A 113,288-nucleotide genomic window follows, 5' to 3' on the forward strand; every position below is an offset into this window, starting at 1 on the left:
TCCTCCCCCGAAGGCGCGCGCCGGGGCATACCCGGTATGTGAATAGTAAGACGTACGGGCGACAGATTTCGTTGCCCAAGATCGCGAACTTTCTCGTCGCGTTCGCGCCCCGCGCACCCGGCCGATGCGGCTCCACTACGGTTGCTTGCATGAGTCAGAGCAACGGACGTGAGGCGGGCCGGGCGCCCGGGCGGGAGCGGCACCGGGGCGCGGTCACCCTGCGCCGCCAGGCGATCCCCACCAGCACGGCCGACCAGCGTCTGCTCGACTCCCGTGGGCGCGACGACTGGAAGACCAGGGACGCCTGGCGGGCGCTGCGGATCCTCTCCGAGTTCGTGGAGGGCTTCGACACCCTCGCCGACCTCCCCCCGGCGGTCAGCGTCTTCGGCTCCGCCCGCAGCGGACCGGACAGCGTCGAGTGCCGGATGGCCGAGGAGCTGGGCGCCGCCCTGGCCCGGGCCGGCTACGCCGTGATCACCGGCGGGGGTCCGGGCGTCATGGAGGCCGCCAACCGGGGCGCCAGCGAGGCCGGCGGGCTCTCCGTCGGGCTCGGCATCGAACTCCCCTTCGAGCAGGGCATCAACGACTGGGTCGACCTCGCCATCGACTTCCGCTACTTCTTCGCGCGCAAGACCATGTTCGTCAAGTACGCCCAGGCGTTCGTCGTGCTGCCCGGCGGGTTCGGCACCATGGACGAGCTGTTCGAGGCGCTGACGCTGGTGCAGACCGGCAAGGTCACCCGGTTCCCCGTCGTGCTCATGGGCACCGAGTACTGGCGCGGGCTCATGGACTGGCTCCGCGACACGATGGCCGCGGGCGGCAAGATCGGGCCGGTGGACCTGGACCTGATCTGCCTCACCGACGACGTCAACGCCGCCGTACGCCACATCGTCGAGGCCGAGGCCGCGCTCTCCGCGGAGCAGGAGGCCGTGCGCGACGAGGCGGTGGCCCGGACGGCGGCCGACCAGCGCAGCGCCGCGGCCCAGCACGCGGTGGCGGACCAGCGGAAGGCCGGACGGACCGACCCGGACGAGGCGGGGGAGGGCTGAGCGTGGCCGCCATCTGCGTCTTCTGCGCGTCCTCCCGTACGCTCGACCGCCGCTTCCTGGACCTGGCGACCGCCACGGGCGCGGAGATCGCCCGGCGCGGTCACACGGTGGTGAGCGGCGGCGGCTGCGTCGGCATGATGGGCGCGCTCGCCGACGGCGCGCGGGCCGCCGGTGGGCCCACGCTCGGCGTCATCCCGCAGGCGCTGGTCGACCTGGAGGTCGCCGACCTGAAGTCGGACGAGCTGCTCGTCACCGACTCGATGGCCAGCCGCAAGACCCTCATGATCGAGAAGTCGGACGCGTTCCTGACCCTGCCCGGCGGGCTGGGCACGTTGGACGAACTCTTCGAGGTCTGGACCACCGCGACCCTCGCCCTGCACGCCAAGCCGATGGTCCTCGTGGACGCCGACGGGTTCTACCGGCCGCTGATGGACTGGCTGACCGTCCTCGCCGACCAGCACTTCCTCAAGCCGGCCGGCCTCGACCTGCTCACCGTGGTCGACTCCGTGCCCGCCGCCCTCGACGCGATCGAGTCCCGCCTGACCTGACGCCCACCCACCCGCCCGGGCCGGTCCCGTCGGTCGGTCCCCGTCGGTTGATCATGAAGTTGTTGCCCTCAGGCCCGGCGTGTCGCGGCAACAACGTCATGATCGACGGGGTGACGGGGGCCGGGGGCGGGGTGGTGCGCGGGGGGTGTCGGAGGGGCGTGGTGGGATGGGCTGATGCAGGCGTACCGGTTGGTGCGTCGGCCCGCGGGGCCGACCGAGGAGGTCAGCCGGCCCGCGGGGCCGGGCGAGGGGGTCAGCCGGCCCGCGGGGCCGACCGAGGAGGTCAGCCGGCCCGCTGGGCCGAGCGACGGGTCCGGCCGGCCTTCGGGGTCGGGTGACGGGTCCGGCCGGCCTTCGGGGCCGGGCGACGGGTCCGGCCGGCCTTCGGGGTCGGGTGACGGGTCGTCGGGTGGGCTGACCGACGGGGCCGGGCCGGCCGCTGCGGTTGCGCGGGGCGACGCGGCGCGGAGTGGCGCCGGAGCCGGTGAGCGCCCGGGAGGCACGTCGCCCGGGCCGGTCGCCGGCGCGACCTGGCGGGCCGATCCCGTGCAGGCCGAGGTGATCGCGCACACCGACGGGCCGATGCTGGTGGTCGGCGGGCCGGGCACCGGCAAGACCAGCACGCTGGTCGAGGCGGTGGCCGCGCGGGTGGCCGAGGGGGTCGACCCGGAGCGCATCCTGGTGCTCACGTTCGGCCGTCGGGGCGCCCAGGCGCTCCGCCACCGGATCGAGGCCCGGGTGGCGCGCGACGGTCACCGGGTGCTCCGCGAGCCGCTGGTGCGCACGTTCCCGGCGTACGCCTTCGGGCTGCTGCGTCGCGCGGCCGCCGAGCGGGGCGAGCCGTCGCCCCGGCTGCTCACCGGCCCCGAGCAGGATCTGATCATCCGCGAGCTGCTGGACGTGGTGGGCGAGGAGCCGGGGGACGACCCGGTCGGCTGGCCGGAGGACCTGCGGCCCGCGCTGCGTACCCGGGCCTTCGCCGCCCAGCTGCGGGACCTGCTGATGCGCGCCGCGGAACGCGGGGTGGGCCCCGTCGAGCTGGCCCGGCTGGGCGAGAAGCTCGGCCGTGCCGACTGGCCGGCCGCCGCGCGCTTCCTGCGGGAGTACGTGGCCGTGCTGGCGCTGCGGGACGTGAGCAACCGCGGCTCGATCGCGTACGACCCGGCCGAGCTGGTCCGGGCCGCCACCGGGATGCTCCGCGACGACGAGGAGCTGCTCGCGGCGGAGCGGCGCCGGCTGGCGTACGTGTACGTCGACGAGCTGGCCGACACCGACCCGGCGCAGCTCGACCTGCTCGCGGTGGTGGCGGGCGGGGGCAAGCCGCTGGTGGCGTTCGCCGATCCGGACTCGTCCACGTACGCCTTCCGCGGCGCCGACCCGGCCGGCGTGACGACCTTCCCGCACCGCTTCCGGACGGCCTCGGGCGCGCCGGCGGCGCAGGTGCTGCTCACCACCGCCTACCGGGCGGGCCCCCGTCTGCTGGCCGCGACGGGAAGGGTGGCGCGCCGACTGCGCGGCCCGGCGGCGCACCGGCGGCTGCGGCCGCTGCCCGACGCGCCGCCCGGGTCGGTGGAGGTGCACACCTTCCGCTCGGCGACCAGCGAGGCGGCCTGGTTGGCGCACACGCTGCGCGCGGCCCACCTGCTGGACGGCGTCCCCTGGTCGGAGATGGCCGTGCTGCTCCGGTCGACCGCGCTCCAGCTGCCCACCCTCCAGCGGGCGCTGCACGCGGCCGGAGTGCCGACCGTGGTGCACGGTGAGGACCTGCCCCTGCACCTGCAACCGGCCGTGGCGCCGCTGCTCCTGCTGCTGCGGTGCGCGCTGGAGCCGGCGCGGCTCGACGAGGAGGCGGCCGTCGCGCTGCTGCACTCCCCGCTGGGCGGCGCCGACCCGCTGGCCGAGCGGCGGCTGCGGCAGGGCCTGCGGGCCCTCGCGCTGGCCGCCGGTGACCGGCGACCCTCCGGCGAGCTGCTCGTGGAGGCGCTGCGCGACCCGGCCGAGCTGGCCGGCATCGACCGGCGCTGGGCCGAGCCGGCGCAGACCGTGGCCCGCCTGCTCGCCACCGCCCGGGAGGCCGCCGCGCGGCCCGGCGCCACCGCCGAGGACGTCCTCTGGGCGGTGTGGCAGGCCAGCGGCCTGGCCGAGCGGTGGGCGGGAGCGATCACGCGGGGCCGCCCGGTGGCCGGCGAGGGCGATCTCGCGCGGCGGCGCCGGGTGGAGGCGGCCGACCGCGACCTGGACGCCGTCATGGTGCTCTTCGACGCGGCGGCCCGGTTCACCGACCGGCTGCCCGGCGCGCGTACCGAGGTGTTCCTCGACCACGTGCTCGGGCAGGAACTCCCGGCCGACACCCTCGCCCCGACCGCCGAGCGGGGTGACGCCGTGCGGCTGCTCACCGCCCACGCCGCCAAGGGCCTGGAGTGGGACCTCGTCGCGGTGGCGGGCGTGCAGGAGGGCGTCTGGCCCGATCTGCGGCTGCGCGGCAGCCTGCTCGGCTCGGAGCGGCTGGTCGACGTGCTCGCCGGCCGTGCCGTCGGGGCGAACGGGCGGGCCACCGTGGTCGGGCAGACGTCGGCGCTGCTCGACGAGGAGCGGCGGCTGTTCCACGTCGCCGTGAGCCGGGCCCGGCGGCGGCTGCTGGTCAGCGCGGTCGCGTCGGCCTCGGTGGGCGGCGACGACCATGAGGAGCAGCCGAGCCGCTTCCTCTACGAACTCGGGCCCGCGGGCCCGGCCACGCCGCCCGGTGACGGCACCACCCCGCCCGGCCCGGACGACTCCACGCCGGCGGGCCCGCGCCCCGGCGCCGACGACCCGACCCCGTCCGGTCCGGGTGCCGACGCCCCCACCCCGCCCGGTCCGCGTCCGGGCGCCGACGGCACCGATCCGCCGGCCGCCGACGACGACGCGGACGCGCCACCGCCCCGCGGTGCGTTGCCGGTCACCCGGCCACCGCGCGCGCTCACGCTGCCGGCGCTCGTCGCCGAGCTGCGGACCGCCGTGGTCGACCCGGCCGCGCCGTACGCCCGGCGTCGGGCCGCGGCCGCGGAGCTGGCGCGGCTCGCCGCCGCCGGGGTGCCCGGCGCGCACCCGGACGACTGGTGGGGGCTGCGGCCGCTCTCCGACGACCGTCCACTGGTGGACGAGGGGGAGCCGGTCCGGGTGACCCCCTCGGCGATGGAGAGCGCCCTGCGGTGCAGCCTGCGCTGGCTGCTGGAGCGGCACGGCGGCAGCGCGCCGGCCAGCACCGCGCAGGGGGTCGGCAACCTGGTCCACGCCGCCGCGATGCTCGCGGAGGACGCCAGCGCCGACCGGGGCGCGCTGCTGGACTACGTGGCCGCCCGGTTCGACGCGATCGAGCTGGCGGCGCGGTGGATGGCCGGCCCGGAGCGGGCACGCGCCGAGGCGATGGTCGACAAGCTGCTGCGCTGGCTGGCCAGCAACCCGCGCCGGCTGCTCGCGATCGAGCACGAGTTCGCCGTACGTCTCGACGACCCGCACCGGCCCGTGGAGCTGACCGGCCGTGTGGACCGGTTGGAGGTCGACGCGGAGGGGCGGCTGGTGGTGGTCGACCTGAAGACGGGCAAGTCCACGGCGGTGACCGGCAGCGACCTGGCCGAGCATCCGCAGCTCGGCGCGTACCAGGCGGCGGTCGAGGCGGGCGCGTTCGCCGAGTTCGGCGAGGAGCCGGGCGGCGCCGCGCTGGTGCAGCTCGGCACCACGGCGAAGGACGCGAAGGAGCAGAGCCAGCCGCCGGCCGGGCAGGGGCCGGAGCCCGGGTGGGCGTCCGCCCTGGTGCGCCGCACCGCCGACACGATGGCCGCCGCCACCTTCGCGGCCGTCGCGAACTCGAAGTGCCGGGTGTGCCCGGTGCGGACCAGCTGCCCGGTGTCGGGGCAGGGCCGCCAGGTCGTCGAGCCGCCGGCCGTGCGCCCGGAGCGCGGGGAGTGAGCGCCGCACACGGCCGGACGGCCGCGGCGCGCGTCGGAGCCCGACCCGGACCCGGCGGTGCGGGAGCGGGCCGCGCCGAGCCGTGCCGGGCCGGCGCGAGCTTGCGCGTCCCGAGGTCGCGGACTAGGACGGGACCGTGACCCAACCCGCCCTGTTCGGGGCCGCGGCCCCGGCACCCCGGGTGGCCGACGCCGGACCCCGGTACACGCCGTTCGAGCTGGCCCGGCTGCTCCGGCTGCCGGCGCCCACCCGCGAGCAGGCGGCGATCATCGCCGCCCCGGTGGAGCCGTTGCTGGTGGTCGCGGGCGCCGGTTCCGGCAAGACGGAGACGATGGCCGCCCGGGTGGTCTGGCTGGTGGCGAACTCGTACGTCCGCCCCGAGCAGGTGCTGGGGCTCACCTTCACCCGCAAGGCCGCCGGTGAGCTGGCGCACCGCGTGCGTACGCGGCTCGACCAGCTGATCCGCCGGTTGGGCCGGCGGGAGCGGGATCCGCTGGACGACCCGCTCGCCGGTGACCCGACGATCGCCACCTACCACTCGTACGCGGGCCGGATCGTCGCCGAGCACGGGCTGCGCGCCGGCTACGAGCCGTCCACCCGGCTGCTCACCGAGGCGTCCCGCTGGCAGCTCGTCGACCTGCTGGTGCGCAACTACGACGGCGACATGTCCGAGGTGGACCGGATGCCGAGCACCATCACGGACGCCGTTCTCGCGCTGGCCAGCGAGCTGGACGAGCACCTGGTCGACCCGGACGAGCTGGCCGCCTGGACCGGCCGGTTCTTCGCGGAGGTGCAGGCACACCCCGGTCGCGTCTACGCGGACGTCAAGAGGTCGCTCCAGCTCCAGCAGACCCGCCTGAAGCTGCTGCCGCTGGTGCGGGCGTACGCCCGGCGCAAGGAGGACTTCGAGGCGATGGACTTCGCCGACCAGCTGGCCCGGGCCGCCCGCGTGGCCCGGGACCACCCGGGGGTCGGCGAGATCGAGCGGGACCGGTACCGGGTGGTGCTGCTCGACGAGTACCAGGACACCAGCCACGCCCAGGTGGTGCTGCTCACCGCCCTCTTCGGCGATGGACACCCGGTGACCGCCGTCGGTGACCCGTGCCAGTCGATCTACGGCTGGCGCGGCGCGTCGGCGGGGACGCTCGACCGGTTCCCCACCGTGTTCGCCCGCCGCGACGGCACGCCCGCTCCCGCGCTCAGCCTCACCACGAGCTGGCGCAACCGTCCGGAGATCCTCGCCGTGGCGAACGCCCTCGCCACTCCGCTGCGCGCCGCCGGCGCGCGGGTGCCGGAGCTGCACGCCGCGCTCAGCGTGCGCGACCCGATCCCGCACCGCAGCCCGCGCGGGGCCGCCGGCGGCACCGTGCACTGCGCGCTGCTGGAGACGTACGCCGACGAGGCGGCGTGGATCGCCGACAGCGTGCTGGCGGCGTGGCGCGGTGCCGCCCGCATGCCCGACGCGCTGCCCGAGCACATCCCCGTCGCCCAGCGGCCGACCACCGCCGTGCTGGTCCGGGTACGCAGCCAGATCCCGGCCATCGAGGCGGCGCTGCGCGAGCGCGGTCTGCCCGTCGAGGTGGTGGGCCTGGGCGGCCTGCTCGACACCCCGGAGGTGCGGGACGTCGTCTGCACGCTGCGGGTGCTGGCCGACCCGACCGACGGTGCGGCGCTGCTGCGGCTGCTCACCGGGGCGCGCTGGCGGATCGGGCCGCGGGACCTCGTGGCCCTGCACCGCCGCGCCCGGGCCATCGCCGCGGGGCGGCGGCAGCTGGCCGGGGACGGCACACCGGAGATCACCCCGGACCGGCTGGACGAGGCGACGCTGGTCGAGGCGCTGGCCGACCTGGGCCCGGCGCAGCAGTACTCGGCCGAGGGGTACGCGCGGCTGCGCGCGTACGGCCAGGAGCTGGCGCTGCTCCGCTACCGGCTGGACCAGTCCCTGCCGGACCTGATCGCGGACGTCGAGCGGACCATCGGCCTGGACGTGGAGGTAGCGGTCCGGGCCGGCCGCGACGGCGCCGGTGACGCGGGCCTGGCCCGGGGGCACCTGGACGCGCTCGGCGACGTGGCCGCCCGGTTCAGCGGGGAGACGCCGGGGGCCACGCTCTCGGCGTTCCTCGCGTACCTCGCCGCCGCCGAGGACGAGGAGCGCGGTCTCGCCCCGGGCGAGGTCGAGGTGGTCGAGGGCGCCGTGCAGGTGCTCACCGCGCACGCCGCGAAGGGTCTGGAGTGGGACGTGGTGGCGGTCGCCGGCCTCAGCCGGGGCGTCTGGCCGGGCCCGGTGCGCAACTCCGACCACTGGCTGGGTGGATTGGGTGTGCTGCCGTTCCCGCTGCGTGGCGACGCCGACGGGCTGCCCCGGTTCGACCTGACCGAGGTGACCGACCAGCGCGGGGTCGCCCGGGCGTTGACGGACTTCGTCGACGACTGGCGGGCGCACGACGAGCGGGAGGAACGGCGGCTGGCGTACGTCGCGGTGACCCGTCCGCGCCGGTTGCTGCTCTGCTCCGGCTACTGGTGGGGGGAGGGGACCAAGCGTGCGCGCGGTCCGTCGGTCTTCCTCCAGGAGGTGTACGACGCCTGCCTGGACGGAGGGCCGGGGCACCTGGTCGACGTGTGGGTTCCCGAGCCCGCGCCGGACGCGGTCAACCCGACCACCGACGTGGTGCTGCGCGCGGAGTGGCCGGCCGATCCGCTCGGCGCGCGCCGGCCGGCGCTGGCGGAGGCCGCCGCGATGGTCCGCCGGTTCCTGGCCGACGGCGGCGGGGACGCCGCGGAGGATCCGGGTACGGACCCGGTGGCCGACGATCCGGAGGTGGCGCGCTGGCGCTGGGAGGCCGACCTGCTGCTGGCCGAGCGGGCCGAGCTGACCCGCGCCTCCGGCGCGGTCGAGGTGGCGCTGCCCGGCCAGCTGACCGTCACCCAGCTGGTGGCGTTGCGCCGTGACCCGGCCGCACTGGCCCGTACGCTGCGCCGGCCGCTGCCCAGCGAGCCCAACCCGTACGCCCGGCGCGGCACGGCGTTCCACGCCTGGCTGGAGCAGCGTTTCGGCGCCGACCGCCTGCTCGACGTGGACGAGCTGCCCGGCGCCGCCGACGCGGACGCCGCGCCGGACGAGGCCCTCGCCGAGCTCCAGGAGCGGTTCCTGGCCAGCGAGTGGGCCGAGCGGGTACCGGTGGAGGTGGAGGTCCCGTTCGCCACGGTCATCGCCGGGGTGGTGGTCCGGGGCCGGATGGACGCCGTGTTCGCCCGCCCCGGCGGGCGGTTCGACGTGGTGGACTGGAAGACCGGCGCGCAGCCCAGCGGCCCGGCGGCGGAGGCGGCGGCCGTGCAGTTGGCCGTCTACCGGCTGGCCTGGGCGGAGCTGGCCGGCGTGCCGGTCGACCGGGTCGGGGCGGCGTTCCACTACGTGCGGGACGGTGTGACCGTGCGGCCGGCGGACCTGCTCGACGAGGCCGGGCTCACCGCGCTGATCCTCGCCGTGCCCGAGGGTGCGGATCGGCCTGCGGCCCCGGCCCGGCCGTGATACGTTGGGCGCGTTGCAGTTTTGGTTTCCAGAGACTCTGTGTGCGCCTGGCGGGATTGTGGCCCCAGGCGCTCTTTGTTGTGTCCGGAGTTCTCCGGACGGGGCGACCAGCAGCGACAGGCGGTCCACGCGCGACGTGGGCGGCCACCCCGGGCCCGCAGCAGGTGCGGGTCCGACGTTCCGTCAGGGAGACGAAATGGCAATTGGCACGGTCAAGTGGTTCAACGCTGACAAGGGCTTCGGGTTCATCACCCCGGACGACGGCGGCGCCGACGTCTTCGCCCACTTCTCGGCGATCCAGACCTCCGGCTACCGGTCGCTGGACGAGAACCAGCGGGTCGAGTTCGAGGTGACGCAGGGCCAGAAGGGCCCGCAGGCGGCGAACATCCGTCCGCTCTGACCCTCGGCTGATCCGCATGACCCGCCGCCGCGCCCCTCGGGCGCGGTGACGACCGGTCCGTCGACGGCCCGGTCCCCGCGACGGGGACCGGGCCCGGGCGGACCGTTGGCGTCCCCGGCGTTGAGTCGTCAATCAGCACCCGATCCGTCGGGTGGGCGACTGCGCGGCGCACCGGACTGGTCGATGCTGCCCCGGGGGGACGACGCCGGGCAGGGGGGTCCGGCGCGGAGGGAGTGACCATGGCGGGCGACGCCGGGCCCGGCACCGCGGGGCGCGAGCTGTTCCTCGTGCTCGCGGTGGCGGTCGTCGGCCTGCTGCTCGCCGTGGTCGCGGCCTTCACGCCGTGGCACGCCGCCGTGGTGGGATCCGCTCCCGCCGGCCTGGTGGAGATGCACGTCCCGGACGATCCGGGTTCCGCTCCGGGCGGCTCGCACTGAGCCGACCGGTGGCCGTGCCGTCGAGACGGCGCAACGCCCGTGAGGGGTGGGCGTGGCCGGGGCGGCGCGTGGGCGTGGTCGGGCCGACGGGGCATCGGCCCGACCACGCCCCTCGACACTCGACCCGGCGCGCGGATCCGGCGGCCCGGTGGCCGCGCCTGCGGAGGTCGCGGGTGGCGGAGGTGCCGACGCGCTAGGGTCGTTCCCGTGGCGGCGCGGAGATCGAGAATTCCAGCGACGAAGTATCCGGTCGAGCGGTTCACCCTCGACAACGGCCTGCGGGTGGTCCTCACCCCGGACCGCAGCGCCCCGGTCATCGGGGTCGCGGTCGTCTACGACGTCGGCATCCGTTCCGAGCCGGAGGGGCGGACGGGCTTCGCCCACCTCTTCGAGCACCTGATGTTCCAGGGCTCGGAGAACCTGGAGAAGCTGGCCCACTTCCGGCACGTGCAGGGGGCCGGGGGCACCTTCAACGGCTCGACCCACCTGGACTACACCGACTACTTCGAGACGCTCCCGAGCAACGCCCTGGAGCGCGCGCTCTTCCTCGAGGCCGACCGGATGCGCGGCCCTCGCCTCACCGAGGAGAACCTGCGCAACCAGGTGGACGTGGTCAAGGAGGAGATCCGGGTCAACGTCCTCAACCGGCCGTACGGCGGGTTCCCGTGGCTGACCCTGCCACCGGTCATGTTCGACACGTTCCCGAACGCGCACGACGGCTACGGCTCCTTCGACGACCTGGAGTCCGCGACCGTCGCCGACGCGGCCGATTTCTTCCAGCGCTACTACGCCAGCGGCAACGCGGTGCTCGCGGTCAGCGGCGACATCGACGTGACCGAGGCGACCGCCCTGATCGAGCGGCACTTCGGTGACGTGCCGGCCCGGCCCGCGCCGCGGCGCCCCGACTTCGCCGAGCCCGACCTCACCGCCGAGCGGCGCACCTCGTACGCCGACAAGCTCGCGCCGTTGCCGGCCGTGGCCAGCGCCTGGCGCGTCCCGGACCCGATCACCGACTTCGCCGGCTACCTGCCGTACGTGGTCCTGGCCGAGGTCCTCACCGACGGCGACGCCTCGCGACTGGTCGAGCGGCTGGTGCAGCGGGACCGGACCGTCACGAGCCTGGGCGGCTACCTCGGTTTCATGGGCGACCCGTTCGACGTCCGCGACCCGACGGCGCTGCTCCTCCAGGCCCACCTGCCGCCCGGTGGTGACGTGGACAAGGTGCTGCGCACCGTCGACGAGGAACTGGACCGGTTGGCCACCGACGGGCTCACCGACGGCGAGCTGGCCCGCACCCAGGCCAGGATGGCGACCCACTTGCTGCGGGACACCGACGCGGTGCTCGGCCGGGCCCTGCGGATGGCGGTGCTCGAACAGCAGCGCGGCGAGCCGGGCCTGCTCAACGACCTGCCGCGGCTGGTCGGCGAGGTCACCGAGGAACAGGTACGCGAAGCGGCGGCCATGTTGCGGCCCGAGCGCCGGGCGTCCATCGAGGTCATCGCGGGAGGGGCCCGGTGAGCGGGTCGGCGAGCGCCGCGAACGAAGGAGGAACGGTGACGGCAACCGTGGAGCCCGGGCCGCGGAGCCTGCCGCCGCTCGGCCCGACCCGCAAGCTCAAGCTGCCGAAGCAGGCGGAGCGGACGCTGGGCAACGGCCTCACGGTCATCGCGGTACGGCGGCCGGCCGTGCCGCTGGTCGAGCTGCGGCTCTGGGTGCCCTTCGGGCGTGCCCACCTGGCCCGCGGGGCCATGCTGGCGCAGACCATCCTGTCCGGCACCGAGACCCACACCGCCACGCAGATCGCCGCCGAGCTGCAGAAGGTCGGCGGGGGCCTCGCCGCCGGCATCGACCCGGACCGGCTCATGCTCACGGGGGCGAGCCTCGTGAGTGGCCTGGGCCGGATGTTGGAGCTGCTCGCCGACGTGCTGACCGGCGCCGTCTATCCCGCCGACTGGGTGGCGACCGAACGGGACCGGCTCATCGACCGGATCCAGGTCGCCCAGAGCCAGCCCGCCCACCTGGCGCGCACCGCGCTGCTCAAGCGGATCTACGGCCGGCACCCGTACGCGGTGCAGACCCCGGAGCCCGACCACGTGCGCGCCGTGCGACCGCCGGTGCTGCGCCGGCTGCACGCCGAGCGGGTGCACCCGGCCGGGGCGGTGCTCGTGCTGGTCGGCGACGTGCACCCCGAGCGGGTGCTGGACGCCGCCGAGCAGGCGCTGTCCGGCTGGAAGGGCGACGGGCAGCCCGTCGACCTGCCGCCCGCCCCGCCGCTGGAGCCGGGCCCGCTGCTGCTCGTGGACCGGCCGGGGTCGGTCCAGTCGTCGCTGCGGATCGCGCTGCCGGCGGTGCCCCGGACCCATCCCGACCACGCGGCGCTGCAACTGGCCAACCTGATCTTCGGCGGCTACTTCTCCTCCCGCTGGGTGGAGAACATCCGCGAGGACAAGGGCTACACGTACGGGCCGCACTCGCTCATCGAGCACTCGGTGGCCGGGTCGGTGCTGGTCGCCGCCGCCGAGGTGGCCACCGAGGTGACCGCGCCGGCGCTGCTGGAGACGACGTACGAGCTGGGCCGCCTGGCGTCGCTCGCGCCGAAGGAGGAGGAGCTGGAGCAGGCCCGCCAGTACGCGCTCGGCACGCTCCAGCTCGGCATGTCCACCCAGGCCGGCCTGGCCGCGCTGGTCAGTGCGTACGCGGGCAACGGGCTGCGCCTCGACTTCCTGGCCGAGCACGCGGCCCGGCTGGCGAAGGCCACCGTCACGGACGTGGCCGAGGCGGCCGAGCGCTACCTGGCGCCCGCGAAGGCGGTCGCCGTGGTGCTCGGTGACGCCGAGCGGATCGCCCCCTCGCTCGCGGCGCTGACCCCGGTCGAAACGGTATGAGCGGAGAGCAGGCGCCACCGCTGGCCCGCTCCACGCTGGACCGGGCCGCCCACCGCCGCACCGACCCGGCGTGGCTGGCCGAGGCGTGGCTGCGGGCCCGGGTGCTCGTGTTGGACTCGACGGCGGGGGGCCGCACGCTGGTGCGTAGCGACACGAACCCGCCGGTGCTGGTCCTGCTCGGCGCGGGCGACCTGCCACCGGGCTCCGAGGCCGGCGCCATGTTCCTCGGGGTCGAACCCGACGGGGTGCCCGTCTTCGCGGTGGACGTCCCGCTCCCGGCGCTGCCCGGCACCCGGGCGGTCGGCCTCCGGGACGTGGGCCACCTGCTCGCCGACCGGGACGCCGGGCTGTTCACGACGGCTCTGGCGCTGCTCAACTGGCATCTGCGGCACATCTACTCCTCGACCACGGGCGCGCCGACCGAGATGGACGAGGCGGGCTGGTCCCGGATCGACCGCAACGGCGAGCGGGTCTGGCCGCGTACCGACCCGGCCATGATCGTGCTCGTGCACGACGGCGTGGCGGGCCTGGAGGGGCGGTGCCTGCTGGGCAACAACGCCGCCTGGCCGAGCACGCCGGGGGAGCGGCGGTTCTCCTGCCTGGCCGGATACATCGAGCCGGGCGAGTCGGCCGAGGCCGCCGTGCTGCGCGAGGTCCGCGAGGAGGTCGACGTCGGGGTCGAGACGATCACGTACGTGGGGAGCCAGGCCTGGCCGTTCCCCGGCTCGCTGATGCTCGGCTTCCTCGCCACCGCCGACCCGGAGCACCCGGTGCGGGTCGACCCCACCGAGATCGCGTACGCCCGGTGGTTCACCCGGGCGGAGATCGGTGCGGCGCTCGCCGGGCGGACCGTGGACGTCGGGGGCGGCGCCCGGCTGGTGCTGCCGCCGCCGTCGTCGATCGCCCTGTTCCTCATCCACCGCTGGCTCGACGGCTGGGCCGACGCGAGGCGCTGAGCCGGGTTCGTCGCGTCCCGGCCCGTGGCCGCCGCGGCGGGGTCGGGCTCGGACCCGCAACGCGGCGGTGCCGAGCTTGTTCGCCGCGGCGCGGCCGCGCCCGGTCCGCCGCCGACGTGCTGTCCCGGCCCGTGACCGTCGTTGCCGCGGCGGCCACGGGCCGGGAACACGGACCGTCGTGGTCGGTGGGCGAGGAACACGGCGGGGGAGCCGGTCCGGCCACGACGGACGTCTCTCAGGTGGCGGCTGACCCTCGGGAGGTTCGGTGGTCGTGGAGCGGCAGCACCTTGACCCGTTGTCGGCCTGCGCGTACCGCGCCGACGGAGGCGAGGGCGCGGGCCAGCAGGAGCGCCGCATCGCGGTCCTCGGCGTGGACGACCTGCCGGCGCGGCTCGGGCGCGGTCGTCTCGTCCCGCAGCCGGTGGCCGCCGGCCCAGGCGGCGGCGATCTCCGCGTCGGCCATGGCGCGGATGTCGGTGCGAACGATCAGGAACCGCATGGGCGTCTCCGGGTGAACGGCGACCGGTGAGTCGGTGTGCAAGTTCCACGCCACTCACTCGTCATGTTACGCCCCGTGAATGTCCCAGCAAGTGAAACTCGACTATCGGTTCGGAAGGTCGCCCGATCAGTCGATGGCTGGTCAGGGCCGCCGGGGTGCCCACAGACGACGGGGCCGCCGGCGGCGTGCCGGCGGCCCCCTGCGGTGTCCGGGGTCAGTTCACGTCGAACTGGCCCCGCTTCGTGCCGGCGATGAAGCCGAGCCAGCCGGCCCGGTCGAACAGCAGCACCGGGCCGCCGCGGTCCTTGCTGTCGCGCAGCGCGACGGCGGCCGGGCCGCTGCCCAGCGGGGCGACCTCGACGCAGTTCGAGGTCTGACTGCGGGTGCTCTTGCGCCACGGGGCGTCCGCCAGGTGCTGGGCGAGGACTGTGTTGCGGATCTCGTTCATGGTTCCGTGCTCCATTCGAACCACACCGATGGGACGAGTGGCGCCGCACGCCCCGACGGAGGGTCCCCCGTGGATCACCGTTCCGTCAGCCGCCCCGGACGTGGACGTCGTTGAACCGGCGCCGTTGCCGGCCCGTACGCCACTGTGGACGGAGCGCCCGCCCCGGTCAGCCGTCCCGTCGCCTCGATCAGCCAGGAGAGGGTGTCCGAGGCGGAGAGTGCCGCCGTACATAGCCACTCGAACACCACTTTATAGCGATTTAGGGTTTTTGCCTCGGTCGACATGACGTCGGTGAAGCCACCTTCGATGGCGACGGTCTCCGGATCGAGCGGATCGGCGAACCGGTAGAGGGAGAAGGCGGTCGGCGGGAGGTACCAGTCGCCGACGCGGGTGTCGCGCGGCAGCACGTGCAGGGTGACGTTCGGCAGCAGCGCCAGCTCGCAGAGCTGCACCAACTGCTCGTGGAGCACCTCGGGCGGGCCGGCCCGCCGGCCGAGCGCCGCCTCTTCGAGCACGGCCGTGTAGCGGGGCGCGTCGGGCTCCCGCGTGAGCAGCGACTGCCGGGCCAGTCGGGCCTTCACCTCGGTCTCCGGCTCCTCGGCCGGATCCGCGTCGCCGGCGCGCTCGCCGACCTGTCGGGCCGACACGATCCGCATCCGGGCGTAGCCGGGCGTCTGCAGCAGCCCCGGCACGAGCACGGGGTTGTACTCGGAGATCTCGGCGCACCCCGCCTCGAGCTCGGCCCAGCTGCGCTGCTGCTGCGTCATCACGGGGAAGTTCTTCAGCCAGCCCCGCATGTCGCCGGCTTCGGAGGTGATGCCGAGAAGCTCCTTGCGCAGCACCTCGTCGGCCCCGTAGAGATCGAGCAGGGTGCGCACGTCGTCCGGATCCGGTCGGCTGCGGCCGTTCTCCAGGCGGGACAGCTTCGAGGCGGAGGCCCAACCGATCCGCTCGATGACCTGGTCCCCGGTGAGGCCCGCGGCCTCGCGCAGCCGGCGCAACTCGGTGCCCAGCCTGCGGCGCCGCAGGATCGGGCTGGGTGAGGCAGGAGGCAAGGGTGTCCTCTTTCCCGTCGACCGACGCTGACGCGACGGTAACTGTATGAAGTTCGCCCCCCACAGCCAGTATGGACGCCGTGGTCGGCGTCGGCAGTCCGGTGGGGGGCGTGTCTTGCAGAAAAGAGATCGGCACGGCCGGCCGGCCGAGGCCGGGCCACCGCGACCACGCCCGAGACCGTGCCCGCCCGGCGGGCCGCCGCGAGCCGGAGGATCCATGCGCACCGTCCTGCGCCGCCCCGAGTTCCGCCTGCTCTTCTGCGGGCTGCTGGCCAGCATGACGGCGGAGTCGATCCTCCTGCTCGCGCTCGCCATCTGGGTCAAGGACCTGACCGGCTCCGACGGTCTCGCCGGCGCCACGATCTTCGCCGTCATCGCGCCGATGACGCTCGCGCCGCTGGTCGGCTGGTTCGTCGACCGGCACCCCCGCCGGCCGTTCTTCGTGCTGGCGAACCTCGTGACCGCCGTGCTGCTCGCCCCGCTCTTCCTGGTGCGCGACCGGGCCGACGTGTGGATCGTCTACGCGGTGGCGGCCCTCTACGGGCTCTCGCACCTGGCCCTGGGCGCCGCGCTCAGCGGGCTGATCCGGGAACTGGTGCCCGTCGAGCTGCTCGCCGACGCGAACGGCGTGCTGCAGACCGTACGCCAGGGGCTGCGGCTGATCGGTCCGCTCGCCGGCGCCGGGCTCTACGCCGCCGTCGGCGGCGCGGCGCTGGCCGCCGTGGGCGTGCTCGGGTTCCTGGCCGCGGCCGCCGTCGTGGGCACGCTGCGGACCGGGGCGACGCGACCGACCGGGCCGGGCCCGCGGTGGCCGGCCGACATCGGCAGCGGCCTCCGGCACCTGGCCGGCGAGCCGGCGATGCGCCGGGCCGTGCTCGGCTACGGTCTCGGGTCGCTGGTGATGGGCTTCACCGAGTCACTGATCTTCGCGTACGTCGACCAGGGGCTCCGCCGCGACGCCGCGTTCGTCGGGGTGCTCGTGACCGTGCAGGGCGTCGGCGGCCTGGTCGGCGGGCTCTGCTCGCCCACCGCGGTCCGGCGTCTCGGCGAGGTGGGCACGCTCGCCGCCGGGGTCGCGTTCTTCGGGCCGGCGGCGCTGGCGCTCGCCTACCCCGACCTGCGGCTCGGCGTGCCGGCGGTGCTGCTGGCCGGCGTCTCGATCCCGCTGACCATGGTCGGCCTGCACACGCTCGTCCAGCGGCGCACCCCGCCGCGGATGCTCGGCCGGGTCGCGGCCGCCACCGAGGCGGTGGTCAGCGGGCCGCAGGCGCTCTCGATCGCCGTCGGCGCGCTGCTGGTCGGCGCGTTCGACTACCGCCTGCTCTTCCTGCTGACTGGCGTGGCCACGCTGCTCGCGGGCGCGTACCTCTGGCGCGCGCGCCACCTCACACCGCCCGGCCGCCCCCGGATCCCCGCGCCGCGCCGGCCCGTCGACGTCGTCGGGGCGGCACGCCGGCAGCGCGGACGATGACGACCGCCGGCCGCAGACGCCGAGAGGGTGGCCGTCCGGCGGGACGGCCACCCTCTCGTGGCGTGCTCAGGCGGCGGCGATGGCGGCCAGGTGCTGCTTGACCTGCGTGATCGACGGATTGGTGAGCGCGCTCCCGTCGTCGAAGCGCAGGGTCGGCACCGTCTGGTTGCCGCCGTTGACGCTCATGACGAACTCCGCGGCCTGCGGGTCCTGCTCGATGTCGACCACCTCGTACCCGATGCCCTCCCGGTCCAGCTGCGACTTGAGCCGGTGGCAGTAGCCGCACCACGAGGTGGAATACATCGTCAGCATCGTCAGGTCCTCCCACTGCTCCGCCCGGCGGCTTGCCGATCAAGCCGAGGCTAACCGCTGCAACGTCCGGCGTTGCTGCCAGAATTCCTGGCTGTGGCGGTTCACTCAGGGGCGGAGCGGGTGCTGGCCGGGCTGGATCCCGAGCAGCGCTCCGCGGTGACCGCGCCGGCCGGGCCGGTCTGCATCCTCGCCGGCGCCGGTACCGGCAAGACCCGGGCGATCACCTCGCGGATCGCGCACCGCGCGCTCACCGGCGAGATCTCGGCCCGGCACGTGCTCGCCGTCACCTTCACCGCCCGCGCCGCCGCCGAGATGCGGGCGCGGCTCACCACGCTCGGGGTGCCCGGCGTGCAGGCGCGCACCTTCCACGCCGCGGCCCTGCGCCAGGTGCGCTACTTCGCGCCCCGCCTCCTCGACGGTCGGGCCATGCCCGAGCTGCTGGACAGCAAGGTCCGGTTGGTGACGCTCGCCGCCGCCCGGGTCGGCCTGCGCGCCGACCGCGCCGCCGCCCGCGACCTCGCCGGTGAGATCGAGTGGGCCAAGTCGTCCCTCGTCGAACCGGGGGAGTACGTGGTGGCGGCGGCCAAGGCGCTGCGGGAGACGCCGCACGAGCCCGCGAAGGTCGCCGAGGTCTTCGCGGCGTACGAGCGCCTCAAGCGCGGCAACGGGGTGATCGACTTCGAGGACATGCTGCGCGCCGCCGTCTGGGGGATCGAGGAGCACGCCGACGTCGCCGAGCAGGTGCGGGCGCAGTACCGGCACTTCGTGGTCGACGAGTACCAGGACGTCAACCCGTTGCAGCAACGCCTTCTGGACGCGTGGCTCGGCGGCCGGGACGACCTCACGGTGGTCGGCGACGCCAGCCAGACCATCTACTCCTTCACGGGGGCCACCTCGTCGTACCTCATCGACTTCCCCCGCCGCTACCGGGACGCCGTGGTGGTCCGGCTCGTCCGCGACTACCGGTCCACGCCGCAGGTCGTCGGGCTCGCCAACGCGGTGATCTCGCAGGCCCGGGGCACCGAGGCCCGGCTGCGGCTGGAACTGCGGGGGCAGCGTCCGCCCGGCCCGGAGCCGGAGCTGCGGATCTTCACCGACGAGCCGGCCGAGGCCAGCGCCGTCGCCGCCCGGGCCCGCGCCCTCATCGACGCCGGCACGCCGGCTCGCGAGATCGCCGTGCTGTTCCGCACCAACGCCCAGTCGGAGGCGTACGAGAAGGCGCTCACCGAGGCCGAGGTGCCGTACGTGGTGCAGGGCGCGGAGCGGTTCTTCGAGCGGGCCGAGGTGCGGCAGGCGATGGTCGCCCTGCGCGCCGCCACCCGCTCCATCCCCGGGGAGACGCCACTGCCCGCCGCCGTGGTCGAGGCGCTCGCCGCCGTCGGCTGGGCGCCGGACGCGCCGCCGGCCGGGGGCGCCGCCCGGGAACGCTGGGAGGCGCTCGCCGCCCTCGTGCAGCTCGCCGAGGAGTACGCCGCCGCGCCCGCCGTGCTGCCGATCGGGGAGGCGGCGTCCGTCGAACGCCCGGTGACCCTGGCCGACTTCACCGAGGAGCTGCACCGGCGGGCGAGCCAGCAGCACGCGCCGACGGTGGAGGGGGTGACCCTCGCCTCACTGCACTCGGCCAAGGGCCTGGAGTGGGACGCCGTGTTCCTCGTCGGGCTCTCCGAGGGCACCCTGCCCACCACGTACGCCCGGACGGCCGAGCAGGTGGAGGAGGAGCGCCGGCTGCTCTACGTGGGGATCACCCGGGCGCGGGAGTGGCTCTGGCTGTCGTACGCGGTGGCCCGCTCGCCGGGCGGGCGGGCCCGGCGGCCGTCCCGCTTCCTGCCCCAGCTCGACCGCGGTGGCGGTGGCGAGCGGGCCCGCGGCACGGTCCCCGGAACCCGGCCGGAGCGGCGCCGCACGCAGGTCGTCTCCTGCCGGATCTGCGGCGCGACGCTGCTCGCGGGCCCGGAGCGCAAGCTCGGCCGGTGCGCGACCTGCCCGTCCGACATCGACGAGGAGCTGCACGAGCGGCTGCGGGAGTGGCGGCGGCGGGTGGCCGAGGCGCAGCGCGTCCCCGCCTACGTGGTCTTCACCGACGCCACGCTGACGGCCCTGGCCGAGCGGCGGCCGCGCCGGCCCGAGGAACTGATCGCGATCGCCGGGATCGGCCCCCGCAAGCTGGGCCTCTACGGCGAGTCGGTGCTGGCGCTGGTGGAAGGAGCGACGGTCGAGGCCGTCTGCTCGCAGAAAACTTTCGAAATCGAGCCGTAAATTCGTTTGCCCTCGCGGCCCGGCGAGGAATAGCCTCATGGCACACCTCGCGAGCGGCGCCATTCGGGCTGCTCACGAGGGGTAGGCCCAGCCGATTCGAGGAGCACCGAGGGAGGTGGCACCAATGGAGATCTTCACCTACGAGCGTCCGGCGGCGCTGCCTGCTGCCGTCGCTCCGCTGTCGACTGTCCGGGTGGCCCTCGCGGCTACGCGACCGTCGGTTCCGCAGGTGCACCAGGTCGAGGCTCAGGCCGAGCTGATCCTCGCCGCCGCGCCGAACGGGCTCCGGGGGACCAGTGGCTTCACGGGCATGGACGTCGATGGCGCCAAGAAGCGCATGGACGTCCGCGGCGTTCCACCTCGAGGTAGACCGGTCTGATCACCAGACCGACCGGCTCACCTCGAGGCCGCGGAACCCGCATACCGGGATCCGCGGCCTCAGTTTTTGTCCCGCCCGAAGTAGTCGGAAGTAGCGATCCACGAGATCGAAGTGAGAGAGAGGTGACCGGGCGATGAGTCTGGCGTTGGCCTCGCTCGACGTGAACGTCGAGGTCGAGGCGAACCTGCCCTGCCGGAAGTTCGACCCCGACCTGTGGTTCTCCGACTCGCCCACCGAGCTGGAGCTGGCCAAGTCGCTCTGCGGGGACTGCCCGCTGCGCGTCGAGTGCCTGGCCGGTGCGGTCGAGCGGTCCGAGCCCTGGGGCGTCTGGGGCGGCGAGATCTTCGAGCGTGGCGCGGTCGTCCCGCGCAAGCGGCCCCGTGGCCGCCCGCGCAAGGAGGACGTCGCCCGCGACGCGGCGCTCCGGGTCGAGGCCGAGGCGCGCCTGGCGGCCAGTGGGCTGTCCCAGGGGCGCAACGCGGTTCGGCTGGTGGCCTGACATGAACCCGATCCGATCCAGCTACGCCGGTGTCGCACCGGTGACGAATGAGACCACGATGCTGCACGTCCCGAACGGAGCCGTAGAAATGCAACTACTTCACGAAGCGTTGTCCCGGGCCCGAATGCGCCGGCCTCAGGCCGGCACCACCACGCGCACTGAGGCAGCCCGATCCGCCCGTACCGTCGCCATGGACAGCCGCCGGAAGGCGGCCCGCGACCTGGGCGTTCTCTGACACCCACCGAACGCGAGGGGCGGGTGGCCGGTCACCGGCCGCCCGCCCCTCGCCCTGTCCGAGCCGGCGCGGCGCCGCGCTCAGGCGACCGGCGCGAAGCCGGGCAGCCAGCGCTCCAGGATGCTCCGGTACGGCGCCTTGGCCTCCAGCTGGCAGAGCACGCCGATCGACCCGAGGGTGACCCGGTGGATGAGCAGGTACGACGGCGGCAGGTTGAGCTGCCGGCCGAGCTGGTAGGCGGGTGACCGGGGGCTGGCCAGCCGCGCGGCCTCGGCGCGCAGCCAGGCGCGGGTGAAGCGGAACTCCTCGGCGGCCACCGGCTCCAGCATCGGCCGCAGGTAGTCGAGCACCGCCTGGGCGTCGATCGGTTCGGTCTGGCTGAGGAAGCCCTCGGAACGGAGACCCTCGACGACCGCGTCCGCCTCGCCCCGCAGGGCCAGCCCGGCCAGCCGGCCGATCGGCTCCGGGGTGCCCTCCGGCATCCGGGCCACGGCGCCGAAGTCGATCACGCCGAGGCGGCCGTCGGGGAGCAGCCGGAAGTTGCCCGGGTGCGGATCCGCGTGCAGCAGCCCGGCCCGCATCGGCGCGGAGAGGTGCAGCTCGGCCATCAGCCGGCCCGCCTCGTCGCGCTGCTCCTCGGTGCCCTCCCGGATGATGTCGGCCAGCGGCGTCCCCTCGACCCACTCGGTGACGAGCACCCGCGGTGCGGCGGCGACCACGGCGGGGATGTAGATGTCCGGGTCGTCGGCGTACGCGGCGGCGAAGGCCCGCTGCGACTCGGCCTCCAACTCGTAGTCGAGCTCCTCGGTGATGCGCTCCCGCAGCTCGGCGAGGAGCGGCTTGACGTCCAGGCCGGGCTGGATCGCCCGGAGCATCCCGCCGAGCCGCGAGAGCTGCTTCAGGTCGGAGAGCAGCGCGTCCCCGGCCCCCGGGTACTGGATCTTGACGGCCACGTCCCGGTGCTGGGGTGCGCCCGCCGGCCCGTACCCCGGGTCGCGCCACACGGCGCGGTGGACCTGCCCGATGCTGGCCGCCGCGGAGGGGGTGTCGTCGAATGAGACGAAGCGGTCCCGCCAGTCCGGGCCGAGCTGCTCGGTCAGCACCTTGTGCACGCTCGCCACGGGCAGCGGCGGCGCCGCCTCCTGGAGCTTCGTGAGGGCCTGCCGGTACGGGGCGGCGATCTCCTCCGGCAGTGCCGCCTCGAAGACCGACATCGCCTGCCCGAACTTCATGGCCCCGCCCTTGAGCTGGCCCAGAACGCTGAAGAGTTGCTCCGCGGTGCGCTGCTGGATCTCCGCGGAGATCACGTCGGACGCGAGCCCCGTGACGCGCTTTCCCATGCCGAGGACGGTCCGGCCGGCGAAGCCGAGCGGCAGTGCGGCGAGCTTGGCGGTCCGGGACACGGCCCGGCGCGGGATGTCGGTCACCCGGCCATTGTTACCGACTCGGCGGGTCCGCGGCTGCTGAGCGCGTCGGCACCCGTCGTTCGGTCCCGGACGCGCGGTCCGACTCCGGTCATCACGGGACACGGTGGGCGCGTCCGGACGGCCCTGACGGCGTGCCGTGGCTGGTCGCCGGGTCAGCGGGCACCGGTGCGGAACCGTGCCCGCCTCCGGTCAGCCGCGCTGGCGGGAGCACCCGCAGCGCGGGTGCGGCGGCCAGCCGCGGCGGCGGAACCGGGCGGGCCCGCCGATCTCCACGGCCCCGCCCACCGTCTCCGGGACGGCGCCGTCGAGGTGGGCGAGCACCTCCGCGGCGGCGAACCCGGCGGCGGCCAGCAGGGTGGCGGTGGCGCCGGCCGGTGCGGGCTCCTCGCCGGCGAGCTGGGCGGCCAGCCGGGGCCAGTCCGGGTCGCGGTCGGCGCGGTGCAGGTCCACGCAGTTCAGGCACGGCCCGACCGGGGGCCGGACCATCGGCCCGATCACCGGCACGCCCTCGCGCATCGTGACGAGCAGGTGCGGCTGGCGGCGGCGGGCGTACGCGGCCGCGAGGAGGGCCGCCGGGCGGTCCGTGCCGAGCTGCACCACCAGGTCGGCCCGCTCCGGCCGGCCGGTGAGCCCTCCGGTGCCGGGTGCCGACCGGGCGATCGCCTCGCGGACGGCGGAGGCGAGCGGGCGCCCGAGTTCCGTGGCCGGGATGCCCGTGCCGACGAGGTCGGCGGGGCGTACGGGCCCGGAGAGATCCGCGCCGATCTGCCCCACGCCGGCCTGGGCGAGCGCCACGGCGACCGCCGCGCCGGGCCGGCCGGCTCCCGTCACGAGCACCCGGGCCGCCCGCCGGCGGCGGAGCACCTGGGCCGGCGTGGCCGGCAGGCGGGGCGCGGCGAGACCGAGCGCGCCGGCCTCCGCGCCGAGCCGGGCCCGGGCCGGCCCCGCGAGGTCGCGGGGGAGCAGGTGGTGTCCGGGTACGACCAGCCCGGCGGCGCGCAGGGCGTCGAGCAGCGTACGGGCCTGCTCGGACCCGACGTCGGTGGCGAGCGGGTGGGCCAGCACACCGCGTTCGCTGCGCGTGCCGTCGAGCAGGTCCAGCAGCCGTGCGGCGCGCGGGTCGGCGAGGTCGACGAGGACGGCCCGCTCCGGCCCGACGCCCAACTGGAGGGTGTGCCGGTCACGCCAGAGGCGGGTCAGGCCGGGCACCAGCGTCGGGCGGGGGAGGGCGGCACGGCTCATGGCAACGAATGGTGACCGCGTCCGTGCGCTCCGTCGATCGTTGTCCACAGGTGTGGTGGGCCCTGTCCAGGGCTGTCCACAGGTATTTCCGGGTTATCCACAGCCCTCGTACGGCCGTGTCGGGCAGCCGACATCCGACGGCCTCCTGCCGGTCACGCCGACGGGGGAGGCGCGGGTCCACCGCCCTCCCCCGTCGACGCGAATCCGGTCAGACCTTGGCCTTGCCCAGGATGCGGTTCACTGTTGTGCCGCACACCGGGCACTTGCCCTTGGCCATGTTCATTCCGGTCTTCGAGACCTCGATGTGCCCCTCGAAGTCCCGCTTCTCCTTGCACTTGACGCAGTAACCGTTGTAGGTCTGGGCCTGGTCGGCCACGGTGCCCTCCTCGTCTCGTCCGCCGGCCGATGCCCGTTCCGGCGGTTGTCCCGGCGGCGGGCCACGCGGGGCGCCGGCGCTGGGTCTTACTCCTGCGGCCATCCACGTGGCCGCTGGTCCGCGGACCCTACCCAGGTGTGGGCGGTTCCATGTCAGCTGTGCGTCGACACTGTGAGGAAGCCGACCACGAGAGTGTGCATGGCGGATAACGCCGGATAAGTCACTTTGGCTGGGACACGCCGGGCGAACCCCGCAGATTGATCCACCCGGGATGGGCAGGTCGGGGTGGCCGCCTCGCCCGGGGCGCCCGGCGCCGGTGAGGTCGGGCCGACCCCGGGGCACCCCGGGGACGGGCCGGTTTTATGATCACCTACCGTGGAGCGGCGCGCCGCCGTCCCAGGTGGTGGCGGTGACGGGCCGCCACGAAGGGTGACGGTGGCCTCTTTCGGCGTCCCGGCAAGAAAATTTTCAGGACTCCTGGCGACCAATCGCCATCTTCCGGGCGCGTGTCGTGGGGTTGACCCTTGCGTACCCCTGGTCACTAGGCAGTAGCTTTCCCTCGTGGCAGCAAACCGAGGCTGCGCGGGTCTGTGATGGCCGGGACGCGCAAGCCGGTTGTCGAGGTGCGGCGCAGCCAGCGCCGGCGACGCACGGTGTCCGCGTACCGCGACGGTGAGCGTGTCGTCGTCCTGATTCCCGACCAGTTCTCCCGGGCCGAGGAGAGCGAGTGGGTCGACCGCATGCTGGCCCGGCTCGCCGCCCGTGAGGGCCGGTTGGCCCGCACCGACGCGGAGCTGCTCGCCCGGGCCACCCGCCTGCGCAACGCGTACCTCCCCGAGTACGGCCACGAGGCCCTTCCGGCGAGCGTCCGCTGGGTGACCAACCAGAACGGCCGCTGGGGCTCCTGCACCCCGGCCGACCGCACCATCCGGATCTCCCACCGGGTGCAGGAGATGCCCGACTGGGTGATCGACTACGTGCTGCTGCACGAGCTGGCGCACCTCATCGTCCCGAGCCACAACGCGGCGTTCTGGGCGTTGGTCGCGCGCTACCCGAAGTCGGAACGCGCCCGGGGCTACCTCGAGGGCGTGGCGGCCGCCGCCGCCGTCCCCGCCCTCACCGACTGACGGCCGTCGCGCCGGCCCGTCGCGCCCGGCGGTCCGCCGCCGGCGTAGGCACCCCGGCACCCCGGACGCCCCCGACGCCCCCGACGGGCGGGGCGGGTTAGGGTCGGGGGATGGTGCGGCGGGTGGTGGTGGCGTTGCTCGGGCCGGTGACCTGGACGCCTCCGGGCGTCGACCCGGCCCGCTTCCGGACCGCGCTGGCCGAGGACACCGTCGACCTGATGGCCACGCTCACCGAGGTCGACACCGCCGTGGCGGTGACCCCGGCCGACCGCTGGGTGGCCGACGCGGTGACCTGGCCGGGGATGCCGGTGTACGAGGTGGCCGAGCCGACGCCGAACGCGGTGTTCGCGGCGCTGTCCGGGTACGACCAGGCCGCCGTGCTGGCCGCCGACGCCCCGGACGTCCCGGGGCTGACCATCGGCAAGCTGCTCCGCCCGCTGACCAGCCGCCCGGTCGCGGTGGCACCGGCCGAGGGGGGCGGACCGGGCCTGTTCGGCGTCGCCGTGCGGCTGCCCGTACCGGAATGGTTGCCGCCGTTGGACCTCGACCGGACGGTGCCCGCCACGGTGCGCGCCGCCGCCCCGCGCCCCGGTGACCTGGCCGTCACGCCGGCCTGGCGCCGGCTGCGGGGCCCCGCCGACGTGGCGACCCTCGACCCGGCCGTGGAGGGCTGGGAGGCGACCCGTGCGCTCCTGTCCGGCGCCGGCCACGCCGGCTGACCGGCGACCGACCCCGCCCCGAGGATGCCGGCGCCCTACAACGCGCGCGCCCTCCGTGGCGCCCGTCTCAGACGCCCGGTCTGACCGGTCAGTCACCCGCCTGAGCGGTCACGCAACACGGCCGGCGCCGCCCGAGGCGTCCGCCGGCCGCTGCGCGCCGTCCGTCAGGAGCGGCTCTCGCCGTCGCCGTCGTCCGGGCGCTGCTCGGGCTGACCCGGCGTCTGCTCCTCGGGACCGCCAGGGGCCGTGAAGTCGAAGTTCTCCAGCTCGCTGATGTCGAACTCGGCCATCGCGAACGCCACCGGGTCGGCGAAGTCCTCCTCGGAGGGGAGCAGGTCCGGGTGCCCCCAGAGCGCGTCACGCCCGGCGATGCCGCGGTGCTCGGTGAGCGCGGCCCAGAGCGCCGCCGCCTCGCGCAGCCGGCGCGGGCGCAGCTCCAGACCGACCAGCGCGGCGAACGTCTGCTCGGCCGGCCCACCGGCCGCCCGGCGGCGCCGGAACGCCTCGGCCAGCCGCACCACGTTCGGCAGGCGGCCGCCCGCGGCGCTGTCCACCACGTGGCACACCCACCCCTCGACCAGCGCCAGGGCGGTCTCCAGCCGGGCCAGGGAGGCCTTCTGCGCCGGGCTGTCCTCGGGAGTGAAGATGCCCTCCAGCGCGATCGCCTGCATCGACTCGGGGTCGGTCGGGTCGACCCGGCCCATCGCCTCCTCGATGGCCTCCCGGTTGACCCGGATGCCCGAGGCGTACATCTCGACGGCGCTCAGCACGTGCCCGCGCAGCCACGGGACGTGCTGGAAGAGCCGCTGGTGGGCGGCCTCGCGCAGGGCCACGTAGAGGCGGACCTCGTCCTCCGGCAGCTCCAGGCCCTCGCCGTACGCCTTGATGTTGGCCGGGATGAGCGCGGCCGTGCCGGCCGGGCCGAGCGGCAGCCCGATGTCACCGGCGGAGAGCACCTCGGCCGCGAGCGAGCCGAGCGCCTGCCCCAGCTGCCCGCCGAAGAGGGCGCCGCCGAGGGTGGCGACCATCGACTGCATCGGGCCGAGCTGGGCGCGCGCCTCCGGCGGCACCAGGTCGCCCATGGCGCCGACCATCCGGCTCGCCACCGGGTCGCAGAGCTTCCGCCAGACGTCCAGGGTCTTGTAGATCCACTCGTTGCGGTTCCAGGCCACCGAGGTCTGAATGCCGGACGGCAGGGCCGAGGCCGGCTCCAGCCAGAGGTCGGCCAGGCGCAGCGCCTCCTCCACGGCGTTGCGCTCGTACGGCGTCACCGCCGGGTCGCCCGCGGCCGCGAGCTGGCTGGCGGCCACCTGCCGGGCGAGGTCCCAGTTGACCGGCCCGCCTCCCGACGCGGAGAACAGCTGCTGCAACTGCGCCATGAACTGCTGCATCTGCGCGGGGTCGTTGGGGTCTGGTGGTTGCCCACCCGGTAGCGCGAAACCGAACGGAATATCAGGCACGACGTCTACGGTACGCGCGCCACGCCCCTGGTCGCGCCGCTGGCGTTGCGCTGAGGGCGAAGTCGTCCGCGCACCGACGGGACGAGCCGGACGGGTCGGTACGCTCTGCCGCATGAGACGTCGCGGCGTGACCGTCCTGCTCGGTGCCCTGCTCACCGCTCTGCTCAGCATCGGGGTGCTGGGCGCGCCGATCCCGTACGTGGTGCTCGGTCCCGGGCCGACGGTCAACACGCTGGGCACGGAGAACGGCAAGGAGGTCATCCAGGTCTCCGGCCGGGCGACCTCCACCTCGGCCGGGCAGTTGCGGCTCACCACGGTCGGCGTCCAGCCCTCGGTCAAGCTCCGCTCCGCCATCGCCGGCTGGTTCTCCGACGACGAGGCCGTGGTGCCCCGGGAGCTGATCTACCCGCCGGGGGAGTCGCAGGAGCAGGTCCAGCAGCGCAACGCCGAGGACTTCGCCGCCTCGCAGACCAGCGCCGAGACCGCCGCGCTGCGGGAACTCGGCTTCCCGGTGCAGGTCGTGGTGAAGTCGGTGAACGCGGACGGGCCCGCCGCCGGGGTCCTCAAGGCCGGTGACGTGCTGACCTCGGTCGACGGGCAGCCGGTGCCGGTCGCCGTCCGGCTCACCGAGCTGATCCGCGCCAAGCCGGCGGGCAGCACGCTGACCATCGGCTACACCCGCGACGGCGCGCCGGCCACCGCGCGGGTCACCAGCCGGGAACAGGACGGCCAGCCGCGGATCGGCGTCCAGATCGAGCAGAAGCAGCCGCACCCGTTCAGCCTCAGCATCGACCTGGAGGACATCGGCGGGCCGAGCGCCGGGCTGATGTTCGCCCTCGGCATCGTGGACAAGCTGACGCCGGCCGACCTGACCGGCGGCATGGTGATCGCCGGCACCGGGACCATCGACGACGAGGGGAAGGTCGGCCCCATCGGCGGGATCGCGCAGAAGCTCGTCGGCGCGAAGCGGGCCGGGGCCAAGGTCTTCCTGGTGCCGGCGGACAACTGCGCCGAGGCGGTCCGCAACCCGCAGCCCGATCTGCCACTGATCAGGGTCGGCTCGCTGGACGAGGCGCTCGGCGCCCTCGAGACGCTGCGCGCCGGGGGCCAGCCGACCCGCTGCTGACCCCACGCGGGCCGCCGCTCGCGCCTCTGAGGTGGCCGGACCGCCCGTCCGCGGGCGGCACGACGCGTCCCCACGGGCGGCGCGACGCGACCCGCGGGCCGGCACGGCGCGACCACGGTCGGTCGTATTCAGGAACACCCCGTACTCTGGGTGCCTGGTCGGAGCCGATCAATCGAGCGTGCGGAGCCAACAGTGGTCATGCGAAGCAGCAGCCCCCTGCCGAGGATGAGTCGGCGCGGACGCGTCACGATCGCCGTCCTGGTCGGGGTGTTCGCGCTGTTCACCCTCCTCGGCTGGGGCGTACAGGCCTGGACGGACTGGCTCTGGTTCGACGAGGTCGACTACACCCAGGTCTTCACCGGGGTGCTCGTCACCCGGCTGCTGCTGTTCCTCGTGATCGGCCTCGCCATGGCGGTGATCGTCGGCGGCAACCTCTGGCTGGCCTACCGGTTGCGACCCCGGCTGCGCCCGCACTCGGTCGAGCAGGCCACGCTGGAGCGCTACCGGATGGTGCTCACCCCGCGGCTGGGCACCTGGATCGGCGTCATTTCCGTGATCGTCGGCCTCTTCGCCGGCCTCTCTGCGCAGAGCCGGTGGAACCAGTGGCTGCTCTTCCGCAACGGCGGCGACTTCGGCGTGAAGGACCCGGAGTTCGGGATCGACGTCGGCTTCTACGTCTTCCAGCTCCCGTTCTGGCGCTACCTCCTCGGCGTCGGCTTCACCGCGGTGGTGCTCGCCGTGGTCGGCGCGCTCGCCATGCACTACCTCTTCGGGGGCGTGCGCCTGCAGGGCGTCGGCGACCGGATGACCAACGCCGCCCGGGCCCACCTCAGCACGCTGGTCGCGCTCTTCGTGGCGCTCAAGGCCGTCGCGTACGTGCTGGACCGGCGCGCCATGCTGCTGGAGTACAACGAGGGCGCCAAGCTCTACGGCGCCGGCTACGCCGACGTCAACGCGCTGCTGCCGGCGAAGGAGATCCTCGCGTACATCTCCATCGTCGTGGCCGTCGCGATCATCATCTTCTCCAACGCCTGGATGCGGAACCTGGTCTGGCCGGGCATCTCGCTCGCCCTGCTCGGCGTCTCGGCGGTGGCGATCGGCGGCATCTACCCGTGGGCGGTGCAGACGTTCGAGGTGAAGCCGAGCGCCAAGGAGAAGGAGGCGCCGTTCATCGAGCGGAGCATCGAGGCGACCCGGGCCGCGTTCGGCCTCGCGGCCACCAAGACCACGGCGTACGGGGCCACGAACCTCACCCCGCCGGCCAGCCTGGCCACCGACACGTCGGTCGTGCCGAACGTCCGGCTGCTCGACCCGCAGCTCGTCAGCGAGACGTACACCCAGCTCCAGCAGGTCCGGGGCTTCTACGACTTCGGCCCGAAGCTGGACATCGACCGGTACGGGGTGAACGGCAAGATCTCCGACTACGTCGTCGGCGTCCGGGAGATCAACTACGACGAGCTCACCGACCAGCAGAACACCTGGATCAACCGGCACACCGTGTACACGCACGGGTACGGCCTCGTGGCCGCCCCGGCGAACCAGGTGGTCTGCGGCGGCCAGCCGTTCTTCGTCTCCGGCTTCCTCGGCGAGCGGACGCAGGAGTCGTGCTCCTCGCAGACCGAGCAGATCCCGGCCACCCAGCCGCGGATCTACTACGGCGAGCGGATGGGCGACGACGACTACGCGATCGTCGGCCAGACCGACCCGAACAAGAAGGCCGAGTTCGACCGGCCGGTCGGCGAGGGCGGCGGCGAGTTCTACACCTACACCGGCTCCGGCGGCGTGGAGATCGGGTCGTTCACCCGCCGCCTGCTGTACGCCATCAAGGAGCAGGAGTCGAACTTCCTGCTCTCCGGCGCGGTCAACGAGAACTCGAAGCTGCTCTACGTGCGTAACCCGCGTGACCGGGTGGAGAAGGTCGCCCCGTTCCTGACCCTCGACGGCGACCCGTACCCGGCCGTGGTCGGCGGCCGCGTCCAGTGGATCGTCGACGGCTACACGACCGCGGCGACCTACCCCTACGCGGAGCGGGTCAACCTGCGTGAGGAGACCACGGACGAGCTGACCGGCCGGGGCACGTTCCAGCTCGCCCGGGAGAACGTCAACTACATCCGCAACTCCGTGAAGGCGACCGTCGACGCGTACGACGGCACGGTCCGGCTGTACGAGTTCGACGAGAACGACCCGGTGCTCAAGGCCTGGAACAAGGCGTTCGGTGGCGACCTGGTGCTGCCGAAGGAGGAGATCCCGGCCGAGCTGGCCGAGCACTTCCGCTACCCGGCCGACCTGTTCAAGGTGCAGCGGAACCTGCTCATCAAGTTCCACGTGACGAACCCGGGCGACTTCTACTCGGCGCAGGACTTCTGGCAGGTGCCGAACGTTCCGGACGCGCCGGACAGCGGGCAGACGCAGCCGCCGTACTACCTCTTCACCCAGTTCCCGGGTCAGGAGGGGCCGCGGTTCCAGCTCACCTCGGCGGTGACCCCGAACGGCCGGCAGAACCTCGCCGCGTTGATCTCCGGGTCGTACGTCGACGGCGAGCCGCGGCTGGAGGTGCTGGAGCTGCCCGACCAGACCCGCATCTCCGGGCCGGTGCAGGTGCACCAGCAGATGACCAACAACGGCGACATCCGGCAGCAGCTGAACCTGCTGGCCGCGTCCGGGCAGGCGCAGGTGCAGTACGGCAACCTGCTCTCCCTGCCGTTCGGCAACGGGATGCTGTACGTCGAGCCGGTCTACGTGAAGAGCAACAACCAGGACGCGTTCCCGCAGTTGCAGCGGGTGCTCGTCTCCTACGGCGACGGCGGCTCGTTCGTGGCGCTGGCGAACAACCTGTCCGACGGCATCAAGCAGCTCGTCGAGCAGGGCAAGCGCGCCGCCGACAACGCGCCTCCGCCGCCCACGGGTGGCGACCAGCCCCCGCCGCCCACCGGCGGTGACAAGCCGCCGATGACCGGCGAGCTGGCCGCCGCGGCGGACCGGGTGCAGTCGGCCATCGCCGAGGTGCGGGCCGCGCAGGCGTCCGGCGACTTCGAGCGGTACGGGCGGGCGCTCAAGGCCCTCGACGACGCGATGAAGGCGTTCGAGCAGGCCCAGGGTCAGGCGACCCCGACGTCCGGCACGCCGGGCGGCACCCCGGCGCCGAGCGGCAGCGCGTCACCGAGCGCCCCTCCGCCGTCGCCGGGCGGCAGCCCGCCCGCCGGGGGCGGCTGACCGACACCACGTCAGCCCCCGGTACGCCGGACCGACGTCCGGCGTACCGGGGGCTCTGTCGTCTCTCCGACCGCAACCGGCCACGCGGTTCGTCCGTCCTGTCTGAAAAGGAGGCGACCGGGGAGTGTGGTGCGGACATGAGGGACGCGAGCAGTTTCGACGAGTTCTACCGGAGCACGTCCCGACGCATGCTCCGGTACGGCTACGCGGTCGCCGGCGACTACGTCGAGGCGCAGGACCTGGTGCAGGAGGCGTACGCCCGGGCCTGGCGGCAGTGGGGGCGGATGTCGGCCCACCCGGCGCCGGAGGCGTGGCTGCGGCTGGTCGTCGCCCGACTGGCCACCGACCGGTGGCGGCGGCTGCGCGGCTGGCAGGCGGCGCTCGTCCGGAGCGGGCCGCCGGAGGCGGTGCCGCCACCCGGCGAGGACGCCGTCCTGCTGACCGGCGCGCTGCGTCGACTGCCGGCCGCCCAGCGGCAGGCGCTCGCCCTGCACTACCTCTTCGACATGTCGGTGGACGAGATCGCCCGGGAGACGGGGGTGCCGACCGGCACGGTGAAGTCCTGGCTGTCCCGCGGCCGTGCCCGGCTGGCCGCACTGCTGCCCGGCGTCTCCGCCGCGGAACTGGAGGCCAACGATGTCGCGTGACGTGTCCGACTTCTACCGTTCCCTCGCCGCCGACGCCGACGGCCGCCCACTCGCCGGGCCGGACGCGCTGCGCCGGTGGGCCGACCGGAGGGCCCGGGTCCGGGCGGCGGGCGGCAGCCTCGTGGCGGTGCTGCTGATCGCCGGTGCCGCCACCGGCACCCGGCTGGTCCTGGCCGACGACCGGGGGCCCGTCACCCCGCCGGCCGCCACGCCGACCGTGACGGCGAGCCCACCGTCACCGTCCCCGGCCACCCCGGCGCCCACCACCACCGCACCGGCCACGCCGGACCGCACGCCGTCCGCGCCCGCGACCGGTACGCGCGCTCCCCGGACGCCGACCTCGATCCCGGATCGGGCCTTCTTCGCCCAGCCGGCCGGGCTCGTCGCGGCCCCGCCGTACTTCACCGAGGGGGAGCCGGTCCTGCCGGAGTTCTGCGGCGCCGACCTCGACGAGCCGGTGGTGCAGCGGCGCACCCGCGCGCTCTTCTACCACCTGGGCGCGGACCGGCCGGAGATGGCCGTGCCGTACGGCAGCTACCGGCACACGATCACCATCCACCGGGCGGGGCGGGCCGGCGACTGGATGGCCGACCTTCGCCGGGCGGTGCGGGAGTGCCCCGAGCAGGAGGCCGCCTCCGGCGGGGTGTCGCGGCAGCGGCTCCTGCCCGGCGGCGCGTACGGCGACGAGTCGCTGCTCATCGAGCTGCGCACGCCCGCCCTGACGGCGGGTGGGACGGCCGAGGGGGAGACCGTGCGGCTGATCCGGGTCGTCCGGATCGGCGACGTGGTGACCGTCCTCTGGGAGATCGGCTGGGAGGGCACCTCCAGCAACCGGGCGAACGTCGACGACTACAGCCGCCGGGCGGTCCGGGCCGTCGCGGACTGGCTGGACTGACCGGGTCGGTGCCCCGCCGCCCGGAGGGGCACCGCCAGGCCCCACGGACCCGTCCGGTGTGCCCTCGCGTACGTCGCTTTGCGGCGTACGGGGATGGTGCGCTACGGTTGTCAGGCCGACGCGGGGTGGAGCAGCTCGGTAGCTCGCTGGGCTCATAACCCAGAGGTCGCAGGTTCAAATCCTGTCCCCGCTACGAGAGAGGTCCGAGCCCGTCCCCGACATCCGGGGGCGGGCTCGGTCGCGTTCGTGGCTCCGTTCCTCGGCGCCGGCGGGATGCCGCGGCCCGGCCACCGGATCGCCACTCGCGCGCACGAGCGTGGACCGGGCTGCGGATGCCCCTGCTCCCGGTGTCGGGGCCGGATCGGGGTACCGCCGGAACCCGGCCGCGGACGATGGGGTAGAGTTGTGGGCACCGACGCGGGGTGGAGCAGCTCGGTAGCTCGCTGGGCTCATAACCCAGAGGTCGCAGGTTCAAATCCTGTCCCCGCTACGAAAGACGGCCCGGGCCCCGGACAGGGGGCCCGGGCTTCGTCGTTCCGGGGCACGCCGCCGGCGCCACCGTCGGATCCGACTCGCCGCCCACGACGTTCGAGATGTCCCGCGCCGACGAGGCGGCCTTCGACGCGGCGTGCCGCTGACACGGCTGACACCGCCGCCGCTGGCTCCCCTGCCCCGCTGATGCTCCCGAGGCCCCTGGCACGGCGGCGGTGCGGGAGACGTGCCACCGGCCGCCGACGGACGTGCACCCACGGTTACCGGTCGAGCGCGCTGCCGTGGTTGCGTTCCTCGGCGAGGATGTCAGCATGTCTTCTTTCGGCAAGTGGTGGGCCCGCCTCGGCGCGGTCCTGAGCGCGGTCGTGCTGTCGGTGTTCGTCCCGGTCGCGGCGTGGGCGTCGACCGGGACCGGTGAGCTGGTGGTGGAGGCCGCGCGGCGGCGGTCCCGGGGCGGCGGCTTCGGTTTCCTCGGCCTGCTCTGCTGCCTCGTGGTCGTCGTGGTGATCGTGGTTCTGCTCCTGCGCCTGACCCGCAACCGCCGCGGCGGTCCGCGGCGCTGACCCACGGGCCGCGCTGATCCGCGCGCTGACCCAAACGGTCCGTTCTGATCCGCGCGCTGACCCACGGGCCGCGCCGGTCGGCCGGCCGCGCTGGTCCGTGGGCTGCCCTGACCCGCCGGTCGCGCTGACCCTGGCCGGCCCGCGGACGGCCCGCGTGTGCCTCAGGCGGCCAGGGCGGCGTCGGCCTGCGCGAGGAAGCGGGTCGCCGCCGTCGGCGGGTCGACGCGACCGGACCGTACGCTCTCGGCGGCGGCCACGAGCAGGCCCCGGACCCGGGCGTGGCCCTTCGGGGGCGGCGGCGGTGCGGTCCCGATCGCCGTGCCGAGGGCGTCGCCGAGCGCGGCGGCCCGCTGCTGCGCCGGATCGGTGACGCTGCCCTGCACGGCCCGTCGTACGGCCTGGCTCGGCGTGAGCCCCCGGTCGTGGCCGAGGACGGCGCCGGCGGCCACGTCGGTGGTCAGGAAGTTGATCACGTCGACGGCGGCGTCGGGGTTGCGGCTGCCCCGGAAGACCGCCCAGTACATCGACGCGCGGGCCCACTGGGCCATCGGGGAACCGGGGAAGGGCACGACACCCAGCTCGGCCCGGGTGAGGCGTTGCAGCTCCGGAAGCTGGTGCGACCAGGCGAGTGAGGCGGCGGTCAGCCCCGACACCACGAGCTGGTGCGCCCGCTCGCCGTTGTCGGCCTCCTCGACAAGCGGGGCCCCGGGCACGGCGCGTCCGGCGCGCGCCCGCCGCCACAGCTCGAACCAGTCGAGCAGCTCGCCGGTGCCGAAGGCGAGCTGCCGGCCCCGGTAGAACTCGCTGCCCCGGCCGCGCAGCCAGAGCCAGAGCGCCCGGTGGTCGCCGGACGCGTCGGAGGTGCCCGCCACCCGGCCCCGGCTGGCCCGGGTGACCTGCTGGGCCCAGCCCAGGTACTCGTCCCAGGACATCCCGGCCCGCGGTTCGGGGACCCGCAGCGTCCGCAGCAGGTTCCGGTTGAAGACGACGGCCGCCGCGGTCTGCCCGGCCGCCACCGCCACCGTCCGGCCGTCCACCTGGCCGTAGCGGGCCAGACCGTCGGGCAGGTTGCGGAGGTCGAGCCGGTTGTCCGCGACGTGGTCGGTGAGGTCGAGGAGGATCTCGCGCTGGGCGTACTCGGTGAGGACGCTGTCGTCGAGCTGGATCAGGTCGGGCACGTTGCCGCCGGTCGCCTGCGTCGCCAGCCGGCCGTAGTAGCCGTCGAAGCCCTGCCAGGTGACCCGGAAACCGACACGGGGATGCCGTTCGCCGTAGAGGCGCAGCGCCCGCTCGGTCCGTTCCGCCCGCTCGGGGCCGCCCCACCAGAAGACCGACAGCTCGACCGGTCCCTCCCGGGCGGGGGCCGTGGTCGAGGGGTCCGTGCAGCCCGCGAGCCCGCCGGCGGCGAGGACCGGCGTCCCCAGCAGGGCGGCGAGCACCCGGCGTCGGCCGGGGTCGGCGCCGGCGACCGGTGGGCGGGAAACGGGCACGCGGGACTCCGGTGACGTGGCGAAGGGGACGGTCGGCCCATTCACGCAGGGACCGCCCGAAGGTGTCAACGGCCGTCCGGGCACACCCGGGCCGTACGCGTCGATGCGCCCCGCCGCCCTGGCCGGCGCGCCCCGCCCGCGTGATGTACTAGGCCGCGTGGAACTTCTGCACTCGGGCAAGGTCCGGGACGTCTACGCGGACGGCGACGACCTCATCCTCGTCGCCTCGGACCGGATCTCGATCTACGACGTGGTCCTGCCGACACCGATCCCCGACAAGGGCAAGCTGCTCACGGCGCTCTCCCTCTGGTGGTTCGCGCAGCTCGCCGACCTGGTGCCGAACCACGTCGTCTCGGCCACCGACGTGCCCGCCGAGTTCGCGGGCCGGGCGATCCGCTGCCGGCGGCTGGAGATGGTGCCGGTCGAGTGCGTCGCCCGCGGCTACCTGACCGGCGGCGGGCTGAAGGAGTACGAGCGCACGGGCGCCGTCTCCGGCGTGCCGCTGCCCCGGGGGCTGGTCGAGGCCTCGATCCTGCCCGAGCCGATCTTCACCCCGTCGACCAAGGCGCCGGTCGGCGAGCACGACGAGCCGATCACGTACGCGGACGTGGTGGCCAAGGTCGGCGAGGCGACGGCCGAGCGGCTGCGGCAGATCACCATCGACGTGTACCGGCGGGGCGCCGAGATCGCCGCCGACCGGGGCATCCTGATCGCCGACACCAAGATCGAGCTGGGCTGGGCGCCGGACGGCACCCTGGTCCTGGCCGACGAGCTGCTCACCTCCGACTCGTCCCGGTTCTGGCCGGCCGCGTCGTACCAGCCGGGGCGGCCCCAGTTCTCGTACGACAAGCAGTACGTGCGGGACTGGGCGACCGAGAGCGGCTGGAACCGGCAGGCCCCCGCCCCGGAGGTTCCGGCCGAGGTGGTGGAGGCGACCCGCGCCCGCTACGTGGACGTCTACGAGACGCTCACCGGCAACCGGTGGGAGTGACGGGGGGCGGGCGAGGGCCACGCCCCGCGCTCGCCCGTACGGTCACTGCCCGACCTTGACGCCCGGCTCGCCGGCGACGAACTGGATGACCTGCCGGGGCTCCTGCCCCGGCCGGTCCGGCGCGCCGCGCTTGCCCATCGGCAGGACCACCCGCCGGTACGCGGACTCCAGCATCATGGCCGTCGCCGTGTACCAGCCGACGACGGCCGAGATGATGAAGAAGTAGGCGCCGAGTGTCCGCCAGCCCGAGATGTCGGCGAGCTGGCCGATCGTCTGACAGGTCGCGCCGGCGGCGAGCGTGGCCAGTGTGAGGGCGACGCTGAGGTTGACCGCGAGCGCGGCCGCCGCCCCGGCCCAGGTGATCGCCGCGAGCGCGAGGAACCAGTAGCCGAGCGCCACGAAGGGGGTCGGCGGGGTCAGCACGCCGACCGCCACGAGCAGGTAGAGCAGGCCGTACGCGAGCCAGAAGGCGCCCCAGATGCCGTGCATGGCGGTCGCCACGCCGTCGCGGGCCCGGTAGGCCCACATGCCGGCCAGGAACTGCGCGAGGCCGCCGGTGAACGCGGCGAAGGGGAACAGGAAGGTCGGCGCGGCGCTGTCACCCCACCACCCGGCCAGGTTCGAGGACACCACGAACGTGGCGGCGGCGAAGCCGTACAGGCCGAGGATCGACGGCGCGGCGACCGGCTGCAAGGAGATCTGCGCGTGGTTGCGCCAGAACTCGAACTCGCCGTCGTGGGACGGCGCGTGGGGCATGCGTGACATCTGAGCCTCCTCCGCGGCGGCCCCGGCCGGTCCGCCGAGGAGCCGGAGGCGTCTACCCGCTCCGGGGCGTCCCACACCGTCCCGCCCGGCGGCTGCCGGGGGCGATGCGCTCAGTCCACCCAGTTCAGGGTGCGCTCGACCGCCTTGCGCCAGTTGCGCAGCTCGCGGTCGCGGTGTGCCGGGTCCATCCGGGGGCTCCACTCGGCGTCCGAGCGCCACTGGGCGCGCAGGGTGGCCAGGTCCGGCCAGAAACCCACCGCGAGCCCGGCCGCGTACGCGGCGCCGAGGCAGGTGGTCTCGGTGATCCGGGAGCGGACCACCGGCACGTCGAGCACGTCGGCGAGGAACTGCATGAGCAGCCCGTTGGCGGTCATGCCGCCGTCCACCCGCAACCGTCGCAGCGCCACGTCGGAGTCGGCGTTCATCGCGTCGACCACCTCGCGGGTCTGCCAGGCCGTGGCCTCCAGCACCGCCCGCGCCAGGTGCCCCTTCGTGATGTAGCCGGTGAGGCCGGCCACGACCCCTCGGGCGTCGCTGCGCCAGTGCGGCGCGAAGAGGCCGGAGAAGGCCGGCACCACGTAGCAGCCGCCGTTGTCCTCGACCGTGCGCGCCAGGTCCTCCACCTCGGCAGCGGTGGAGATGAGGCCCAGGTTGTCCCGCAGCCACTGCACCAGCGAGCCGGTGACGGCGATGGCGCCCTCCAGGGCGTACGCGGCCGGCTGGCCGTCGATCCGGTAGGCGACAGTGGTGAGCAGGCCGTGCGAGGACGCGACGGCGCTCGCTCCGGTGTTGAGGAGCAGGAAGCTGCCGGTGCCGTAGGTGCACTTCGCCTCGCCCGGCTGGAAGCAGGTCTGCCCGAAGAGGGCGGCCTGCTGGTCGCCGAGCGCGCTGGCCACCGGCACCCCGGCGAGGACGCCCGTGGCCGTCCCGTAGACCTCGGCGGAGCTGCGGATCTCGGGCAGCATCGCGGCCGGCACGCCGAGCGCGTCGAGCAGTTCGGCGTCCCAGTCCAACGTGGAGATGTCCATGAGCATGGTGCGGCTGGCGTTGGTCACGTCGGTGACGTGGCGGCCGGTCAGCTTCCAGACGAGCCAGCTGTCCATCGTGCCGAAGAGCACCTCGCCGGCCTCGGCACGCGCCCGCAGCCCGTCGACGTTGTCGAGCAGCCAGCGCAGCTTCGGCCCGGCGAAGTAGGTGGCCAGCGGCAGGCCGGTGCGTTCCCGCAGCCGCTCCTCGCCGTACGCCTCGTCGAGTTCGCGCAGGAGCGCGCCCGTCCGGGTGTCCTGCCAGACGATCGCGTTCGCCACCGGGCGTCCGGTGGCCCGGTCCCACACCACTGTCGTCTCGCGCTGGTTGGTGATGCCGACGGCGGCCAGCCCGGCCGCGTCGGTGCCCGCGGCGTGCAACGCCTCCCGGACCACCTGCTGGACGTTCGTCCAGATCTCCTCGGCGTCGTGCTCGACCCAGCCGGGGCGGGGGAAGATCTGCCGGTGCTCGCGCTGCGCCACGGCGACGATCTCACCGGCCCGGTCGAAGACGATGCACCGCGAGGAGGTGGTGCCCTGGTCGATGGCGGCGACGAACTCTGCGGTCACGGCAGCACCGTACCGGCACCGGCCCGTTCCCGCCGACCAGCGGCAGCGCCGTCGGGCGCCGCGGACCGCCGCGGCCGCGCGCGGACACCCCGCCCGTACGATGTGCAGACGTGCGTGACATCGCCGTCTTCAGCGGAACCGCCCACCCCGACCTCGCCGCCGAGATCTGTGCCCATCTGGGCGTGCCGCTGCACCCGGTGCGGGTGTCCCGGTTCGCCAACGACTGTCTCGAGGTGCAGTTGCAGGCCAACTGCCGCGAGCGGGACGTGTTCCTGATCCAGCCGCTGGTGCCGCCCGTGCAGGAACACCTCGTCGAGCTGCTGCTGATGATCGACGCCGCGCGGGGCGCCTCGGCCGGCCGGATCACCGTGGTGCTGCCGCACTACGCGTACGCCCGGTCGGACAAGAAGGACGCGCCGCGCATCTCGATCGGCGCGCGGCTGGTGGCCGACCTGCTCACCTCGGCCGGGGCGGACCGCGTGCTGGCGATGACGCTGCACTCGCCGCAGGTGCACGGCTTCTTCAGCGTCCCCGTGGACCACCTGCACGCCCTGCGGGAGCTGGCCGACCACTTCCGCCGCTACGACCTGGGCAACACCGTGGTCGTCTCGCCCGACCTGGGCAACGCCAAGCAGGCGGCGGCGTTCGCGCGGATGCTCGGCACGCCGGTCGCCGCCGGCGCGAAGCAGCGCTTCAGCGACGACAAGGTCACGATCAGCGCGGTGATCGGTGACGTGGCCGACCGGGACGTCATCGTGCTGGACGACGAGATCGCCAAGGGCAGCACGATGATCGAGCTGATGGACCACCTGCGGGATCTGAAGGTGCGCTCGATCCGGCTGGCGTGCACGCACGGCCTGTTCTCGGCCGGCGCGCTGAGCCGGCTCAGCGAGCAACCGGGGGTGCTGGAGGTCGTCTGCACGAACACCGTGCCGATCCCGCAGGAGAAGCGGGTGCCGAAGCTCAAGGTGCTCTCGGTGGCGCCGGCGCTCGCCGAGGCGGTGCGGCGGATCCACAACGGTGAGTCGGTGAGCGCCCTCTTCGGCTGACCCCGCCCGGTCGCGTCGGGCGCCGTACCGGTGCGGCGCCCCGCCTCAGTCGGCCTGCCCGGCGGGGGCGGGGATCGCGGCGGTGATCCGGACGACGGTGCCCGTCGCGCCGCTCGTCACCTCCATCGTGTCGCTGAGCTGCCGGGCGAGCCAGAGGCCCCAGCCGCCGGCGGTGTCGGGGGCCGGGCGGGCCCGGTCGTCCAGCCGCTGCGTGCTGATGCCGAGCCCCTCGTCGGCGACCTCGCAGACCAACCGCCCGTCGCGCCGCCACAGCCGCAGCGCGCCGCGCCCGCCGCCGTGGCGCACCGCGTTGGTGATCAGTTCGTTCACCGCGAGCACGAAGTCGTCGAGGCGCTGGCCGTGCAGGCCCGCGGTGCGGGCGCAGGACGTGACCGTGTGGCGCACCTCGGTCACGCGGGCCCGGTCGAAGGCTTCGGCGAGGAGGAGGGCAGGTTCGATGGGCACCACCGTACGCGGTACGCGAGGGTCGGCGTTCGTCATGGCCCATCCCGACGGCAGGTCTCGGAGTCATTCGCGGCATTTCCACCGTACGTCAGGGTTTCCCGGCCCGCATCAGGCGGCCCCACCGTGGCCGGAGAGCGCTGTGGCATCGTGACGCGCATGCCGTCGTCGCCCGGTGGGTTCGAGATGCCGCTGTGGCGCGCCGTGGCGGTGTTCCGGGCGGCCTCCCTGGCGTACGTCTGCCTGGTGGCGCTGCGCGAGGCGGACCGGTACGCCCACCCCCTCGCCGGCGCCGGCCTGGTCCTGCTGATGGCCGTCTGGACCGCGGTGACCGCGTTCGGGTACGCCCGTCCGGCGTGGCGGCGCTGGCCGCTGCTCCTGGCCGACCTCGGCGTGGTGCTGGCGATCCTGCTCGCGACCCCGTGGGTGATCGGCCGCGCGGCCCTGCACGGCGGCGTGCCGACCCTCGCGGTGGCCTGGCTCGCCGGCCCGGTGCTCGCCTGGGCCGTCTCGGGCGGCCGGCGGCGGGGGACGGTGGCCGCCGTGGTGATCGGCGGCGCGGACCTCGCCACCCGGGAACGGATCAGCACGTCGTCCCTGACCGGCGCGATCCTGCTGCTGCTCGCCGGGGCCGTGGTCGGGCACGTCGCCCGCCTCGCGGTCACCGCGGAGGAGCGGTTGCAGCGGGCCGTGGAGCTGGAGGCGGCCACCCGGGAGCGGGAGCGGCTGGCCCGGGGCATCCACGACTCTGTGCTCCAGGTGCTCGCCCTGGTACAGCGGCGCGGCGCGGACCTGCCGGGGGAGGCCGGCGAGCTGGCGCGCCTGGCGGGCGAGCAGGAGGCCGCGCTGCGGGCGCTCATCGGCGGAGCCGCCCTGCCGCCCGCCACGGGCGGGCACGACGAGGTCGACGTGCGTACGCTGCTCAGCCGGTACGCCAGGGCGGGGGTCTCACTCTCCGCGCCGGCGACACCGGTGCCGCTGCCCGCCACGGTGGCCCGTGAGCTGGCGGCCGCGACGGCGGCGGCCCTGGACAACGTGGAACGGCACGCCGGTGGGCGGGCGTGGGTGCTGGTCGAGGACGAGGGGGCGACGGTGACGGTGTCGGTACGCGACGAGGGGCCGGGCATTCCGGAGGGCCGGCTCGAGGAGGCGCAGGCGCAGGGCCGGCTCGGGGTGGCGCAGTCGATCCGGGGCCGGGTGGCCGACCTCGGCGGCACGGTCCGCATCGCGTCGAGCCCCGACGCCGGGACGGAGGTCGAGCTGACCGTGCCGAGGAGCGACCGGTGACCGGGGAGGCGGGCGTGGAGCGGCCGGTGACCGGCGAGGCGGGCGTGGAGCGGCCGGCGACCGGCGAGGCCGGCGTGGAGCGGCCGGTGACCGGGGAGGTCGGCGGCCCCGGGCGGCCGGTGCGGGTGATGATCGTCGACGACCACCCGATGTGGCGCGAGGGCGTTGCCCGCGACCTCACCGAGGCCGGGCACCTCGTCGTGGCGACCAGCGGCGAGGGGCGGCAGGCGGTGCGGGTCGCCCCCGCCGCCCGGCCCGACGTGGTGGTGCTCGACCTCCAGCTACCGGACATCTCCGGCGTCGCCGTGATCCAGGGGCTGCGGGAGGCGCTGCCGGACGTGCGGGTGCTCATGCTCTCCGCGAGCGGTGAGCAGCAGAGCGTGCTCGACGCGGTCAAGGCGGGTGCCACCGGCTACCTCGTGAAGTCGGCGGCGCCGGCCGAGTTCCTGGACGCCGTGCGCCGGACGGCGGCGGGGGAGCCGGTCTTCACCCCCGGCCTCGCGGGCCTCGTGCTCGGCGAGTACCGGCGCCTGGCGGCGACCCCCGCGGGGCCCGCGGGGTCGTCACCGGGGGAGACGCCGCGGCTCACCGAGCGGGAGACCGAGGTGCTCCGGCTCGTGGCCAAGGGGCTGTCGTACAAGCAGGTCGCCCAGCGGCTCGGCCTCTCGCACCGGACGGTGCAGAACCACGTGCAGAACACGCTGGGCAAGCTCCAGCTGCACAACCGGGTCGAGCTGACCCGGTACGCGATCGAACGCGGCCTGGACTGACCGGCCGCCGGTCAGACCGAGTGCGGCGGCTGCGTCTCGTGGATGGCCAGCTCCTCGGCGCTGGCCCCGCCACCGGCCGAGCCGGCGTCGTACGCCACGTTGTCGGTCTCCTGGTCGGTGTGCGACCCCTCGTCCGGTTCCACGATCCTGCCCACCTGGGCGTCGGCGACCGTGCCGAGCTGGCCGTGGTCGTAGAGCGACACCGGCGACTTCGGGTCCGAGCTGGGGCCGTCGTCGACGACGTCCGCGTCGAGCTGCGCCTGCGCCGCGGCCTCCTCGCTGTCGGCCTCCGCCGCGATGCCCGGGTCGACGGGGCCCGCCAGCGGGTCGTCGGCGGGCCGCTCGTACTGCTCGCGCTGGAGCTTGTAGTCCAGCGACTCGCCGTCGAGCTGCTCCTCCGCGGTGGTGCCGTACCGGTCCACGGCGACTGGCGTCCGGTCGGCCGGTAGCTGGGCCGGGTCCGGGCCGTCCGCCTCGCGACCGGTGTAGACGTCGTCGTTGGCGGTCGAGTCGTCGTCGGCGGTCCCCGGCAGGCCGTTGGCCTCCGGGTCGGACACGGGGGTCGGGTACTCGTCGTCGCGCATGACGGATCACTACCCGCCCCACCCGTCGATCATGCAGTTGCGGCGCCCCCCGAAAGCCGTGAAGACACCGTAAACGCCCATCCCGTTGCGCGGCTGGCGGACGTCAGGGCGGGGGAGCGAGGACGCACCAGACGACCTTGCCGTCCGGGAGCGGGGTGGCGCCCCAGCGCTCGGCGAGGGTGTCGACCAGCAGCAGCCCCCGGCCGCCGATCGAGGTCGGCGTGGCCGGGCCGGCGAAGCTGGGCGGCCGGGTCGAACGGTCGCGGACGGCCAGGCGCAGCGTCCCGTCCTCCGGCGCGAGCCGGACCGTCATCGGCGTACGGGCGTGCGCCACCACGTTGTTGACGATCTCGGTCAGGGCGATGCTGCCCACCTCGACGAGCCCCGGCACCCCCCACCGCCGGCAGCCGTCGGCCAGCAGGTCCCGGGCCTCGCGGGCCGCGTCGGGAACCGGCGCGAGATCGGCGGTGAGCACGGCGGCCATCGGCGACCGCGCCACGGCGTCCATCGCCGCGTCGAGGGTCGGCAGCACCGGGACCCCGGCCAGGGCGGGATCCGGCGGGTCCGACCCGGCGGGGTCGCAGACCAGCAGGCCCGCCGACGGCCAGTGGGCCACCTCGCGCCGCACCTCGGCGAAGACGGCACGGGCGGCCGGGTCGACGACGCGAACCTCCGTGAGGTCGGCCACCACGGGACCGGGACGGGCAACGAGGCGGTCGAGCAGCGCGTCGCGGACGGCGGGCACGCCCGACCGGTCGAGCACGCCCGTGATCCGGACCACCGGCGAGGACTCGTCGGCCAGCACGTGGACGGGCGCGGTCGTCTCGCCGCCGGTCACGGCCCGCGTCGACGGGCGCTCGGTCCGCCTCATGGGCGGCCCGTCCGAGCCCGGCGGGTCCGGGCGGCCAGGGTGCCGACCGCCGTGCCGGCGGCGGCGAGGCCGAAGGCGGCGGTCATCCGGACGAGCTGCCGGCGCCGGCCGTGCCAGCCGCCCTCCCGCCGGCCGTCCGCGTCGGCCCGGAACACGTTGCCCGTGCTGTCCGCGCGGGCGCCCGGCCCGAACTGGGTGCGGTGGGCGTACCAGCCGAGGGCCCGTTCGGTTAGCGCCGGCGCCAGCCGCCACTGGAGGCCGAGCAGCCGGGCCGCCCCACCGGCGTACGCCTCCCGGCGCGGCCGGCGCAGCATCCGCACGATGGTGGCCGCCACCGTCTCCGGCGGGTAGACCGGCGGGGGCGGCAGCACCTCCCGGCCGGTGTGGTTGGCCGCGTGCCGGAAGAACGGGGTGTCGATGGTGGCCGGCAGGATCGTGCAGATCGAGATGTTGCTCCGGCCGGTGACCCGCAGCTCCTGGCGGACGGTGTCGGCCAGGCCGCGCAGCCCGTGCTTCGTGGCGTTGTACGGCGACTGGTAGGGCATCGCCACCTCGGCCAGCACCGAGGCGTTGTTGACCACGACGCCCCCGCCGGCGGCGGCGAGGTGGGGCAGCGCGGCCCGGATGCCGTGCACCGCGCCGAGCAGGTTGACCTCGAGCACGCGGCGGAACTCGGCCACCGGTATCTCGTCGAAGAGCCCCACGGCGCCCACCGCGGCGTTGTTGACCCACGCGTCGACGTGGCCGAACTCGGCCGCCGCGCGGTCGGCGAGCCGCTGGACGGCGGCCGCGTCGGTGACGTCGGTCGGTACGACGAGCGCCTGGCCGCCCAGCTCCTGGCACCGTTGCGCCACGCGCGACAGGGTCGACTCGCTCCGGGCCGCCAGCACCACCGCCGTGCCGCGCCGGGCGAGGGCGTACGCCGTGGCCGCGCCGATCCCGCTGGAGGCTCCCGTGATGACGACCGTGGCGTCGTCGAGGCTGCGGGTGAGTGGCATTCCTCGCCGGTACCCCCGCCCGGGGGCGGTCATGCCGCCGAACGGGCCCGGATCGCCACGCACCGTGATCATCGGACGGTGATCCGGTACGCCTGGTGATTGTCGTGGCGGAAGTGTCCGGGTGACCTGCCGGGCTCTTCCTGATCTGCCAGGTTTCGGCGTCCGGGGCCCTGGTTAATGGGACCCTCTGACCGGGAGGACCACCGCTGGAACGATCGCATGGAGGTGACCCATGCGCGTCGGCCTCGTCTGCGCGCACGCCGGCCCGTCCAGGACGACCGACGGCCCGACGGTCGGCACCCACCAACACATCGCACGGGTCGCCGCCGAGCTGGCGAGACGAGGACACGACGTCCGGGTCTACGAGCGGCGGGACGATCCCGGGCTGCCGGCGACCGTCGACGCCGACGGCTACCGGGTGGAACGCGTCCCGGTCGGCCCGGCCGCGCCGCTGCCGACGGCCGAGCTCATCCCGTACGTGGCCGAGTTCGGCGGCTGGTTGACCGACCGCTGGACCGGGCAGTGGCGTCCGGAGGTGGTGCACGGGCACTACTGGGTCGGTGGGCTCGCCGCGGCGCACGCCGTCCGGGAGACGGACATCCCCGTGGTGCAGACGTTCCACTCGCTCGGCATCGAGCAGCTGCGCCACCTCGGCCGCGCGTACGACGGGCCGGGGGAGCGGATCCCGCTGGAGCGGGCGCTGACCCGTGCCGTGGACATCGCCGTGGCCCAGTGCAACGACGAGGTCGACGAACTGACCCGGATGGGACTGCAACGCACCTCGGTGGCGATGGTGCCCACCGGGGTGGACGTGGAGCAGTTCCATCCGGACGGCGAGGCGGCGCCGCGCGACCAGCGGCCCCGGATCCTCTCCGTCGGCGGCCTCGCCCCCGGCCACGGCCAGGACGACCTGATCCAGGCCATGCGGCTGGTCGGCGACGCCGAGCTGGTGATCGCCGGCGGCCCGCCCGCCGAGGAGCTGGACAACCACGCCGAGGCGCGCCGCCTGCGGGAGCTGGCCGACCGCAACGGGGTGGCCGAGCAGGTGAAGCTGGTGGGCGCCGTACCGCACGACCAGATGGCCACCTGGTACCGGTCCGCCGACGTGGTCGCCTGCACCCCGCACTACTCGTCGGCCGGCCGGGTGTCGCTGGAGGCGATGGCCTGCGGCGTGCCGGTGGTCGGCTACGCCATGGGCGGCATCGCCGACGCCGTGGTGGACGAGGTCACCGGCCGGCTGGTGCCGCCGGGTGACGTACGCGCTCTCGGGGTGACGCTGCGTCGCCTGCTCGCCGACAACGCGGGGCGGTTCGCCTACGGGCACGCGGCCGTGGACCGGGTGCGGTGCAGCTACACGTGGGAGCGGACCGCCGGCGCGTTGGAGCGCCTCTACGAGCGGGTGGTACGCCGCCGCAAGCCCGTGGAGGCGTGAACCGGCCCGCCCGCTCGACCGTCAGTTGAGGCCCGCGGCGCCGACCAGGGGCCGCCGCTGCCGGCCGCGGGGCGCCCGGTGGTGCTGCTGCGGCTCGGCGTACCGGGTCAGGCCGATCACCGCGGCGAGCGTGATGAGGAAACCGGCGGCAGCCAGCCACTCCCGGCCCGGCCAGATCTTGTCGTTGAGCAGCAGCAGCCCGACGATCGCCGCGGGCACCGCGCCCGCCGCGTCCATGGCCGCCACCGCCGCGGTCGTGGAGCCGCGTTGCATGGCGAGGCCGAGCAGCAACTGGCCGACGACCGAGTGCGCGACCAGGAGGTAGAGCAGCGGGTTGCGCGCGAACGCCTCGACCGACGGGGAGGAGGCGAGCGGGCGGGCCGCCACGGCGGCGGCGGAGAAGGCGAGGCCGGCCAGCGAACCGAGCGCCACCGACCCGGGCGCCCCGTGCAGCCGGACCGCGAAGAAGCCCAGCACGGCGATGACGACGAGCACCACGAGCAGGGCGATCAGGCCGGCCGGGCCGAGCTGCCGCGACGGCGCCGGCCGGGCGGACAGCACCAGGGCGCTGATGCCGGCGAAGAGCAGGGCCAGCAGCACCACCTCGGCCACCGGTAACCGCCACTTCAGGACCAGCACGCCGAGGATGGCCGTCACGCCCAGCCCGGCCGCCACGCTCGACTGCACGAGGAAGAGCGGAAGGTCCCGGCGGGCCAGGAAGGCGAGCAGGAAGCCGGCGAGCTGGCAGGCCACGCCGACCAGGTAGGTGCGGTGCCCGGCCAGCCGCAGCAGCAGCGCCGGATCGAAGCTGTGGTGCACCGTCGTGCGTGCCACGGCCACCGACTGGAGCAGGTTGGCGACGCCGTACGCGACGATCATCGCAGCGAGGAAGCACCAGCCGGAGGAGACCACCTGGCGAGGATAGAGGCTGGCAGTGCTCAGCGCGCGGCTGGCCGACCCAGCCGGGCGAGGACGTCGGCGTGCAGCGGGCCGTTGCTCGCGACCGCGCTGAGGTCGCCGCCGGGCCCTCCGGCAAGGGCGGATGCGCCGGCCAGGTCGGTGATGGTGCCGCCCGCCTCGGTCACGATCGGCACCAGCGCCGCGACGTCCCAGAGCGACAGCTCCGGCTCCACCATCACGTCCAGTGCCCCCTCGGCCAGCAGCATGTAACCGTAGAAGTCGCCGTACGCGCGGCTGCGCCAGCAGTCCCGCATCAGGCCGAGCATCGCGTCCAACCGCCCGGCGGCCTCCCAGCCGGTGAGGGACGAGTAGCAGAAGCTCGCGTCGGCCAGCGTCCGCACACCGGAGACCCGGATCCGCTCGCCGCGCTCCCGGTCGGGGCCGGCCCACGCGCCCGCGCCGGCCGCGGCCCACCACCGGCGCCCCAGCGCCGGCGCCGAGACCAGCCCGAGCACCGGCCGGTCGCCTTCGAGCAGCGCGATGAGGGTGCCCCAGACCGGCACCCCGCGGACGAAGTTCTTGGTGCCGTCGATCGGGTCGATGACCCAGCGCCGCCCGGACGGCCCGGCCGGCGGCTGGGCGCCGTACTCCTCGCCGAGCAGACCGTCGGCCGGGCGGTGCGTGGCCAGCAGGTCGCGGATCTCCCGCTCGACGGCCGTGTCCGCGTCGGAGACCGGGGTCAGGTCCGGCTTCGACTCCACGCGCAGGTCCAGCGCCCGGAACCGGGCCGTCGAGACGGCGTCCGCGGCGTCGGCGAGCGTGTGGGCGAGGGCGAGGTCGTCGGCGTACCCGGTCATGCAGGCAACCTAGCCGACCGGGCGCGGCTCACCCGTGGCCGGGCCGTTCGCCGCCGGGCTCGGGCTCGCCACGCGGGTCGCTCTCGCCCGCGCGAGAGGCCAGCAGGCGGCGGTACGAGGCGAGCCGGCGCGGGTCGGCCTTGCCGGCGGCCACCCAGGCGTCCAGCCCGCACGCCGGCTCGTCCGGCGTGTGGGGACAGTTCGCGGGGCAGTCGAGGGTGCCCTCCACCAGGTCGGGGAAGCCGTGCAGCAGGCTGTCGGCGGAGACGTGCGCCAGCCCGAAACTGCGCACGCCCGGGGTGTCGATGATCCAGCCCGGGTCGCCGTCGCGACCCGCGGCCGGCGGCAGGCGCAGCGCCACGGCGCTGGTCGAGGTGTGCCGGCCGCGGCCGATCGCGCTGACCGTGCCGACCGCCCGGTCCGCCTCCGGGACGAGCCGGTTGACCAGCGTCGACTTGCCGACCCCGGAGTGCCCCACGAGCACCGAGACCCGCCCGGCGAGCAGCGACCGCAGCGCGTCCAGCTCCGACTCCGGGCGGATCAGCACGTACGGCAGCTCCAGCTCGGCGTAGTAGTCGAGCACCGCCTCCGGGCCGGCCAGGTCCGCCTTCGTGAGGCACAGCAGCGGTTCGATGTCCGCGTCGTACGCGGCCACGAGGCAACGGTCGATGAAACCGGTGCGCGGGGGCGGGTCGGCCAGCGCGCTGACGATCACCAACTGGTCGGCGTTGGCGACGACCACCCGCTCCAGCCGCCCCTCGGCGGTGGTGGCGTCGTCCTCGGCGGTGCGGCGCAGCACCGACGACCGCTCGGCGATCCGGACGATGCGGGCCAGGGCGCCCGGTGCGCCGGAGGTGTCGCCCACCAGCCCCACGCGGTCGCCCACCACCACCGACTTGCGGCCCAGCTCCCGGGCGCGCATCGCGGTGACCGTGGGGGCGTCCGGCCCGGCACCGGGGAGCACGCAGGTGTAGCGCCCCCGGTCGACGGCGATGACGAACCCCTCCACCGCGTCCGCGTGCCGAGGGCGGGTGCGGGTACGCGGGCGGGACGACCTGCCGGGCCGGACCCGTACGTCGTCCTCGTCGTACTCGCGCCGCCTGGTCGCCAGGGCCGCCCCCGTCCCGTCAGCTCTTGCCGGTCACCATCGCCGACCATAGTGCCGGAAACTCCGGCATGGTCTTGGAGGTGCAGGCGACGTCGTCGAGTTCGATGCCCGGCACGGCGAGCCCCGCCACCGCGGCGGCGTGCGCCATCCGGTGGTCGGCGTACGTGCGGAAGGTGCCGCCCCGCAGCGGGCGGGGCCGGATCTCCAGCCCGTCGCGGGACTCGGTCAGGTCGGCGCCGAGGGCGGTGAACTCCCGCGCCAGCGCCGCGATGCGGTCGGTCTCGTGCCCGCGGATGTGTGCCACCCCGGTGAACCGGGACGGGGAGTCGGCCAGCATGGCGAGCGCGGTCAGCGCCGGCGTCAGCTCGCTGACGTCGGAGAGATCCGCCTCCAGACCGCGGACCGTGCCGGTGCCCCGTACGGTGAGCCCCGCCGTGGAGAGCTGCACCTCGCCACCCATCCGTTGCAGCAGCTCCCGGAGGCGCTCCACCGGCTGGGCGCTGCTGTGCGGCCAGCCGGCCAGCGTGACCTCGCCCCCGGTGACCAGCGCGGCGGCGAAGAACGGCACCGCGCCGGAGAGGTCCGGTTCGATCTCCCAGCCGCGGCCGGTGAGCGGGCCCGGTTCGACGGCCCAGACGTCGGCCTCGGCGTCGTCGACCGCGGCGCCGGCGGCCCGCAGCATCTGCACGGTCATCCGCAGGTGCGGCGCGGAGGGGACGGGCGGGCCGACGTGCCGGACCACCACCCCGCGCTCGAAGCGCGGCGCGGCCAGCAGCAGGCCGGAGACGAGCTGGCTGGAGGCGGAGGCGTCGATCACCACCTCGCCGCCCGCCACCCGGCCGGCGCCCACCACGGTCAGCGGCAGGCTGTCGGGGCCGGCGACGTCGATCCGGACGCCCAGCGAGCGCAGCGCCCCGATGAGCGGGCCGAGTGGCCGCGTGCGGGCCTGCGGGTCGCCGTCGAAGGTGATCCGTCCCTCGGCGAGGCCGGCCACCGGCGGCACGAAGCGCATCACCGTGCCGGCCAGGCCGACGTCGACGTGCGCCGGGCCGACGAGCCGGTGCGGCCGGACGAGCCACCGCTCGTCGTCGCTGATCGACACGTGCGCACCCATGCCGCGCAGCCCGGCGGCCATCAGTTCGGTGTCGCGGGCGCGCAGCGGCCCGGCCAGCGTCGACGGACCGCTGGCCAGCGCGCTGAGCACCAGCGCGCGGGCGGTCATCGACTTGGAGCCGGGGAGGCGCAGCGTCGCCGCCACCGGGTCGGAGGCGGTCGGTGCGGTCCACGGCTGCAGCGGCCGGGTCGCGGTCGTAGTGCCCACGGTTACATTCTGCCGCGTCCGCCCGACGGCGACGCCGGCCGCCCGGCAGTCGGGACAGCCGGCGGGTTAGCGTGTGCGACATGTGCGGGAGGTACGCGACGACCCGGAGCTCGGGTGAGCTGAGCGCCCTCTTCGAGTCGTACGACGACACGGGCGGCCGGCTCGGCCCCGACCACAACGTGGCGCCGACCGACCCCGTGCCGCTGGTGCGGCTCAGCCCGGAGCGGCACCGCACCCTCTCCGTGGCCCGCTGGGGCTTCCTGCCCCACTGGGCCCGCAGCGCCGCCGGCGCCGCGCGGATGATCAACGCCCGCGCCGAGACGGTCGCCACCAGCCGGGCGTACGCGGGGGCCTTCGCCCGCCGCCGCTGCCTGGTCCCGGCCGACGGCTGGTACGAGTGGGTCCGCTCGCCCGACGGCCGGCAGGCGTACTACATGACCCCGCGGGACGGCTCGGTGCTGGCCTTCGCCGGCATCTGGTCGGTCTGGGGCGCCGGCGACGACGCGAGGCTCACGTTCAGCGTGCTCACCACCGCGGCGCTCGGCGAGTTGGCGGAGGTGCACGACCGGATGCCGCTGCTCCTGCCGCCCGACCGTTGGGCGCCCTGGCTGGAGCCGGCGGACGACCCGGCCGCGCTGCTCGCCCCGCCGCCGGCCGACTGGCTCGCCGGGCTGGAGGTCCGCCCGGTCGGCCCGGCGGTGGGCGACGTCCGCAACGACGGCCCGCACCTGACCGCGCGGGTGCCGCTCCCGCGAGAGGCGGAGGATCTGACACTGTTCTGATCGTCGGGGCGCGTCGCCGTCACGCACCGTTCCGGCGCCGCCATCGCCGCGTGCCGATTTGCCGGGGTTGCGGGTGAAACGTCTCCCGGTCGTTCGGTCATCTTCCCGGTAGCCCCTTGTGACGCCCTCCGAAAGTGCGGTAGAACACAGCGCCGTGGCGAGTGTCGATCCGCAGGGGGCGGACGACACCCGCTGATCTTGCTGGTCCCACGGGGGAGGTGGGTGGATGACCCGGGCGCGTATGCCCCGCCCGCATGAGGTGGCCGCCGCACGACGAGATCCGCGGCTGCTCCGCGCGTTGCGCGAGCGGCGGCAGGACGAGGCGTGGCGGACCAGAGGCACCTGCCAGAGCGTCGATCCAGAGACGTTCTTTCCGGCTCCGAACGAGCCCGCCGACGCGGCCGTCGCGCTCTGCCGCACCTGCGAGGTGCAGGGCTCGTGCCTCGCCTGGGCGCTGGAGGTCGGCGACTGCCACGGCGTGTGGGGCGGCACCACGCCCCGGGAACGCCGCGCCATGCTGGTCGCGTGGCGCAGCGAGGTCCAGCCGGATCCGGACGCGGCCGAGGAGGCCGGACCACCGGTCCGCGACCGTCTTCTCGCGCTCGTCCCGCTGGCCTGAGTCCGGGCGCCCGCCGGTCGGGCGCATTCCCCGGGCGGGGCCCGGGCGGTCCGCGGCCGGGTCGACAATGACCCGGTGACAGCGCACGACGAGATCCCGACCCCGCGCGGCCCGGCTCGGATCGACACCGATCTGCCGTCCGGCGCCGCCGCGGCCCTGCTGGTGCTCGGGCACGGGGCGGGTGGCAGCGTCGACGCGCCGGACCTGCTCGCCGTCCGGGAGGCGGCGGTGGCCGCCGGCGTGGCCGTGGTGCGGGTGACACAGCCCTACCGGGTGGCCGGGCGGCGCGCGCCGGCGCCGGCCGGGCACCTGGACGAGGCGTGGATGGCGGTGCTCGCGGTGCTACGCGAACGCCACGCGGACGTGCCCGTGCTGCTCGTCGGCGGGCGGTCCAGCGGGGCGCGGGTCGCCTGCCGTACGGCCCGTGCGGTCGGCGCGGCGGGGATCGTGGCGCTGGCGTTTCCGCTGCACCCGCCCGGCCGCCCGGAGCGCACCCGGGCCGAGGAACTGCGGACCGGCCTGCCGACACTGGTGGTCAACGGCGACCGGGATCCCTTCGGAGTGCCCGACGCGACCGCCGGCGTGACCGTCGTGACCCGGCCGGGGGAGGGCCACGACCTGCGGAGGGACCCGGTCGGCACCGCCGGTGTGGTGCGGGACTGGTTGCGCCTGCACGGCTGGACGGCGGACTGACGCGCCTTCGCCGCCGGTGTGGCCGCCGTCCCGTGGCCGCCCACGCCGGTGGTGGCCGCGGCCTCCCGCCGGTCACCGGCGGCGATCGGCTGTCCGGCCCCGGGGTCGGACGGAGGCGGCGAAGCCGCCGATCCGGGCGGCGATGCGCGCCGGATGAGACCGGGTTGTGGCGGAAAGGGCCCGTTTCCGGCGGCGGCGCAGGGTCGTTGCATCGGATGGTGCCGCTGCCCGGTTCGGGTGGCGGAACCATCCTCCCAGGCCCTTCCTGGTCCCAGCGCCGCCACGCCGGTGCCGGGACCAGGAACGGGGAGCCTCCGCCCGCACGGCGGAATGCGCCGCCTCCGACGAGCGTTGTCAACCCCGGGACGACTTTCTTCGCGAAGGGGGACCGGGTGCCAGTCGAGACACCGAGCCGGGAGCGGGACGACCGGGACGCGCGGCAGCTGCGCCAGCTGCTCGCCGCGCCCGAGTGGCCCGTCACGCCCGACGGCACGGCGGTGAGCGCCAGCACACCGACCGGAAGTGAATCTGCGGGCAGGCCCGTACGCGTATCCTCGGCGGGAAAGCATCCGACGCGAGGGGACGTGCGGTTGACCACCGAGAAGACGGACGAGCGCAGGGCCCGCTTCGAGCGGGACGCGATGCCCTTCGTCGATCAGCTCTACGCTGCCGGGCTGCGCATGACGCGTAACCCGGCGGATGCCGAGGACCTGGTCCAGGAGACGTACCTGAAGGCGTACGCCGCCTTCCACCAGTTCGAGCAGGGCACCAACCTGAAGGCCTGGCTCTACCGGATCCTGACCAACACCTACATCAACTCCTACCGCAAGCGGCAGCGCCAGCCCGTGCAGGCGCCCACCGACGAGATCACCGACTGGCAGCTCGCGGAGGCGGAGTCGCACACCTCCAGCGGTCTGCGCTCCGCCGAGACGGAGGCGCTCGACCGGCTGCCGGACAGCGACGTCAAGGAGGCCCTCCAGCAGCTGCCGGAGGAGTTCCGCCTCGCGGTCTACCTCACCGACGTCGAGGGCTTCTCCTACAAGGAGGTCGCCGACATCATGGGTACGCCGATCGGCACGGTGATGTCGCGCCTGCACCGCGGGCGGCGTAATCTGCGCAAGCTGCTGGAGCAGTACGCCCGGGAGCGCGGCTTCAGCGCCGCCACCAAGGGCTCGACCGCTTCCGCCGGCCGGGAGGTGTGACGTGGGCTGTGGAGAGCCGCACGAGACGGACTGCCGCGAGGTGCTCTCGGAGGTCTACCTCTACCTCGACCTGGAGTGCGCCGAGGAGCGGCGGACGCTGATCCGGCACCATCTCGACGAGTGTGGGCCGTGCCTGCGTGAGTACGGCATCGAGCAGGAGGTCAAGGCGCTGGTGGCGCGTTGCTGCGGCAACGAGACCGCGCCCGAGCAGCTACGCGAGCGGCTGCGCGTGAAGCTCACCGAGCTGGTGGTCTTCGAGACGACCGAGTCACGCGAACTGGCCGATTGAGCCGTACCGGAACGGACACGACGGTGGCCCGGGTCGAGCGTCGACCCGGGCCACCGCCGTCCCGGCACCGGCCGGGGAGCTGACTGCCGTCGGCGGGAGCACCCGCCGCGAGGTCAGGAGTTGGGGCGCTTGCCGTGGTTGGCGGCGCTCTTCTTACGGGCCTTCTTCTTGCGGGCCTTCTTCGCCATGGTGACCTCCTCGTGATGGCCGGATCCGGTTGACGACCTCGGCGCCGGCGCACCCACCGGCGGCCCCGGCACCGGGTCCGACCCGCTGATGCTAGTGCGACCCCTGCCGTCCGCGGCGGGCCGGGGCGGAAGCGGCGCGTACCGCGGTCCGCGGCCCCGCGTTGGACCCGGCCGCTCGGCGCCCGCGCCGTCCGACCGCATGATTGGATACGTCGGCAGGCAACCGCGAGAGGGAGGGCCGGGAGATGGCCGAGGAGATCCGCGCCGAGATGGTGGCGAACGTCTGGAAGGTCGTCGCGTCCGCCGGGGACACGGTGTCCGAGGGGGACACCCTCGTGATCCTCGAGTCGATGAAGATGGAGATCCCGGTCGTCGCCGAGTCCGACGGCGTCGTGCAGCAGCTCGCGGTCAACGAGGGTGACGTGGTGCAGGACGGCGACCTCATCGCGGTGATCGGTTGACCGGGCTCCGGGTCCGCCCCGCGACGCCGGCCGACTTCGCGGCGATCGCGCGACTGACGGTCGCCGCGTACGAGGCGGACGGGCAGCTCAAGGGCGAGCACGGCTACGGCACGGTGCTCGCCGACGTGGCCACCAGGGCGGAGAGCGGCGAGGTGCTGGTCGCCGAGGACGGGACCGGGGCGGTGCTCGGCTCGGTGACCTTCGTGCTGCCCGGCACCCGGTACGCCGAACTGTCCGGCCCCGGCGAGGCCGAGTTCCGGATGCTGGCCGTCGACCCGGCGGCGCAGGGGCGGGGCGCCGGCGCGGCACTGGTGCGGGCCTGCCTGGACCGCGCCACCGAGCGGGGCTGCTCGGCCGTGGTCATCTGCGTACGCCGCGGGATGGCCGAGACCGCGCAGCGGCTCTACGAGCGGATGGGCTTCGTCCGTACCCCGGAGAAGGACTGGTCACCCGTCGCCGGGGTCGAGTTGCTGGCCCTCCGCCTGGAACTGCCCCCGGCCTGATCCGGGACACGCCCGGCGGCCTCGCTGGGGCGTGCGACCCTCATCGCGGTTCGGCGCCCTCCCGCGCGTCCGGTTCGCCGATCTTCGCGAGCAGCTCGTCGGCCACGTCGAGGGCGATCTTCCGGCGTTCGGCGTCGGTGATGTGCGGCGTACGCACGGCGAACCAGCTGCTGTGCACCGCGAAGAGCGAGAGCGCCGCACGCAGTTGCGCCGCCGGCGAGTCGTCGCCGCGGCAGAGGGCCGTGGCGAGCCGCATCATCCGGCCGCGCATCTGCTGCCCGGCGGCCAGGTTCTTGAGCACCGTCTGGTTCTGCTCGAAGAAGCGCATGACCGAGGGGTGGTCGTCGGTGAACATCACGTCGGCGTACCGCGCGATCAGCTCGCGCCGCGTCTCCCGGGTGGCCGGCTGCGACTCGGCCCAGTCCACGAGGGCGTCGATCCGTTCCACGCGGTCGACCACGAAGCTCGTGACGATCTCGTCCTTGCTCTTGAAGTGGTAGTAGAGCGCCGCCTTCGTGACGTTCAGCCGCTCGGCGATCTCCCGTAGCGAGGTCTTCTCGTAGCCCTGCTCGGTGAAGAGTTCCAACGCGACGGCCTTGATGCGTTCCCGCGTGCCGCCTGTGCTCGCCTTCACCCATACCACCCAATCGACTTGACCCGGTCCGCCAACTAGCTTACCGTCCGGCAAGTAAGGAAACTAGCCGGCCGGCAAGTAAGTCGGTCCTGTGCTTCGGGGGGAGCTTACCGATGAGTCAATCAAGCCAGGTCGCGGTGCGACCCAACGTACGGGTCGTGCTCTTCGGCCTGATGATCGCGATGATGCTCGCGATGCTCGACAACATGATCGTCAGCACCGCGCTGCCGCGGATCGTCGGCGAGTTCGGCGGCCTGGACCACTTCACCTGGGTGGTCACCGCCTACGTGCTGGGCACCACCGTCTCCACGCCCATCTGGGGCAAGCTCGGCGACCTCTACGGGCGCAAGTCCGTCTTCCTCACCTCGGTCGGCATCTTCCTGGTCGGTTCCGCGCTGTGCGGCATGTCCGGCTCCGGCTTCCTCGGCGGCCAGGGTGACGGCATGATCCAGCTGATCGCCTTCCGGGCCGTCCAGGGCCTGGGCGCGGGCGGCCTGATGGTCGGCGTGATGGCGATCGTCGGCGACCTCGTGCCGCCGCGCGAGCGGGGGCGCTACCAGGGCATGATGGCCGGCGTCATGGCCGTCGCCATGGTCGCCGGGCCGCTGGTCGGTGGCTTCATCACCGACCACCTCTCCTGGCGCTGGGCGTTCTACGTGAACCTGCCCCTCGGCGGCGTCGCGCTGGTGCTGCTGATGGCCACCCTGCACCTGCCGAGGCACCGCACCGAGCACCGGATCGACTGGCTCGGCGCCGCGCTGCTCTCGGTCGGCATCACCGCGATCGTGCTGATCACCACCTGGGGCGGCAACGAGTACGCCTGGGGCTCGCCGCAGATCCTCGGCCTGGCCGCCCTCGCCGTGGTGTCGGGGATCGCCTTCGGGTTCGTCGAGCGGCGGGCGGCCGAGCCGATCCTGCCGCTGGGCCTGTTCGCCAACCGCAACTTCGCGCTGATCTCCGTGATCGGCTTCCTGCTCGGCTTCGCGATGTTCGGCGCCATGAACTTCCTGCCGCTGTACCAGCAGACGGTGCAGGGAGCCTCGGCCACGAACAGCGGCCTGCTGCTGCTCCCGCTCATGTTCGGCATGCTCGTGGTCTCGCTGGTCGTCGGCCGGGCGATCACCCGGACCGGTCGCTACCGCGTGTACCCGATCGTGGGTGGCGTGGTCATGGCGGCCGGCATGGGCCTGCTGACCATGCTGGACGTGGGCACCAGCAAGCTGGAGTCCTCGCTGTTCATGGTCGTGCTCGGCGTCGGCATGGGCTTCCTCATGCAGACCTCGATGCTCATCGCGCAGAACAGCGTTGCGCAGAAGGACCTGGGCGCGGCGAGCGGCGCGGCGACGTTCTTCCGGTCGATCGGCGGCTCGTTCGGCATCTCCCTGTTCGGCGCAGTCTTCGCCAACCGGCTCGCCGACTCGGCGGCGGGATCGGCGTTCGGGGGCGGCGGCGAGAGCGGCGGCCGGTTGGACCTGGAGCAACTCGCGAAGCTCCCCGCCCAGGCGCGTGAGCTGGTGCTCGCCGGCCTCGCCGACGCCATTTCGCACGTCTTCTGGTGGGCGGTGCTCGTCGCCGTGGCCGTGCCGGTGCTCGCCTGGTTCGTCAAGGAGATCCCGCTGCGCACCACCAACGAGCCGGTCCAGCCGACCTCGGAGGACGAGGCCGAGGCCGCGCTGGGCAGGGCCCCCGTGGCCTGAGTTCCCCGACCCCCCTCATGCGGTGATCATGAAGTTGTTGCCTCTTCACTCGGCGTGTCGCGGCAACAACTTCATGATCAACCCGCTCTGGCGGGTGGGGATCAGGGGCGCGGGCGGCGGGTGGGGGCCAGGCGGCGCCAGAGGCGGGCCAGCGGGTTGCGCGGGCGGGGCACCGGAGCGCCCCCGCCGAGCAGCCGGGTGGCGAGCGCACGGGTCTGCGCGTCCAACGCCGGGGTGGCCAGGGCCAGGTGGGCCAGGGACGTGGCGATGGGCACGGTGCGGGCCCGGGCCGCGTCCGCCGCGTCGGCGAGCCGCTCGGCCACCACGCGTGCCACCTCGGGCCGGACCGCCGGATCGACCCAGGCCGCGGTGACCAGGGCGAAGAGCGCCGCCTCGGTGATCCAGTCCTCCACGCCCCAGACCAGGTCCAGCAGCACGCCGCGCCGGGTGGAGTCCGCCCACGGCTCGTCGGTGCGGTGGTGCAGCAGCCCGAGGCAGGCCCAGACCTGCACGCAGCGCACCCAGAGCGTCGGGTCCTGCCCGGCCAGCACCCGGCCGACGGCGGTGGCCGGCGGCGCGGGCGGGTGCACGAGCAGCCCCACGAGGTCCGGCAGCTCCAGGGTGGCCAGGCCGACCGCGGCGTCGTAGGCGGCCGGCGGGTGCGGCCACGCCGGGTGCGCGATCTGCCGGAGCCGGTCCGCGGCCGCCGCCGACGGTGGCGGGACCGCCGGCGCGGGCGTGGCCCCGTCGTAGCGCCAGAGCACGCGCCCGCCGGGCCGCCGGGGCTCGCGCGCGGCCGGTCCGGCCACGTCGACCCGCATCCCGGGCATCGTGGCGGCGACCGTCCGCAGGGCGCTCGGCGGCGGCGGGTCCGGCAGGCGTACGACCGCGCCGGCGCCCCCGTGGTCGTCGACGGCGGCCCGGCGCAGTGCGTCCACCACCGGCCCGGCGGCGGGGGTGACCTGCCCGAGCCACGGCCGGCTCCGGCAGCACTCGGCCAGGTCGCCGTGCTCGTGCGTGTCGTCGGGGTGGTCCCGCACGAAGTCGGCGAGCGCCACCAGGTGCGCCACGGCCCCGTCGCGCAGGAAGCGCAACCGGTGCGCGGTGTGCACGGCGCAGTCGAAGGTCGGGTCGCGGTCCAACGCCCGCTCGGCCCAGCCGAGCGCCTCGTCGAGCCGGCCCACGTCGGCGAGGGTGCCCGCGATGTCGGCGTAGACGGCGAGGTCGTCGGGGTCGTGCTCGACCGCCCGGCCGAGCGCCGCGAGTGCCTCCCGGGTCCGGCCCGCGCTGCGGTACGCGTACCCGAGCCACACCTCGCCGAGCTTCGACGGCTCCGCGCGTACGCCCCGGGCGGCCCAGCGGACCGCCAGCGCGACCTCGCCGACGCGCCGGGCCAGCGCGGAGGCCGCGCCCAGCAGCAGCGCGTGCTCCGGATGGACGGTGACCGCGTTGCCGGCCAGCGTGAGGTACGCGGCGAGGGCCGGCCGGCCGGCGCGCGGCACCGGGTCGGGGACCGCGGCGCAGACCTGCATGAGGATCCGCGCGGCGTGGTCCGGCGTGATCCGCTCGGCCAGCTCGGGCGCCGTCACCCAGGGCACCCCGGCCCAGTCGACCTGCGGCGCGTACGCGGTCGCCGCGGCGAGCAGGTCGAGCCCGTCGTCGGGGTGGCCGGCGGCCGCCAGGAGGTGGGCCCGCGCGACGGCGGCCCCCACGAACGTGTGCTGGTCGAGCGGGAAGAGGTCGACGCCCCCGCCGCCGGCCGCGGCGAGCCGCGCGAGCGTCTCGTGCACCTCGGGCAGGGTGGGTGCCTGCGCCAGCGCCGCGGCCACGTGCGCCGCCGCGTGCTCCAGGTCGCCTTCTTCGAGCGCCAGCCGGGCCAGGGCCAGCTCCTCCGCGACGGGAAGCGCGGAGTTCTCCTCGGGCACGTCGTCCTCTCGTCGTCGGTGCGGGCCGGGCCAGCCTAGGTGATGTTGGGGCGTCATGGTGATCATCTGCGCACTACTGCTCGTTCAATTGCTCCAGCCGGCCCAAAGGTGCAAGACTGAGCAGGAAACGCGCGGCAATCGCGCAGTGGGAGGAGTTTCCGTGACGCGTGCAGGGGCCGGGATGGCCGCCGACATCGACGAGCAGCCGGCCGGCTACGAGCGGCTGCTCTCCACCGAACACGCCGGGGCCATCGCCCGCGTGGCGGCCACCATCGCCGAACGCCGACCGCGGCACGTGGTGTTCACGGCCCGGGGCACCTCGGACCACGCGGCGCTCTACGGGGCGTACCTCACCGAGATCCGCCTCGGCCTGCCCGCCGGGCTCGCCTCGCCCAGCGTGGTGACCGTCTACCAGGCGCGTCCGGACCTGTCCGACGCGCTGGTCGTCGGTGTCAGCCAGAGCGGCGGCTCACCGGACCTCACCGAGGTGCTGCGGGTGGCCCGGGCCTCCGGCGCGCTCACCCTCGCCGTCACCAACGCGCCGGACTCGCCGCTCGCCGACGTCGCCGAGCTGAGCGTGGACATCGCGGCCGGGCACGAGCGGGCGGTGGCGGCCACCAAGACGTACACGGCCGAGCTGCTCGCCCTCCTCCTGCTGGTCGAGGGGATCCGGGCCGGTGACGGGGTGCTGCCGGCCGAGGAGCGGGAGGCACTCGCGGCGCTGCCCGAGCTGGCCGCGCGTACGCTCGCCGACCCCACCCCGGCGCAGCTCGCGCCCCGCTACCGGTTCGCCGCCCAGCTGGTCACCACCGGCCGCGGGTACGCCTACCCGACCGCCCGGGAGGCCGCGCTCAAGCTGATGGAGACCTCGTACCTGCCGGCGCTCGCGTTCTCCGGCGCCGACCTGCTGCACGGCCCGCTCGCCATGACCGACCCGGACGTGCCGGTGCTCGCCGTGGTCGGCTCCGGGCCCGGCGGGCGCTCGATGGGCGAGGTGCTGCCCCGGCTGGGTGAGCGCCGCGCCGACGTGGTGGTGGTCGGTTCGGCCGACGTCGAGGGGGCGACCCGCATCGCCGTTCCGGAGGTGGACGAGCGGTACGCGCCGCTGCTGGACATCCTGCCGCTGCAACGGCTCGCGCTGGCCCTCGCGCTGGCCCGCGGTGAGGACCCGGACGCGCCGCGCGGGCTCAAGAAGGTCACCGCGACGATGTGAGGCGCCGCGTGGCACGCTGGTCTCCGTGTCCACGCTGCGCGACCTCGCCGAGGAGCACACCCAGCTCCGCCCGGCGGACATCGACCACCTGCACCGGATCGCCGGAGACTGGCAGCTGCTCTCCGACATGTCCTTCGCCGACCTGCTGCTGTGGGTGCCGGTCGACACCGAGGGGACGTTCCTCTGCGTGGCCCAGGTCCGCCCGACGACCGCGCCCACCGCGTACCAGGACGACCAGGTGGGCCGGATCGTCGGCGGGCCGGAGGTGGCGCACCTGGAGGTGGCGTACCGGCAGGGCCGGATCTGGCGTGAGGGCGACCCCGTCTGGTACGGCGACGTGCCGGCCCGGCACGAGGCGATCCCGGTCCGGCTGCGGACCGCCGACGGGGAGGCCGGCGAGGTGGTGGCCGTCGTGGGCCGGGACACCAACCTGTCCACCGCCCGTACGCCCAGCCAGCTGGAGCTGAACTACCTCACCACGGCCGACGACCTGGCCCAGATGATCGCCGACGGCACCTTCCCGCCACCCCGGCACCCCGGCGAGACCACCTCGGCCCCCCGGGTCGGCGACGGACTGGTCCGGTTGGACGCGAACGGGAAGGTCACGTACGCGAGCCCGAACGCCCAGTCGGCGTACCGGCGGCTGGGCTACGCCTCCCACCTCGTCGGCGAGGACCTGGCGGCGCTGCACCGCCGGCTCGCCAACGACCCGCTGGAGGGCACCGACGCGGCCAACGCCGTGCTCGCGGCGCTGCGGGGCGACGCGCCGCCGCGCCGGGAGATCGACGCCCGGGGCGCCACCGTGCTCACCCGGGCGCTGCCGTTGATGCCCGCCGGTGTGCCGATCGGCGCCCTCGTGCTGGTCCGCGACATCACCGAGGTGCGGCGGCGGGACCGCGCCCTCATCACCAAGGACGCCACCATCCGGGAGATCCACCACCGGGTGAAGAACAACCTCCAGACCGTCGCGGCGCTGCTGCGCCTGCAGGCCCGCCGGGTCGCGATGCCGGAGGCCCGGGTCGCCCTGGAGGACTCGGTCCGCCGGGTGGCCTCCATCGCGCTCGTGCACGAGACCCTCTCGATGTCGAGCGACGAGGCCGTCGAGTTCGACACGATCGTCGACCGGGTGGCCAGCGCGGCCGCCGAGGTCGCCGCGACGGAGGTGCCCGTCGGCATGCGCCGCAAGGGCAGCTTCGGGGTGCTGCCCGCCGAGATCGCCACGTCCCTCGTGATGGTCCTCAACGAGCTGCTGCTCAACGCCGTCGAGCACGGGTTCCCGCCGGCCGACCCGGGCGAGGAGGCCGAGGCCCCGCCGGCGTCCGGGCCGGAGCCGGAGGTGGTGGTGTCGGCGCACCGGTTCCGCAAGCAGCTGCACGTGACGGTGACCGACAACGGGCGCGGACTGCCCGCCGGCTTCGACGCCGCCGGCGGTGGGAACCTCGGCCTGCAGATCGTGCGGGCGCTGGTCACCGGGGAGCTGCGCGGCAGCATCGAGCTGCGGGACGCCCCCGACGGTGGCACCGAGGCCGTGCTCGTCGTCCCGCTGGCCCGCAACGCCGAGGGCCGCTCGCCCTCCTGACCCCGGCGGGATCCGGTTCCGGTCGCGGGACCCTGCCCCGACGCCGACGCCGACGCCGACGCCGACGCCGACGCCGACGCCGACGCCGACCATCCGGCCACCCCGCCACCAGCCTCGGGCGGGCGCACCGGTCAGCGGGTCAGCAGCGCCACCGTGAGGCCCGGGCGCTGCCAGACCTGGCGCACCGTGAACCCGTCCCGCAGGGCGGCGCCCTTCGCGCCGGTCACCGCCGCCACCGGATCGGTGCGCCGGCCGGACACGACGAGCCAGACCCGGGGCACGCCGGCCAGGCACTCGGCGGGTCGGTCGCACTCGGCGGCCCAGAGGTCGCCGCGGCGGGCCGGCCCCTCGACCAGCAGCGCGTCGCGCGGAGTCCGGTCGCGCAACCGGTACTCCACGCCGAGGTCGAGGAAGAGCCAACTGTGCCGGGGGGAGTAGACGACGGCGTCCCCCGGGCGCTGCCCCGCCGCGATCACGTCGGCCGCGCCCCGGTAGTCGATCCGCGCGCTGCGCGGCCACTCGTGCGTACGCCGCAGCGCGGCCTGGTCGGGCAGGCCCAGCAGCCCGGCCAGGACCAGCACGGCCAGCGCGCCGGGCAGCGGCACCGCCGCCAGGGCCGCGCCGGCCAGCAGGCAGGCGAACGGCACCACGAAGACCAGGTAGCGGGGGACCCACAGGGGTACGACGAGCCCGGCCGCGAACAGCAGGAGCACCGGCAGCACGACCGCGCACCCGGGCAGCAGGGCCCGCCGGCCGAGCCGCGCGGCGCCGAGCGCGGCGAGCCCGACGAGCAGACCGCCCACGGCCGTGCTCTGCGCGACGCCGCCGGGCAGCGTGACCAGGTCGACCGGGCGCACGAGGTCCACCCACTCCAGTTGCCGTCCCCGCTGTCCCCGGGCGACCAGGACGAGCGGCGCGACCAGCACGAGCGCCGGCGCCACGGCGGCCAGCCACCACCAGCGCCGCCGTCCGGGGCCGCCGGCCGGGTCGGCGCCGGTGCCCGCGAGGACGGCCACCGCGTGGGCGGCGAGCAGGGTGAGGGCTATGAGGTGGGTCAGCCCCAGGGCGGCGAGGGCCACCGCGTAGCCGGCCCAGCGCGCCCAGCCCGGCCGCCGCAGCGCCTCGACGAGGAGCAGGGTGGCGAGCACGGCGAACAGCGTCGCCAGGGCGTACGGGCGGGCCTCCTGCGCGTACCGGGAGGTGCCGGGCAGGAGCGCGAAGAGCAGGCCGGCGAGCAGCCCGGTCCGTGCCCCGACGAGCCGCCGGCCGAGGACGGCCGTGAGGGCCGCCGCCCCGGTCATGGCCAGCGCCGAGGGCAGCCGGAGCGCGGCGACCGAGTCGCCGGCGAGCGCCACCCAGCCGTGCATGAGCAGGTAGTAGGGGCCGGTCGCCGCGTCGATGGTCCCCGCCAGCCGGAACAGGTCGCCGACCGACCGGGTGGCGGCGCTCCAGGTCGCGAGCTCGTCCCGCCAGAGCTGGGCCCCGGTGAGCCCCGTCCCGGTCACCACGAGGGTGAGCAGCGCCGGCGCCAGCCAGACCGCCGCCGTCCGCAGGCTGTGCGGCAACCGGGCCGCGTCCCGGGTCGCCCGACGGTCGGACAGATCGGCCACGGGTCGAGCCTCGCACAACGGCGCCGAGAGCCTGCCCGTGATGTGGGATCCGGCACGCGCTCGTTGGAAGGCCCGCGCCGGGTGTGGCAGCATGACGGGCATGACTGCCGCCGTCGTGCGTCGCTTCGTGGCCCGCCGCCACGTCGACTACGGCCGCGTCCGCAGCGCCATCTGTCCGGCCCACTGACGACGCCCGACCCATCCGTCTCGGGCGCGCTCCGCGCCGGCTCTTCCGACATCGTCGTCTCCAGCCCGTCCTGACGGGCCGCCGTCGCGTACGCGCCCCCATCCAGGCCCCCACGGAGGACGCCGCGATGGCCGTCAGCACCGCTTCCACCCGTCCCGAGGACCCGACGACCCGTTCCGCGCGGACACCGCGCCGCCCCCGCGGCGAGGGCCAGTGGGCGCTCGGCCACCGCGAGCCGCTCAACGCCAACGAGCGGACCAAGAAGGACGACGATCCGCTGAACGTGCGCGCGCGGATCGAGAACATCTACGCCCGCCGCGGCTTCGCCGCCATCGACCCGGCCGACCTGCGCGGCCGGTTCCGCTGGTGGGGCCTCTACACCCAGCGCAAGCCGGGCATCGACGGCGGCCGTACGGCCGTGCTCGAACCGCACGAGCTGGAGGACGAGTACTTCATGCTCCGGGTGCGGATCGACGGCGGCCAGCTCTCCCTGGCCCAGCTGCGGACGATCGCCGACGTCTCCCGCGAGTTCGCCCGGGACACCGCCGACATCACCGACCGGCAGAACGTCCAGTTCCACTGGGTCCGGATCGAGGACGTGCCGGAGATCTGGCGGCGGCTGGAGTCGGTGGGCCTGCAGACCACGGAGGCGTGCGGTGACTGCCCCCGGATCGTGCTGGGCAGCCCGGTGGCCGGGGTGGCCGAGGCCGAGGTGGTCGACGCGACCCCGGCGATCGACGAGATCGTCCGCCGGTACGTGGGCAGCCCCGAGTTCTCCAACCTGCCGAGGAAGTTCAAGACCTCGATCTCCTGGTTGGTGGACACCCCGTACGAGGCGAACGACATCGCGTTCCTCGGGGTGGAGCACCCCGAGCACGGCCCCGGCTTCGACCTGTGGGTCGGCGGCGGCCTCTCCACCAACCCGATGCTGGCGCAGCGGCTGGGTGTCTGGGTGCCGCTCGCCGAGGTCCCCGACGTCTGGGCCGGCGTGGTCGGCATCTTCCGCGACTACGGCTACCGGCGGCTGCGCAACCGGGCCCGGCTCAAGTTCCTCGTGGCCGACTGGGGTCTGGAGCGGTTCCGGGAGGTGCTGGAGAAGGAGTACCTGGGCCGGGCGCTGCTCGACGGTCCCCCTCCCGAACTGCCCGGACGGCCGATCGACCACCTCGGCGTGCACCGCCAGCGCGACGGCCGCTGCTACGTCGGGGCCGCGCCGGTCGTCGGCCGGGTCTCCGGCGGGCAGCTCGCGCGGCTCGCCGACGTGGCGCAGGCGCACGGCAGCGACCGGGTACGCCTCACCCCGTACCAGAAGCTGCTGGTGCTCGACGTGGCGCCGGAGCGGACGGAGTCGCTCGTCGGCGCGCTGCGGGAGATCGGCCTGGAGGCCCGGCCGTCGGCCTGGCGGCGCGGCACGATGGCCTGCACCGGCATCGAGTACTGCAAGCTTGCCATCGTCGAGACCAAGGCCCGCGGCGAGGAGCTGGTCACCCGGCTCGAACAGCGGCTGCGGGACTTCGACGCGGACATCTCCATCCACCTCAACGGCTGCCCGAACGCCTGCGCCCGCACGCAGGTCGCCGACATCGGTCTCAAGGGCCAGCTCGTGATGGGCCCGGACGGGCGCCAGGTGGAGGGCTTCCAGGTGCACCTCGGCGGCGGCCTGGGCATGGCCGCCGGGCAGACGTCCGGCTTCGGCCGCAAGCTGCGGGGCCTGAAGACCACCGCCGAGGACCTTCCCGAGTACGTGGAACGGCTGGCCCGCCGCTACCTGGCGGGCCGGCGCGAGGGCGAGCCCTTCGCCCAGTGGGTGATCAGAGTCGACGAGGAGGAACTGCGGTGAGCGGCGAGAACCGAGCGGCACCCCTGTACTGCCCGTACTGCGGCGAGGAGGACCTGCGGCCGAACGAGTCGGGCCACGGCGCCTGGGAGTGCCACGCCTGCGCCCGCGTCTTCACGGTCCGGTTCACCGGGCTGCTCAGCCGGGCGGTGGCCCGGTGAGCGCCGCGCCCGCCCGCGACCGGAGGGGGGCGGCGAGCCTCGTGTCGGCGGCGGACCTCGGTCTGGTCGGGATCGGCGGCCCAGCGCCGGCCGACCCGGACCGGCGGGACCCGGAGGAGCTGCGCGCCCTGGCCGAGCAGGCCGGCCGTGAGCTGGAGGGCGCCCCGGCCCTGGAGATCGCCCGCTGGGCCGGGGAGACCTTCGGGGACCGGTTCTGCGTGACCAGTTCGATGGCCGACGCCGTCGTCGCCCACCTGGTGTCCCGCGTCGTGCCGGGGGTGGACGTCGTCTTCCTCGACACCGGCCTGCACTTCCCGGAGACGCTGCGGGTACGCGACGAGGTGGCCCGGACCCTGCCGGTGAACGTGCGGTCCGTCCGGCCGCGGCTCACCGTGGGCCAGCAGGACGGCCTCTACGGTCCCCGGCTGTTCAACCGTTCCCCGGACGACTGCTGCCAGCTGCGGAAGGTGGAGCCGCTGGAGCGGGCGCTCACCGGGTACGACGCGTGGGCCACCGGCCTGCGCCGCGACGAGTCGCCGACCCGGGCGAACACGCCGGTGGTCGGGTTCGACGCCCGCCGCGGCAAGGTGAAGGTCAACCCGATCGCGACCTGGACGCAGGCCGACGTGGACCGCTACATCGCCCGCTGGAACGTGCCGGTCAACGAGCTCTTCAAGCAGGGGTACGGCTCGATCGGCTGCTGGCCGTGCACCCGGCGGACCCGGGCGGGCGAGGACCCGCGCGCCGGCCGCTGGGCGATGTTCGAGAAGACCGAGTGCGGACTGCACGTCTGACCCGGCCGGTCCGCAGGTTCCCGGCCGGGGCGGCGGCGGGCGCCTGGGCCGACCCCGTGGTCCTGGTCGCGCACGGCAGCCGTGATCCGCGGGCTGCCGAGGCGACCCGGGCGCTGGTCCGGGCGGTGTCGGCCGCCCGGGTCGGCACCCCCGTGTCGGCGAGCTGGCTCGACCACACCGAGCCGGCGCCCGCCGAGGCCCTGCGGGCGCTCGCCGCGGCCGGGCACCGGCGGGCGGTGCTGGTGCCGTTGCTGTTCACCGCCGCGTACCACCGCCGCGTGGACGTGCCGGCAGCGGTGGCGGCGGCCCGCGAGAGCGCGCCGAGCCTCACCGTACGGGTGGCCGACGTGCTCGGCCCGACCGGCGACGAGGTGGACCCGGGGCTCCTCGCCGGCCTGCGGCGCCGGCTGGCCGAGGCGGACCCGGGCCGGTTCGACGCGCTGGTGCTGGCGGCGGCGGGCACCCGGGACGCCCGGGCGCGGGGCTCGGTGGGCCGGGTGGCCGCCGCGCTCGGCGCCGGTCTGGGTGTGCCGGTCCGCGTGTCGTACGCCTCCGCGGCGCCGCCGTCGGTGGATGCGGCGGTCGCCGGGCTGCGCGCCGACGGGGCGCGGAGGGTCGCGGTGGCCGCGTACTTCCTGGCCCCCGGCCTCTTCCACGACGCGGTGGCGGCGCAGGCGCGCGAGGCGGGGGCGGTGGCCGTGTCGGCCCCGCTCACCGACGCGCCGGAGCTGGCCGACCTGGTGCTGCGCCGGGTGGACGCCGCGCTGGGCGCGCCCCGGGTCGTCACGCCGGCGGCGGTCGGCGGCGCGGGGGCCGGTCGTGCGGCGGGTGGCGCGGGCCACGTGGCGGCATGACGCCGGTCGCGCCGCGCGCGGTGGTCGGGGCGACCGGGCCCGGACAGCAGAACGCCCCGCAGGGTGGTGACCCGGCGGGGCGTACGGCTGTGTCGGTGGTCAGGCGGAGTGAGCGCGCAGCACGCGGAGGCCACCGCGACGCTTGAGGGCGCGGCGCTCCTCCTCGCTCATTCCACCCCAGACGCCCGCGTCCTGACCCGACTCGAGCGCCCACTGCAGGCACTGGTCGGTTACGGAGCAGCGCCGGCAGACGGCCTTGGCCTGCTCGACCTGCAGGAGAGCCGGACCGGACGTCCCGATCGGGAAGAACAGCTCCGGGTCCTCGTCGCGGCAGACAGCATGGTGACGCCAGTCCATGGCGGCAACACTCCTCATTCTGGATGGGTGGCAGATCGTGCTTTGGTGCTTTTCCTATATGCGTCCGCAGCGCCGGTCGTGACGGTTCGCGTCCGACTATTCGGCAGTGCGTGAGCAGGCTGTTGGCCCCGGTGACCTGCTGGAAGAACCCGGCGGGCCGAGCTTGTCCAGGCAATGTCCCGGCAACTCAAGTTCGCTTGTGAATACTTTCACGAACTCACACAATGTCAAGGGTGACGCTCAGAAAAACTCCGCGCGGTGAGCAAGCCCACAACCCATTTGTCCGGGTTCCCGAGGTGTCTGGTTACCCGCAGTACCACAGTCGAGGATCAATATAGTACGGTCCACGTGACATTGCTGACATTTCCGGCACCTGCCCTTGGCGTGGCGGCTCCGCGTCCCGTACGGCGCCGCGGTCAACCTCTGGCAGTACCCGCGACCTAGCAGATTACTCTCAGTGCCGCAGGCACGGATGCAAATCTCACCTTCTCTCGCTCGCCCAGGTAGTCGCCGTCCAGCTGGAACGCCTGCGGGCGGCTCGCGAGGAGCGTGAACTCGGCGACGTCGTGCAGCCGCAGCACCTGCCGGCCGTGCGGATCGGGCCGCCGCGAGAAGAACTGGGTGACCGTCCGTGTCGTGCTGGGCACCCGGAGCTGCCGCAGCGCCAGCACGTCCAGGCCGAGGTCGAAGGAGGCGTCCGGGTTCGGGTTGATCTCCCGGTCGCCCAGGTACGTCCACGGCGCCGTGTTCTGGATGATCACCGTGGCCAGTTCACCCTCCACCGCCTCGCCGGGCCGATCCAGGCGGATGGCCGGGTGCCGCCGGTCGGACGCCAGGAAGTACTGCTGGACCGTGGCGCGCAGGTACAGACTCGGGCTCGACACGCGCCCCCGGCGGCGGGCCTGCTCGACCCGGTGGATCACGGCGGCGTCCAGGCCGAAGCCCGCGCAGAACGTGAAGTAGCGGTCGTCGGCGCGGCCCAGCCCGATCGTCCGGTAGCGCCCCAGGCGGAGCGCCTCCAGGATCATGCTGGTCCCCTCCGGCCACTCGCGTGGCAGGCCCAGCGCCCGGGCGAAGACGTTGGTCGAGCCGCCCGGCACGGTGGCCAGCGCCGGCAACCGCTCGGCCGGCGGCAGCGCGTCCGGCCCGGCCGGGAGCTGCGCCGTCAGGAGACCGTTGACCACCTCGTTCACGGTGCCGTCACCACCGAGGGTGACGACCACGTCGACCCCCTCCTCGGCCGCCGTACGGGCCAGCGCGGTCGCGTGCCCGCGCCGGCGGGTGTAGCGCACGGTGAGGTCGACTTCGCTGCGCAGCGCCCGGACCAGCACGTCCCGGGCACGCTCGCTGGTGGTGGTGGCCTTCGGATTGACCACCAGGACGGCCCGCATGGGCGGCACTGTACTCCCCGGTAGCCCGGGTATCGTGGCGTCCCGTGACCACCGACTCCGACCCGATCCCCGTCACGCTCCGCTGGGCGGTGCGGCTGCTGCGCGGCGAGGCCGTCGCCGTGGGGCTGGTCGCCCTCTGGCTCGTCTGGGCCGACCTGACCGCCGAGACCACCGTCGGGCTGACCTCGGCGTTGCTGGTGACGGCGTTCGCGGTGGTCGGGGCGGTCGCGCTCTGGGCGCTCGGCGGCGCGCTGGCCCGCTGCCGGGCCGGCGCGCGAGCCCCGGCGATCGTGCTCCAGTTGATGCTGCTGCCGATCGGCTGGTACATGATCCAGGGCGGGCTCGGCTGGCTGGGCGTACCGCTCATGGCGCTCGGGATCGGGGTGAGCGCGCTGCTCGTGAGCCCCGCCACCAACCGGGCGCTCGGCTTCTCCTGACCGCCGGGCCGAGGCGCCGGTGGCGCGCCGGCACGATGCCGGCGCCGGGCCGCCGGCATTCGGCGCCCGGCCGCCGGGGTCAGTAGCCGGTGGAGCGGCGGGTCAGCAGCGAGATGGTGGCCCGCCCGTCGCCGGCCGTCGCGGACGCCGAGGTGGTCAACGCGGTGAGCACCTTCCAGGCGAAGGACGACTCCGCGGGAAGCGTGGCTCCGGGGACGGTCGGCACGGTCACCTCGACGGTCAGCGCGTCCTCGGTCACCGAGAACCGGCACTCCAGCTCGGCGTCGGGGGTGGCGATGGCCAACAACATCGCGCAGGCCTCGTCGACGGCGATGCGGAGATCCTCGATCTCGTCGAGGGCGAACTGCAACCGGGCCGCGAGGCCGGCGGTGGCGGTGCGGAGAACCCCCAGATAGCCGCCGTCCGCGGGCACGGTGAGGTGCACGACGTCGTCGTCGGTGGCCCGCTGGCCGGTCAGTTGAGTCACCACTCATCCCCCCGGTCGGGGACTCTACCCGCTCAGCCGCCCGGACGGGCGCGGGCGGGTGCCCGCGCGGCGAGCCGGTGGAGGGCCTCGCCGCTCAGCCGGTAGGGAAGCCACTCGGTCATCCGCTCGGCCCCGATGGCGGCGTAGAAGCCGGCCGCCGGATTCCAGTCGATCATCGACCACTCCAGCCGCCGGTAACCGCGTTCGACGCAGATGGCGGCGAGCGTGGCCAGCAGCATCCGGCCGGCGCCCGTGCCCCGCGCGGCCGGGCGGACGTACAGGTCCTCCAGGTGGATGCCGTGCACACCGGCCCAGGTGGAGAAGTTGAGGAACCAGAGGGCGAAGCCCACCGGCTCGTCACGCCCGTCGACGGCCACGTGGCCGTACAGCGCGGGCGCCGGACCGAACAGCGCGGCCGTGAGCTGCTCGGCGGTGAGGTGGCACTGCTCGGGTGCGCGCTCGTACGCGGCCAGTTCGTGCACCATCGCGACGACGGCCGGCACATCCTCGGGACGTGCCGGCCGGATCGTCGGTGTGGCCCCGGGGGTCACGCCTTCTTGGTCTCCCAGAAGATCTTGGCGATCTCGTCGATCTTCTGCAGCAGCTGGTCGGCGGTGGCCGGGTCGAGGCTGCCCTTCACACCGCCGGAGCCGGCGAGCTTCGTGGCCTCGTTGAAGAGCTGGTGCAGCTGCGGGTACTTCTCGAAGTGGGTGGCCTTGAAGTAGTCCGTCCAGAGCACCCACAGGTGGTGCTTGACCAGCTCGGCCCGCTGCTCCTTGATGATGATCGCGCGGGTGCGGAACTCCGGGTCGGTGTTCGCCTGGTACTTCTCGCAGATCATTTTCACCGACTCGGCCTCGATGCGCGCCTGGGCCGGGTCGTAGACACCGCAGGGCAGGTCGCAGTGGGCGCTCGCCGTGACACGGGGCGCAAGGATGCGTGGAAGTCGCATCGGGATCCTCCATGGGAAGTTTGCGATGATCCAAGACGACATTACTCCTGGACCGGCTCCCCGACGGGCTGGAGGTGAAACCATGGGCCCCCGTCACCCGGCGGAGCCGCACCGGCTGCGGTGGCCGCTGACCGCCGTGCTCGTGACCGGTCCGTCCATGGCGCCGACGCTGCGGCACGGGGACGCCGTGCTCGTCCGTCGTGGCGGCCGTCCCGTCCGTCCCGGCGACGTGGTCGTCGCGGTCTTCCGGGCCCGTCCGGACCTGCTCGTGGTCAAACGCGCGGTGCGGCCGCAGGACGGCGGCTGGTGGTTGCGCGGCGACAACGACCTCGTGACCGACGACTCCCGGGCGTACGGCGTGGCCGACGTGCGGGGTCGCGTGGTGGCGCGCTACTGGCCGCGCCCCGGCCGGGTACGGTCGCGCCCGTTATGACCCTGCTCACATCCGGGGGGCACCTCCGACACTATGCTCGGAAAGTGCCCGGGTGACCCCCTGCACCGCGTGCCACCGCACGGCGCCCACCTCGCGCCCGAGCCGGCCGCCCCGTCTGCTCGACAGATTCCTGGAGTCACCAATGCCTTCGTCCACCGTGGACCCTGCCGATCCGGTCTTCCGGCTGCACCGGGGCGGCAAGATGGCCGTCGCCTCGACGGTGCCGCTCACCAGCCGGGAGGACCTGTCCCTCGCGTACACCCCGGGCGTCGCCCGGGTCTGTGAGGCGATCGCGGCCGACCCGGCCCTGGCCGCCGACTACACCTGGGCCTCGCACACGGTCGCCGTGGTGACCGACGGCTCGGCGGTGCTCGGCCTCGGCAACATCGGTCCCCGCGCGGCCCTGCCGGTGATGGAGGGCAAGGCCGTGCTGTTCAAGCAGTTCGCCGGCGTCGACGCCGTCCCGGTCTGCCTGGACACGCAGGACGTGGACGAGATCGTGGCGACCGTACGCGCCCTCGCGCCCTCGTTCGGCGGGATCAACCTGGAGGACATCAGCGCGCCCCGCTGCTTCGAGGTGGAGCGCCGGCTCGACGACGCGCTGGACATCCCCGTCTTCCACGACGACCAGCACGGCACCGCCATCGTGGTGCTCGCGGCGCTGCGCAACGCCGCGACGCTGCTCAACCGCAAGCTCGGCGACCTGCGCGTCGCCGTCAGCGGCGCCGGCGCGGCCGGGGTCGCGGTCACCAAGATGCTGATCGCCGGCGGCGTGGACCCCGACCGGGTGGTGGTCTGCGACTCCCGGGGCGTCATCGGCCGCCACCGGAGCGACCTGACCGGCACGAAGGCCGAGCTGGCCGCGACGACCAACGCCGACGGCCGCGCGGGTGACGTCACGGAGGCGCTGCGCGGCGCGGACGTGCTGATCGGCGTCTCCGGCGGGCAGATCCCGGAGTCGGCGGTGGCCGGCATGGCGCCGGGCGGCATCGTCTTCGCGCTGGCCAACCCGACGCCGGAGGTGCACCCCGAGGTCGCCGGCCGGCACGTCGCGATCGTCGCCACGGGCCGCAGCGACTACCCGAACCAGATCAACAACGTGCTCGCCTTCCCCGGCGTGTTCCGCGGCGCGCTGGACGCCCGGGCCACCCGGATCACCGACACGATGAAGGTGGCCGCCGCCGACGCCATCGCCGGGGTGGTGGCCGAGACGCTCACCGCCGAGGCGATCGTCCCGTCGCCGCTGGACCCGCGGGTGGCCCCCGCCGTGGCCGAGGCGGTCGCCGAGGCGGCCCGCCGCGACGGCGTCGCCCGCGCCTGAGGTGTGAAGGGGCCGCTCCCGCGCCTCGTGCGGGCCGGCCCCTTCTTAACGGGCGCTCAGCTTGTTACGGTGCCGACCATGCGTGCCGCCTTCGCCACCCGCTTCGACGACGCCAACCCGCTCGCCGCGCTCGCCGTGGGGGAGCGGCCGGAACCCGCGCACCCCGCCGACGACTGGGTGACCGTGCAGGTGCGGGCCAGCTCGCTCAACCACCACGACCTGTGGTCGCTGCGCGGTGTCGGCCTCACAGAGGCGCAGCTGCCGATGATCCTCGGCTGCGACGCCGCGGGCCTCGACCCGGAGGGGAACGAGGTGGTGGTCTACCCCGTCGTCCCCACCCCCGGTGACCCGCGCGGGATGTCCATCCTCTCCGAGCACTTCCCGGGGACCCTCGCCGAGCGCGTGGCCGTGCCACGGGCGAACCTGGTGCCGCTGCCCGAGGGGCTGACGCTGACCGACGCGGCCTGCCTGCCCACCGCGTGGCTGACCGCCTGGCGGATGCTCACCACCAAGGGGCGGGTGGACGAGGCCGAGGCCGTCCTCGTGCAGGGCGCCGGCGGCGGGGTCGCGACGGCGGCCGTGGCGCTCGCCGTGGCCATGGGCAAGCGGGTGTACGCGACCAGCCGCGACGCCGGCAAGCGGGAGCGGATCGCCGCGCTGGGCGCGACGGCCGTCGAGTCCGGCGCGCGGCTCCCGGAGCGGGTGGACGTGGTCATCGAGACCGTGGGCGCGGCCACCTTCGACCACTCGATGAAGTCGGCCGCGCCCGGCGCCCGGATCGTCGTCTCCGGGGCCACCTCCGGGCACGAGCCGAAGGTCAACCTGCGCCGCGTCTTCGCCATGCAACTGGAGATCGTCGGCACCTCGATGGGCACCCCCGGCGAGTTGTACGACCTGCTCGCGTTCTGCGCCGACCGGCAGGTCCGCCCGGTGGTCGACAGCGTGGTCCCGTTCAGCAAGGTCGAGGAGGCGTTCGCGCGCCTGCACGGCGGCGAGGTCTTCGGCAAGATCGTCGTCGACCACACGGCCTGACCCGGCGGCGCCCGCCGGCCGCTCAAAGGTGGTCGTCGAGCGTTCCCAGGCCGCCGCGGGTGGCTTCGGTGGCGATGCGTCGCTTCGCCGCCGCGTCCCCGTAGAGCGACCAGCGGAGGAACTCGACGGTGGTGTCGGACACCACCCGCAGCGCGTCGCCGTCGGTGAGCAACGCCCGCCCGTGGTCGCCGCGGGTGAGGCTCAGCATCGCCTTCGGCCACGGCACCGCGTCGTACGCGGCCCGGCCCGCGGCGTAGTCGACCACCTCGTCCAGTTCGCCGTGCACGAACAGTTGCGGCGCCGCCGTACCGGCGAACGCCGTGCCCACGCCCAACGCCGTGCCGGCGAGGACGACGCCGGCGTCCAGCCGCTCGTCGCGCCCCGCCGTGAACAGGCCGATCGTGGTGACCCCGCCGGCCGAGTGCCCGGCCGCCGCCACCCGGTCGGTGGCCAGCCGGCCGCGCAGCGGGTCACCGGGCCGGTCGTTCAACGCCAGGACCCGCGTGAGCGCGTACGACACGTCGGCCGGCTGGTTGAGCACGTCGAGCACGTTGCCGTCGGCGCCCCGGGAGGTGTGCGGGAAGGTCGGCGCGGCCACCACGAAGCCGGCCGCCGCCCAGCGGGTGAGCAGGATCGCGTAGTCATCCGGCTCGGCGTCCAGGCCGTGGCTGAACATCACCACGGGGAAGGCGCCGTCGGCCGCCGTCGCCTCGCGCTCCGGTCCGCCTCCGGCCGGCCCGGCCGCCGGGTACCAGATCGTCACCGGCAGCGGCCGGTTGCCGTCCCGGTTCAGCTCCAGTTCGCGTACGCCGACGGCGAAGCGCGTCCGGGGGGCCGTGCCGGTGGTCGCCCGCGGCGCCGGCGTGGCGCTGACCGACGGCGTGCCCGGCACCGTCGCCCGCTCGGCGGTCTGCGCCTTCCCCGAGCAGCCCGCGAGACCGACCACGAGCAGGGCGGCGGTGAGCAGGGCGGCAGGGCGGCGACGGGACATGAATCCGATTGTGCCCGGCCGGAGAGACCGGTAACCCGCCGTCAGCGTTCCGGTGCGGTGCGGATGGCCCGCAGCCGGGCGAGGTCGGCGGCGTGATGCCGGGGGTCATTGGTCGAGGCGGGACTCGTAGCGGGTGAGGGCCGGTGCCCGGGCGTCGGCGGGCAGACGGCGAAGGGCGTCCGCGTCGCCGTAGAGGCTCCAGCGGAGGAAGTCGGTGGTGGTGGCGAGGACCTGCGCGAAACCGGGCCGTCCGGGCACGAGGTACTCGCCGTGGCCCTGGCCGAGCACGCTGAGGAACGCGGCCGGGCCCGTGGTACGCCGGAACGCCGCGCGGCCCACCGCGAGCGGCACCACCGGGTCGGCGGTGCCGTGCACGAACAGCAGCGGGGCGGGCGGCCCCGCGAAACTGCCGGCGATCCCCCCACCGGCGATGATCACGCCGGCCCGCAGCCGTGCCGCGTGCCCGGAGGTGAACATCCCCGCGGTGGTGAACCCGCCCGCCGAGTGGCCGGCCGCCGCGAACCGGGCGACGTCGAGATGCCCGGCCAGCGGGTCGCCCCGGCGCCCGTCCAGCCGCACCAGGTGCCGGATCACCCGCCAGCCGTCGGCCGGCTGGTGCCGTACGTCGGCCCGGGTGAACCGCGCCGCGCCCCGTCGGGTGTGCGGGAAGGCCGGAGCGGCCACCACGAAACCGGCGGCGGCCCAGCGGGTGGTGAGCCCGGCGTGCAGTTCGGGGAGGCTGTCCAGCCCGTGGCTGTAGACGACCACCGGGAACCGCCCGCGGGCGACCTCGCCGCCCTCCGCCGGATACCAGACGGTCACCGGAAGGGGGCGCGCCGAGCCCGGGTCGAGGGTGAACGTGCGCACGCCGACGGCGTACGTCCCCTCGGGCGCCCGGCGCGTCGCCGCCGGCGCCCCCGTCCCGGCGGCGGCCGGGGCGCAGCCCGCGAGCAGCGCCGTCGTCAGCACGGCCAGCAGCCGCCTCGCCCCCACGGTTACACGGTAGGGGTCCGGCGGCGGCCCTCGTGCCCACCGTCCGGCTTCCGCCGGCCAACCCCGCGGCCCGGAGCGGGTCCGCCGGCCGGACGGCGACACCGGGAGCGGGCGGCCGCGGGCCGACCCCGTTGGACGGGCTTCGCTAGGGTCACGGCATGCCTGAGAACTACAGCGATCCGAGCGGCAACACCGAGGCGTTCCGCGCCTTCGCCCACAGCGCCGAGCCGGACGCCCCGGCCGGCACCGCCGGGCGGCTGCCGGTGGTCCTCGGCGCGGCCGTGGTCGCCGTCGTGCTGCTCGCCCTGGCCGTCTGGCTCGCCGTCGCCTGACCGTCATCCCGGCCTGGCCGTTGCCCTCGCCGTCGCCTGACCGCCGCCCCGGCCCCGCCGCTGCCCGGGCCGTGCGGGGTACGGCCGCCGATCCGACGCAGCCGCCGTGGCGCACGCCCCGCGACGGGTCAGGCGCCCTCGGCGACCACCTGGCGGGCCGCGCGGGCGATCTCGCGCTCCTCGTCGGTGGCCACGACGCAGACCGCCACCTCGGCCCCGTCGGGTGAGATGAGGCGGTCGCCGTCGCCGGCGTTGCGCGCCGGGTCGACCGTGATGCCGAGGCGGTCGAGGCCGGCCAGGGCGGCCTCGCGCACGGGCGCGGCGTGCTCGCCGACGCCCGCCGTGAACGTGATCGCGTCGACCCGGCCCAGCAGGGCGTAGTACGCCCCGACGTAGCCGGTGATGCGCCGGCAGTAGACGTCGAAGGCGAGGGTGGCCGCGGGATCACCGTCGGCCCGCCGGGCGAGCACCTCGCGCATGTCGTTGGCGCCGGTGAGCCCCAGCAGCCCGCTGCGGTGGTTGAGCAGGTCGTCGATCTCGTCCACCGAGAGCCCGCCCTCGCGGCGCAGGTGGAAGATGACCGTCGGGTCGAGGTCCCCGCTGCGGGTGCCCATGACCAGGCCCTCCAGCGGCGACATGCCCATCGAGGTGGCCACGCTGCGGCCGCCGGAGACCGCGCACGCGCTGGCCCCGTTGCCGAGGTGCAGGGTGATGATGTTCAGCGCGTCGTACGGGCGGCCGAGCAGGTCCGCCGTGCGGCGTGACACGTACGCGTGGGACGTGCCGTGGAAACCGTACCGCCGGATGCCGTACCGGTCGGCCGTGTCGCGGGCGATCGCGTACGTCGAGGCGGACGGCGGCAGCGTGTGGTGGAACGCCGTGTCGAAGACCGCGACCTGCGGCACGTCCGGCAGGGCCTCCCGGGCCACGGCGATGCCCGCGAGGTTCGGCGGGTTGTGCAGCGGCGCCAGCGGGACCAGGTCGCGGATCGCGGCCAGCACTGCGTCGTCGATGAGGACGGGGCGCTCGAACTTCTTGCCGCCGTGCACCACCCGGTGCCCCACGGCGGCCAACCCGGTCAGGTCCAGCCCGGCGAGGATGCCCCGGACGGCGCTCTCGTGGTCGGCCGGCCCGCCGCCCGGCTCGCCGATCCGCTCGACCGTGCCCTTGTCCCGCACCTCCTCGCCGTCGTAGAGCCGGTACTTCACCGACGACGACCCGCAGTTGAGCACCAGCACCCGGCTCATGAGACCTCCTCGGCCGTCGCGGCCGCCTGGATCGCGGTGATCGCCACCGTGTTGACGATGTCGGGCACCGTGGCGCCGCGCGACAGGTCGTTGACCGGCCGGCGCAGCCCCTGCATGACGGGACCGACCGCGACGGCCCCGGCGGAACGCTGCACCGCCTTGTACGTGTTGTTGCCGGTGTTCAGGTCCGGGAAGATGAAGACCGTCGCCCGGCCGGCGACGGGGCTGCCCGGCAGCTTCGTGGCGGCCACCGCCGGGTCGATCGCCGCGTCGTACTGGATCGGGCCCTCCACGAGCAGTTCCGGCCGGCGCCGGCGTACCAGTTCGGTGGCCGCCGCGACCTTCTCGACGTCCTCACCGGCGCCCGAACTGCCGGTCGAGTAGGAGAGCATCGCCACCCGGGGTTCGATGCCGAACCGGGCCGCGGTGCCCGCCGACGAGATGGCGATGTCGGCGAGCTGGGTGGCGTCCGGGTCGCGGTTGACCGCGCAGTCGCCGTAGACGAGCACCCGGTCGGCGAGCAGCATGAAGAAGACGCTCGACGCCACGGAGACACCCGGCACCGTCCGGATGATCTCGAAGGCGGGGCGGATCGTGGCGGCCGTCGTGTGGGTGGCGCCGGAGACCATGCCGTCGGCGTACCCGGCCCGCACCATGAGCGTGCCGAAGTAGTTGGGCTGCGCCACGACGTCGTGGGCCAGTTCCTCGGTGACGCCCCGGTGGGCGCGCAGTCGGGCGTACTCGGCGGCGAACGCGTCGCGCCGCTCGTCGGTGACCGGGTCCACGACGTGCGCGTCGCCGACGTCGACGCCCAGCTCTCGGGCCCGCCGGGCCACCTCGTCGGGCCGGCCCAGCAGGGTGAGGTCGGCGGCGCCCCGGCGCAGCAGGATCTCCGCCGCGCGCAGGATCCGCTCCTCGGTCCCCTCGGGCAGCACCACGTGGCGGCGCTGCCCGCGGGCGCGGTCGATCAGCTCGTTCTCGAACATCAGCGGGGTGACCCGCGCGGACCGGCTCACCCGCAGCCGCCGGGCCAGGTCCACGGTGTCCACGTGTGACTCGAACGCGCCGAGCGCGGCCTCTACCTTGCGCGGGTTGCCGGCGCTCAGGCGGCCCTCGATCCGGCTGGACGCGGCGACCGTGTCAAAGCTGTCCGTGGGTACCGAGAGCACGGCGAGGCCGGTGTTGAGCTGCTCGACGAGCCGCATGGCCCGCGGGTCGGGGCGCTCCCCGAGGGTGAGGACGAGCCCGGCGAGGGAGACCTGCCCGGCGACGTGGGAGGCGCTCGCCGCGACCAGCAGGTCGGCCCGGTCACCGGGGGTGATCATCAGGGCCCCCGTCGTCAGGTGCTCGAGCAGGGTCGGCACGTGCGCGGCGCCGACCACGTAGTCGAGCACGTCCCGGCTGAGCGCGGCGTCGTCGCCGGCCAGCACGGTCGCGTCCAGCGCCGCGGCCACCTCGGCCACCGTCGGCGCCGACACGGTCGGCACCTCGGGGATGGCGTACGCCGGCACGGGCAGCTCCGGCATCGTCATGGGGGCGGGCACCCGGTTGGCGACGACGGCGAGCACGGTGGCGCCCAGGTCCGCGAGATCGTGGTACGCGCCGCGGGCGGCCGCCGCGACGGCCGCCGGCTCCTGCTCGAAGCCGTCCACGACGGGCACCACGACGCTGCCGAACTCGGTGGCCAGGCGGGCGTTGAACGCGAGTTCGCGGGGCCGCGCCGGGTCGCCGGTGTCGTCGAAGTCGCTGCCCACCACGACGACCGTCGGGCAGTGACGCTCGACCGCCCGGTACCGCTCGACGATGCGGGAGATCAGCTCCTCGCGCCGGCCGTCGGCGACGAGCGTGGTGGCCTCGGCGTACGTGGCGCCGGCCAGCTCGGCCACCGGCAGGTCGACCCGGTAGCGCTCGCTCAGCAGGGCGAGGATCGGGTCCGGGCCGTTGCCGGGGACGAGCGGCCGGAACACGCCGATCCGCCCCACCTGGCGGGAGAGCAGTTCGGCCAGGCCGAGCGCGACTGTCGATTTCCCTCCGCCCGATCCCACGCTGGTGAGGTACACGCTCCGCGCCACGAACCTCACGCTACAAGATCGCGCTGCCCCGCGTCGGGGTCCTCGTGCCCGGGGCCGGTGCCGACCGGGGCCAGGTCCCGCTCGTACACCTGCCCGGTCAGGTCGGCGCCGAAGCTGCGGTGCGGCTCCTCGGCGACGAGCCGGAACCCCCGGGAGAGGTAGATCCGGCGCGCGGCGACCAGTGGGTGGTTGGTCCACAGCCGCATCCGGGCGTACCCGGCGCGCCGGGCGAAGGTCAGGCACTCGTCGACCAGCCGACCGCCGAGGTGGCGGCCCCGCGCGGCCGGGTCGACCAGCAGGATCCGGAGCTGGGCCGTCTGCTCGTCGGCGGCGACGCAGAACACGCAACCGACCCGCCGGCCGTCGAGTTCGGCGATCCACGCGGCCTCCCGGTCGGGATCGTGACCGGCCGCGTAGTCGGCGACGATGCGGGCCACGAGCGCCTCGAAGCTCGTGTCCCAGCCGAACTCGGCGGCGTACATCTCGCCGTGCGCCATCACCACCCAGCCCAGGTCGCCGGGGCGGTCGAGCGGACGGATGAGCGGCTCACCCATGGGGCACCTCCACTACTGAAACAGTCGTTTCAGTGGCAGAGTAGCGCTGTGACTCCTGACGAGCGACCCCCCAGCGCCCGCCGAGAGGAACTCCTCGAGCGGGCCTACCGGTACGCGCTGGAACACGGGCTCTCCGAGCTGTCCCTGCGCCCCCTCGCCGCGGCCGTCGGATCCAGCCCCCGGGTCCTGCTCTTCCTCTTCGGCTCCAAGGACGGACTGATCCGCGCCCTGCTCGCCCGGGCCCGCGCCGACGAGACGGCCGCGCTCGACCGGGCCCGGAACGCGGGCGAGGCGGGCGACGTCGGCGCTGCCCTGCGCACCACCTGGGAATGGCTCGCGGCCCCGGCGCACCGGCCGATGCTGGTCCTCTGGCTCCAGGCGTACGCCCGCTCGCTCAGCGAGCCGGACGGCCCGTGGGCGGGTTTCGCCCGGCAGACCGTGGCGGACTGGCTCGACCTGCTGGCCGCCCGCACCGGCGGCGACCGCGCCGCGACCGACGCCGTCCTCGGCCTGGCGGTCCTCCGCGGCGCGCTGCTCGACCTGCTGGCGACCGGCGACGTGGCCCGGACCACGGCCGCCGTGGAGGCGTACCTGCGCCGCGTCGACGGCCCGTCCTGACGCTCGCTAGCGGCGCCGACGGCCGGCCGGGTCGGACGGCCCGCCGCCCTGGGCGAACCACCTCGGCCGGCATCCATATCCCGGGGTGGGAGGCCCGAAGAGATGCGAGGTCGTCTCGCTAGACTCGCTTCCCGTGACCGACCGCCCGACCGCCGCGCAGGCCGTGCCGACCCAGCGTCCGAGCGAGGCCCCGGCCGAGAGTACGACGGTCGTGCAGTCGCCAACCGAAGCTCCGGCCGCCGTCCGGCGCGCCGCCGGGACTCCGACCGTCGCGCCGGCCGTGACCGACAGCCCGACCATCGTCATCCCGGCCGTGACCGACAGCCCGACCGTCCTCATCCCACCGGTCGTGGAAAGCCCCACCATGGTGATGGCCGCCGTTCCGCGGCTGCCACCGGTCTTCGTCGACCCGACCGGCCGGCGGCGGATGCGCCTGCGGCGGGTCGCGTACGCCTTCGGGCTGGTCGGGCTCGCCTACACGGGGCTCGTCGGCGCGAGCTTCGCGGGGGCGTCGGTGAGCCCCGGATCGGTGCTGCCGTTCGTCGAGTCGACGAAGCAGCCCTGGCAGCCCCCGCCGATGCCCGCGGTGGCGCCGACCGCCGGTCCGACCGGCCCCGCCGACCAGCGGCCCACGCCGACCCAGAGCCACGCGCGGACCTCCCCGGCGCCTGCCGTGACCCCGAGCGCCACCCGCGCCCGCACCACGCCGAGCCCCACCCGCGCTCGCGCCACCCCGCCGACCCCCACCCCCGCGGACGGACGGCCCGGCCGTCCCGCCGAGCCGCCGGACACCGGCCGCCCGGCGCCGCCCACGGTGTCCGACGCGGCGGCGGCCCTCCAGCTCGACCATGGCTGAGCGGCTCTCCACCCGGCCCACCGAGCCCGCCCGGCCGCCCCGGGTCGCCCGGCACGGCCGCGCCCGGCGGGTCGTGCCACCACCGAGCTGGACCGTGCTGGGGATGCTGCTCGTCGTCCTGGCCGGCGTCCTCTTCGTGGGCGCGTACGCGAACGCCGCCTTCGTGCCCGACCGCCAGCACACCGACCACGGCCAGACCCGGGTTCCCGCCGACGTGGTGGACGGCGGTCCCATCCTCACGGCCGCCGACGGCGACGTCCGCTCCTACCGGCTCCCGGCCCGGACCCTCGCGCTCACCTTCGACGACGGTCCCGATCCCACCTGGACACCGGAGATCCTGCGGGTGCTCGCGAAGTACGACGTCCCGGCCACGTTCTTCGTCATGGGGTCGCAGGTCGCCCGGCACCCCGGGCTCGTCCGGGACATGGTCGTCGCCGGGCACGAGATCGGGGTGCACACGTTCACGCACCCCGACCTGGCCACCCTGCCCGGCTGGCGCCGCCGGCTGGAGTACGCGCAGACCCAGCTGGCGCTCGCCAGCGCGGCCGGCGTCGAGGCAACCCTCGTCCGCTTCCCCTACTCGTCGTTCGCGAACGCCATCGACGATCACGACTGGCCGCTGGTGACCGAGGCGGGCGACCTCGGCTACCTCACGGTGCTCAACGACACCGACAGCCTGGACTGGGAACGACCCGGCGTGGACCGGGTGGTCGCCAACGCCGTGCCCCCCGGATACTCCGGCGCGATCACCCTCTGGCACGACGCGGGCGGTGACCGGGCGCAGACGGTGGCGGCGTTGGACCGCTACATCCCGCTGATGAAGGAGCGGGGCTACCGCTTCACCACCGTGACGGAGGGGCTGAACCTCGCACTCGCGGCGGCCGGGATCGACCAACGGGCGGTCGCGAACCCGCCGGCGTCGGGTGCGGACCGCTGGCGCGGCACGATCCTCGTCTGGGCCGTGCGGGGCGCCGACGCCACGCTGGGCCTGTTCGGGATCCTCTTCGTCGTCGTGGGCGTGCTCACCATCGGGCGTACGGTCATGCTGTTCGTCCTCGCGCTGCGGCACGCCCGCCGCCGCCGCTCCCGGACGTGGGCATGGGGACCGCCGGTGACCGATCCGGTGTCGGTGGTCGTGCCCGCCTACAACGAGAAGGAGGGGATCGCCGCGGCGGTCCGGTCGCTGGCCGGCGGCGACCATCCGGGCGGCATCGAGGTCATCGTCGTCGACGACGGGTCGACCGACGGGACGGCCGACATCGTGGACGCCCTCGGTCTGCCGAACGTCCGGGTGGTCCGGAAGCCGAACGGCGGCAAGTCCAGCGCCCTGAACACCGGCGTGGCGCTGGCCCGGCACGACCTGATCGTGATGGTCGACGGCGACACGGTCCTCGAGCGCGACTCCGTACGGCGGCTCGTCCAGCCGTTCGCCGACCCGCAGGTGGGCGCCGTGGCCGGCAACGTCAAGGTCGGCAACCGTACGAGCCTCATCGCCAAGTGGCAGCACATCGAGTACGTCATCGGCTTCAACCTCGACCGCCGCCTGTACGAGACGCTGCGCTGCATGTCCACGGTGCCCGGCGCCATCGGCGCGTTCCGCCGGCAGGCGCTGCGCTACGCCGGCGGGGTCAGCGACGACACCCTGGCCGAGGACACCGACATCACCATGGCGGTCGGGCGGGCCGGCTGGAAGGTGGTGTACGAGGAGACGGCCCGCGCGTGGACCGAGGCGCCCGCCACGATGGGCCAGCTGTGGAAGCAGCGCTACCGGTGGAGCTACGGCACCATGCAGGCGATGTGGAAGCACCGCCGGTCGTTGCTCGACCAGGGCGCCTCGGGCCGGTACACCCGCCGCTGCCTGCTGTTCCTCAGCCTGTTCGGTGTGCTGCTGCCGCTGATGGCGCCGGTGATCGACCTGCTGGCGATCTACGGCCTGTTCTTCCTCGACCGGACGGCGACGGCCATCGCGTGGCTGGTCATGCTGGGCGTGCAGTTCCTCACGGCGGCCGTGGCGTTCCGGCTGGACCGCGAGAAGCTGGGCGTGCTGTGGGTCCTCCCGTTGCAGCAGTTCGTCTACCGGCAGCTCATGTACCTCGTGCTGCTCCAGTCGGTCGTCACTGCGCTGACCGGCGGCCGGCTGGGCTGGCAGAAGCTGCGGCGCACCGGACTGGAACCGGCGGTGTCGAGCGGGAACGGCTGACGACGCCCCGCACCCCCGACGGCCGGCCCGGTCAGCGCGCGTTGCGGACCAGGCCGAGAGCGTACTGGGGCCACCATTCGCCGCCCTCCGGCTCGCCGGGGCGGCACGCGCCGTCCGACTCGCCCGGGTACTTGACCCACAGCAGCGCGTCCACCCGGTCCAGGCCCGGGTCGGCGGTCGGCTCCTCGCCGAGCGCCCGCCCGGGCGGATTGCACCAGCTCGGTGCGCCGTCCGCGGTCGCGTCCGGGTACGGGCCGTTGCCGTTGCGGCTGGTGTCGATCACGAACCGGGCGGCCCCGCCGAGGGCGTCGGAGATCCGGTGCCCGTAGCGGACGACCTCGTCGGTCCGGACGAAGTTCGCCACGTTGAGCGCGAACCCGTCGGCCTCGCCGACCCCGGCCTCACGCAGCGTCGCCGCGAGGGCGTTCACGTCGCCGATCCAGGCGGGGTGGCCGGCGTCGAGGTAGACCTGGGCGCTGCCGGTGCTCTTCAGGACCGCCACGGCGTCCCGGAGCAGCGCGAGCCGCCCGGGCACGTCGTGCGGGCAGCCCGAGACGGCGTCCGGTACCGCCCCGGGCTCGAGGACGACGATGACGGGCCGGCCGTTCACGCCGGACGCCAGATCGCGGATCCATCGCGCGTACGCCACGACGTCGCTGGCGCCCCCGTCGCCCTGCCGCCCGCAGTCCCGCTCCGGCACGTTGTGCGCCACCAGCACCGGCGTCTGGCCGGCCAGCTGCGCCTCTTCGAGGTAATCGTCCACCTCGTCGCGTACCGGGTCCTCCTCGCCGGTGAGCCACTTCGCGGTCGGGCGGGTGGCGATCTCGCGCAGCGCCGCGGCGTCGCCGGTCCGCCCCTGCGCCGCCAGGCGTGCCGCCTCCTCGTCGGCCGGGTTGTCCGGGTCGACGTAGAAGACCGGCGGCGGGGGCGGGGCGGCGGCCGTGGCGCCCGCCGCCGTGGTCGACGGGCGCGGCGGCGCCGGCTCGTCGCCGCAGCCGGCGAGGAGCAGGGCGAACGCGGCGCCGGCCACCACGGCCGATCGCCGGACGTGCGGGGGGAGAGGCGGTAGCACGGCGAACGTCCGTTCGTCGGGTGGGCGGACGGGGGTCAGTCCTCGTCTTCGTCGTCGAGGCGGGCGAGCCAGGTGGCGAAGCGCTCGACGGGGGTCTCGAACTCCGGGTTCAGGTCGACGAAGTCACGCAGGCGCTCGGCGAGCCACTCGACGCTCACCTGTTCGTCACCCCGGCGCTCGACCAGTTCCTCGATGCCGCGGTCGGTGAAGTACATCGGTCCGTCCTTGGTCCGGGCCCGGCGGGCGCCGGGCGGGGTGTCCACCGACGCGGCCGGGGCAGGGCCGTCCACGACGGCCCTGCCCCGGCTGACGACGGTGCTCAGGTCACGGGCGGGGGAGTGCCGCCTCGATCAGCGCGTTCTGCTCGACCTCGTGCATCTTGGCCGAGCCGACCGCCGGAGCGGCCGCCGCCGGGCGGGAGATCCGGCGCAGCCGCACGTCGGCCAGGTGCTCCAGCAGGTTCAGGGCGACGAACGACCAGGCGCCCTGGTTGGCCGGCTCCTCCTGCACCCAGGCGAAGTCCTCGGCGTTCGGGTACTGCGCCAGCGCGGCCCGGACCTCCTCGACCGGCATCGGGTAGAGCTGCTCGATCCGGATGATCGCGGTGTCCGTGATGCCCCGCTGCTGACGGGCCTGGTACAGGTCGTAGTAGACCTTGCCCGAGCAGAGCAGCACCCGCTTCACCGACTCCGGCGCCGGGGCGGCCAGGTCGGGCAGCACCGGCTGGAAGGTGCCCGTCGTGAAGTCCTCGACGGACGACACGCAGAGCCGGTGCCGCAGCAGCGACTTCGGCGTGAACACCACGAGCGGCTTCCGCTTCGGCGACAGCGCCTGGCGCCGCAGCAGGTGGAAGTAGTTCGCCGGGGTGGTCGGGATGGCGACCCGCATGTTGTCCTCCGCGCAGAGCTGGAGGAAGCGCTCCGGCCGGCCGGAGGTGTGGTCCGGGCCCTGACCCTCGTGGCCGTGCGGCAGCAGCAGGGTCACCGCGGAGCGCTGACCCCACTTGACCTCACCCGACGAGACGAACTCGTCGATGACCGACTGGGCGCCGTTGACGAAGTCGCCGAACTGGGCCTCCCAGCAGACCAGCGCGTTGACGTTCTCCACCGAGTAGCCGTACTCGAAGCCCATCGCCGCGTACTCGCTGAGCAGCGAGTCGTGCACGAAGAACCGGGAGCGCTCGCCGTCGCCGGTGAACGACTGGAGCGGGATGTAGTCCGCGCCGGTCCGCGCGTCGACGATCGAGGCGTGCCGCTGCACGAACGTGCCGCGGCGCGAGTCCTGCCCGGCGAGCCGGACGGTGACGCCGTCGTGCAGCAGGGAGCCGAACGCGATGATCTCGCCGAAGCCCCAGTCGATGTTGCCCTCGACCGCCATCTTGGCCCGCCGCTCGAGCAGCTGCTGGATGCGCTTGTGCGGGGTGAAGCCCTCCGGGAGGTTGACGTGCGCCTCACCGATGGCCCGGACGACCGAGGCGTCGGTGGCGGTGTCCACCTGCGGCTCCGGCTCATCCTCGCGGCGCGGCCGGCTGAGCTGCCGGGGCGCGGTGGCGGCGTCGCGCGTGGCCTTGAAGACCCGTTCGAGCTGGGCCTGGTAGTCGCGCAGCAGCTCCTCCGCGTCCTCGACGGTGATGTCGCCCCGGCCGATGAGCTCCTCGGTGTACAGCTTCCGGACCGACCGCTTCGAGTCGATGATCTTGTACATCTGCGGGTTGGTCATCGACGGGTCGTCGCCCTCGTTGTGCCCGCGCCGGCGGTAGCAGACCATGTCGATCACGACGTCCTTGTTGAACGCCTGGCGGTACTCGAAGGCCAGCCGGGCGACCCGGACGACGGCCTCGGGGTCGTCACCGTTGACGTGGAAGATCGGCGCCTGGATCATCCGCGCGACGTCGGTGCTGTAGAGGCTCGACCGCGAGTACTCCGGCGCGGTGGTGAAGCCGACCTGGTTGTTGACCACCACGTGCACGGTCCCGCCGGTGCGGTAGCCGCGCAGCTGGGACAGGTTGAGCGTCTCGGCCACCACGCCCTGGCCGGCGAACGCGGCGTCGCCGTGCACCGCGAGCGGCAGCACCGTGTAGCCCTCCAGCTTGAGGTCTATGCGGTCCTGCTTGGCCCGGACGATGCCCTCCAGCACCGGGTCCACGGCCTCCAGGTGGGACGGGTTGGCCACCACCGAGACCTTCACCGAGTGGGCGCCGTCCGGGGTCGTGAACTTGCCGTTCTGCCCCAGGTGGTACTTCACGTCGCCCGAGCCCTGCGTGGAACGCGGGTCCAGGTGCCCCTCGAACTCCGAGAAGATCTTCTCGTACGGCTTGCCGACGATGTTCGCCAGCACGTTGAGCCGGCCGCGGTGCGCCATGCCGATGACGACCTCGTCGAGGCCCCCCTCGGCGGCCGCCTCCAGCACCTCGCCGAGCAGCGGGATGAGCGACTCGCCGCCCTCCAGCGAGAAGCGCTTCTGGCCGACGTACTTCGTCTGGAGGAAGGTCTCGAACGCCTCGGCGGCGTTGAGCCGGTTGAGCACGTGCTTCTGCTCGTCCGGCGTGGGCTTCTCGTACTTGCGCTCTATCCGCTCCTGGATCCAGCGCCGCTCCTCCGGGTCCTGGATGTGCATGTACTCGATGCCGACGCGGCGGCAGTACGAGTCGCGCAGCACGCCGAGGATCTCGCGCAGCTTCATGCGCTGCCGGCCGGCGAAGCCGTTGACGGGGAACTCGCGGTCGAGGTCCCACAGGGTCAGCCCGTGCTGGAGGACGTCCAGGTCCGGGTGCTTGCGAATCTTGAACTCGAGCGGGTCGGTGTCGGCCATCAGGTGGCCGCGCACCCGGTACGCGTGAATCAGCTCGTGCACGCGGGCCGTCTTGTTGATCTGGCCCTCGGAGTTGACCGCCACGTCGCGCACCCAGCGCACCGGCTCGTACGGGATGCGCAGCGAGGTGAAGATCTCGTCGTAGAAGCCGTGCTCACCGAGGATCAGCTCGTGCATGGCCTTGAGGAACTCGCCGGACTGCGCGCCCTGGATGACCCGGTGGTCGTACGTGCTGGTCAGCGTGATGACCTTGCTGACCGCCAGTTCGGCGAGGGTGGCCTCGGACATGCCCTGGTACGGCGCCGGGTACTCCATGGCGCCGACGCCGATGATCGCGCTCTGCCCCTGCATGAGCCGCGGCATCGAGTGGACGGTGCCGATGCCGCCCGGGTTGGTCAGGGAGATCGTGGTGCCCGCGTAGTCCTCCATGGTCAGCTCGTTGCGGCGGGCACGCCGGACGACGTCCTCGTACGCCTGCCAGAACTGCCGGAAGTCCATCTGCTCGCAGCCCTTGATGGAGGGGACCACCAGGTTGCGGCTGCCGTCGGGGCGGACCAGGTCGATGGCGATGCCCAGGTTGACGTGCTCCGGGCGGACCATGGCCGGCTTGCCGTCGACCTCGGCGTAGGAGTTGTTCATCTCCGGGTGCTGGACCAGCGCCCGGACCATCGCGTACCCGATGAGGTGGGTGAAGCTGACCTTGCCGCCGCGCCCGCGGGCGAGGTGGTTGTTGATGACGATGCGGTTGTCGACGAGCAGCTTGGCCGGGACGGCGCGCACGCTGGTCGCGGTCGGCACGCTCAGCGAGGCGTCCATGTTCTGGACGATCTTCGCGGCGACGCCGCGCAGCGGCGTGGTCTGCGGGCCGGTGGCCTTCGGCGCGGCGGCGGCCGGCTTCGCGGGGGCGGGCTTCGCCGCCGGCTTGGCGGGAGCGGCCGGAGCCGCCGCGGCCGGCTTGCTCTCGGCCGGCTTCGCGGGAGCGGCCGCCGGCTTGGCGGGAGCGGCCGCCGGCTTGGCGGGGGCGGACTGCGTGACGGTGGCGACCGCCTCCTGCTGCTCGGCGGGCTCCGGGGCGGCGGCCGGGGCCGGCTTGCCGTCCGGTCGTGGGGTGGCCGCGCCCGGCGCCGGACGGTAGTCGGCGAAGAAGTCGTGCCAGGCCGAGTCGACGCTGTTGGGGTCGGCGAGATACCGCTGGTACATCTCCTCGACGATCCACTCGTTCGGGCCGAAACCCGCCAGTGGGTTCTCCTGCGAAGTCTGCTGGGTCGACACGGCCGCTAATCGCCTCTTTCACGCCGGTTCTGGTGTGGCACGCGGGCCCGCCCGGCCCTGTGTCAGAAGCCGGTGCGGGACGCCCCAAGGCTACGCCGTACGGATCCCCCAGGCATTTCCGCCTCCGTCGGGTGTTCCGTTTCACAGAAGATGCCAGAAGTTCAGTAAGCGCTGCGTGTCCCATTGACTCCTGCTATGACCGACGGCCCCGCGGGCGCTGGTGGGACACCACCGCCGCGGGGCCGTCGTGACCTGGCCGGACGCGCAGGTCAGGCGATGTCGCGCCGTCGGGTGATCAGGACGCCGGCGACGCCGCTGACGATGGCGTAGCCGACCAGCACGAGGGCGCCCACCCACCAGGCGGGCACGAACTCCGACTGCCCCTCGCTGATCATCACCTGGGACGCGACGGCGGGCCAGATCACCTGCCACTTGAGCACCGCCTGCGAGTCGAGCAGGTTCGACAGGAGCAGGAACAGCAGGCCGACCACCTGGGTGCCCACGAGGTAGAGCACGGCCGCGGTGATGACGGCCCCGAGCTGGTTGGTGATGAGCGTGCCGATGCCCACCCCGAGGATCGTCCAGATCGCGTACGCCAGCAGGTTGAACAGCAGCGCCCGCTGCACCGGCCACTCACCGAGCTGCGTGCCGTGGTCGTTGAGGGACAGGAACGTCGCGCCGGCCACGAGGTCGATCACCGTGGTGGCCAGCCAGAACAGGAAGCCCAGCAGGCTCGCGGCGGCCAGCTTGCCGAGGATCACCGACGTCCGCCGCGGCGTGGCGAGGAACGTCGTGGTCGCGGTCTGGTGGAAGAACTCGTTGGTGACCATCAGGATGCCGATGAGCATCACGAACATCAGCCCGAGGTACTGACCCGAGGTGTAGATGTTCGCCGCCTGCGCGGCCGGGGTCGCCTGCTCCCCGCTCACGCCGAGGGTCTCGGCGTCGCCGCCGAGCACCGTGCTGGCCATCCACGCGTTGAACGCGAAGGCCAGGGCGATCGACACGAACGCGCCGACGGCGAGCCACCACCAGGTGCTGGTGGTGCGGATCTTGAGAAGCTCGGCTCGGACCAGGTTCATCGGATCCCCGCCTTTCCGGCCGTCAGCTCCAGGAAGACCCCTTCGAGGTCGGGCCGTTCCGTGGTCAGTTCGTGCAGTTCGACGCCCGCGCCGAGGGCGGCCCGGCCGACCGTCGGGGCGTCCACGCCGGTGACGATCAGGGCGCCCTGCCCGTCGGCGTCCACGGTGGCGTTCTGGGCCTTGAGCGCGGTGACGAGGGCCTCGGCGTGCGGGGTGCGGACGCGGACCCGGGCGCCGCCGTGCGTCATCGACCCGATGACCTGCTCGACCGGCCCCTGCCGGACGAGCTGGCCCGCCGCGATGATGACCACGTCGTCGGCGAGCAGCTGCATCTCCGACAGCAGGTGGCTGGAGACCAGCACCGTGCGTCCCTCGTGGGCCAGGCCCTTGAGGAACCCGCGCATCCACCGGATCCCCTCCGGGTCCAGCCCGTTGGCCGGCTCGTCGAGGATGAGGACCCGCGGGTCGCCGAGCATGGCCGCGGCGATGCCGAGCCGCTGCTTCATGCCGAGCGAGTAGCCCTTGAACTTCCGCTTGGCCGCGGGGGTCAGCCCGACGAGGGCCAGCGCCTCGTCGGCGCGCCGCTTCGGCAGGCCGGCCGCCGCGCAGATCACCCGCAGGTGGTTGATCCCGGTGCGGCCCTTGTGCGCGCTGGACGCCTCCAGCACCGCGCCCACGTGCCGCAGCGGCTCGGTCAGGTCGGCGTACCGGTGTCCGCTGATGGTCGCCGTGCCACTGGTCGGCGTGACCAGGTTCAGCAGCATGCGCAGGGTGGTGGTCTTCCCGGCGCCGTTCGGGCCGAGGAAGCCGGTCACCCGACCCGGCTCGATCGTGAAGGACAGGTTGTTGACCGCCCGGACGTTGCGGTACTGCTTCGTCAGGCCGGACACCACGATCTGACCGTCACTGGTGGGGCTTCGCTGCCCGTCAGACATCGTTCTCCTCCCGTGCGGGTGGCGTCGAGGTACGCCGTTGCACAGCGTGACGGGCGAGCGCAACAAGGTCAATCAGGCGTGGTCCGTACCCGCGCCTCCACCTCAGGCAGGAGTCGCGTCCACCTCGCGGACTAGGAGACGCCGCCGGCGGTCACCCCGCGGCGGGCGGCAACGCGACCCAGGTGGCGCGGGCGCAGGCGAGCAGCGTGCCGTCCGGACCGTAGAGGCTGGTGTGCACACTGGCCTTGCGCCCCTCGACGTCGACGGTCGCGCCGGTCACCACGCAGTCGTCACCCGGCCGGGGGAGCGCGTCCACCCGCGCGGCGATCCGTCCCAGGACGTACGGCCGGCCGGGGGCGATCACCGACCAGCCGCCCGGGCAGTCCAGCGCGGCCCAGACCGTCGCCTCGGTCACCTGCTCCGGGACGTGGAACGGGGCGGCCGTCCGGCCGTCGGGCAGCCGGCCCGGGAAGATCCGCAGCCCGTCGGCCCGGTCCGGGCCGCAGACGTAGCAGCCGGGGAAGGGGTGCGCGACCAGCCCGGGGTACGCGGCCGACGCGGCTGTCGCGGTGGGCAGGTCGACCGGCGGCACCACGGCGTCCACGGCGTCGGTGGGGCGCACCTCGGCGACCACGAGCCCGGCCGGGTTCCGGACCTCGCCGTCGGCGAGGACGAGGGGCGTGTCCAGCGGGGGCGGGCGGCGCAGCGTCACCTCGACCGGTCCGGGTCCTCCCGCGGCGGCGAACAGCCCGGCGCTCCAGCCGCCGTTGCCCGAGCCGGGTGGCCCGTTGTAGCGGGATCCGATGCGCATCGCCTGACCTCCCCGGGTACGCGGCCCGGCGCCACCGCCGGGTCCCGCCCGGCAGCCTCGCACGCCCGGCACGCCGACCGCACACGGGTGGCCGACCGGCGTTCACCGGATCGACACTCCTCGCCACCCGGGCCGGCAACCCCGGGGACCTACACAGGTCCCATGGCCGTTCTGCACGCCGCTGGGGCACCCCTGACGACCAGCGGTTACACCCTGCTGATCGCCGACGACCCGACCCAGGTCGCGGCCGCGCAACGCCTCCGCCACGAGGTGTTCGCCACCGAACTCGGCGCCACGCTGCGCCCGGACGCCGAGGGCCGGGACGTGGACCCGTTCGACCCGCACTGCGACCACCTGATCGTCCGGCAGGAGAGCACGGGAGCGGTGGTCGGCACCTACCGGCTGCTCCCGCCCGGCCGGACCGACCGGCGGTACGCCGACACGGAGTTCGACCTCGCCGCGCTCGCGCCGCTGCGCGACGACCTCGTCGAGGCGGGCCGCTCCTGCGTCCACCCCGACCACCGCACCGGCGCCGTCATCACCCTCATGTGGGCCGGCATCACCCGCTACCTGCACCTGCGCGGTTCCCGCTGGCTGGGCGGCTGCGCCTCGGTTCCGGTGGGCGACGGCGGCCGGGCGGTGGCCCAGGTGTGGGCGCGGGCCCAGGCCCGTCACCTGGCGCCGCCGCCGCTGCGGGTGCGCCCCCGGCGGCCCTGGTTCGCCGAGGCGCCGGCCGGGGTGACCCCGCCGGCGGACGGCAAGGGCGAGCTGGTTCCGCCGCTGCTGCGCGGCTACCTGCGGCTCGGCGCGTGGATCTGCGGCGAGCCGGCGTACGACCCGGACTTCGGGGTGGCCGACTTCTACGTGCTGCTGTCCCTGGACCGCATGAACCCCCGCTACCTGCGGCACTTCCTCGGGGAACAGCGGTGACCGCCGGGGCGGACGACCTCTGGCGTCCCGCGTCGGGCTGCGGGCCGGGGTGCCTGCCCGCGCCGGGGGAGGTGCCCGCCGTCGGGGTGGCCCGGCGGGCGGGCCGCCTGCTCGCGGGTGCGGGGATGCTGCTGCTCGGCACCGGGTTGGCCGTGCTGCTGCCGGTCCTGCCCGAGCGTGACGGGCAGGCGGCGGTGCGCGCCTGGGCGCGGGGGACGCTGCGCGCCTTCGGGGTGCGGCTGGCGGTCCGCGGCCGGCCGCCGCGCCGGCGGGCCCTGCTGGTCGCCAACCACGTGTCCTGGCTGGACGTCCTCGTGGTGCTGGCCGTCGCGCCGGCCCGGCTGGTGGCCAAGCGGGAGGTCCGGTCCTGGCCGCTGGTCGGGCTGCTGGCCGGCGCCGCGGGCACCGTCTTCGTGGACCGGTCCCGGCCGCGGCAGCTTCCGGCGGTGGTCGGCCGGGTCGCCGACGCGCTGCGGGCCGGCCGCCCGGTGGCGGTCTTCCCGGAGGGTACGACCTGGTGCGCCGGGGACGGCGCGGCCGGCTGCCGGCCGCGCCGCGGTTTCCGCCCCGCCGTGTTCCAGGCGGCGGTCGACACCGGCGCCCCGGTCGTGCCGCTGCGGATCGGCTACCGGTGCACGGCCAGCGGGGCCGCGACCACGGCGGCCGCGTTCCTCGGCGAGGAGACGCTGGTGCGCTCGGTACGCCGGGTGGTCTCGGTGCGGGGCCTGACCGTCCACGTGACCGTGGCCGCCGCGCTGCACCCCGGTGTGGACGCGGACCGGCGGTTGCTCGCCCGGGCCGCGGAGTCGGCCGTGCACCTGGTCCCCGTACCGTCGCGCCCGCTGGCGGCGGTGCCGTCGCCACGCGGCGGCGTCACGGAGGCGGCGGGGAGCCCTGGCGGGGTCCGGGGGCTCGACCTGGTGGCCTGAGCACTCGCGACAGTCTTGCCGTATCGCGATGTATCGCGTTAGGGTCCTCCCGTGGGGCGCGCCGCTGGCGCGTCGCCGGAGGGGAGGACACGATGACCGGTTGGACGGTCGACAGCCCGCAGCGGCTGACCCTGGACGGGCCGGTCACCCGGCTGGACGTACGCCTGTTCAGCGGCCGGCTGAACGTCGTGGCGACCGACGGGCCGGCCCGCGTCGACGTGTCCCGGGTCGGCCGCCGCCCGGTCCTGGTCGAGCACCACGACGGGCGGCTCAGCGTACGGCAGGAGCGGAACTGGCGGTGGTTCTGGCCGTTCGGCCTCTGGCCCCGCGTGGACGTCTCGGTGGCCGTCCCCGCCGACTCGGCGGCCGACCTGCGCCTGGTCGACGGTTCCCTGGTGGTCTCGGGCCTGCGCCGGCACACCCGCGTCGACGTGACCTCCGGGCAGATCACCCTCATGGGAATGCGGGGGGTCACGTCCGCCAAGATCGTCTCGGGGCCCGTGGAGGCCCTGGGGGCGGCCGGGGAACTCACGATCGAGACGGTCTCCGGCGAGGTGATCCTCGCCGACAGCGCGGCCGGCCAGATCCGGGCGCAGACCGTCTCCGGGGCGATCACCTGCGACCTCGACAACCCGCGGCGCAGCGAGATCCGGCTGCACACGATCTCCGGCAGCATCACCGTCCGGGTCCGCGAGGACAGCGACCTGGCCGTGCGGCTGCACACCACGTCCGGCCGGATCACCAGCGGCTTCCCCCAGGTGCGGACGACGTCGACGATCGGCGCGGTGTCCGACAGCGAGGGGGTGCTCGGAGCCGGCGACGGTAAGCTCTGGGCGTCCGCCACGTCGGGCAGCATCGCGCTGCTCGCCCGCCCGGTGGACGACGACGAGGAGGAGCTGCCGTGACGTCCGTGTTCAGTCACGGGCGGCTCCGGCTCTACCTGCTCAAGCTCCTCGACGACGGCCCGAAGCACGGCTACGAGCTGATCCGGCTCCTCGAGGACCGCTTCCTCGGCCTCTACGCGCCGAGCGCCGGCACCATCTACCCCCGCCTGCAACGGCTCGAGGCCGAGGGCCTGGTGAGCCACACGGCCGCGGGCGGGCGGAAGACGTACGAGATCACCGAGGCCGGCCGCGGCGAACTGCGGCAGCGGGCCGACGAGCTGGCCGCCCTGGAATCGGACATCGCGGCCTCGGTGGAGGATCTCTCCGCCCTGGCCGGGGAGATCCGCAGCGAGGTACGCGGCTCCGTCCGCGACCTCAAGCGGGAGCTGCGCGAGGCGGCCCGGCAGACGCGGCAGCGGCGGAGCCGGTGGGAGCCGTCGTACGCCCCCGCGCCGCCGTTCCCGCCCGGTCCGCCGCCCCGGCCCGAGACCGGCGACGCGGTGCTCACCGAGTTCGACGAGCGGCTGGCCGCCTTCGCCGCCGAGGTGGGGCGGCTGGTACGCGCCCGCCGGTTCACCGACTCCCAGGTGCGGACCGCCATCCGGCTGCTCGACGGCGCCCTCGACGGGCTCCGCCGGCTGCTCCGCTGAGCCGCCCCGCTGCTCACAGGGTTTTTGCAGGAAGCGTCCAGCGCGGGCGCAGCCGGGTCACGGATGATGGGGCACATGCCCGCTACCCAGACCGAGGCGCGACTGCTCGTCGTCGAGGACGACCCGAACATCCTCGAGCTGCTCTCCGCGAGCCTGCGCTTCGCGGGGTTCGACGTGGCGACCGCGACCAGCGGCAGCGCCGCGCTGACCGCCGCCAAGGACCACCGTCCCGATCTGGTGGTGCTCGACGTGATGCTGCCCGACCTCGACGGCTTCGAGGTCATCCGGATGCTCCGCGAGGGCGGCACCCGTACGCCCGTGGTGTTCCTGACCGCCCGGGACGCCACCGACGACAAGATCCGCGGTCTGACCCTGGGCGGCGACGACTACGTCACGAAGCCGTTCAGCCTGGAGGAGCTGACCGCCCGGATCCGGGCCGTGCTGCGCCGCACCGCCAACGGCGAGCAGCCGCCGTCCCGGCTGACCTTCGCCGACCTCGAACTCGACGAGGAGACCCACGAGGTCTACCGGGCCGGCCAGCGGGTGCAGCTCTCGCCGACCGAGTTCAAGCTGCTGCGCTACCTGATGCTGAACGCCAACCGGGTGCTGTCCAAGGCGCAGATCCTCGACCACGTCTGGAACTACGACTTCCGCGGTGACGACAACATCGTCGAGTCGTACATCTCGTACCTGCGGCGCAAGGTCGACAACACCCAGCCCCGGCTCATCCACACGCTCCGCGGCGTCGGGTACGTGCTGCGCAAGCCGGCGGCGTGAACGCCGTCGACCAGGCGAAGGGGCGGCTGCGGAGCGTACCGCTGCGGGTGAAGCTGGTCACCGCGGTCCTCACGCTGGTCGCCCTCGCCCTTCTCGTGATCAGCTCGCTGACCACCTTCTTCCTCCGCAGCTACCTGATCGGCCAGGTGGACTCCCAGCTGCGGGGAGCGAGCCAGACGCTCGGCGATTTCATCCCGCAGCTGAAGACCCGCCAGGTCACCGCCATGCTGCCCAGCCGCTACGTGGTGGTGCTGGCCGAGCCCGGCGGGGTCACCCAGCCCAGCTACGACCCCACGTCCCTGCAGTGGAAGCAGTTGCCGACCTTCCCCACCGACGTGTCGGGCTTCGCCGCACAGGAGGGCGAGCCGCACACGGTCACCTCCCAGGACCGCCGGATCCGCTGGCGCGTGTACTACGCGGCGGTGCGGGGCAACCCGGACCAGGTGCTGGCCGTCGGCCAGCCGCTCACCGACGTCGACCGGGCGGTGACGCGGCTGGTCTGGATCGACCTGCTGGTCGGTGGCGCCGTGCTCATCCTGCTCGCCTCGATCGGCGCGGCCATCGTCCGCACCAGCCTGAAACCCCTCGTCGAGATCGAACGCACGGCCGCCGCCATCGCCGGCGGCGACCTGACCCGGCGCGTGCCCGACCCGGAGGAGGGGCAGGAGTGCCCGACCTCCGAGCTGGGTCGGCTGTCCCGCGCGCTGAACGCCATGCTGACCCAGATCGAGGCCGCCTTCACGGCCCGCGCCGCCTCCGAGACCGCCGCCCGCTCGGCCGAGGCCGCCGCCCGGGACGCGGCCGCCGCCGCCCAGGCGTCCGAGGCGCGGGCACGGCGGTCGGAGGAGCGGATGCGGCAGTTCGTCGCGGACGCGTCGCACGAGCTGCGTACGCCGCTCACCACGATCCGCGGCTTCGCCGAGCTGTACCGGCAGGGGGCGGCCCGCGAGCCGGAGCAGACGGCCGGCCTGCTGCGCCGCATCGAGGACGAGGCCGCCCGCATGGGCCTGCTCGTGGAGGACCTGCTGCTGCTCGCCCGACTCGACCGGGAACGGCCGATCTCCCTGGCCCCGGTGGAGCTGCCGGTGCTCGCCGGTGACGCGGTGCAGGCCGCCCGGGCGGTCGCACCCGACCGCCGCATCGAGCTGGAGATCGAGCCGGGCTCGGGCCCGCTCGTGGTCCTCGGGGACGACGCCCGGCTGCGGCAGATCATCGGCAACCTCATGACGAACGCTCTGACCCACACCCCGCCGGACGCCTCCGTGACGCTGCGGCTGCGTACCGAGCCGGGCAACCTGGCCATCGTGGAGGTGGCCGACACCGGCCCCGGCCTCACCCCGGAGCAGGCGGAGCGGGTCTTCGAGCGGTTCTACCGGGCCGACGCCGCCCGGACCCGGCGGGCCGGCGGCAACACCGGCACCGGGCTCGGCCTGGCCATCGTGGCGGCGCTCGTGAGCGCGCACCACGGCACCGTCGAGGTGGCCGAGACGCCGGGCGGCGGGGCCACGTTCCGGGTGCGGCTGCCGCTGGTGCCGGAGGCCGAGACCGACGGCGAGTGACTTTCAGCCAACTCGCAGGCCAGTTCCAGGCTGATCGCAGAGGCGCGGGAGAAGGTGGTGACATGACCGAGTACGAGTCCGACCCGCAGCACCGGCCGGCCCCCGCCGACGCCGAGCCGTCGCACCCCACCGCCGAGCTGCCGCGCGGGGAGCGCGCGCAGTCCGACTCGGCGACCACCCAGCCGGTCGCCCCGCACACCGACCAGACTCCGGCCGGCTCCGCCACCACGGAGCCCGCGCGCACCGACGCGCCCGCCCCCGGCCCGGACGCCGACGCCACCACGCCGATGGCGGCGGTCCCCGGCGCCGACGCCACCAGGACGATGCCGACGGTGTCCGAGGCCGACGCCACCACGCCGATGGCGGCGACGCCCAGCGCCGAGCCGACCGTCCCGGTGGCCACCACGACCGCGGGCTACCAGCCGCCCGCGGGCGCTCCGGCCTACGCCGGCCCGCAGGTCCCCAGCCAGCCGGCACCCCAGGCTCCGGGCCAGCCGGCCCCCGGGGGGTACGCGCACGGCGCCTACGCGGGCGGCCACTGGTACCAGAACCAGCACACCGGCTGGACCGGCGGGGGTCAGCCGGGTGCCGGGACGCATCCGTACGGGCAGCAGCCGCAGCACGCCGGCCAGCCCGTGCCGCCGTGGGCCCCGGCCCAGAGCAACCCGGCCGGACCGCGTCCGGGCCGGATCGCCAAGTTCGCGGGCGCCGGTGTCGCCGTCCTCGCGCTCATGCTGGGCTCCGGTGTCGCCGGCGGGGCGCTCGCCCTCGCCGTGGACGACGGCGGCGGCGTCACCCGCACCTACAGCGCCGCGCCGGTGATCAACAGTGCGGACCTGCCCCGGATCGCCGCCTCCGTGCAGGACAGCGTCGTCTCCATCGCCACCCAGAACGGCGAGGGCTCCGGCGTGATCCTCAGCGACGACGGCTACGTGCTCACCAACAACCACGTGGTCGCCTCGGCCACCGGCGACACCGTCCGCGTGGTCTTCGCCGACGGCAAGAGCGCGACCGCCAGGATCGTCGGCACCGACCCGAAGACGGACCTCGCTGTGGTGCAGGCGCGCGGGGTGAGCGGCCTCAAGCCCGCCACGTTCGGCGACAGCGACGCCATGCAGGTCGGTGACCAGGTGCTGGCCCTCGGCAGCCCGCTGGGTCTGCAGGGTTCGGTGACCGCGGGCATCATCAGCGCCCGGGACCGCACCATCCAGGCCGGCGAGAGCCAGCCGCAGGACATGCGCCAGGGCGCGATCTCCATCTCCGGGCTGCTCCAGACCGACGCCCCGATCAACCCCGGCAACTCGGGCGGTGCGCTGGTCAACACCCGGGGCGAGGTGATCGGCATCAACACCGCCATCGCCACCTCCGGGCAGAGCACCGGCAACATCGGCGTCGGCTTCGCCATCCCCAGCAACAAGGCCAAGGACGTCGCGGCCAAGCTCCAGCGCGGCGAGAAGGTCAGCCACCCGTCGCTCGGGGTCAGCGTGACCGTGGCGGAGGGCGGCGGCGCGCTGGTCGCGTCGGTCACCGAGGGCGGCGCCGCCGAGAAGGCCGGCCTCCAGCGCGGCGACGTCATCACCCGCTTCGGCGACAAGGTGATCACCGACTCGGACGACCTGGTCGGCGCGGTCCAGGCCGGCAAGGTCGGCGACCGGGTGGAGGTGCACTACAAGCGCAACGGCGCCGAGGCGACCACGACCGTCACGCTCGCCGAGACGTCGTGAGCGCCACCTGAACCTGCCTCCTCCCTCCGGCGGCGGGTGACGGGGCCAAGGGGGTTGGCTCCGTCACCCGCCGCCACCTCTTCGCGGACGGCGGTTCACCCGACCCGGGTGAACCGCCGTCACCCGTGCCGGGGACAGGCTGGCGGAACCGGCGAGGGGAGGACGCGATGGGCACGGCAGCCGCCGCCCGCGAGGACCAGCGGATCCAGCAGGACGTCCTGGCCGAGCTGGCCTGGGACCCCGAGGCACAGCCGAACGAGATCGGCGTGAGCGTCGACGAGGGCGTCGTGACCCTGACCGGGTGGGTCGACAGCTCGGCGCGGCGGTGGGCCGCCACACGGTGCGCGCAGCGCGTACGCGGGGTGCGCGCCGTCGCCGACGACATCGAGATACGGCTGCCGGGCAGCCCCGGGGCGACCGACGCCGAGATCGCCCTCGCGGTCAGCCGGGCGCTGGAGTGGGACAGCTACGTCCCCGCCGAGCGGCTGGACGTCACCGTGGCCAACGGCTGGGTGATGCTCCGCGGCGAGGTGGAGTTCGGGTGGCAGCGGCGCACCGCCGAGCGGGAGGTGCGCCGGCTGCGGGGCGTCCGCGGCATCACCAACCTCGTCGACGTACGCCCGCCGGCTCCCACGGACACCGACCGGATGCTCCACGACGTGCGGCGGGCGCTCGGCCGCGCGGTCGGCGCCGGAGGGATCTCGGTCGCGGTGGACGGGGACACGCTGGTGCTCAGCGGCGTGGTCCGCTCGTGGTGGGAACGGGACCAGGCGCAACGGGTGGCGTGGTCGGCGCCGGGCGTGCGGGCGGTGGACGACCAGCTGCTCGTCTTGGAGTGAAGCATCCCGCTTGTCCGGTTTTAGTGGGGCCCGCAAGGGGAAACCGCTGCCACGCGTACCGGAACCGGCGGCCGGCGCGCCGGGGACCAACGGGAGGACTCGTGGCCGTGACCCATCTGACGGCCGACCGGGCGGCCGAACGGCCGCTGCGGGTCGCGATGGTGGTCCCGCCCTGGCTCTCCGTGCCGCCCCCCGGCTACGGCGGGCTGGAGCAGGTCGTCACGGGGCTGGTGGACGCCCTCGTCCGGCGGGGACACACGGTGACGCTGTTCGGCGCCGGCGAGTGGCACGGCACGGCCGCGCAGGACTTCGTCTCCACCGGCCCGGACCTGCAGTTCGCGCGGCTCGGCGAGTCGCTGCCCGAACTGGCCCACCTGGCCCGCGTACGGCACCTCGTCGACGCCGCGGACTTCGACGTCATCCACGACCACACCACGATCGGCCCGCTGGTCGCCGGCCGGCGCAGCGTGCCCACGGTGGCGACCGTGCACGGCAACCCGGTCGGTGAGTACGGCACCGTGCTGAGCGACACCGACCACGGCGTCGGCCTCGTCGCCATCTCCCACGCGCAGCGCCGCCTCAACCCGGCCCTGCCCTGGGTGGGCACCGTGCACAACGCCCTCGACCTGGCGGACATCCCGCAGAAGTCCGCCCCGTCGGCGGGCCCGGTGCTCTGGCTGGCCCGGTTCAGCCCCGACAAGGGGCCCGACGTGGCCATCCGCGCCTGCCGGGCGGCCGGGCTGCCGCTGCTGCTGGCCGGCAAGTGCAACGAACCCGCCGAGCGCCGCTACTACGACGAGGTCGTCGCGCCGCTGCTCGGCGACGACGTCGAGGTGGTGCTCAACGCCGACCGGGACGCCACCCTGCGGATGCTGGTCGGCGCGCGTTGCCTCATCATGCCCATCCAGTGGGAGGAGCCGTTCGGCATGGTGATGGTCGAGGCGATGGCGACCGGCACGCCCGTGGTGGCGCTCGGCCGCGGCGCCGTGCCGGAACTGGTCAGATCCGGGGTCACCGGCCTGGTCTGCGACGGGCCCGAGGACCTGCCCGCCGCGCTGCGGGCCGTCGAACGGCTCGACCCCCGGGACTGCGTGGCGCACGTGGCCGCCAACTTCTCCACGAGCCGGATGGCGCAGGGCTACGAGGCGGTCTACCGGCAGGCCGCCGCGTCCACCCGGGAGCTGACCCGGCTCACCATCCGCTGACCGCTCACAGCCGTGCCGTGCCGAGCGCGGCGATCGCCGAGTCCAGCCGCTCGGCGTACACCGGGCTGATGGCGCCCTCCCGCAGCCGGACCGCGACCTTCTCGCGCAGCCGGGCCACCGGGGGCGCCAGGTTCTCCCGGCCGCCCGTCGCCGACGCGCTCAGGTTGCGCAGTTCGTTGCGGAGGTCCACACCCACGTCGGAGCGGATCTCGCCGGCCGTCAGCCCCGCGTCGATGAGCCCGTCGAGCCGGAACGCCGCCGCCACGAGTCCGGTCGGGGCGGCGTCCGGCGGCTCCACACGGGAGGGTGCGGCCGTCCGCGCCGGCCCGTCGGGAGCCGGCGTGCCGACCACCGCCGGGGCGGCCGTCGTGCGGGCGGGCGACGACTGCGGGGGTGCGGTGCGGTCCAGCGGAAGCGCGGGCACGGCGACGGCCACGGCGACCGCCAGGCCGGCGGGGACCAGCGTCGCCCGCGGAACCCGCCGCCGGGGCGGTGCGCCGGCCGGCGCCGCGGGTCGCGGCGCGGTCGTCACCGGTCGCGGGTCCCGGTGCGGCAGGTGCTCCCGCAGGACGGCGGCGACCTCGCGCGCGGTGGGCCGGGCCGCCGGGTCGCGGGCCAGGCAGCGCAGCGCCGTCCGGGCGACCTCCGCCGGCAGGCCCGGCACCCCCGCCAGCGAGGGCGGGCGGCCCGCCGCGAGCGCCGCGCCCACCTGCTCCCACGTGTCCGCCGGGTACGGCACCCGGCCGGTGAGGGCCGCGTACAGCAGGACCCCCAGCGAGTAGACGTCGGTGGCCGGCTGGGCCGGTGCGCCGTCCAGCCGCTCCGGCGCGACGTACGCGGGCGTGCCGAACGTGGCGCCGTCCTCGTCCTCGTCGGGGGTGCCCACCCGGGCCGCGATGCCGAAGTCGAGCACCTTGGCGCCGGCCGGGGTCATCATCACGTTCGCCGGGGTGATGTCCCGGTGCACGATGCCCAGCCGGTGTGCGGCCGCGAGCGCGTCGGCGACCTGCGCGGCGACGTCCACGGCCTCGGCCCAGGGCAGCGGCCCCTCCGTGAGCCGCAGCTCCAGCTCCTCCCCGGTGAGCAGCTCCATCACGACGAACGACGTGATGGCGCCGTCGGCAGCCACCGTCTCGCCGTAGTCGTGCACCGAGGTGACGTGCGGGTGCACCAGCTGGGCGGCGGCGCGGGCCTCCTCGCGCACCAGGTGCCGGAACCGCGCGTCGGCGGCCAGCGACGGGGCGAGGACCTTGAGCGCCACCAACCGGTCCAGCACCTCGTCGTGGGCCCGCCAGATCACCGACATGCCGCCGACGCCGAGCTGGTCGAGGAGCCGGTACCTGCGGGCGAGCAGCCGGCCGGGATGCAGTGCAGCCGTCACGGTTCGCACCTGCCTCGAAGGTGGGGGCCGTATCAGGTTGCGCGAATGTGTCCGGCGTGTCAACGCTGGTCGCGGGCCGGTCGTGCCGCTGACCGACATCGATCAGGGTGACGCTCCGCAGGCCGCCGGGTCCGGCCGCGCGACCCGGCGGCGGTGCCCGCACGATCCGGCGGCGGAGCCGGCGCGACCCGGCGGCGGAGCCGGCGCGGCGCCGCCGTGCCAGGATGAACGGCATGGCGGGGGGACCGGTGGCGTTCGTGCTCGGCGGCGGCGGCGTGCTCGGCGCGGTCGAGGTGGGCATGCTCCGCGCGCTGTTCCGCGCCGGCATCCGGCCGGACATGGTGCTCGGCACGTCGATCGGGGCGGTCAACGGCGCGCTCGTCGCCGCCGACCCGTCCGAGGCGGTCACCGACCGCCTGGTCCGGCTCTGGGCCTCCCCGGAGGCCAGCGAGGTGTACGGCGACTCGGTCGCCCGGCAGCTGCGCCGGTTCGCCGCCCGTACGCACCTGCACTCGCCCCGCCCGCTGCGCCGGCTGCTGGAGTCGGAGCTGGGGGAGAAGACCACGTTCGAGGACCTGCGGGTGCCGTTCCGGTGCTGCGCCGCGCACATCGAACGGGCCGCCGAGCACTGGTTCGACAGCGGCCCGCTGGTGCCGGCCGTGCTGGCGTCCGCGTCGGTGCCCGGCCTGCTGCCACCCACCGAGATCGACGGCGCGCACTACATCGACGGCGGGATCGTCAACTCGATCCCCATCGGCGAGGCCGTGACCGCCGGCGCCACGCGCATCTTCGTCCTCCAAGTGGGCCGGATCGAACGGGAGCTGTCGCCACCCCGCCGGCCCTGGGAGATCGCCCAGGTCGCCTTCGAGATCGCCCGGCGGCACCGGTTCTTCCGGGAGATGGCGGCGCTGCCCGAGGGAGTCGAGGTGCACGTCCTGCCCACCGGTGGACTCAACCCACGCGACGACACGCCGTGGGCGTACCGGGACATGGCCGCGGTGGGGCGGCGGATCAGCCGCGCGTACACCGCGTCCCGGCGGTACCTGGCGAACCTGGAGCACTGATGCCGCTGCCGCCCCGGTGGCTCCGGCGGGTGCTGCTGGCACCGGCCGTGGTCCTGCTCGCCGTCGTGGTGGTCACCACGCTGCCGGTCTGGGCGCTGGTCGCGGCGGCCCTCTCGCCGCTGGTTCCCGGGCGACTGAGGCCGCTGCGGCTGCTCTGGATCGGCTGCGTCTACCTCGTCTGGGACGCCGCGGCGCTGCTCGCGCTCTTCGGGCTCTGGGTCGGGGCGGGCTTCGGCCTGCGCGTACGTTCGCCGGGCTTCCAGCGCGCCCACTACGTGCTCGCGGGCTGGTTCCTGCGGGTGCTGTTCTGGCAGGCCCGGTGGACGCTGCGGCTCCGCATCGACGTGGCCGGCGCCGACCCGGACACCGCGCAGCCCGGCCGCCCGGAGCTGGTGGTCTGTCGGCACGCCGGTCCCGGCGACTCGTTCATCCTGATCCACGCGCTCGTGAACTGGTTCCGGCGCGAGCCGCGGATCGTGCTGAAGGAGAGCCTCCAGTGGGATCCCGCGATCGACGTGCTGCTCAACCGGCTGCCGAACCGGTTCATCGCCCCCGCGTCCGACGAGGACCGGGGCGCGGCGCTGCTGCGCCAGATCGGGCACCTGGCCAGCGGTCTCGACGACGACGACGCCTTCGTGATCTTCCCAGAGGGCGGCAACTTCACGCCCAAGCGCCGGCTCCGGGCCATCGCCCGGCTCCGCGCGCTCGGGCTGGAGCGGATGGCGCTGCGCGCGGAACGGTTGCGGCACGTGCTCGCACCGCAGCCCGGTGGACTGCTGGCCGCGCTCGACGCCGCCCCGGAGGCCGGGGTCGTCTTCGTGGCACACACCGGCCTCGACCGCATGCTCACCGTGTCCGACGTCTGGCGTGAGCTGCCGATGGACAAGCGGATCGTCATGCGGTTCTGGTCGGTGCCACCGGAGGAGATTCCGGCCGACCGGCAGGAGCGCATCGACTGGCTCTTCGACTGGTGGGCGCGGATCGACGAGTGGATCGCCGCGAACCGCGACGGCGTGGCCGCCGACCCGGCCGCGTAGGGTGCGCTCGTGGACGAGATCAGCGTGGTGACGACCGTGGTGGACGCCCGCGCCGTCGCGGACGGCCTGGCGGCGGCCGCCGTCGGCGACCGGCTCGCCGCCTGCGCCCAGGTGGGCGGGCAGGTGGACAGCACGTACTGGTGGCGCTCCGCGGTGGAGACGAGCACCGAGTGGTCCGTGCAGTTCAAGACCGCCCCCGACCGGGTGGCCGCCCTGGTCGACCAGATCCGCGCCCGCCACCCGTACGAGGTGCCGGAGATCCTGGTGACCCGCGTGGAGTGCGGCGACCCGGCGTACGCGGCGTGGGTGCACGAGCAGACCCGTCCCTGAGTACGCGCACTCTGGTCCGGTGGCCCCGCCACCGTCCACGATGGCGCGGTGGAGAACACCCGTTACCCCTGCCCCGTGTGCCGCGCCCCGGCCGACCTGGTCAGCGGCTGCTCCGGATGCCGACGGCCACCCGACGCGGAGGCCGCCGAGGTCATCCGCCTCGACGCCGAGATCGTCGCGCTCGGCGCGGAACTGGAACGGGCACGCCTCGCGTACGCCGAGGTCGCGGACCGGTTCCAGCGGGCCCGGCAGCGCCGGGCGATGCTGGCGGCGCGGGTACGGTCCCGGGTCGGCCCGGTCGCGCCGGTCCCCGTACGGCGGCCCCCGACCCCGCCCGGCCGCCCCGGACGTCCCGAGACGTCCACGCGTACCGTGCAGGGCCTGCTCTTCGTCCTGGGTGGACTGCTGCTCGGCACGGCCGCGGTGGTCTTCACCGCGGTGGCCTGGGCCGCCGTCGGGGTCGCCGGGCGGGCCCTGATCCTCGCCGCGGTCACCGCCCTCGCCCTGGCCGTGCCGCTCGTCGCCGTACGGCGGGGGCTGCGGGGCACCGCCGAGACCGTGGCCGCGGTGGGCCTGCTGCTGGTGCTGCTCGACGGGTACGCCGCGTGGTCGGTCGACCTGGGCGGCGTGACCGGTTGGCCGGGGACGCGCTACGCCGCGCTGGTCGGGGGAGCCGTGACGGCCGTCGCCGCCGCGTACGGCCGGCTCAGCGGGCTCACCGGACCGTGGTTCGCGGCGCTGGTCGCCGCCCAGCCGGTGCTGCCGCTGCTCGTCGCGGAGGCCCGACCGCCGGCGGCCGGCTGGTCGGCGGTGCTGGTCGGGGTGGCGCTGCTGGACCTCGCGGTCCTGCTCGTGCTCACCCGGCGGTTCGCCGGCGTGCCGTCCGCCCCCGGCGCGGCCGTGCCCTCGGGTCCGGCCCCGGCGGGAGCCGCCGACGTGACCTCCGGCCCGGCCCCGGCGAGGGACACCTCCGAGGCCGTCTCTGCGACCGCCCCCGCGGGGTCGGTCTCGCCGGCGGCCGGTCCCACACCGGGGGACGCGGCCGGCGCCACCAGCACCGTCCGGCCGGCGGTCACGGCGGCGCGGGTGCTGGCCTGGACCGCCTTCGGCGTCGCGCTGCTGGCCGCCGCCGGGTACGCGCTGGAGCCGCTGGCCCTCGGTCGGGTGGCCGGCACGCCCCTCCTGGCGGGACTGCCGCTGCTGCTCGTGACGCTCACCCTGGCCGGCGCGGCGGTGCTCACCGGCGACCGGACGTTCCGCCAGGTCGCCAACGGGCTGCTCGTGCCGGTCCTCGCCGTCGCGCTGCTGCGCCCCGTGGGTGAGCTGCGCCCGTCCCTGCTGCTGCTCGCCACCGCCCTGGTCGTCACCGCCCTGGCGGGAGTCGTGATGCTGCTCCCGCACGGCTGGCGTACCGGTCCACGCATCGCGGCGCTCGCCGTCACGTCGAGCGTGGCGGTGTCGGGCGGCGTGCTCACGGGGCTCCTGGCGCTCGCCACCGCCGGCCGGTCGCTGCCGCCGTGGCGCGGTGCGGCACCGGGACCGGACCTCGACTGGGGCTGGCAACTGCCGGTCGCCGTGGCACTGAGCGTGGCGGCGGTGGGGGTGCTCGCCCCGCGCGCCGCGCGGCCGGTCGCCGCCCCGGTCGGTCTGGCGCTGGCCGTGCTCGCGCTGCCGGCGGCCTGGCCCGCCTCCTGGCCGGCGGTGCTCGCCGCCGACCTGGCGGGCGCCGTGGTGCTGTTGGCCGTGCTGCTGCGGCCCGTCGCGCGCTCCGCCGCACCACCGTCCCGCGAGCCGGCGGCGGCCTCGGCCGGGTCGTCGGGTGGTACGCCGGGTGGGCTGCCCGCGACGGTTCCGCCGTCCGGCGGTGTGTCGGGCGGGCTGCGGGTCATGGCCCCGCCGTCCGGCGGTGTGTCCGGTGCGGTGCCGGTCACGGCCCTCGCGGTGGCCGCCCTGCTCGGGCACGCGGTGCTCGTGGGGATGGCGCGGCCGGCGGGTGCGCTCGCCGCCCTTGGGGCGGTCCTCGTGCTCGGCGCGGCGCTGGCCCTGCTCGGCGGCCGGGCGTCCGTCGTGCCGCGCCCGGTCGCCGGGTGCGCCCTGGTCGCCGCCCTCCTCACGCTGCCGGTGGGCGCCACCGTCGCGCTGATCGCCGGTGGCGCGTCCCCCGGGTGGCAGGCACGGGCCGCGCTGGCCGCCGTGGGGCCGCTGCTCGGTGCGCTGCACCTGACCCGCCGCCACCGGCCCGAACTGGGCGGCTACGCCGCCGTCGCGCTCGCCGCCGCCGCGGCGGGCACCGGCCTCGCGCCCGTGCTGCCGTCCGTCGGTGAGCCGCTGGCGCTGTACGCCGCGCTGGCCGTGCTGCCGCTCGCGGTCGGCCTGCCGGTGTCCGTGGGGCGTGGTCGCGGCCCCGGGGTCGTTGCCGCCGCCCGCCGGCGGGACGCGGGTCCGGTCCTGCCGGCGGGCGGCGCCGTGGCGCTCCCCGTGACCGGAGCCGTCCTGCTGACCGTGGCCGTCGCGGCCGCCGCCCCGGAGGTGCTGCGGGCGCTCCTCGTCCCGTACGGCCGGGCGGTCCCCGCCTGGTCCGGGGCGCCGGTCGCCGAACCCGCGCCGGCCGCGCTGCCGGCCGGCGTGGCCCTCGCACTGCTGGCGCTCGCCGTGGCGGTCGCCGGTCGGACCGCCCGGTTCCCCCGGGCGGCGATCCTGCTCGCGGCGCTCCCGTTCGCCGGGGCGGTGCCACCGTTGCTGCTGCTCGCGGCGGGTGCGCCCTGGCCCGTGGGCCCGTCCGTCACGCTGCTCGGCGGCGTGGCGGCGCTGCTGGCCGCGGCCCTGGTCAGCCCACGTCCCCTGCTCCTCCCGGTCACCGTGCCCGTGGGACTGGCGCTCGCCACGGCCGGCATGGCGGGGCTCACCGCCACCCGGGCCGGAACGCTGGCCGGCCTCGGCGTGCTGCTGGTGGCGGCGGTGGTGGCCGCCGCGACCGGGCGGCGCGGCGAGACACGGGTCGTCGGCTGCCTGGCGGCGGTCGGGGCGGCCACCGGGCTCGCGGTCACCGCGCCGCTCGCGGCCGGGCTGCCGTTGGCTGACGCGGCGTTCGCCGTGCTCGTCGTGGCCGCGCTGACCCTGGCCGTGGCCGCGCTCACCGCCCGACCGGCGCCGGGCACCGAGGTGCCCACCGCGCGGGGGCCGCTCCTCCGGTCGGTGCTGGACGCCGCGGCCCAGGCGGTGGCGCTCGTCGCGTTCCTGCTCACCGCCGACGCGCTCCGGCCGGCGGCGGCGGTCTGCGTCCTCTGGGGCGCCGCCGTCGGCCTACGCCTGCTGCGGGGCGGCGAGCCGGCCGGCCGGCGCTGGGCCTTCGCCGCCGTCGCCGGTGGCAGCGAGCTGCTCGGCGCCTGGCTGCTGCTGGCCTCCGGCCGGGTGGTGCTGCTGGAGGCGTACACCCTGCCGGCGGCGGCGCTCGCCCTCGGCGCGGGTCTCGTGGCGCTGCGCACCCGGCCGGGGCTGACGAGCTGGCTCGCGCTCGGCCCGGGCCTCGGCGCGGCGCTGCTGCCGAGCCTGGTCTCGATCCTGGTGGCCGCCGACCCGCAGCCGTGGCGACGACTGCTGCTCGGCGCCGGCGCGTTGGTCGCCGTGCTGGCCGGCGCCGTCCGCCGCTGGCAGGCACCGGTGCTGCTCGGTGGGGTGAGCCTGGCGCTGCTCGCCCTGCACGAGCTGGCCCGCAGCTGGGACCTGCTGCCACGGTGGATCTTCCTGGCCGTCGGCGGGCTCGCGCTGATCACGCTCGCGGCCACGTACGAACGCCGCCGGCGGGACCTGCACCGGCTCCGGGCCGTGGTGAGCCGGATGAGCTGACGGTCGGGGGTAGGGCGGTCCCTACCACCGATCCGGGGGTTGCCAGGGTTACTCAGCGCAACGGATCTCTGGAGACTCGATGACGGGGGTCGAGCCGTACGGCCGGCCGGACGTCGAGGAAACGGAGGCGGGCATGGTGCTCGCAGCGGTGGCGGATCCGCCGGTACGGCGGGGGAGTGACTACGCACAGTTGTCGCGGCGGATCAGTCAGGCCGGGCTGCTGGAGCGGCGGCCCGGCTGGTACGCCGTCCGGGTCGCGCTCACCCTGGGGGTCTTCCTGGCCGGGTGGGTCGCCGTCCTCGCGGTCGGTGACTCGTGGTGGCAGCCGCTGCTGGCGGTCGGGCTCGCGGTGGCGACCACGCAGGTGGCGTTCCTCGGTCACGACGCCGGGCACCGGCAGATGTTCCGCCGGCGCGGCCCGAGCGAGGCCGTCGGCATGATCGCGGGCAACCTCGCGGTCGGCCTCAGCTACGGCTGGTGGGTCGACAAGCACAACCGGCACCACGCCAACCCCAACCACGAGGACGAGGATCCGGACGTGGGCGCCGGCGCGCTGGTGTGGACGTACGAGCAGGCGCGGGGCACCCGGGGATTCGGCCGGTGGCTGGCGCGGCGGCAGGCGTACCTGTTCTTCCCGATGCTGCTGCTCGAAGGGCTCAACCTGCACGTGGCGAGCGTGCGGGCGATCGTCGGCCGGGGGCCCGACGGCCGCTTCGGTACGCCGATGCGGCACCGGGGGATCGAGGCGCTGCTGCTCGGCGCGCACACCGCCGGCTACGTGGCGATCCTGCTGCTGGCCATGTCGCCCGGGAAGGCGCTGCTCTTCGCCGCCGTCCACCAGGGACTGTGGGGGCTCTACATGGGCTGCTCGTTCGCCCCGAACCACAAGGGCATGCCGATGCCGACCGCCGAGGACGAGCTGGACTTCCTGCGCAAGCAGGTGCTCACCTCGCGCAACGTCCGGGGCGGCTGGTTGGTCGACGTGGCGCTCGGCGGGCTGAACTACCAGATCGAGCACCACCTGTTCCCGAACATGCCGCGGGGGAACCTGCGCCGCGCCCAGCCGATCGTGCGGGCCTACTGCGCCGAGCGCGGCATCCCGTACGCCGAGACCGGGCTCGTCGACTCGTACCGGCAGGCGCTCGCCCACCTGCACGAGGTGGGTCGCCCGCTACGGGGCTGAGACGGGACGCGCACGGGGGCGGCGCCGACCGGCGCCGCCCCCGTGGGATATCAGGGCTCGGGTCAGTTGCCGCCGCCCAGGATCTTCGCCAGCTCGGCCGGAGCCTCCTGCACCTCGCTCGCCGGGGGCTTCTTGACCTCCACGTCCGTGCCGAAGTCGGAGTACGTGGTGACCATATTGCCCAGCGAGGCGTGCAGCACGCTGGCGTCGATGACGAACTCGACGAGCCGGCCCTCGCCGTCCACCTTCGCGGTGAACGGGACGGCCTTCGCCTTGTCGCCGAGGGCCTTGATGTCCTGGTCGTTCGGCTGGCTACGGGTGTAGTCGAGGGTGCCCTCGAACGTGCCGTCACCGGTGCGCTTGACGTCGACGATGCCCGTCACGAGCTTGTTGGCGCCCGCCGGGTCGTCCTTCGTGATGACCGCCAGCTGGCCGCCCCCGCTGAGCGCGGACGTGTCGAGGTGCATCCACTTGTCGGACGAGCCGCTGGAGAGACCACTGATCTTCATGTAGGTGTCGTCGCCGATGGTGACGACCTGGAACTTGCCCTGGCCGCCCACCTCCATCGTCATGTCGGCCGCCATCTTCTTCGGGTCCAGGACACCGCTGGCCGTCATGGCGGACGACTCGAGCTTCATGCGTACGCTCTGCTCGTTGAGCTTCTTCGCGGCGGCGAGCAACTCGTCGCGCGGTTCCGCGGCAGCGGTCGTGGCCGCTGCCGAGGTGCCGTCGGCGGCCGGAGCGTCCGCATCCGTCTGGTTGCCGCAACCGGCCAGACCGAGTCCGAGCGCTGCGACGAGCGCGACCCCCGTGGTCGCCAGCCGTCGGGATTTCATCAGGGATTACTCCTCGTGTTGGTGGGGTCGGGCGACGACGTCAGTCGATTCCGACCAGGCCGTCCGGCAGCCTAGCGAATACCGTCCACTGCCGCGTCGGTCGCCCACCACGGCGTGGCGTGCGGGCGGCCGGCGCGAGTCGTCCGCGGGCCACGGCGGCAGGCCGCCGCGACACGGGCCGCGGCGGGCACCACCTGCCCCTGACCCCGCCACCGGTAGGGTCTTCCCATGGCAGACGTGCTCACCGCGGAGGCGGTGGAACAGGAGCTGGGTGGGCTGGCCGGGTGGTCGGGAGACCCGAGCGGGATCAGCCGTACGGTGGAGCTGGCCAGCTTCCCCGACGCCATCGCGGTGGTGGACCGGGTCGCCGTGGTCGCGGAGGAACTCGACCACCACCCCGACATCGACATCCGGTGGCGGACCCTCACGTTCCGGTGCGTCACCCACTCGGCCGGCGGTGTCACGGTACGTGACCTCGCGTTGGCCCGTCGGATCGACGAGATCGTTCGGAGTGCCCGATGAGATTCGAGATCAGCAAGGTGCTGGACGCCATCGAGGGGCGGGTCTGCACCGACCCGTCGCTGGCGCGGGCCGTGGTCGACCTGGCCGAGGTGATCCGCTACCAGGACATCGACGGCGGGCGGCCGGCGAGCCTGCTCCGGCTCGGCATGGTCATCGACGCCCTCTCGCGGCAGTTGGAGGAGGACGGCGTCCAGGTCTACGCCGTGGTGCACCGAGCCTTGCTCTCCGACGCCGACCTCACCTCGAACGAGCGGATGGTGATCCGCCGGTGGGCCGACGACGGGCTCGTCGAGGTGCTCGACAACCCCGGCGACCGGATCGTCGAGGTCGCCGACCTGCTCGGCGTGCCGGTGCTCAGCAGGAGGCGCTTCGACGGGCTGCGCGGGCGCTTCCCGTGGGTCGCCGAGGAGCCGGGACGCGTGCTCGCACCGGTGCCCGGTGCCGGCGGGCCGGCCCTCGTCGCGCACGTCGGCGGGGGCGACAAGCCCGTGTCCGGCGCCCGGTCCGCGGCGGGAGCGAAACTGCTGGCCCGCCAGTGGAGGTGCCCGGAGGCCGGCTGCGCGCTCTTCGGCGGCGGCGGTGGGGGTGGCGCCTTCGCCGACCTGGCCCGGGTGCAGCGCAGCCCGGCCGCGCAGGCACCACCCACCCTGCGCGGTGGCGTGCCGACCTGCCCCCGGCACGGGACCCGGCTGAGTGACGCGGGGCCGCGACCGCGTACGGAGGTGCTGGCCGTGCGGATCGGCGGACTGGTCCGGCGCCGGTTCGTCGTCAGTGAGGAGCAGCCGGTGCTGGTCGGCCGGGCGCCCGAGGGCGACGGTGGGATCATGCTCGGCCAGTGGCTCAACGACGAGGCGCGCCGCTGGATCAGCCGCAACCACCTCCGGTTGGAGCTGCGGGTCGGCGAGGTGATCGTCACCGACATCAGCACCAACGGCTCCGGCATCCGGCCCGGCGGCTCGCTGGCCGAGGGGGACCGCATCGCGCTCGCCCCCAAGCAGTCCCGGGTGCTCGCCGAGAACGACATGGTGGAGCTCTACCCCGGGGTGCAGGTCGGCCGGGCCGAGGAACTGCCCACCGACGCGACCTTCACCCCCGCCTCCGTGATGGCGGAGGCCCCCACGATGGCCATGCGGCTGCCCCGCCCCTGACCCGACCACCCCCGCCCGGGCCCGGTCCCGGGCGGGCCGGGCCGGGGCGGCTCTGGTCCGGTGATCATGAAGTTACTGCCGCGACACGCCGTCGTGCCGGCCGATAACTTCATGATCGACGGGCGGATCCGGGCCTGGGTCGGGGCCGGGTCGGGTCGGGTCGGGGCAGGCGGTCAGGCGGTCAGGATGGCGGCCAGCTGGGTTACGGCGTGGTCGATCTCCTCCTCGGTGACCACCAGGGGCGGCGCGAGGCGGATGGTCGAACCGTGCGTGTCCTTGGCGAGCAC

Annotated in this window: 105 protein-coding genes and 2 tRNA genes (1 of these 107 only partly in view); 65 read left to right on the top strand and 42 right to left on the bottom strand. The window is 74.7% G+C overall.

Going from position 1 to position 113,288, the window contains the following annotated elements:
• Positions 1-149: 149 nt before the first annotated feature.
• From D7I43_RS14410 to nudC, 9 genes are all read left to right on the top strand, one after another.
• Positions 150-1,049 (top strand): LOG family protein, encoded by a 900-nt coding sequence (locus D7I43_RS14410; protein WP_120328998.1) that lies wholly within the window; start codon positions 150-152, stop codon positions 1,047-1,049.
• 2 nt (positions 1,050-1,051) lie between these two features.
• Complete coding sequence (locus D7I43_RS14415) at positions 1,052-1,597, top strand: LOG family protein (protein WP_120328999.1); 546 nt, start codon at positions 1,052-1,054, stop codon at positions 1,595-1,597.
• 174 nt (positions 1,598-1,771) lie between these two features.
• On the top strand, positions 1,772-5,545 hold the full coding sequence (locus D7I43_RS14420; protein WP_240032958.1) for an ATP-dependent helicase: 3,774 nt from the start codon (positions 1,772-1,774) through the stop codon (positions 5,543-5,545).
• 136 nt (positions 5,546-5,681) lie between these two features.
• Positions 5,682-9,074, top strand: coding sequence for an ATP-dependent helicase (locus D7I43_RS14425; RefSeq protein WP_120329000.1), 3,393 nt, complete (start codon positions 5,682-5,684; stop codon positions 9,072-9,074).
• 196 nt (positions 9,075-9,270) lie between these two features.
• Complete coding sequence (gene cspE, locus D7I43_RS14430; protein WP_120329001.1) at positions 9,271-9,474, top strand: transcription antiterminator/RNA stability regulator CspE; 204 nt, start codon at positions 9,271-9,273, stop codon at positions 9,472-9,474.
• Positions 9,475-9,713: 239 nt separating this feature from the next.
• On the top strand, positions 9,714-9,911 hold the full coding sequence (locus D7I43_RS14435; RefSeq protein ID WP_120329128.1) for a hypothetical protein: 198 nt from the start codon (positions 9,714-9,716) through the stop codon (positions 9,909-9,911).
• Between the two features lie 207 nt (positions 9,912-10,118).
• On the top strand, positions 10,119-11,429 hold the full coding sequence (locus tag D7I43_RS14440; RefSeq protein ID WP_120329002.1) for a M16 family metallopeptidase: 1,311 nt from the start codon (positions 10,119-10,121) through the stop codon (positions 11,427-11,429).
• A 35-nt stretch (positions 11,430-11,464) separates the two neighbouring features.
• Entirely contained in the window at positions 11,465-12,796 is a 1,332-nt protein-coding gene (locus tag D7I43_RS14445; protein ID WP_120329003.1) for a M16 family metallopeptidase, read from the top strand.
• A complete protein-coding gene (nudC, locus tag D7I43_RS14450) occupies positions 12,793-13,752 on the top strand; it encodes an NAD(+) diphosphatase (protein WP_120329004.1) in 960 nt (319 codons plus the stop codon). The genes D7I43_RS14445 and nudC overlap by 4 nt, the downstream gene beginning before the upstream one ends.
• Positions 13,753-13,987: 235 nt before the next feature.
• On the opposite strand, the gene D7I43_RS14455 is transcribed toward nudC, so the two are convergent.
• The 3 genes from D7I43_RS14455 to D7I43_RS14465 all read right to left on the bottom strand — a co-directional run bounded on the left by D7I43_RS14455 (position 13,988) and on the right by D7I43_RS14465 (position 15,754).
• Positions 13,988-14,251: a hypothetical protein gene (locus D7I43_RS14455; RefSeq protein WP_120329129.1), complete on the bottom strand. Its 264-nt coding sequence runs from the start codon at positions 14,249-14,251 to the stop codon at positions 13,988-13,990.
• Positions 14,252-14,465: 214 nt separating this feature from the next.
• Positions 14,466-14,699, bottom strand: coding sequence for a DUF397 domain-containing protein (locus D7I43_RS14460; RefSeq protein ID WP_120329005.1), 234 nt, complete (start codon positions 14,697-14,699; stop codon positions 14,466-14,468).
• Between the two features lie 74 nt (positions 14,700-14,773).
• Complete coding sequence (locus tag D7I43_RS14465) at positions 14,774-15,754, bottom strand: helix-turn-helix domain-containing protein (RefSeq protein ID WP_120329006.1); 981 nt, start codon at positions 15,752-15,754, stop codon at positions 14,774-14,776.
• A gap of 217 nt (positions 15,755-15,971) precedes the next feature.
• Here D7I43_RS14465 and D7I43_RS14470 point away from each other — a divergent pair, with 217 nt between their 5' ends.
• Positions 15,972-17,225: an MFS transporter gene (locus D7I43_RS14470; RefSeq protein WP_240032959.1), complete on the top strand. Its 1,254-nt coding sequence runs from the start codon at positions 15,972-15,974 to the stop codon at positions 17,223-17,225.
• Positions 17,226-17,291: 66 nt separating this feature from the next.
• Here D7I43_RS14470 and D7I43_RS14475 read toward each other — a convergent pair whose 3' ends face one another.
• On the bottom strand, positions 17,292-17,537 hold the full coding sequence (locus tag D7I43_RS14475) for a mycoredoxin (RefSeq protein WP_120329008.1): 246 nt from the start codon (positions 17,535-17,537) through the stop codon (positions 17,292-17,294).
• 93 nt (positions 17,538-17,630) lie between these two features.
• Between D7I43_RS14475 and D7I43_RS14480 the strand changes: the two genes are divergently transcribed.
• The 3 genes from D7I43_RS14480 to D7I43_RS14490 all read left to right on the top strand — a co-directional run bounded on the left by D7I43_RS14480 (position 17,631) and on the right by D7I43_RS14490 (position 20,671).
• Positions 17,631-19,793 carry an ATP-dependent DNA helicase UvrD2 gene (locus tag D7I43_RS14480; RefSeq protein WP_120329009.1) on the top strand — a complete coding sequence of 721 codons (2,163 nt, stop codon included), beginning with the start codon at positions 17,631-17,633 and terminating at the stop codon, positions 19,791-19,793.
• A gap of 124 nt (positions 19,794-19,917) precedes the next feature.
• The gene (locus tag D7I43_RS14485; RefSeq protein WP_120329010.1) at positions 19,918-20,172 is read left to right on the top strand and encodes a hypothetical protein; all 255 of its coding nucleotides are present in this window, start codon (positions 19,918-19,920) and stop codon (positions 20,170-20,172) included.
• Positions 20,173-20,305: 133 nt separating this feature from the next.
• On the top strand, positions 20,306-20,671 hold the full coding sequence (locus D7I43_RS14490) for a WhiB family transcriptional regulator (RefSeq protein WP_120329011.1): 366 nt from the start codon (positions 20,306-20,308) through the stop codon (positions 20,669-20,671).
• 315 nt (positions 20,672-20,986) lie between these two features.
• On the opposite strand, the gene D7I43_RS14500 is transcribed toward D7I43_RS14490, so the two are convergent.
• The 3 genes from D7I43_RS14500 to D7I43_RS33040 form a co-directional block, all read right to left on the bottom strand.
• Positions 20,987-22,333 carry an ABC1 kinase family protein gene (locus tag D7I43_RS14500; RefSeq protein ID WP_120329013.1) on the bottom strand — a complete coding sequence of 449 codons (1,347 nt, stop codon included), beginning with the start codon at positions 22,331-22,333 and terminating at the stop codon, positions 20,987-20,989.
• Between the two features lie 189 nt (positions 22,334-22,522).
• Positions 22,523-23,575, bottom strand: a complete 1,053-nt coding sequence (locus tag D7I43_RS14505; protein ID WP_120329014.1) for a ThiF family adenylyltransferase — start codon at positions 23,573-23,575, stop codon at positions 22,523-22,525.
• A 208-nt stretch (positions 23,576-23,783) separates the two neighbouring features.
• Positions 23,784-23,951 carry a DUF5679 domain-containing protein gene (locus D7I43_RS33040; RefSeq protein WP_007072829.1) on the bottom strand — a complete coding sequence of 56 codons (168 nt, stop codon included), beginning with the start codon at positions 23,949-23,951 and terminating at the stop codon, positions 23,784-23,786.
• 593 nt (positions 23,952-24,544) lie between these two features.
• Here D7I43_RS33040 and D7I43_RS14510 point away from each other — a divergent pair.
• Positions 24,545-25,078 (top strand): M48 metallopeptidase family protein, encoded by a 534-nt coding sequence (locus tag D7I43_RS14510; protein ID WP_120329015.1) that lies wholly within the window; start codon positions 24,545-24,547, stop codon positions 25,076-25,078.
• Positions 25,079-25,188: 110 nt separating this feature from the next.
• Positions 25,189-25,797, top strand: a complete 609-nt coding sequence (locus D7I43_RS14515; RefSeq protein ID WP_120329016.1) for a hypothetical protein — start codon at positions 25,189-25,191, stop codon at positions 25,795-25,797.
• A 164-nt stretch (positions 25,798-25,961) separates the two neighbouring features.
• Here the strand turns inward: D7I43_RS14515 and D7I43_RS14520 are convergent, their stop codons facing one another.
• Complete coding sequence (locus D7I43_RS14520) at positions 25,962-27,257, bottom strand: zinc-dependent metalloprotease (protein ID WP_192902155.1); 1,296 nt, start codon at positions 27,255-27,257, stop codon at positions 25,962-25,964.
• A gap of 112 nt (positions 27,258-27,369) precedes the next feature.
• Between D7I43_RS14520 and D7I43_RS14525 the strand changes: the two genes are divergently transcribed.
• The 7 genes from D7I43_RS14525 to D7I43_RS14555 all read left to right on the top strand — a co-directional run bounded on the left by D7I43_RS14525 (position 27,370) and on the right by D7I43_RS14555 (position 34,193).
• On the top strand, positions 27,370-28,383 hold the full coding sequence (locus D7I43_RS14525; RefSeq protein ID WP_120329018.1) for a YlbL family protein: 1,014 nt from the start codon (positions 27,370-27,372) through the stop codon (positions 28,381-28,383).
• Between the two features lie 198 nt (positions 28,384-28,581).
• Positions 28,582-31,596 carry a UPF0182 family membrane protein gene (locus D7I43_RS14530; protein WP_120329130.1) on the top strand — a complete coding sequence of 1,005 codons (3,015 nt, stop codon included), beginning with the start codon at positions 28,582-28,584 and terminating at the stop codon, positions 31,594-31,596.
• Positions 31,597-31,733: 137 nt separating this feature from the next.
• Entirely contained in the window at positions 31,734-32,243 is a 510-nt protein-coding gene (locus D7I43_RS14535; protein WP_120329019.1) for a SigE family RNA polymerase sigma factor, read from the top strand.
• Complete coding sequence (locus D7I43_RS14540) at positions 32,233-33,138, top strand: hypothetical protein (RefSeq protein WP_120329020.1); 906 nt, start codon at positions 32,233-32,235, stop codon at positions 33,136-33,138. Before D7I43_RS14535 ends, D7I43_RS14540 begins: the two co-directional genes overlap by 11 nt.
• A gap of 119 nt (positions 33,139-33,257) precedes the next feature.
• Positions 33,258-33,331: transfer RNA gene (locus tag D7I43_RS14545), tRNA-Met, on the top strand.
• A 223-nt stretch (positions 33,332-33,554) separates the two neighbouring features.
• Positions 33,555-33,628: transfer RNA gene (locus D7I43_RS14550), tRNA-Met, on the top strand.
• Between the two features lie 313 nt (positions 33,629-33,941).
• Positions 33,942-34,193 (top strand): hypothetical protein, encoded by a 252-nt coding sequence (locus D7I43_RS14555; protein WP_120329021.1) that lies wholly within the window; start codon positions 33,942-33,944, stop codon positions 34,191-34,193.
• A 161-nt stretch (positions 34,194-34,354) separates the two neighbouring features.
• Here the strand turns inward: D7I43_RS14555 and D7I43_RS14560 are convergent, their stop codons facing one another.
• A complete protein-coding gene (locus D7I43_RS14560; protein ID WP_120329022.1) occupies positions 34,355-35,683 on the bottom strand; it encodes an ABC transporter substrate-binding protein in 1,329 nt (442 codons plus the stop codon).
• Positions 35,684-35,840: 157 nt separating this feature from the next.
• Between D7I43_RS14560 and D7I43_RS14565 the strand changes: the two genes are divergently transcribed.
• Positions 35,841-36,674: a phosphoribosylaminoimidazolesuccinocarboxamide synthase gene (locus D7I43_RS14565; RefSeq protein ID WP_120329023.1), complete on the top strand. Its 834-nt coding sequence runs from the start codon at positions 35,841-35,843 to the stop codon at positions 36,672-36,674.
• Positions 36,675-36,716: 42 nt separating this feature from the next.
• Here D7I43_RS14565 and D7I43_RS14570 read toward each other — a convergent pair whose 3' ends face one another.
• Both D7I43_RS14570 and glpK read right to left on the bottom strand, forming a co-directional pair.
• Entirely contained in the window at positions 36,717-37,439 is a 723-nt protein-coding gene (locus D7I43_RS14570) for an acetate uptake transporter family protein (protein ID WP_120329024.1), read from the bottom strand.
• Between the two features lie 110 nt (positions 37,440-37,549).
• Positions 37,550-39,034: a glycerol kinase GlpK gene (gene glpK / locus D7I43_RS14575; protein ID WP_120329025.1), complete on the bottom strand. Its 1,485-nt coding sequence runs from the start codon at positions 39,032-39,034 to the stop codon at positions 37,550-37,552.
• A 110-nt stretch (positions 39,035-39,144) separates the two neighbouring features.
• Between glpK and D7I43_RS14580 the strand changes: the two genes are divergently transcribed.
• On the top strand, positions 39,145-40,083 hold the full coding sequence (locus D7I43_RS14580) for a ribose-phosphate diphosphokinase (RefSeq protein WP_120329026.1): 939 nt from the start codon (positions 39,145-39,147) through the stop codon (positions 40,081-40,083).
• A gap of 45 nt (positions 40,084-40,128) precedes the next feature.
• Here D7I43_RS14580 and D7I43_RS14585 read toward each other — a convergent pair whose 3' ends face one another.
• Positions 40,129-40,584 carry an ATP-binding protein gene (locus D7I43_RS14585; protein ID WP_120329027.1) on the bottom strand — a complete coding sequence of 152 codons (456 nt, stop codon included), beginning with the start codon at positions 40,582-40,584 and terminating at the stop codon, positions 40,129-40,131.
• Between the two features lie 120 nt (positions 40,585-40,704).
• Between D7I43_RS14585 and macS the strand changes: the two genes are divergently transcribed.
• Both macS and D7I43_RS14595 read left to right on the top strand, forming a co-directional pair.
• On the top strand, positions 40,705-41,832 hold the full coding sequence (gene macS / locus D7I43_RS14590; RefSeq protein WP_120329028.1) for a MacS family sensor histidine kinase: 1,128 nt from the start codon (positions 40,705-40,707) through the stop codon (positions 41,830-41,832).
• Between the two features lie 128 nt (positions 41,833-41,960).
• Positions 41,961-42,602, top strand: coding sequence for a response regulator (locus D7I43_RS14595; protein ID WP_120329131.1), 642 nt, complete (start codon positions 41,961-41,963; stop codon positions 42,600-42,602).
• A gap of 11 nt (positions 42,603-42,613) precedes the next feature.
• Here D7I43_RS14595 and D7I43_RS14600 read toward each other — a convergent pair whose 3' ends face one another.
• From D7I43_RS14600 to D7I43_RS14610, 3 genes are all read right to left on the bottom strand, one after another.
• Positions 42,614-43,186 carry a DUF5709 domain-containing protein gene (locus tag D7I43_RS14600; RefSeq protein WP_120329029.1) on the bottom strand — a complete coding sequence of 191 codons (573 nt, stop codon included), beginning with the start codon at positions 43,184-43,186 and terminating at the stop codon, positions 42,614-42,616.
• A 103-nt stretch (positions 43,187-43,289) separates the two neighbouring features.
• Positions 43,290-44,057 carry an ATP-binding protein gene (locus D7I43_RS14605; protein WP_120329030.1) on the bottom strand — a complete coding sequence of 256 codons (768 nt, stop codon included), beginning with the start codon at positions 44,055-44,057 and terminating at the stop codon, positions 43,290-43,292.
• Positions 44,054-45,055, bottom strand: a complete 1,002-nt coding sequence (locus tag D7I43_RS14610; protein ID WP_120329132.1) for an SDR family oxidoreductase — start codon at positions 45,053-45,055, stop codon at positions 44,054-44,056. The genes D7I43_RS14605 and D7I43_RS14610 overlap by 4 nt, the downstream gene beginning before the upstream one ends.
• A gap of 232 nt (positions 45,056-45,287) precedes the next feature.
• Between D7I43_RS14610 and D7I43_RS14615 the strand changes: the two genes are divergently transcribed.
• A complete protein-coding gene (locus D7I43_RS14615; RefSeq protein ID WP_120329031.1) occupies positions 45,288-46,487 on the top strand; it encodes a glycosyltransferase in 1,200 nt (399 codons plus the stop codon).
• A gap of 21 nt (positions 46,488-46,508) precedes the next feature.
• On the opposite strand, the gene D7I43_RS14620 is transcribed toward D7I43_RS14615, so the two are convergent.
• The 4 genes from D7I43_RS14620 to aroA all read right to left on the bottom strand — a co-directional run bounded on the left by D7I43_RS14620 (position 46,509) and on the right by aroA (position 50,673).
• Entirely contained in the window at positions 46,509-47,399 is an 891-nt protein-coding gene (locus tag D7I43_RS14620; protein WP_120329032.1) for a hypothetical protein, read from the bottom strand.
• A gap of 26 nt (positions 47,400-47,425) precedes the next feature.
• Entirely contained in the window at positions 47,426-48,244 is an 819-nt protein-coding gene (hisN, locus tag D7I43_RS14625) for a histidinol-phosphatase (protein WP_120329033.1), read from the bottom strand.
• 28 nt (positions 48,245-48,272) lie between these two features.
• Positions 48,273-49,253 (bottom strand): ribosome small subunit-dependent GTPase A, encoded by a 981-nt coding sequence (rsgA, locus tag D7I43_RS14630; RefSeq protein ID WP_240032960.1) that lies wholly within the window; start codon positions 49,251-49,253, stop codon positions 48,273-48,275.
• Positions 49,254-49,371: 118 nt separating this feature from the next.
• Complete coding sequence (gene aroA, locus D7I43_RS14635) at positions 49,372-50,673, bottom strand: 3-phosphoshikimate 1-carboxyvinyltransferase (protein WP_120329035.1); 1,302 nt, start codon at positions 50,671-50,673, stop codon at positions 49,372-49,374.
• 80 nt (positions 50,674-50,753) lie between these two features.
• Between aroA and D7I43_RS14640 the strand changes: the two genes are divergently transcribed.
• The 5 genes from D7I43_RS14640 to rsrA all read left to right on the top strand — a co-directional run bounded on the left by D7I43_RS14640 (position 50,754) and on the right by rsrA (position 54,258).
• Positions 50,754-51,455 carry an SOS response-associated peptidase gene (locus D7I43_RS14640; RefSeq protein ID WP_120329036.1) on the top strand — a complete coding sequence of 234 codons (702 nt, stop codon included), beginning with the start codon at positions 50,754-50,756 and terminating at the stop codon, positions 51,453-51,455.
• A 226-nt stretch (positions 51,456-51,681) separates the two neighbouring features.
• Positions 51,682-52,074 carry a WhiB family transcriptional regulator gene (locus tag D7I43_RS14645; RefSeq protein WP_120329037.1) on the top strand — a complete coding sequence of 131 codons (393 nt, stop codon included), beginning with the start codon at positions 51,682-51,684 and terminating at the stop codon, positions 52,072-52,074.
• Positions 52,075-52,149: 75 nt separating this feature from the next.
• Complete coding sequence (locus tag D7I43_RS14650; protein ID WP_120329038.1) at positions 52,150-52,767, top strand: alpha/beta hydrolase family protein; 618 nt, start codon at positions 52,150-52,152, stop codon at positions 52,765-52,767.
• 392 nt (positions 52,768-53,159) lie between these two features.
• Positions 53,160-53,969 carry a sigma-70 family RNA polymerase sigma factor gene (locus D7I43_RS14655; protein WP_120329039.1) on the top strand — a complete coding sequence of 270 codons (810 nt, stop codon included), beginning with the start codon at positions 53,160-53,162 and terminating at the stop codon, positions 53,967-53,969.
• A gap of 1 nt (position 53,970) precedes the next feature.
• Positions 53,971-54,258 carry a mycothiol system anti-sigma-R factor gene (rsrA, locus tag D7I43_RS14660; RefSeq protein ID WP_120329040.1) on the top strand — a complete coding sequence of 96 codons (288 nt, stop codon included), beginning with the start codon at positions 53,971-53,973 and terminating at the stop codon, positions 54,256-54,258.
• 113 nt (positions 54,259-54,371) lie between these two features.
• On the opposite strand, the gene D7I43_RS34365 is transcribed toward rsrA, so the two are convergent.
• On the bottom strand, positions 54,372-54,446 hold the full coding sequence (locus D7I43_RS34365; protein WP_370461611.1) for a 50S ribosomal protein bL37: 75 nt from the start codon (positions 54,444-54,446) through the stop codon (positions 54,372-54,374).
• 245 nt (positions 54,447-54,691) lie between these two features.
• Here D7I43_RS34365 and D7I43_RS14665 point away from each other — a divergent pair, with 245 nt between their 5' ends.
• The gene (locus D7I43_RS14665) at positions 54,692-54,907 is read left to right on the top strand and encodes a biotin/lipoyl-binding carrier protein (RefSeq protein ID WP_091068708.1); all 216 of its coding nucleotides are present in this window, start codon (positions 54,692-54,694) and stop codon (positions 54,905-54,907) included.
• A complete protein-coding gene (locus D7I43_RS14670; RefSeq protein WP_120329041.1) occupies positions 54,904-55,410 on the top strand; it encodes a GNAT family N-acetyltransferase in 507 nt (168 codons plus the stop codon). The genes D7I43_RS14665 and D7I43_RS14670 overlap by 4 nt, the downstream gene beginning before the upstream one ends.
• 40 nt (positions 55,411-55,450) lie before the next feature.
• Here the strand turns inward: D7I43_RS14670 and D7I43_RS14675 are convergent, their stop codons facing one another.
• Positions 55,451-56,044: a TetR/AcrR family transcriptional regulator gene (locus tag D7I43_RS14675; protein WP_120329042.1), complete on the bottom strand. Its 594-nt coding sequence runs from the start codon at positions 56,042-56,044 to the stop codon at positions 55,451-55,453.
• Positions 56,045-56,157: 113 nt separating this feature from the next.
• On the opposite strand from D7I43_RS14675, the gene D7I43_RS14680 reads away from it, so the two are divergent.
• Positions 56,158-57,741 (top strand): MDR family MFS transporter, encoded by a 1,584-nt coding sequence (locus D7I43_RS14680; RefSeq protein WP_120329043.1) that lies wholly within the window; start codon positions 56,158-56,160, stop codon positions 57,739-57,741.
• A 101-nt stretch (positions 57,742-57,842) separates the two neighbouring features.
• Here the strand turns inward: D7I43_RS14680 and D7I43_RS14685 are convergent, their stop codons facing one another.
• A complete protein-coding gene (locus D7I43_RS14685; RefSeq protein ID WP_240032961.1) occupies positions 57,843-59,666 on the bottom strand; it encodes a tetratricopeptide repeat protein in 1,824 nt (607 codons plus the stop codon).
• A gap of 181 nt (positions 59,667-59,847) precedes the next feature.
• On the opposite strand from D7I43_RS14685, the gene D7I43_RS14690 reads away from it, so the two are divergent.
• Both D7I43_RS14690 and D7I43_RS14695 read left to right on the top strand, forming a co-directional pair.
• Positions 59,848-60,879, top strand: coding sequence for an SIS domain-containing protein (locus D7I43_RS14690; protein ID WP_120329044.1), 1,032 nt, complete (start codon positions 59,848-59,850; stop codon positions 60,877-60,879).
• A 25-nt stretch (positions 60,880-60,904) separates the two neighbouring features.
• A complete protein-coding gene (locus D7I43_RS14695; RefSeq protein ID WP_120329045.1) occupies positions 60,905-62,458 on the top strand; it encodes a sensor histidine kinase in 1,554 nt (517 codons plus the stop codon).
• 131 nt (positions 62,459-62,589) lie between these two features.
• Here D7I43_RS14695 and D7I43_RS14705 read toward each other — a convergent pair whose 3' ends face one another.
• Positions 62,590-64,023, bottom strand: coding sequence for a glycosyltransferase family 39 protein (locus D7I43_RS14705; RefSeq protein ID WP_240032969.1), 1,434 nt, complete (start codon positions 64,021-64,023; stop codon positions 62,590-62,592).
• A gap of 359 nt (positions 64,024-64,382) precedes the next feature.
• Here D7I43_RS14705 and D7I43_RS14710 point away from each other — a divergent pair, with 359 nt between their 5' ends.
• The 4 genes from D7I43_RS14710 to D7I43_RS14720 are packed head-to-tail and all read left to right on the top strand — an operon-like array spanning position 64,383 to position 67,901.
• Positions 64,383-66,095, top strand: a complete 1,713-nt coding sequence (locus D7I43_RS14710) for a nitrite/sulfite reductase (RefSeq protein ID WP_120329047.1) — start codon at positions 64,383-64,385, stop codon at positions 66,093-66,095.
• Positions 66,092-66,253 (top strand): hypothetical protein, encoded by a 162-nt coding sequence (locus D7I43_RS33045; protein WP_192902156.1) that lies wholly within the window; start codon positions 66,092-66,094, stop codon positions 66,251-66,253. Before D7I43_RS14710 ends, D7I43_RS33045 begins: the two co-directional genes overlap by 4 nt.
• A complete protein-coding gene (locus D7I43_RS14715) occupies positions 66,250-67,047 on the top strand; it encodes a phosphoadenylyl-sulfate reductase (RefSeq protein WP_120329048.1) in 798 nt (265 codons plus the stop codon). Before D7I43_RS33045 ends, D7I43_RS14715 begins: the two co-directional genes overlap by 4 nt.
• A complete protein-coding gene (locus D7I43_RS14720) occupies positions 67,029-67,901 on the top strand; it encodes a sirohydrochlorin chelatase (RefSeq protein ID WP_420870212.1) in 873 nt (290 codons plus the stop codon). Before D7I43_RS14715 ends, D7I43_RS14720 begins: the two co-directional genes overlap by 19 nt.
• Before the next feature lie 99 nt (positions 67,902-68,000).
• On the opposite strand, the gene D7I43_RS14725 is transcribed toward D7I43_RS14720, so the two are convergent.
• Positions 68,001-68,258, bottom strand: coding sequence for a WhiB family transcriptional regulator (locus D7I43_RS14725; RefSeq protein WP_076472094.1), 258 nt, complete (start codon positions 68,256-68,258; stop codon positions 68,001-68,003).
• A gap of 440 nt (positions 68,259-68,698) precedes the next feature.
• Positions 68,699-69,649, bottom strand: a complete 951-nt coding sequence (locus D7I43_RS14730; RefSeq protein ID WP_120329049.1) for a diacylglycerol/lipid kinase family protein — start codon at positions 69,647-69,649, stop codon at positions 68,699-68,701.
• A gap of 44 nt (positions 69,650-69,693) precedes the next feature.
• Here D7I43_RS14730 and D7I43_RS14735 point away from each other — a divergent pair, with 44 nt between their 5' ends.
• Positions 69,694-70,086, top strand: a complete 393-nt coding sequence (locus D7I43_RS14735; RefSeq protein WP_120329050.1) for a hypothetical protein — start codon at positions 69,694-69,696, stop codon at positions 70,084-70,086.
• A 79-nt stretch (positions 70,087-70,165) separates the two neighbouring features.
• Here the strand turns inward: D7I43_RS14735 and D7I43_RS14740 are convergent, their stop codons facing one another.
• The 3 genes from D7I43_RS14740 to sodN are packed head-to-tail and all read right to left on the bottom strand — an operon-like array spanning position 70,166 to position 71,525.
• Positions 70,166-70,573, bottom strand: coding sequence for an ATP-binding protein (locus D7I43_RS14740; RefSeq protein ID WP_120329051.1), 408 nt, complete (start codon positions 70,571-70,573; stop codon positions 70,166-70,168).
• A gap of 32 nt (positions 70,574-70,605) precedes the next feature.
• The gene (locus tag D7I43_RS14745) at positions 70,606-71,124 is read right to left on the bottom strand and encodes a GNAT family N-acetyltransferase (protein WP_240032962.1); all 519 of its coding nucleotides are present in this window, start codon (positions 71,122-71,124) and stop codon (positions 70,606-70,608) included.
• Complete coding sequence (gene sodN / locus D7I43_RS14750; RefSeq protein WP_120329052.1) at positions 71,121-71,525, bottom strand: superoxide dismutase, Ni; 405 nt, start codon at positions 71,523-71,525, stop codon at positions 71,121-71,123. Before sodN ends, D7I43_RS14745 begins: the two co-directional genes overlap by 4 nt.
• Positions 71,526-71,607: 82 nt before the next feature.
• Between sodN and D7I43_RS14755 the strand changes: the two genes are divergently transcribed.
• From D7I43_RS14755 to D7I43_RS14765, 3 genes are all read left to right on the top strand, one after another.
• Entirely contained in the window at positions 71,608-71,958 is a 351-nt protein-coding gene (locus tag D7I43_RS14755) for a S24/S26 family peptidase (protein WP_120329053.1), read from the top strand.
• A 142-nt stretch (positions 71,959-72,100) separates the two neighbouring features.
• The gene (locus D7I43_RS14760; RefSeq protein WP_120329054.1) at positions 72,101-73,279 is read left to right on the top strand and encodes an NAD(P)-dependent malic enzyme; all 1,179 of its coding nucleotides are present in this window, start codon (positions 72,101-72,103) and stop codon (positions 73,277-73,279) included.
• Positions 73,280-73,348: 69 nt separating this feature from the next.
• Positions 73,349-74,311 carry a zinc-binding dehydrogenase gene (locus D7I43_RS14765; protein ID WP_192902157.1) on the top strand — a complete coding sequence of 321 codons (963 nt, stop codon included), beginning with the start codon at positions 73,349-73,351 and terminating at the stop codon, positions 74,309-74,311.
• A 22-nt stretch (positions 74,312-74,333) separates the two neighbouring features.
• Here the strand turns inward: D7I43_RS14765 and D7I43_RS14770 are convergent, their stop codons facing one another.
• Together D7I43_RS14770 and D7I43_RS14775 are read right to left on the bottom strand one after the other, a co-directional pair.
• Positions 74,334-75,302, bottom strand: coding sequence for an alpha/beta hydrolase family protein (locus D7I43_RS14770; RefSeq protein ID WP_120329056.1), 969 nt, complete (start codon positions 75,300-75,302; stop codon positions 74,334-74,336).
• 105 nt (positions 75,303-75,407) lie between these two features.
• Positions 75,408-76,295: an alpha/beta hydrolase family protein gene (locus D7I43_RS14775; protein ID WP_120329057.1), complete on the bottom strand. Its 888-nt coding sequence runs from the start codon at positions 76,293-76,295 to the stop codon at positions 75,408-75,410.
• Positions 76,296-76,453: 158 nt separating this feature from the next.
• Between D7I43_RS14775 and D7I43_RS33050 the strand changes: the two genes are divergently transcribed.
• A complete protein-coding gene (locus tag D7I43_RS33050; RefSeq protein WP_192902158.1) occupies positions 76,454-76,627 on the top strand; it encodes a hypothetical protein in 174 nt (57 codons plus the stop codon).
• A gap of 128 nt (positions 76,628-76,755) precedes the next feature.
• Here the strand turns inward: D7I43_RS33050 and D7I43_RS14780 are convergent, their stop codons facing one another.
• The 3 genes from D7I43_RS14780 to D7I43_RS14790 are packed head-to-tail and all read right to left on the bottom strand — an operon-like array spanning position 76,756 to position 80,500.
• Positions 76,756-77,874 (bottom strand): acetate/propionate family kinase, encoded by a 1,119-nt coding sequence (locus D7I43_RS14780; protein WP_120329058.1) that lies wholly within the window; start codon positions 77,872-77,874, stop codon positions 76,756-76,758.
• Positions 77,871-79,955, bottom strand: coding sequence for a phosphate acetyltransferase (gene pta / locus D7I43_RS14785; protein WP_120329059.1), 2,085 nt, complete (start codon positions 79,953-79,955; stop codon positions 77,871-77,873). The genes D7I43_RS14780 and pta overlap by 4 nt, the downstream gene beginning before the upstream one ends.
• Positions 79,952-80,500 carry a GNAT family N-acetyltransferase gene (locus D7I43_RS14790; protein ID WP_120329060.1) on the bottom strand — a complete coding sequence of 183 codons (549 nt, stop codon included), beginning with the start codon at positions 80,498-80,500 and terminating at the stop codon, positions 79,952-79,954. The genes pta and D7I43_RS14790 overlap by 4 nt, the downstream gene beginning before the upstream one ends.
• 48 nt (positions 80,501-80,548) lie before the next feature.
• Here D7I43_RS14790 and D7I43_RS14795 point away from each other — a divergent pair, with 48 nt between their 5' ends.
• The 3 genes from D7I43_RS14795 to D7I43_RS14800 all read left to right on the top strand — a co-directional run bounded on the left by D7I43_RS14795 (position 80,549) and on the right by D7I43_RS14800 (position 84,174).
• Positions 80,549-81,118, top strand: a complete 570-nt coding sequence (locus tag D7I43_RS14795) for a TetR/AcrR family transcriptional regulator (protein ID WP_120329061.1) — start codon at positions 80,549-80,551, stop codon at positions 81,116-81,118.
• Positions 81,119-81,251: 133 nt separating this feature from the next.
• Positions 81,252-81,974: a hypothetical protein gene (locus D7I43_RS32745; protein WP_158610099.1), complete on the top strand. Its 723-nt coding sequence runs from the start codon at positions 81,252-81,254 to the stop codon at positions 81,972-81,974.
• Positions 81,967-84,174 carry a bifunctional polysaccharide deacetylase/glycosyltransferase family 2 protein gene (locus tag D7I43_RS14800; RefSeq protein WP_120329062.1) on the top strand — a complete coding sequence of 736 codons (2,208 nt, stop codon included), beginning with the start codon at positions 81,967-81,969 and terminating at the stop codon, positions 84,172-84,174. Before D7I43_RS32745 ends, D7I43_RS14800 begins: the two co-directional genes overlap by 8 nt.
• A 31-nt stretch (positions 84,175-84,205) precedes the next feature.
• On the opposite strand, the gene D7I43_RS14805 is transcribed toward D7I43_RS14800, so the two are convergent.
• The 6 genes from D7I43_RS14805 to D7I43_RS14830 all read right to left on the bottom strand — a co-directional run bounded on the left by D7I43_RS14805 (position 84,206) and on the right by D7I43_RS14830 (position 92,157).
• Entirely contained in the window at positions 84,206-85,246 is a 1,041-nt protein-coding gene (locus D7I43_RS14805; protein ID WP_240032963.1) for a glycoside hydrolase family 6 protein, read from the bottom strand.
• Positions 85,247-85,281: 35 nt separating this feature from the next.
• The gene (locus D7I43_RS14810; RefSeq protein WP_120329137.1) at positions 85,282-85,461 is read right to left on the bottom strand and encodes a DUF6104 family protein; all 180 of its coding nucleotides are present in this window, start codon (positions 85,459-85,461) and stop codon (positions 85,282-85,284) included.
• A 109-nt stretch (positions 85,462-85,570) separates the two neighbouring features.
• Complete coding sequence (locus D7I43_RS14815) at positions 85,571-89,329, bottom strand: multifunctional oxoglutarate decarboxylase/oxoglutarate dehydrogenase thiamine pyrophosphate-binding subunit/dihydrolipoyllysine-residue succinyltransferase subunit (protein ID WP_120329064.1); 3,759 nt, start codon at positions 89,327-89,329, stop codon at positions 85,571-85,573.
• A gap of 269 nt (positions 89,330-89,598) precedes the next feature.
• Positions 89,599-90,411 (bottom strand): ABC transporter permease, encoded by an 813-nt coding sequence (locus D7I43_RS14820; RefSeq protein ID WP_120329065.1) that lies wholly within the window; start codon positions 90,409-90,411, stop codon positions 89,599-89,601.
• The gene (locus D7I43_RS14825) at positions 90,408-91,346 is read right to left on the bottom strand and encodes an ABC transporter ATP-binding protein (RefSeq protein WP_120329066.1); all 939 of its coding nucleotides are present in this window, start codon (positions 91,344-91,346) and stop codon (positions 90,408-90,410) included. Before D7I43_RS14825 ends, D7I43_RS14820 begins: the two co-directional genes overlap by 4 nt.
• 151 nt (positions 91,347-91,497) lie before the next feature.
• Entirely contained in the window at positions 91,498-92,157 is a 660-nt protein-coding gene (locus D7I43_RS14830; RefSeq protein WP_120329067.1) for a hotdog family protein, read from the bottom strand.
• Between the two features lie 162 nt (positions 92,158-92,319).
• Here D7I43_RS14830 and D7I43_RS14835 point away from each other — a divergent pair, with 162 nt between their 5' ends.
• The 9 genes from D7I43_RS14835 to D7I43_RS14875 all read left to right on the top strand — a co-directional run bounded on the left by D7I43_RS14835 (position 92,320) and on the right by D7I43_RS14875 (position 101,654).
• The gene (locus tag D7I43_RS14835; protein WP_120329068.1) at positions 92,320-93,087 is read left to right on the top strand and encodes a GNAT family N-acetyltransferase; all 768 of its coding nucleotides are present in this window, start codon (positions 92,320-92,322) and stop codon (positions 93,085-93,087) included.
• A complete protein-coding gene (locus tag D7I43_RS14840) occupies positions 93,084-94,016 on the top strand; it encodes a lysophospholipid acyltransferase family protein (RefSeq protein WP_120329069.1) in 933 nt (310 codons plus the stop codon). Before D7I43_RS14835 ends, D7I43_RS14840 begins: the two co-directional genes overlap by 4 nt.
• 92 nt (positions 94,017-94,108) lie before the next feature.
• Positions 94,109-94,921, top strand: coding sequence for a DUF4097 family beta strand repeat-containing protein (locus D7I43_RS14845; protein ID WP_120329070.1), 813 nt, complete (start codon positions 94,109-94,111; stop codon positions 94,919-94,921).
• Positions 94,918-95,550 (top strand): PadR family transcriptional regulator, encoded by a 633-nt coding sequence (locus tag D7I43_RS14850; RefSeq protein WP_120329071.1) that lies wholly within the window; start codon positions 94,918-94,920, stop codon positions 95,548-95,550. Before D7I43_RS14845 ends, D7I43_RS14850 begins: the two co-directional genes overlap by 4 nt.
• 75 nt (positions 95,551-95,625) lie before the next feature.
• Positions 95,626-96,327, top strand: coding sequence for a response regulator transcription factor (locus D7I43_RS14855; RefSeq protein ID WP_120329072.1), 702 nt, complete (start codon positions 95,626-95,628; stop codon positions 96,325-96,327).
• Positions 96,324-97,886 carry a sensor histidine kinase gene (locus tag D7I43_RS14860; RefSeq protein ID WP_120329073.1) on the top strand — a complete coding sequence of 521 codons (1,563 nt, stop codon included), beginning with the start codon at positions 96,324-96,326 and terminating at the stop codon, positions 97,884-97,886. Before D7I43_RS14855 ends, D7I43_RS14860 begins: the two co-directional genes overlap by 4 nt.
• A gap of 62 nt (positions 97,887-97,948) precedes the next feature.
• Complete coding sequence (locus D7I43_RS14865) at positions 97,949-99,610, top strand: S1C family serine protease (protein ID WP_120329074.1); 1,662 nt, start codon at positions 97,949-97,951, stop codon at positions 99,608-99,610.
• A 167-nt stretch (positions 99,611-99,777) separates the two neighbouring features.
• Complete coding sequence (locus D7I43_RS14870) at positions 99,778-100,449, top strand: BON domain-containing protein (protein ID WP_120329075.1); 672 nt, start codon at positions 99,778-99,780, stop codon at positions 100,447-100,449.
• Positions 100,450-100,607: 158 nt separating this feature from the next.
• Positions 100,608-101,654: a glycosyltransferase family 4 protein gene (locus tag D7I43_RS14875; RefSeq protein ID WP_192902162.1), complete on the top strand. Its 1,047-nt coding sequence runs from the start codon at positions 100,608-100,610 to the stop codon at positions 101,652-101,654.
• 4 nt (positions 101,655-101,658) lie between these two features.
• Here D7I43_RS14875 and D7I43_RS14880 read toward each other — a convergent pair whose 3' ends face one another.
• Positions 101,659-103,035: a serine/threonine-protein kinase gene (locus D7I43_RS14880; protein WP_240032964.1), complete on the bottom strand. Its 1,377-nt coding sequence runs from the start codon at positions 103,033-103,035 to the stop codon at positions 101,659-101,661.
• Between the two features lie 233 nt (positions 103,036-103,268).
• Between D7I43_RS14880 and D7I43_RS14885 the strand changes: the two genes are divergently transcribed.
• From D7I43_RS14885 to D7I43_RS14905, 5 genes are all read left to right on the top strand, one after another.
• Complete coding sequence (locus D7I43_RS14885) at positions 103,269-104,099, top strand: patatin-like phospholipase family protein (RefSeq protein WP_120329078.1); 831 nt, start codon at positions 103,269-103,271, stop codon at positions 104,097-104,099.
• A complete protein-coding gene (locus D7I43_RS14890; RefSeq protein WP_120329079.1) occupies positions 104,099-105,136 on the top strand; it encodes a 1-acyl-sn-glycerol-3-phosphate acyltransferase in 1,038 nt (345 codons plus the stop codon). Before D7I43_RS14885 ends, D7I43_RS14890 begins: the two co-directional genes overlap by 1 nt.
• Before the next feature lie 9 nt (positions 105,137-105,145).
• On the top strand, positions 105,146-105,466 hold the full coding sequence (cutA, locus tag D7I43_RS14895) for a divalent-cation tolerance protein CutA (RefSeq protein ID WP_120329080.1): 321 nt from the start codon (positions 105,146-105,148) through the stop codon (positions 105,464-105,466).
• Between the two features lie 48 nt (positions 105,467-105,514).
• Positions 105,515-109,312 (top strand): SCO7613 C-terminal domain-containing membrane protein, encoded by a 3,798-nt coding sequence (locus D7I43_RS14900; protein WP_120329081.1) that lies wholly within the window; start codon positions 105,515-105,517, stop codon positions 109,310-109,312.
• Between the two features lie 133 nt (positions 109,313-109,445).
• The gene (locus D7I43_RS14905) at positions 109,446-110,495 is read left to right on the top strand and encodes a fatty acid desaturase family protein (RefSeq protein ID WP_192902163.1); all 1,050 of its coding nucleotides are present in this window, start codon (positions 109,446-109,448) and stop codon (positions 110,493-110,495) included.
• Positions 110,496-110,557: 62 nt separating this feature from the next.
• Here D7I43_RS14905 and D7I43_RS14910 read toward each other — a convergent pair whose 3' ends face one another.
• Positions 110,558-111,331 (bottom strand): hypothetical protein, encoded by a 774-nt coding sequence (locus D7I43_RS14910; protein ID WP_120329083.1) that lies wholly within the window; start codon positions 111,329-111,331, stop codon positions 110,558-110,560.
• Between the two features lie 228 nt (positions 111,332-111,559).
• Here D7I43_RS14910 and D7I43_RS14915 point away from each other — a divergent pair, with 228 nt between their 5' ends.
• Both D7I43_RS14915 and D7I43_RS14920 read left to right on the top strand, forming a co-directional pair.
• On the top strand, positions 111,560-111,853 hold the full coding sequence (locus D7I43_RS14915; protein WP_120329084.1) for a 4a-hydroxytetrahydrobiopterin dehydratase: 294 nt from the start codon (positions 111,560-111,562) through the stop codon (positions 111,851-111,853).
• On the top strand, positions 111,850-113,001 hold the full coding sequence (locus D7I43_RS14920; protein WP_120329085.1) for an FHA domain-containing protein: 1,152 nt from the start codon (positions 111,850-111,852) through the stop codon (positions 112,999-113,001). Before D7I43_RS14915 ends, D7I43_RS14920 begins: the two co-directional genes overlap by 4 nt.
• A 173-nt stretch (positions 113,002-113,174) precedes the next feature.
• On the opposite strand, the gene rocD is transcribed toward D7I43_RS14920, so the two are convergent.
• Positions 113,175-113,288: the 3' end of an ornithine--oxo-acid transaminase gene (gene rocD / locus D7I43_RS14925; protein ID WP_192902164.1), read on the bottom strand. 1,101 nt of this gene lie beyond the right edge of the window; only the last 114 of its 1,215 coding nucleotides appear in the window; its start codon lies beyond the right edge, outside the window; it ends in the stop codon at positions 113,175-113,177.

Origin of the sequence: Micromonospora globbae (assembly GCF_003610785.1) — a bacterium.
Classification (GTDB): Bacteria; Actinomycetota; Actinomycetes; order Mycobacteriales; family Micromonosporaceae; genus Micromonospora; species Micromonospora globbae.

Coding starts and splice junctions, on each gene's coding strand:
- D7I43_RS14410 (WP_120328998.1), top strand. CDS start 150: ATGAGTCAGAGCAACGGACGTGAGGCGGGCCGGGCGCCCGGGCGGGAG.
- D7I43_RS14420 (WP_240032958.1), top strand. CDS start 1,772: ATGCAGGCGTACCGGTTGGTGCGTCGGCCCGCGGGGCCGACCGAGGAG.
- cspE (WP_120329001.1), top strand. CDS start 9,271: ATGGCAATTGGCACGGTCAAGTGGTTCAACGCTGACAAGGGCTTCGGG.
- D7I43_RS14435 (WP_120329128.1), top strand. CDS start 9,714: ATGGCGGGCGACGCCGGGCCCGGCACCGCGGGGCGCGAGCTGTTCCTC.
- nudC (WP_120329004.1), top strand. CDS start 12,793: ATGAGCGGAGAGCAGGCGCCACCGCTGGCCCGCTCCACGCTGGACCGG.
- D7I43_RS14455 (WP_120329129.1), bottom strand. CDS start 14,251: ATGCGGTTCCTGATCGTTCGCACCGACATCCGCGCCATGGCCGACGCG.
- D7I43_RS14460 (WP_120329005.1), bottom strand. CDS start 14,699: ATGAACGAGATCCGCAACACAGTCCTCGCCCAGCACCTGGCGGACGCC.
- D7I43_RS14470 (WP_240032959.1), top strand. CDS start 15,972: ATGCGCACCGTCCTGCGCCGCCCCGAGTTCCGCCTGCTCTTCTGCGGG.
- D7I43_RS14475 (WP_120329008.1), bottom strand. CDS start 17,537: ATGCTGACGATGTATTCCACCTCGTGGTGCGGCTACTGCCACCGGCTC.
- D7I43_RS14485 (WP_120329010.1), top strand. CDS start 19,918: ATGGAGATCTTCACCTACGAGCGTCCGGCGGCGCTGCCTGCTGCCGTC.
- D7I43_RS14490 (WP_120329011.1), top strand. CDS start 20,306: ATGAGTCTGGCGTTGGCCTCGCTCGACGTGAACGTCGAGGTCGAGGCG.
- D7I43_RS14505 (WP_120329014.1), bottom strand. CDS start 23,575: ATGAGCCGTGCCGCCCTCCCCCGCCCGACGCTGGTGCCCGGCCTGACC.
- D7I43_RS14510 (WP_120329015.1), top strand. CDS start 24,545: ATGGCCGGGACGCGCAAGCCGGTTGTCGAGGTGCGGCGCAGCCAGCGC.
- D7I43_RS14515 (WP_120329016.1), top strand. CDS start 25,189: ATGGTGCGGCGGGTGGTGGTGGCGTTGCTCGGGCCGGTGACCTGGACG.
- D7I43_RS14525 (WP_120329018.1), top strand. CDS start 27,370: ATGAGACGTCGCGGCGTGACCGTCCTGCTCGGTGCCCTGCTCACCGCT.
- D7I43_RS14530 (WP_120329130.1), top strand. CDS start 28,582: ATGCGAAGCAGCAGCCCCCTGCCGAGGATGAGTCGGCGCGGACGCGTC.
- D7I43_RS14535 (WP_120329019.1), top strand. CDS start 31,734: ATGAGGGACGCGAGCAGTTTCGACGAGTTCTACCGGAGCACGTCCCGA.
- D7I43_RS14540 (WP_120329020.1), top strand. CDS start 32,233: ATGTCGCGTGACGTGTCCGACTTCTACCGTTCCCTCGCCGCCGACGCC.
- D7I43_RS14555 (WP_120329021.1), top strand. CDS start 33,942: ATGTCTTCTTTCGGCAAGTGGTGGGCCCGCCTCGGCGCGGTCCTGAGC.
- D7I43_RS14570 (WP_120329024.1), bottom strand. CDS start 37,439: ATGTCACGCATGCCCCACGCGCCGTCCCACGACGGCGAGTTCGAGTTC.
- D7I43_RS14585 (WP_120329027.1), bottom strand. CDS start 40,584: ATGACGAACGCCGACCCTCGCGTACCGCGTACGGTGGTGCCCATCGAA.
- macS (WP_120329028.1), top strand. CDS start 40,705: ATGCCGTCGTCGCCCGGTGGGTTCGAGATGCCGCTGTGGCGCGCCGTG.
- D7I43_RS14595 (WP_120329131.1), top strand. CDS start 41,961: ATGATCGTCGACGACCACCCGATGTGGCGCGAGGGCGTTGCCCGCGAC.
- D7I43_RS14600 (WP_120329029.1), bottom strand. CDS start 43,186: ATGCGCGACGACGAGTACCCGACCCCCGTGTCCGACCCGGAGGCCAAC.
- D7I43_RS14605 (WP_120329030.1), bottom strand. CDS start 44,057: ATGAGGCGGACCGAGCGCCCGTCGACGCGGGCCGTGACCGGCGGCGAG.
- D7I43_RS14610 (WP_120329132.1), bottom strand. CDS start 45,055: ATGCCACTCACCCGCAGCCTCGACGACGCCACGGTCGTCATCACGGGA.
- D7I43_RS14615 (WP_120329031.1), top strand. CDS start 45,288: ATGCGCGTCGGCCTCGTCTGCGCGCACGCCGGCCCGTCCAGGACGACC.
- hisN (WP_120329033.1), bottom strand. CDS start 48,244: ATGACCGGGTACGCCGACGACCTCGCCCTCGCCCACACGCTCGCCGAC.
- D7I43_RS14640 (WP_120329036.1), top strand. CDS start 50,754: ATGTGCGGGAGGTACGCGACGACCCGGAGCTCGGGTGAGCTGAGCGCC.
- D7I43_RS14645 (WP_120329037.1), top strand. CDS start 51,682: ATGACCCGGGCGCGTATGCCCCGCCCGCATGAGGTGGCCGCCGCACGA.
- D7I43_RS14665 (WP_091068708.1), top strand. CDS start 54,692: ATGGCCGAGGAGATCCGCGCCGAGATGGTGGCGAACGTCTGGAAGGTC.
- D7I43_RS14680 (WP_120329043.1), top strand. CDS start 56,158: ATGAGTCAATCAAGCCAGGTCGCGGTGCGACCCAACGTACGGGTCGTG.
- D7I43_RS14690 (WP_120329044.1), top strand. CDS start 59,848: ATGGCCGCCGACATCGACGAGCAGCCGGCCGGCTACGAGCGGCTGCTC.
- D7I43_RS14710 (WP_120329047.1), top strand. CDS start 64,383: ATGGCCGTCAGCACCGCTTCCACCCGTCCCGAGGACCCGACGACCCGT.
- D7I43_RS14725 (WP_076472094.1), bottom strand. CDS start 68,258: ATGGACTGGCGTCACCATGCTGTCTGCCGCGACGAGGACCCGGAGCTG.
- D7I43_RS14730 (WP_120329049.1), bottom strand. CDS start 69,649: ATGCGGGCCGTCCTGGTGGTCAATCCGAAGGCCACCACCACCAGCGAG.
- sodN (WP_120329052.1), bottom strand. CDS start 71,525: ATGCGACTTCCACGCATCCTTGCGCCCCGTGTCACGGCGAGCGCCCAC.
- D7I43_RS14755 (WP_120329053.1), top strand. CDS start 71,608: ATGGGCCCCCGTCACCCGGCGGAGCCGCACCGGCTGCGGTGGCCGCTG.
- D7I43_RS14760 (WP_120329054.1), top strand. CDS start 72,101: ATGCCTTCGTCCACCGTGGACCCTGCCGATCCGGTCTTCCGGCTGCAC.
- D7I43_RS14770 (WP_120329056.1), bottom strand. CDS start 75,302: ATGTCCCGTCGCCGCCCTGCCGCCCTGCTCACCGCCGCCCTGCTCGTG.
- D7I43_RS33050 (WP_192902158.1), top strand. CDS start 76,454: ATGCCTGAGAACTACAGCGATCCGAGCGGCAACACCGAGGCGTTCCGC.
- D7I43_RS14780 (WP_120329058.1), bottom strand. CDS start 77,874: ATGAGCCGGGTGCTGGTGCTCAACTGCGGGTCGTCGTCGGTGAAGTAC.
- D7I43_RS14790 (WP_120329060.1), bottom strand. CDS start 80,500: ATGGGTGAGCCGCTCATCCGTCCGCTCGACCGCCCCGGCGACCTGGGC.
- D7I43_RS14800 (WP_120329062.1), top strand. CDS start 81,967: ATGGCTGAGCGGCTCTCCACCCGGCCCACCGAGCCCGCCCGGCCGCCC.
- D7I43_RS14810 (WP_120329137.1), bottom strand. CDS start 85,461: ATGTACTTCACCGACCGCGGCATCGAGGAACTGGTCGAGCGCCGGGGT.
- D7I43_RS14820 (WP_120329065.1), bottom strand. CDS start 90,411: ATGAACCTGGTCCGAGCCGAGCTTCTCAAGATCCGCACCACCAGCACC.
- D7I43_RS14825 (WP_120329066.1), bottom strand. CDS start 91,346: ATGTCTGACGGGCAGCGAAGCCCCACCAGTGACGGTCAGATCGTGGTG.
- D7I43_RS14830 (WP_120329067.1), bottom strand. CDS start 92,157: ATGCGCATCGGATCCCGCTACAACGGGCCACCCGGCTCGGGCAACGGC.
- D7I43_RS14835 (WP_120329068.1), top strand. CDS start 92,320: ATGGCCGTTCTGCACGCCGCTGGGGCACCCCTGACGACCAGCGGTTAC.
- D7I43_RS14845 (WP_120329070.1), top strand. CDS start 94,109: ATGACCGGTTGGACGGTCGACAGCCCGCAGCGGCTGACCCTGGACGGG.
- D7I43_RS14855 (WP_120329072.1), top strand. CDS start 95,626: ATGCCCGCTACCCAGACCGAGGCGCGACTGCTCGTCGTCGAGGACGAC.
- D7I43_RS14865 (WP_120329074.1), top strand. CDS start 97,949: ATGACCGAGTACGAGTCCGACCCGCAGCACCGGCCGGCCCCCGCCGAC.
- D7I43_RS14870 (WP_120329075.1), top strand. CDS start 99,778: ATGGGCACGGCAGCCGCCGCCCGCGAGGACCAGCGGATCCAGCAGGAC.
- D7I43_RS14875 (WP_192902162.1), top strand. CDS start 100,608: ATGGTGGTCCCGCCCTGGCTCTCCGTGCCGCCCCCCGGCTACGGCGGG.
- D7I43_RS14885 (WP_120329078.1), top strand. CDS start 103,269: ATGGCGGGGGGACCGGTGGCGTTCGTGCTCGGCGGCGGCGGCGTGCTC.
- D7I43_RS14890 (WP_120329079.1), top strand. CDS start 104,099: ATGCCGCTGCCGCCCCGGTGGCTCCGGCGGGTGCTGCTGGCACCGGCC.
- D7I43_RS14905 (WP_192902163.1), top strand. CDS start 109,446: ATGGTGCTCGCAGCGGTGGCGGATCCGCCGGTACGGCGGGGGAGTGAC.
- D7I43_RS14910 (WP_120329083.1), bottom strand. CDS start 111,331: ATGAAATCCCGACGGCTGGCGACCACGGGGGTCGCGCTCGTCGCAGCG.
- D7I43_RS14915 (WP_120329084.1), top strand. CDS start 111,560: ATGGCAGACGTGCTCACCGCGGAGGCGGTGGAACAGGAGCTGGGTGGG.
- D7I43_RS14920 (WP_120329085.1), top strand. CDS start 111,850: ATGAGATTCGAGATCAGCAAGGTGCTGGACGCCATCGAGGGGCGGGTC.